Origin of the sequence: Pandoraea pulmonicola, assembly GCF_000815105.2 — a bacterium.
GTDB classification, from domain to species: Bacteria; Pseudomonadota; Gammaproteobacteria; order Burkholderiales; family Burkholderiaceae; genus Pandoraea; species Pandoraea pulmonicola.
Window position 1 is genome coordinate 3,388,042 of sequence record NZ_CP010310.2, and the last position, 115,343, is coordinate 3,503,384.

Sequence of the window (115,343 nt, forward strand, 5' to 3'; positions counted from 1 at the left end):
ACAAGGTCATGCGCTCGGTCAGTGGCGACGGCGTGCTGGCCATCTCCTGCGCCCACCATCCCGCGAGCGACGCCGCCATGCGGTTGCGCCGCTCGTTGAGCGCCTTGCGCTGCTCGTCGGTCATGTTCTTGGCGGGCGCGCCATACAACGGCGGGTCGTTCACCCAGTCGGGCGGCAGCGTGACCGCGGCGCGACGCGTCTGTGACAGCAGTCGGTCGACGGCCTGCACACGCGTCAACCCGACGAACGGCGCCAGCTCGCGCGCATCGGGCGCGTAGCCAGTTCGGGTAAGCAGATAGCGCGCATCGTCAGCGCTCAGGACACGCGATGCCGGATCGACTGCGCGCTCGGCGCCGCGCGATGGCGCCGTGCGAGACTTGTGCGTCGTCGTCGAGTGCTTCGCGGTTTCGGCATGCACGCCGGGCGGCGCCGCCCCCATCGCGACGATCACGACCGGCGCCAGCAACAGCCGACCGAGTCGCGTCGCACCTGCCGCATATCGCTTGCGACGAGCGCAAAAAAAGCCAGCGTCGACAGAGGCTGGCGGGGTTCGATTCGGCTTCATGAGACGCTCGCGTCAATGTGACATTACTGGCGTTTGGGGGGAAGCGTAGTTCGGCGGCAACGTTCTTCCTGGAAGCAATCAGTGAGTGTACAACTCGCGCACGGCATCCTGGATGTGCTGACGCAGCAGACGCCTGTCTTCGGCCGACATGTGACCATTGGAACGGCGGCCCGGCGGATTCCGCAAATCGTCGCTGCGACGCTCGGTCCCGGGATCGCTCGCGGTTGGCGCCCCCTTCGACGGACTGCGCGGCGAAGGCGCCGGCATGTTGCGCTGCAGCCTGGGTTCGCTTGCGTCTTGCGTCTGGGCACTGAAATGGGGCACGGGACGGGCATAGGTCACGCTCAGGTGTCCCCAGAGCATGATTCCCCCGAACAATAGCGTCAACTCAGCAGCCCATCTCATCTTGTGCGTATGTCCTTCATGCCATGCAGCTGTTTTCGCCCTGGCAGGGCTGCAAGTGTACCGACTGCCTATGGTCAGCGCACAAGCCGTAGGGTAAATTGTGTAACCCTTTGTAACCCGCTTTGGCGGCCTCCTCAGTTCGCAACATTTCGGGCTAAGATACGTGGCATGGAAAACAAAAACTCTCCCAAAATTCTGGTTGTCGACGACGATCCGCGCCTGCGCGACCTGTTGCGTCGTTACCTCGGGGAACAGGGTTTCAATGTCTTCGTGGCCGAAAATGCGACGGCCATGAATAAGCTCTGGGTGCGCGAGCGTTTCGATCTGCTCGTGCTGGACCTGATGCTCCCCGGTGAAGACGGTCTGTCGATTTGCCGCCGCCTGCGTGGCGCGAATGACCGCACGCCGATCATCATGTTAACGGCCAAAGGGGAGGATGTCGACCGAATCGTCGGCCTCGAAATGGGCGCGGACGACTATCTGCCCAAGCCCTTCAATCCGCGCGAACTCGTCGCCCGCATTCACGCCGTGCTGCGTCGTCAAGCGCCACCCGAGCTTCCCGGTGCGCCCAGCGAAACGATGGAGACGTTCGAGTTCGGCGACTTCGCCCTGAACCTCGCCACGCGTACGCTCACCAAGAACGGCCAGGAAATCGCCCTCACCACCGGCGAGTTCTCGGTGCTCAAGGTCTTCGCACGGCATCCGCGTCAGCCGCTATCGCGCGAGAAGCTCATGGAACTGGCACGCGGTCGCGAATACGAAGTGTTCGATCGCAGCCTCGACGTCCAGATCTCGCGTCTTCGCAAACTCATCGAACCGGACCCAGGCAGCCCCCGCTTCATCCAGACCGTCTGGGGCCTCGGCTACGTGTTCATCCCGGATGGCGGCGCGTGATCGGCGAGCCTCACGTCTCATGCAGCAAAACGGCGCCGGTCGCACCACGTTCGCGTGGCTCGCGCATCGGTGTCGTGACTTGTCCCCTGCCGTCCCCCGTGCCGCAGTTCTCCATTGACCTCGAGCGCCGCCGGCCGACGCTTCAGGTCGTCCCTTCCGTAGGCATGACGCTTTAGACGGAGCAACCCCATGCATCCGATCCGGATGGTACGCGGGCTGTTCGGTGGTCTGTTCTGGCGTACCTTTTTCCTCATCGCCCTGCTCATCGGCGTCAGCCTGGCCGCCTGGTACCAGAGCTTTCGCGTGATCGAACGCGAGCCCCGGGCACAACGCGTCGCGCAGCAACTCGTGTCGATCGTCAAACTCACGCGCACGGCGCTGCTCTACTCCGAGCCGGATCTGCGCCGCGCACTGTTGCAGGACCTGGAGAGCAACGAAGGCATTCGCGTGTATCCTCGCGAACCCGCCGACAAGGTGGAAAAGCAGCCTGGTGGCGTGGTCCAGGATCTGATCGTTCGCGACGTGCAGCGCCGCCTTGGCACCGATACCGTCATCGCCGCCGAAGTCAACGAAATCCCGGCGATGTGGATCAGCTTCAAGATCGATGAAGACGACTATTGGGTCGCCATCGAGCAGGACCGCATCGATACGGCCACCGGTCTGCAGCTTTTCAGCTGGGGCACGTTCGCGCTCGCGCTCTCGCTCATCGGCGCCGCCTTCATCACCGCGCTCGTGAACCGGCCGTTCGCGCGCCTCGCCCACGCGGCGCGCGCCATCGGCGAGGGGCAGCGCCCCGATCCGTTGCCCGAGCGCGGCATGGGCGAAGCCGCCGAGGCCAACCGCAGTTTCAATCAGATGGTGCAGGAACTGGAACGGCTCGAGGCCGACCGTGCGCTCATGCTCGCCGGCATCTCTCACGACCTGCGCACGCCGCTCGCCCGGCTGCGACTGGAAACGGAGATGAGCCCGTCGGAAGAATCGGTCAAACGCGACATGATCAGCGACATCGAACAGATGGACGAGATCATCGGCCGCTTCCTCGACTACGCCCGCCCCGCCTCGCGCGCGATGCAGTCGCTCGACCTCTCGGACATCGTCCGCGAGACGGCCGCCACCTTCGAGGCCCGCGAAGATCTGAAGATCACCATGGAACTCGACGATGCCGCGCCCGTGCTCGCCGAGCGCACCGATCTCAAGCGCCTGCTCACGAACCTGATCGAGAACGCACGCAAATACGGCCGCGATCCGGAAACGGACATCGCCAACGTGCATATCTCGACGCGAGTCCTCGGTGAACGCGTCGAAATGCGCGTGCGCGACACCGGCCCCGGCATTCCCGAAGACCAGCTCGCGCTCGTGTTCCGCCCGTTCTATCGCGTCGATACGGCGCGTACCAAGGCCGACGGCACGGGGCTCGGCATGGCGATCGTCCAGCGCATCGCCTCGCGCTACAAAGGCCACGCGTCGCTGCGAAACGTTCGCCCGGGAAGCGGCCTTGAAATCATCGTGTCATTCCCGCTTGCTAAATAAAGGGGTGTAACGCCGGGCAAATTTGGCTATGCTCAGGGCTTGCCTTTCGGGCACCCCGCAAAATCCTATCGACGGGATTTGATTTAACTATCTCCCATATAAAAATAAACTATTGCTATCAATTAATTGATAGCGTATACTGCTTTAGTTGGCCGGGATCGTGAGAATCCGGTCAGTTGCAGGTTGCGATGTACCTATGACATCCAACATTCACCGCATCTATTAAGGAGTAAATCGATGAAAACTGTCGGCGACAAACTCGAAGCGTTCTCGGTTCAAGCGGCCAAGCCTGGTTTCAACAACCACGAAGAAAACGGCCAGTCGGCGTTCGAAACGATCACCGAAGCCTCGTTCCCGGGCAAGTGGAAGATCATTTACTTCTACCCGAAGGATTTCACGTTCGTGTGCCCGACCGAAATCGTCGAATTCGCCAAGCTGACCCAGGATTTCGCGGATCGCGACGCCGTGCTGCTCGGCGGCTCGGGCGACAACGAATTCGTGAAGCTGGCATGGCGCCGTGAGCACAAGGACCTGAACAAGCTGAACCACTACTCGTTCGGCGACACCACGGGTGCCCTGATCGACCAGCTCGGCGTGCGTGACAAGGAAGCCGGCGTGGCCCTGCGCGCAACGTTCATCGTTGACCCGGACAACACCATCCAGCACGTTTCGGTGAACAACCTGAACGTCGGCCGCAACCCGGAAGAAGTGCTGCGTATTCTGGACGGCCTGCAAACCGACGAACTCTGCCCGTGCAACCGCGCGGTCGGCGGTGCAACGCTGTAAGCATCGTCTCGAAGCCCGCGCAAGCGGGCTTTTTCAGCCCAAAGCAATAGGAGAAATTTATGGAATTCCTCACCGCGATTAAGGCGCAGATCCCCGACTACGCCAAGGACATCCGCCTGAACCTCGACGGCACGATCGCCCGCTCCTCGCTGGAAGGCAACGATGCCGTGGGCGTGGCCCTCGCCGCCGCGTTCGCGGCCAAGAGCCAGCCGATCGTCAAGGCGATCCGCGAAGCCGGCGTACTGTCTCCCGAAGAGCTGGAAGGCGCGTTGACCGCTGCCGCGCTCATGGGCATGAACAACACGTGGTACCCGTATCTTGAGATGGCCGACAATGCCGATCTCAAGAACGAGAAGGCGCAACTGCGCATGAACGGCTATGCAACGCGCGGCGGCGTCGATCAGCGCCGCTTCGAGATGTATGCGCTCGCCGCGTCCATCGTCGGCAAGTGCCACTTCTGCGTGAAGTCGCACTACGGCCTGCTCGCCAACGAGCAAGGCATGAGCACCGCGCAACTGCGCGACGTCGGCCGCATCGCCGCGGTCATCAACGCCGCTGCGCAAGTGCTCGCCGCCGAGGCCGCTTAAGCTATTCAAGCTACTTACGCGACGTACGCCGCGTAAGTAGCATAAGTGGCTAACACCGGCCATTTCGACATGGCGCATGCGGCGAAGCGATGCGCGACAGAACGAAACGGCGCTGAGGGATGGCTTCCCGCAGCGCCGTTTCGTCATGGACGCCATTCATGCGAGCGTCGCATCGACACCCGCCACGCACCGATTCAGATGGCGACGAGCAACGCCGCCGCCTGCGCTTCGATAGCTTCCTGACGGCCGAGATAGCCCAGCTTCTCGTTCGTCTTCGCCTTCACATTGACCTGTCCCACGCTCACACCGAGTGCGTCGGCGACCGATTGCGTCATCGCACCGATATGCGGTGCGAGCTTCGGCGCCTGCGCGATCACGGTGCAGTCCACGTTGACGACGTCATAGCCCTGCTCGCGCACGCGACGCATCGCTTCCTTGAGCAATACGACACTGTTCGCCCCCTTGAACGTAGGATCGGTGTCGGGGAAGTGGCGACCGATGTCGCCCAGCGCCGCCGCGCCCAGCACGGCGTCGGTGATCGCATGCAGCAGCACGTCTGCATCGGAATGGCCGAGCAGGCCTCGATCGAACGGAATGGTCACGCCGCCCATCACCAGCGGACGGCCCGGTACGAGCGCATGCACGTCGTAGCCCTGCCCAATCCGCAGTTTCGGCACGTTCGGCCCATTGGACTGCGCGCCAGATGCGCGGGAGGAATCGGCTTGTTCAGTCATTGAGTATCGTCCAGATGCGAAGAAACGGTACAACGGATACGTGGGAGCGGGCCCGAAGCCCTCACGCTCACGCCGGCTTGGTGGCGCCAAGGAACGCCTCGGCGAGTGCGAAGTCCTCGGGATATGTCACCTTGAAGTTGCGCAGACTGCCGCGCACGAGCTTCGGCGCATGGCCGAGGCGCTCGATGGCGCTCGCTTCGTCGGTGACTTCGGCGCCCGCGGCAAGCGCATCTTCCAGCGCGTGACGCAGCATGCCGAGACGGAACATCTGAGGCGTTTGTGCCTGCCACAGGCCGTCGCGCGACTCGGTCGCCTGCACGGCGGCCAGCGTCCCCTTCTCGACAGGGGAGTGCTCGCGCTTGAGCGTATCGGCCACCGGCAACGCCAGAATACCGCCGACGGGATCGTCACGCAACGCTTCGACCAACGCACGAATCAGCGTCGGCGTGATGCCGGGGCGCGCCGCATCGTGCACGAGCACCCAGTCGCTGTCCTGCGCTCCAAACTCGGTGAGCGCCTGCAGGCCACCGAGCACCGACGCATGACGCGACGGACCGCCGCAGCGGCGCACCGCGAAACGCAACGGGCCGAAACGCCGGCCATCGAAATGATCGTCGTCCGGGGCCAGCACCAGCACGGTCTGTGCGAACTCCGAACAGGCGTCGAACGCCGCGAGCGCATAGTGAAGCATGGCACGTCCGCCCACGCTCCGGTATTGCTTGGGCACGTCTGCCCCGGCACGCACACCGGCGCCGGCGCACGGGATGACGGCAAAAAGTCGGTCGCTCACGATAAAACGCAGGTAAGGGTAAAGCGGGGATTTTATAATAGACGCTGACTGTCACGGGGCCCCATGTGGATGGAGTCCCGTGCTTTGCCATTTCTGCAACGCTTTTCCTATGTCATCCGCCAACGCCCTATCCCGTAATACCGTGCCCGTGCCGCTCGTGAAAGCGGGACAGCGCTATGCCTTTGCCGGCTCGCACGCCTCGAGCGACGCCCTGCTCATCGCCCGCTACTTCGAAGAAAACCGCGAACGCGTGCCGCTGCTCGCCGTCGTGTGCGCGCAGGCGACCGACGCACTGCGTCTGCAGCAGGAGCTCAAGTGGTGCGCGCCCGAGGCGCGCGTGCGCCTGCTGCCCGATTGGGAAACGCTGCCGTACGACACGTTTTCCCCGCACCAGGACCTTATCTCGGAGCGTCTGGCCACGCTGCACGACCTTGGCGAGAAGCGTTGCGACATCGTGCTGGTGCCGGCCACCACCGCGCTCTACCGCATGGCCCCCGCGAGTTTCATGGCGGCCTACACGTTCTTCTTCACGCAAGGCGAACGGCTCGACGAAGCGCGCCTGAAGTCGCAGCTCACGCTCGCCGGCTATGAGCACGTGAGTCAGGTCATGCGCCCCGGCGAATATTGCGTGCGCGGCGGCCTGATCGATCTCTACCCGATGGGCTCGGCCCTGCCCTATCGCCTCGATCTGTTCGACGACACGATCGACAGCATCCGTGCGTTCGATCCGGACACACAGCGCAGCCTGTACCCGGTCAAGGAGGTGCGTCTGCTGCCGGGTCGTGAATTTCCGTTCGACGAACCGGCCCGCACGGCCTTTCGCGGCCGCTGGCGCGAAGTCTTCGAGGGCGACCCGAGCCGCAGCCCGATCTACAAGGACATCGGCAGCGGCGTGCCCTCGGCGGGCATCGAGTACTACCTGCCGCTGTTCTTCGAAGAAACCGCCACGCTGTTCCACTATTTACCCGCCGACGCGCAACTGGTCTTCGTGGGCGATCTGGAAGCGGCGATCCATCGTTTCTGGAACGACACGCGTCAGCGCTACAACTTCCTGTCGCACGACCGCGAACGGCCCGTACTGCCGCCGGAGCAACTGTTCCTGCTCGATCAGGACTTCTTCACGCTCGCCAAGCCGTTCGCTCGACTGACCCTGCCGACGCCGGGCGACGGCACCTGGGCGATCGCGCTGCCGCCGCTCGCGATCAACCGTCGCGCCGACGATCCGCTCGCCGCGTTGCGCGCCTATCTCGCCCGCACACCCGCCCGCGTGCTGCTGTGCACCGACTCCGCCGGCCGTCGCGAAACGCTGCTGCAACTGCTGCACGACAACGATTTGCGCCCGGTCTCCGTCGAATCGTTCGAAGATTTCCTCACGTCCGACGCGCGCTTTGCCATCGGCGTCGCGCCACTCGCCGCCGGTTTCCTGCTGCCGACGGAAGATCTCGCCTTCGTCACCGAGAACGAGCTTTACGAGGGCCTCGCGCGCCGTGCCGGCAAACGTCGCCAGGAGCAGGCGACCTCGGTCGACTCGATGGTGCGCGATCTCGCCGAGCTCAAGGTCGGCGATCCGGTGGTGCACAGCCAGCACGGCATCGGTCGCTACCAGGGCCTCGTGAGCATGGACCTCGGCGAAGGCGAAACCGAGTTTCTGCACCTCGAATACTCGGGCGACAGCAAGCTGTATGTGCCCGTCTCGCAACTGCATCTGATCTCGCGCTACAGCGGCGCCGATCCCGACACCGCGCCGTTGCACTCGCTCGGCTCCGGCCAGTGGGAGCGCGCCAAGCGCCGCGCTGCGCAACAGATCCGCGACACCGCCGCCGAACTGCTCAATCTGTACGCGCGTCGCGCCGCGCGCTCGGGGTATGCGTTCGAACTGTCGCCGCGTGACTACGAGAAGTTCGCCGACAGCTTCGGCTTCGAGGAGACGCCGGACCAGGCCGCCGCCATCGCCGCCGTGATGAGCGACATGACGAGCGGGCGTCCGATGGACCGACTGGTATGTGGCGACGTCGGCTTCGGCAAGACCGAAGTGGCGCTGCGCGCGGCCTTCATCGCCGTGCTCGACGGCAAGCAGGTCGCCCTGCTCGCACCCACGACGCTGCTCGCCGAGCAACACGCGCAAACCTTCTCCGACCGCTTCGCGGACTGGCCGGTGCGCATCGCCGAACTGTCGCGCTTCAAGACCGCGAAGGAAGTGAACGCGAGCGTGAAGGCAATCAACGAGGGACAGGTCGACATCGTGATCGGCACGCACAAGCTGCTCTCGAACGACATCCAGTTCCAGCGCCTCGGACTCGTCATCATCGACGAGGAACACCGTTTCGGGGTGCGCCAGAAGGAAACCCTCAAGGCGCTGCGCGCCGAAGTGGACGTGCTCACGCTCACCGCCACGCCGATCCCGCGCACGCTGGGCATGGCGCTCGAGGGGCTGCGGGACTTTTCGGTCATCGCCACCGCGCCACAGAAGCGCCTCGCGATCAAGACGTTCGTGCGACGCGAGGAAGACGGCGTGATCCGCGAGGCCATGCTGCGCGAACTCAAGCGCGGCGGGCAGGTGTATTTCCTGCACAACGAAGTCGAGACCATCGAGAACCGCAAGGCGCAACTGGAAGCACTCGTGCCCGAGGCGCGCATCGTCGTCGCGCACGGGCAGATGCACGAGCGCGATCTGGAGCGCGTGATGCGCGACTTCGTCACGCAGCGCGCCAACGTGCTGTTGTGCACGACCATCATCGAGACCGGCATCGACGTGCCCACGGCCAACACGATCCTGATGCATCGCGCGGACAAGTTCGGTCTCGCACAGTTGCACCAGTTGCGTGGCCGCGTGGGCCGCTCGCACCACCAGGCATACGCGTATCTGCTGGTGCACGATCCGAAGGCACTGACCAAGCAGGCGCAGCGCCGTCTGGAAGCGATTCAGCAGATGGAGGAACTCGGCGCGGGCTTCTATCTGGCCATGCACGATCTGGAGATTCGCGGCGCGGGCGAAGTGTTGGGCGACAAGCAGTCGGGCGAGATTCACGAGATCGGCTTCCAGCTCTATACCGACATGCTGGCCGACGCCGTGAACGCGCTCAAGGCCGGCCGCGAGCCGGATCTCACCGCGCCACTGGCCGCCACGACGGAAATCAACCTGCACGTGCCGGCCATTCTGCCGAACGATTACTGCGGCGACGTCCAGGAGCGTCTCTCGCTCTACAAGCGCCTCGCCAACGGCACCCACGCCGACGCCATCGACACGATCCAGGAAGAGCTCGTCGACCGCTTCGGCAAGCTGCCGCAGCAAGCGCAGGCGCTCATCGAGACACACCGCCTGCGCCTGCTGGCCAGGCCGCTGGGCATCACCAAGATCGACGCGGGCGAGGAAGCCATCGCGCTGCAGTTCGAGCCGACCCCGGCCGTCGATCCGATGCGCATCATCGAACTCGTGCAGAAGCATCGCCATATCAAGCTTGCCGGTCAGGACAAGCTGCGCATCGAGGCCAAGCACGCCCAACTGACCGACCGCGTACGCGCCATCAAGGAGACGCTGCGCGCGCTGAGCGCCCCCGGCGCACGCGCGGCCTGACGTTCACATCTCTCATGCACACGGCAACGAGCGCGACGATGGGCTCGCCGCCGTGTGCAGCGCACCAATTTCCGCTAGCCCGGATCCGGAAGCACCGGGCAAACCCTTGCCCGGCGTGCCGATTCCCGCGAGGTAAGAACCGTTGTGCAAGCAACCTTTTACCTCTAAATTATTTTTGAGTACCATTTCCCAGATCGTATGCCGTATATGACTGGAAGATTTCCGGAGATTCGAATGACAAGCGCTTCCCCCCAAGCCATTGCCCCGCAGGCCGCCACCGAGAGCCAGCCGGCATCGCTCGACTGGATCACGAAGCTGGTCAGTATCGACACCACCAGCCGCGAATCGAACCTGGGCCTGATCGAGACGGTGCGCGACTCGCTCAAGGACGCCGGCGTGGAGCCGTGGCTGTCCTACGACGCCACCAAGCGCAAGGCCAACCTGTTCGTGACGCTGCCGGCCGCCGACGGCAATACGCAAGGCGGCATCGTCCTGTCGGGCCACACCGACGTGGTGCCGGTCGACGGCCAGGCCTGGGACATCGATCCGTTCAAGCCGGTCGTGCGCGACGGCAACCTGTACGGCCGCGGCACGTGCGACATGAAGGGCTTCATCGGCTCGGTCATGACGATGCTCCCCGCCATGCGCGACGCCAGGCTCAAGACGCCGTTCCACTTCGCGTTCTCCTACGACGAAGAGATCGGCTGCGTGGGCGCGCCGGTGATGCTCGCCGAACTGCGCGAGCGCGGCATTCGTCCGGATGGCTGCATCGTGGGCGAGCCCACCAGCATGCGCGTGATCGTCGCGCACAAGGGCATCAATGCCTATCAATGCTGCGTGCGCGGTCACGCGGCGCACTCGTCGCTCACGCCCAAGGGCTCGAACGCCATCGAATACGCGGCGCGCCTGATTTGCTACATCCGCGACCTGGCCGATCACTTCAAGCAGAACGGCCCGTTCGACGAGCTCTTCGACGTACCGTTCACCACGGCGCAGACGGGCACGATCTCCGGCGGCATTGCACTGAACACGATTCCGGCGCTGTGCGAGTTCGTCTTCGAGTACCGCAATCTGCCTGGCGTGGACGCCGAGGACATCTTCCAGCGCATTCAGCAATACGCCATGGAAGAGCTCGTGCCGAAGATGCAGAAGGAACATCCGAACGCCGGCATCGAATTCAGGAAGATCGCCGCCGCGCCGGCGCTCGACGCCTCCGAGCAGGACGCCATCACGCAACTCGTGCGCGCCCTGACCAAGGACACCGACAAGCGCAAGGTCGCCTACGGCACCGAAGCGGGCCAGTTCCAACTGGCTGGCGTACCGTCGATCGTGTGCGGTCCGGGCAATATCGAGCAGGCGCACAAGCCCAACGAATTCGTGTCGCTGGAACAGATCGCGCAGTGCGAGTCGTTCCTGCAGAAGCTGATCCGCAGCAACACGGTCGGCGCCTGAATCGCGCCGGCCATGCCCGCCGCATGATGCACGCATGACTTTTTTACCGGGCCGTATCCGCTTCGCGGATGCGGCCCGTTGCCTTGGCGCGGCCGGTGCGGAGCGCCCGGGTATTCGGTTGGATCGGTTGTACGCAGTATCGGACGCCTGCAAAGAACGGGCGCACAGGACACCTCCGCAAGACAATAATCACACAACGCCAGACAGGTTTTGGAGATCTCGCCCATGAGCGCAAGCGCAGCCCCCAACGCGACGGCCCCGGCCGCCCGCACATCCCCGCACGCCTGGCGTGTGATCGTATCGGCCTCGATCGGCAACGCGCTCGAGTGGTTCGATCTCGTTGTGTACGGCTTCTTCGCCGTGACCATCGCCAAGCTGTTCTTCCCGACCGGCAACGACACGGTGTCGCTGCTGCTCACGCTCGGCACGTTCGGCGTGTCGTTCTTCATGCGCCCGCTCGGCGCCATCGTGATCGGCGCCTATGCCGACCGTGCGGGACGCAAAGCCGCCCTCACGCTCTCGATCGTGCTGATGATGATCGGCACGCTGCTCATCGCGATCATGCCGACGTACGCCGCGATCGGCGTGCTCGCGCCGGTGGGCATCGTCATCGCCCGCATGGTGCAAGGCTTCTCCGCCGGCGGCGAGTTCGGCAGCGCCACGGCGTTTCTCGCCGAGCACGCCCCACAGCGCCGCGGCTTCTTCTCGAGCTGGCAAGTGGCCTCGCAGGGCCTCACCACCCTGCTTGCCGCCGGCTTCGGCGCGCTGCTCACGGGCAATCTGTCCGCGGAAGCCATGGCGTCGTGGGGCTGGCGCATCCCGTTCTTCTTCGGCCTGCTCATCGGTCCGGTCGCGTACTACATTCGCCGCCGCCTCGACGAAACGCCCGAGTTCCTCGACATCGAACCGACGCAAAGCCCGCTGCGCGACACGTTCGCCAGCCAGAAGGAACGCCTGCTGCTCGCCATCGGCGTGGTCGTGATGGCCACCGTGGCGACCTATCTGGTACTGTACATGCCGACGTATGCCGTGAAGCAACTGGGTCTGCCGTCCTCGGCGGCGTTCTCGGCCGTGCTGCTCACCGGCGTGGTGCAATTAATCGTCGCGCCGATCGTCGGTCACTGGTCGGATACGCATGGCCGCATCAAGCCGATGCTCGCCGCCGCCGTGGCGCTGCTGATCCTCGTCTATCCGATGTTCCGCTATCTCGATGCGAACCCGACGTTCGGCTCGCTGATGGTGTTCCAGATCGTGCTCGGCCTGCTGATGACCACCTACTTCGGCGCCCTGCCCGCGCTGCTCACCGAGCTGTTCCCGGTGCAGGTGCGCACCACGGGACTCTCGCTGGGCTACAACATCGCGGCGACCGTGTTTGGCGGCTTCGCACCGTTTATCATCACGTGGCTGATCGGTGCGACCGGCAACAAGCTGGCCCCGAGCTTCTACCTGATTTTCGCAGCCGTGATCAGCATCGCCGCGCTGCTGCACAGCCGCAAGCTCGGCCTGCGCTGATGTCGCCACGCGCTTCGCCGCGGCGCCGGCATCGCGGCCGGGGCGCGGCGAGGTTGGCGAGTGCAGTGCGTGCGGCACTGTGCGCAAACTCGCGGCCCAACGGACGGCGCCCTGCGGGGCAGGACTCGCAGGGCGGCCGGGCTTTCATAACGGAGACAAGTTCCAAGTGACGCAATCGACCCCCGACCTTCACGCCGAAACCATCGACGGCCAGCCCGCCCCGACCAGAAGCGCCATCGCCGCACTCCACGAGACGCTCAAGCCATACGTACGCGCGACGCCGGTATTCACGCGCAGCGACTTCCCGACGCTGGGCGACACGAGCGTGACGTTCAAGTTCGAATTGCTGCAGGCTTCGGGCACGTTCAAGGCGCGCGGCGCCTTCTCGAACCTGCTCTCGCTCGACGATGCGCAGCGCAAGGCCGGTGTGACGTGCGTGTCCGCGGGCAACCATGCGGTCGCCGTCGCGTATGCGGCGCGCGCAATGGGAGTGGCGGCCAAGACGGTGATGCTCAAGACGGCAAGCCCCGCACGCTCGTCGCTGTGCCGCGAGTACGGCGCCGACCTGGTGCTCGCGGAGAACGTGCACGAGGCGTTCGACATCGTCAAACGCGTGGAGCAGGAGGAAGGCCGCTACTTCGTGCACCCGTTCAACGGCTATCGCACGGTGCTCGGCACGGCCACGCTCGGCTACGAATGGGCGCAGCAGACGCCGGATCTCGATGCGGTGATCGTGCCCATCGGCGGCGGCGGACTCATTGCCGGCGTGGCAACGGCCTTCAAGCTGTTCGCGCCGCACGTGAAGGTCTACGGCGTGGAGCCGGCCGGCGCCGACGCCATGGCGCAGAGCTTTGCCAAGGGTGGCCCGGTCAAGATGGGTCCGATGACCGGCATCGCCGACAGCCTCATGGCGCCCCACACGGAGCTGTACAGCTACACGCTGTGCCGCCGCCATATCGACGAACTCGTCACCGTGACGGACGACCAGATGCGTGCCGGCATGCTCACGCTGTTCCGTCAGTTGAAGCTGGCCGTCGAGCCCGCCTGTGCGGCGGCAACAGCCGCTCTCATGGGGCCGTTGCGCGAGACGCTCATGGGCAAGCGCGTGGGCGTGCTGCTGTGCGGGACGAACACCGATACGGCGACGTTCCAGCGTCACATCGACGCCGCCCTCGCCGCGGAAGGCAACCGGTGAGTCGCGGCCGCACCTTCGCCAACTCCCGCTGAGTCATACGGACGCGGCCCGACGGCCGCGTTCCGCCTTCCTTCTTCCCAGGCCGCACTCAGGATCCTCCCGATGACCGCCACCTCGCCCTCGCCTGCCGTACTTCTGCTCGACGCCGCCCAAATCGCCGCGCTGATGCCGGTCGGCGACGCCATCCCGGTGATGTCGGATATGTTCGCGGCGCTCGTGCGCGGCCAGATTCATCTACCGTTGCGTCAGATCGTGCGCCCACCCGAAGCCTTAGGCGCGAAGGGCATGCTGGGCATGATGCCGGCCTTCATCGGCGGCAAGACGCCCGTCTACGGCGCCAAGGTCGGCACGTTCTTTCCCGGCAACAGCGCGCTGGGCAAGGACCCCCATCAGGGCTGCGTCGTGTTGATGAGCGGCGAGACCGGCGAGTTGCTGGCCATCATGAACGCGGCGGAAATCACCGGCATTCGCACGGCCGCCGTCACGGGGCTGGCCACACGCCTGCTCGCACGACATGACGCGACGCGTCTCGCGCTGATCGGCGCGGGACACCAGGCGCACTGGCATCTCGCAGCGCTCGCGGCGGCGCGTCCGCTGCACCGTGTTCGCGTGGCCAGTCGCTCGCTCGAGAGCGCACAGCGCTTCGTCGACGCCGAGCAACCGCACTACGACTTCACGCTGGAGGCGGCGGGCAGCGTTCAGGACGCCGTGCGCGATGCCGACATCGTCGTCACGGTCACCAATGCGACGGACCCAGTGCTCAAGGCGGAATGGCTCGCACCGGGCACGCACGTGAACCTCGTGGGCAGCAGCACGCCGCGTCATCGCGAAGCGGACTCGATGCTCATGGCCCGCGCTCGATTGTTCGTCGACCGGCGCGAATCGACGATCAACGAATCGGGCGACTATCTCGCTGCGGCGGCCGAAGGCCGGATCGGACCGGAGGATCTGCTCGCCGAACTGGGCGAGATCGTGGTGGGCACGCATCCGGGGCGCACCGACGCGGAATCGGTCACGCTGTTCAAATCACTCGGCATGGGCGCCCAGGACGTGGCGCTCGCCGCCGCGCTGTATGCGCGCGCTGAAAGCACCGGCGGCACCGGTGCCGGCGTGCGCGCGACCCTCTGAACGAGGTTCCGACAGGCGCGTGCACTCAGACCGGATGTCCGGATCCGTCCGATTCCGGTCTGCGTCGAGCCTGTCCCGGCGGATCGCGCGGCCGTACGATGGCACCATCGTCAACCCGTCATACGGAGCCGCAAATGTCGCAAGCCCAGCCCTCCCGCACCGCCCTGCTCGTGATCGACGCGCAAGAATCGTTCCGTCAGCGCCCGTATTGGCGCGAGGACGATCTCGCCGTGTACTTCGAGCGCCAGCAGGCATTGATCGACGGCGCCGTTGCCAAGGGGACTCCCGTCGTGCAGGTCTTCCACGTGTCGTCGGGTCCGTTCTCGCGCGAATCGGGCTTCGTGCGCACGCTCGAAGAACTGCGCATCGCGCCGGCATTCACGCTCGACAAGGTCAAGCACAGCGCGCTCGCGGGTTCGACGCTCGGCGCCTGGCTGATCGAGCACGGCATCACGCGTCTGATCGTCTCGGGCATTCGCACCGAACAGTGCTGCGAGACCACCACGCGCGCGGCGTCGGACGCCGGTTACGAGGTCGATTTCGTGACCGAAGCCACGCTCACCTTCCCGATGCAACATCCGCGCACCGGCCGCGAACTGTCGGTGGCCGAGTTGAAGGAGCGGACCGAAACCGTGCTGGTCGATCGCTTCGCGCGCGTCGTCACGGTTGAGGAAGCGCTCGCGGCGGTGTAACGTCGAGATCTGTCCGAATGCGTCCTGCGGCGCATCGTACGCGCCGATTGACCGACCGGATCCCGCCTCATGCCGCGACTGCAACCCGTCTATCTGCTGGTCATGCCCGATACGCTGCTGCTCGATGTCGCCGGGCCGGCCGAGGCATTGCGCATCGCCAATCACCAGCAGGACGACGTGCGCTTCAGCTTGCGCTATGTCGCGACGCAGCCTTCGGTGGCGACGTCGATCGGGTTGCAGATCTCACCGCTCGAAGTCCTGCCGGACGCCCTGCCGGACGATGCGTGGCTGGTGATCGTGGGCACGGTGGAAAAACCGTTGCCGGTGTGGGGCCTGTCCAACGATAGCGACGATGCCCACGACGCGCCGTCGAGCGCCGAGGCACGCGCGGATGCCGAAGCGCACGCCATCGCATGGCTTCGGCAAGTCGTGCGGCCGACGCATCAGGTCGCCTGCATCTGCACCGGTGCGCTGCTCGCGGCGCGCGCCGGCCTGCTCGACGCGCGTCAGTGCACCACGCACCACAGCAGTTGCGATCAGCTGCGCGCGCTGGCGCCGAGCGCGCGCGTGGCCGACAACCGGCTCTACGTGCACGACGGCAACGTGTGGACCAGCGCAGGCGTGACGACAGGGCTCGACCTGATGCTCACGCTCATCGCCGATGCGACGAGCCCGGTGTGCTCCGCGGCGATTGCACGGCAGATGGTCGTCTACGCGCGGCGTGCCGGCGCCGATCCGCAACTGTCGCCCTGGCTGGAAGGCCGGAATCATCTGCACCCGGCGCTGCATCGCGTGCAGGATGCGATTGCCGCCGAGCCGGCCCGTGACTGGACGCTCGCGCTCATGGCAGAGATCGCGTGTGCGAGCGAGCGCCACGTGACGCGTCTGTTCCGCGAGTATGCGGGGGTTGCCCCCATCGACTATCTGCATCGTCTGCGCATCGCGCTGGCGCGCGAGATGCTGGGCAATTCGCGGCTCGACCTGGAACGCATCGCCGAACGTACCGGCTTCGGCTCCAGCCGCCACCTGCGCCGGGTCTGGCACAAGTTCGAAGCGCTGCCACCGAGCCAGGTCCGTCGCACACGGCTCGACGCGTAAGTGCGGCCCCGCAACCCGGGTAGAATGTCGGTCGCACGTATTCGCAAGACTCCCGATTTCACGATGACCCACGACCTCGTCATTCTCGGTGCGCCCGCTTCGCGGCCGGCGTCCGATGCCCTGCAGTCCGCCATTCGCGCGCTGGTGCCCGGCGCACCGGTCACGTTCGCCGCCGATGCGGCGGCTACACCTATCGCCCGCATTGCGGGTGTCACCGACTCCCCGGCGTTGCGGGCGGTGGCCACCGGCTTCGCGCAGCGGCATCAGGTCGACGCCGTGCTGGTGGACAGCTCGCGCCGCCTGACGGACTTCAAGCTGGTCGCGATGGACATGGATTCGACGCTCATCACCATCGAATGCATCGACGAGATCGCCGACTACTGCGGGTTGAAGGCCGAAGTCTCCGCCATCACCGAAGCCGCCATGCGCGGCGAGATCAAGGACTTCAACGAGAGCCTCACGCGTCGTGTGGCGCTGCTCAAGGGACTGGACGCGTCCGCGCTGGAGAAGGTCTATGAAGAACGTCTGCAACTATCGCCCGGCGCGCAGGATATGCTGCGCGGCGTGCAGGCGCTCGGCATCCGAACGCTGCTCGTCTCGGGCGGCTTTACGTTCTTCACCGATCGACTGAAGACACGTCTGGACCTGGACGTCACGCGCGCCAACACGCTGGAAATCGTCGACGGCAAACTCACGGGCCGCGTGCTGGGCGAAATCGTCAACGCCGAGGTCAAGGCGCGTACGGTCGCCGAAGTGGCGGCGCAGTTTGGCGCGACGCCCTCGCAAGCCATCGTCATGGGCGACGGCTCGAACGATCTGCAGATGATGGCGATCGCGGGATTGTCGGTGGCTTTCCGAGCCAAGCCGGTGGTGCGCGAGAAGGCCTCGGTGGCGTTCAACCACGTCGGCCTGGACGGCCTGTTGTCGCTGTTCCGCGACGCCTGACATCATTCGCTCGGCGCCATTACCTCGCCGAGCGAATGCCTGCCGGGCCGGCCGTCAGCCTGGTTTGGCGACGGCCAATCAAGCGCCGCCCAGATGCGCCTTCAGGCTGGCTTCGATGTCGGCCTGCAGATCGCGCACATCTTCCAGCCCCACGTAGAAGCGCACGAGCGCGCCCTTGTGCGGCCACGACGTGGCCGTGCGCATGGACGGCACGCGATACGGCACGACAAGACTGTGCGCGCCACCCCAGCTGAAACCGATCTTGAATAGCCGCAGCGCCTCGATGAAGGCGTCGATCTGCGCCTGCGTGTAGCGCTCGTCGAACACAACGGAGAACAGGCCGCCCGCGCCCGTGAAGTCGCGCCGGAAGTTCTGGTATCCCGGGCAGTCCTCGAACGCCGGATGCAGCACCGCGGCAATCTCGTGACGCGTACCGAGCCACGTCGCCAGCGTCATCGCCGCGCGGTCATGCGCCTCGAAACGCAACTGCATGCTCGGCAAGCTGCGCAGCACGAGACTGCAATCGTCGGCCGACACCCCCACGCCCATGCGCATGCGCGCCTGTTTGAGGCGATGGTGAACGTCGTCGTTCTCGGTCACGACCGATCCCATGAGCACATCGCTGCCGCCCGACTGGTACTTGGTAAGCGCCTGCACCGAAATGTCGACCCGATGATCGAACGGACGGAAGGCCAGGCCCGCCGAGTAGGTGTTGTCGATGGCCGTGAGCACGCCGCGCTCGCGCGCCACGCGGGTGATGGCCGGCACATCCTGGACTTCCATCGTGACCGAGCCCGGCGCTTCGAGCCAGATCAGTTTCGTGTTCGGCTGAATCAGCGTGCCGATGTCGTCGCCGATCATCGGGTCGTAATAACGCACCGTGATACCGAACGAATCGGCGAGCCAATCGCCATGCTCCCGGTTCGGACCGTAAGCGTTGTCGGGCACGAGAACATCGTCGCCGCTCCTGACCAGCCCGAAGTACACGTTCGAGATCGCCGCCAGCCCCGACGGAAACAGCAGACAGTGCTTGCCGCCTTCGAGCGACGCGAGGCGACGCATCAGCTCCATCGACGTCGGCGTGGCATGCAGGCCGTAGCGCCACTGGCTGTCATTCTTCCAGTCGAGCGAGCGCATGGCCGCCAGATCCGGGAAGATCACCGTGGACGCGCGCGCGACCGGCACCGGCATGGCGGCGAAACCGGCCGGCACGTGTGTGTCGGCGTGCAGGATATTGGTCTGCCAGTGCCAGCCGTTGGCCTCCGGCGTATCGAGGGGCTTGCGTTTGTCTTGCATCGTCACGACTCCGGAAAAACTCGGGCCGGCAAGAACGCCGGCCCCCGGGAGTAAGTTACACGCGCTCGAACACGGCTGCAATGCCCTGCCCGCCGCCGATGCACATGGTCACCAGCGCGTAGCGGCCGCCAATGCGTTGCAGCTCGTGCAGCGCCTTGACCGTGATAAGGGCGCCGGTCGCGCCGATCGGGTGGCCGAGCGAAATGCCCGAACCGTTCGGGTTCACCTTCGCCGGATCGAAGCCGAGATCGCGCGTGACGGCGCACGCCTGCGCGGCGAATGCTTCGTTGGCTTCCACGACGTCGATGTCGCCGACCTTGAGCCCGGCACGCTCGAGCGCCTTGCGCGAAGCCGGCACCGGGCCAATGCCCATGTAGTTCGGATCGACACCGGCGTGCGCATAGCTCACCAGCCGCGCCAGCGGCTTCGCACCGCGACGTTCGGCTTCGGCGCGCTCCATGAGAATGAGCGCCGCCGCCGCGTCGTTCAGGCCCGAGGCATTGCCGGCCGTGACGGTGCCGTCCTTCTCGAACACCGGACGCAGCTTCGCCATGTCTTCCAGGCTCACGTCGGCGCGTACGTGCTCGTCGGTCGTGAACGCCACCTCGCCCTTCTTCGACTTGATAGTGACCGGCACGATCTGGTCGTTGAAGTAGCCGGCCGCCATCGCATGCGCAGCACGCTGATGCGACGCCACCGCCAGACGATCCTGGTCTTCGCGCGTGATGCCCCACTTCTTCGCGATGTTCTCCGCCGTCACACCCATGTGGATGTTTGCGAACGGGTCGTGCAGGGCGCCGAGCATCATGTCGACCAGGCGCGACTCGCCCATGCGCGTGCCCCAGCGCGCACCCGGCATGACGTACGGGGCGCGGCTCATGCTCTCGGCACCGCCGGCCATGGCCACGTCGGTGTCGCCCAGCAGGATCGACTGTGCGGCCGAGACGACGGCCTGCAGACCGGAGCCGCACAGACGGTTCACGGTCATGGCGGGCGCATGCTGGCTCACGCCGGCTTCGATGGAAGTCACGCGCGCCAGATACATGTCCTTGGGTTCGGTGTGGATGACGTTGCCGAACACGACGTGTCCGATGTCCTCGCCGCCGACGTTCGCACGGGACATGGCCTCGCGGGCCACGATGGCGCCGAGCTGCGTCGGCGCGAAATCCTTCAGGCTGCCGCCAAAATCACCAATGGCGGTGCGCACACCGCTGACGATCACGACCTCTCGCTGCATGTCTCTTCTCCGGGTGGATATCAATTTGCAACGAGTATACCGCCGCACGGGTTACCGCGATGGCAGGCACTTTGGAGGGAAGCTTCGGTGTCGGAAACGGCGAGTGGTGACCACGGGCGCCGTGGGCGGCCCGTCGTCCGCGCCCGTGGGCGCCCGGTGTCAGGCGGCGAGTGTGCGCAGGACCTGTTCGGCGCGCGGCACCGGCGCCACGGCACCGTAGCCGGTCGTGGAGAGCGCGGCGCACACGTTGGCATAGCGCGCGGCGGCAAACGGATCGTCCCCCAGCGCCAGCCGGGCGACGAAAGCGCCGCCGAAGCAGTCGCCCGCCCCCGTCGCGTCAAGCGCCTGCACCGGGTACGGCGCCACGATGCGCCGCTCGTTCGGCGTGGCAACATAGCAGCCTTCCCGCCCCAGCTTGAGCGCCACGACCTTGACTCCGTGGGAAAGCAATTCGTCGAGGATGGCGTCGCGGTCGTCCAGCCCCGTGACGGCGGTCACGTCGTCCCAACTCGGCAGGCACACGTCGGTCAGGCCGAACGCCTCGCGCATCGTGGCGCGTGCGCGGGCCAACGGCCACAGCTTCAGGCGCAGGTTGGTGTCGAACGACACCTTGCCCCCGGCCGCGCGGATCTTCGACATGGCGTCGAAAGCCGCGTCGCAGGCGCTCACGCTGATCGCCAGGCTGATGCCCGACAGATGCAGGAACGACGCGCCGGCGAGCGTATCGCGCGGCAGGTCCTGCGCACGATAGCGGCTCGCCGCCGAGCCGGCGCGCAGATAGTCGAAGTGATGACCGTTTTCGTCGTGCGACACGAAATAGACGCCGGTCGGCGCCTGCGCGTCGACGCGCACGTAGCGCGTATCGACATCCTCCTCGCGCCACAAATCGAGCAGCATGCGGCCGAACAGATCGTCGCCCACGGCGCTCACGAAGCCCGTGCGCACGCCCTGGCGACGCGCCGCGATGGCGAAGTTGGACGTGTCGCCGCCGAACCCCTGCAGATACTGACGGGCATCGTCGGGCGACTGGTTGAACTCGACCATGGCTTCGCCCATGGCCAGGACTTGCGGAATTTGCGGGGAGGCTTGCGTCATCGGTTCGATTTTCCAGGCTTCAGCGTCTGAAGCGGCTTCGAGAATAGCGACTTGGGGACCGGCGGACGGCTCGACGTTCAGCGCGCGTGACAACCACGCGCGCGGGGGGCATCAGACCACTTCGCCCCACAGGTCGTGGCCGTCGGCGCCGGTGACCGTCACGTTCACGAACTCGCCGACCTTCAGGCGCTTGGCTGCCTTGGCCGTCGGTTCGATGTACACCAGACCGTCGATTTCCGGGGCGTCCGCTGCCGAACGGGCAACGCCGCCGTCCTGATTGATCTCGTCGACGATCACCTGGATCGTCTGACCGACCTTGCGCTGCTGGCGCTCGGCCGAAATCTCCTCGGCCACTTCCATGAAGCGTGCGCGGCGTTCTTCGCGCACTTCGTCGGGCAACGCGCCCGGCAGTTCGTTGGCCTTCGCGCCTTCGACCGGCGAGTAGGCGAAACAGCCCACGCGATCGAGTTCCGCCTCGCGCAGGAAGTCCAGCAGGTATTCGAACTCGGCTTCGGTCTCGCCGGGGAAGCCGGCGATGAACGTGCTGCGAATCGTCAGGTCCGGGCACAGCTTGCGCCATGCCTGGATGCGCTCGAGGTTCTTCTCGCCCGAGGCCGGGCGCTTCATGCGCTTGAGAACATCGGGGTGCGCGTGCTGCAGCGGCACATCGAGATACGGGAGGATATGGCCCTCGGCCATCAGCGGAATGATCTCGTCGACGTGCGGATACGGATAGACGTAGTGCAGGCGCACCCACGCACCGTACTGCCTGGCCAACTCGCCCAGCGCGCCCACCAGTTCCGTCATGCGGGTCTTGAGCGGACGGCCCGCCCAGAAGCCGGTGCGATACTTCACGTCCACGCCGTAAGCGCTGGTGTCCTGCGAGATCACCAGCAGTTCCTTCACGCCCGCCTTGAACAGGTTCTCCGCCTCGAGCATCACTTCGGCCACCGGGCGCGAATCGAGGTCGCCGCGCATCGACGGGATGATGCAGAACGTGCAGCGGTGATTGCAGCCTTCCGAAATCTTCAGATAGGCATAGTGACGTGGCGTGAGCTTGATCCCGGCCGGCGGCACGAGATCGGTAAACGGATCGTGAGGCTTGGGCAGGTGCGTGTGCACGGCACTCATCACTTCGCCCACGGCGTGCGGGCCGGTGACGGCGAGCACCTTCGGGTGCACGGCGCTCACGATGTCCTGCCCGGCGGCGTCCTTCTTGGCGCCGAGACAACCGGTGACGATGACCTTGCCGTTTTCGGCCAGCGCTTCGCCGATGGCGTCGAGGCTTTCCTGAACGGCGTCGTCGATGAAGCCGCAGGTATTGACCACGACAAGGTCGGCGCCGTCATAGGTGCCGGCAATGTCGTAGCCTTCGGCGCGCAATTGGGTCAGGATTTGCTCGGAATCGACCAGGGCCTTCGGGCAGCCGAGCGAAACGAAACCGACCTTGGGGGTGCCGGCGGGCGATGAGCGGGACATGGGGCGAATCCTGATCTAGTGAATACGTGGAACCGTCGAACCGCGCATTTTACCTTGTTCGTCCGCGGTGCGTTCCAACATTCGTTGCGATGCGCGCCCCGGGGCACATCGCAACGTTCCTGTCGGAAAAGGTATCAGGAGAAGGTCAGCGGGCGCTCAGGGCTTCTTGTTCGGGTCCGTGCCCGGCGCGCCGGGGAACGGGAACGTGCTGAACATGTTCTTGGCCTGGCTCTGCATCTGTTCCTGCATCTGCACGAACAGGTTCTTCGACTGCTCGATGTAGTTGGTCATCATGCCCTGCATCATCGGCGCCTGCATGTTCATGAACTGCGCCCAGACATCAGGATTGAAGGCCGCGCCTTCGTAGATGCCCTTCGATTGATCGGCCAGCTTGTTCTGAATTTCGATGAACGTCTGGATGTTCTTCTCGAGATACGTCCCCATCATCCCTTGCAGCGCGTGGCCGTAGAAGCGGATGATCTGGGCGAGCATGGCGCTCGAGAACATCGGGACGCCGCCCGTTTCTTCTTCCAGAATGATCTGCAGCAGAATGCTGCGGGTCAGGTCCTCGCCCGTCTTGGCGTCGACGACCTTGAACTCCTCGGTCTCGAGTACCAATTGCTTCACATCGGCAAGGGTGATGTACGTACTGGTCTGGGTATCGTACAGACGCCGGTTCGGATACTTTTTGATCAGGCGCTCGTCAGTCTTCTTGCTCGCGGTCATGCGGTGGGTTTCCTGCTTTTATGAAGGACTTCCCCGACCGACGGTCGGGGTTAGTCACATATTATCGATTCTAGGACGTTTGCTGCCATGCGGCAAAGCCCTAACCCGCAACGGGGGCATGGCGCCGTATTTCGGCTCGCGCCCGCCCGGCCCCCCTCAACCCATGTGCAGGCCGCCGTTGAGCGAGAAGTCCGCGCCCGTCGAGAAGCCCGAGTCCTCCGATGCCAGCCATGCCACGATCGAACCGATCTCCCCCGGCTCGCCCAGGCGCTTGACCGGAATCGTCGCCACGATCTTGTCGAGCACGTCCTGACGGATCGAGCGCACCATGTCGGTGCCGATATAGCCCGGCGACACCGTGTTCACCGTCACCCCCTTGGTCGCCACTTCCTGGGCCAGCGCCATGGTGAAGCCGTGAATGCCGGCCTTGGCCGTCGAGTAATTCGTCTGACCGAACTGGCCCTTCTGGCCGTTGACCGACGAAATGTTGATGATGCGGCCCCAGCCACGCTCGCACATGCCGTCGATCACCTGCTTGGTGACGTTGAACAGGCTCGTGAGGTTGGTGTCGATCACGGCGTCCCAGTCTTCGCGCGTCATCTTGCGGAACACCACGTCGCGCGTGATGCCGGCGTTGTTGACCAGCACGTCGACTTCGCCGACTTCGGCCTTCACCTTGTCGAACGCCGCCCTGGTCGAATCCCAGTCGCCGACGTTACCTTCGGACGCGACGAAATCGAAACCCAGAGCCCGCTGGTCTTCCAGCCACTTCACGCGACGCGGCGAGTTCGGCCCGCAGCCGGCCACGACCTTGAAACCATCCTTGTACAGCCGCTGGCAAATGGACGTACCGATACCGCCCATCCCGCCTGTCACGTATGCAATGCGTTGAGTCATGGAACGCTTCCCCCTAAATAACGGCACGATGTGCCGCCTGTTGCGACTGCCAATTGACCGACGCGCAAGCCGCGCGTTCCCGCGCATGCCTTTCGTCTCCTGACTGCCCGGACATGCACCCGTGCGCGTTGCACGCGCGGGCGATGCCGTTTCGATTCAAATCGTTATGGATGGACGTTCCGCCAGCGCGTCAGACGCGCTCGACCGCCAGCGCCACGCCCATGCCGCCGCCGATACACAGCGAGGCCAGGCCACGACGCGCGTCGCGACGCGCCATCTCGTGGAGCAGCGTGACGAGAATGCGACAGCCCGACGCACCGATCGGGTGACCGATGGCGATCGCGCCGCCGTTCACGTTGATCTTCGACGCGTCCCAGCCCATCTGCTTGTTCACGGCCAGCGCTTGCGCCGCGAACGCTTCGTTGATTTCCATCAGGTCCAGATCGCTCGCCTTCCAGCCCGCACGCGCCAGGCAACGCTGCGAGGCCGGCACCGGCCCGATGCCCATCACCGACGGATCCACGCCGGCGTTCGCGTACGCCACGATGCGCGCGAGCGGCGTGAGGCCCAGTTGCTCGGCGCGCTTGGCCGACATCACCACCACGGCAGCCGCGCCGTCGTTGATGCCCGACGCGTTCGCCGCCGTGACCGTGCCGTCCTTCGTGAAGGCAGGCTTCAGACCGGCGAGCGATTCGGCCGTCACGCCGTGGCGCACGAATTCGTCCGTCCTGAACACGACCGGGTCGCCCTTGCGCTGCGGAATCGAGACCGGCACGATCTCGTCATCGAAGCGACCGGCCTTCTGCGCCGCTTCGGCCTTGTTCTGCGACGCTGCCGCGAACTCGTCCTGCATCTGGCGCGTAATCCCGTATTCCTTTGCGACGTTCTCGGCCGTGATACCCATGTGGTACTGGTTGTACACGTCCCACAGACCGTCGACGATCATGCTGTCGATCAGCTTGGCGTCACCCATGCGGAAGCCGTCGCGCGAGCCCGGCAGCACGTGCGGCGCGGCGCTCATGTTTTCCTGACCACCAGCCACCACGATATCGGCGTCGCCGGCGGTAATGGCGTTGGCGGCGAGCATCACGGCCTTCAGGCCCGAGCCGCACACCTTGTTGATCGTCATGGCGGGCACCATCGCCGGCAGACCGGCCTTGATCGATGCCTGACGCGCCACGTTCTGCCCCGAGCCCGCGGTCAACACCTGGCCCAGAATGACTTCGCTCACGTCTTCGCCCTTGAGCTTGGCGCGCTTGAGCACCTCCTCGATGACGATGGCGCCCAGATCCGGCGCAGCCACCTTCGCGAGCGAGCCGCCAAACTTGCCGACTGCGGTGCGCGCAGCCGACACAATCACGATATCCGTCATGTCTCTTTCCTCGTAAACAAATGAGTCGAACCGGGGGGATGCCCGCGATGCCGCTACCCGCTCAGGCCTTGGCCTTCACGTAACGGCCGGGCGCCGGTTCGATGGGGGCATAAGCAACATTACCATACGCTTTTGGCGCCTTGACGCGTTTTCCGGCATAGCCCGCCAGCCAGTCGCTCCAGTCGGTCCACCAACTGCCGGGGTGCTCCGTCGCACCGGCCAGCCAGTCGCTCGCGTCGACACCCACGTCGTCATTACGCCAATAACTGCGCTTCTTTTTTGCCGGCGGATTCACCACGCCGGCAATGTGTCCCGACGCACCAAGCACGAAGCGTCGCTCGCCGCCGAGCAACGGCAATGAGCGAAACGCCGACGTCCACGGCACGATGTGATCCTCGCGCGAGCCGAACACGTAGGCCGGGGCGTCGATGGCGCCCAGATCCACCGGCACGCCGCATGTCCGCACGCGGCCGGGCTGCTTCAGTTCGTTCTGCAAATAGAGATGGCGCAGATACCAGCAGAACATCGGCCCCGGCAAATTGGTGCCGTCGCCGTTCCAGTACAGCAGGTCGAACGGCTGCGGCGCGTTGCCCTTCAGATAACTGTCGACCACGTAGTTCCAGACGAGATCGTTCGGACGCAGGAACGAAAAGGTGTTGGCCAGTTCCACGCCGCGCATGAGTCCCGGCGGCTGCCCTAGGGCGCCGCCGATGGTCTGCTCGCGAAACTGCACATGCGCCTCGTCGATGAACACGTCGAGCACGCCGGTATCGGAAAAATCCAGCAGGGTGGTGAGCAGCGTCACACTTGCGACCGGCGATTTGCGGCCCTTCTGCCCCTTCGGTCCCCTCGCCGCGAACACGGCGAGCGCCGCCGCGAGCAGCGTGCCGCCCACGCAGAAACCGAGCGCATTGATCTGCGATTGCCCGCTGATTTCGCGCACAACGTCGATGGCGGCAATCGGCCCGTCGCCGACATAGTCGTCCCACGACTTGTGGGCGAGCGACGCATCCGGATTTCGCCACGACACGACGAACACCGTGTGGCCCTGCTCCACGGCATAGCGAACCAGCGAGTTCTCGGGTTGCAGATCGAGAATGTAGTACTTGTTGATGCACGGCGGCACGATCAGCAGCGGACGCTGATACACGGTCGCCGTGAGCGGCTTGTACTGGATGAGCTGGATCAGGTCGTTCTCGAAGACGACGGCGCCTTCGGTCGTCGCGACGTTGCGCCCGACTTCGAAGGCGGCTTCATCCGTCTGCGAGACCTTGCCTTTGCCCATGTCGACCAGCAGGTGCTGCATCCCGGCGAGCAGGCTGTCGCCATGCGTTTGCACGAGGCGCTGCTGCGCATCGGGATTCGTCGCGATGAAGTTCGCCGGGGAACTGGCGGCCACCCATTGCTCGACGGCGAAACGAAGGCGCTCGCGCGTCTTGGCGTCGGCGTCGACCAGATCGGTCATGCGCATCAGAAAACGCCCGTTGAGCAGGTACAGGGCTGCCGGCAGTGCGTAGAAAGGATTGCGCCAGCCATCGCCTGCGAAACGTCGATCGCCGAGCGCGGGCGCCGTGTCGAGGCCAGGCTGATTGAAGCTGGCGACAAGTTCGGAAAATTCACGCGCATAGTCCGCCTGCAGCTCGCCCAGACGCGCGGGGTCGACGTGCATGGCAGTGGGCGTCGGCAGGCTGCCGGACTTGCCGAACAGCTCGAAGAGACCAGCAAAGGGATTGGCGGCACCGTTGCCCGCGAGGGCGGTCTGGCCCGCAGCGCCCGGCAAGGCGCCGAACATCTGTTGGGCGGCCTTGAACCACTGCGACATGTCCTGAGCGGAGAGCGAAGCGGAGGGGAACTGCTGGGCAAACGAGGCGGCAAACGAGGCCGGATCGAAGTTGGCACTGGCGCGATTCATGGTAGCCTGAGTGTCACGTCCGTTGCGTTCACGGGCCAGCGCCCGAAACGCGGCGGCGTGCTTCGCTTTGCGAGCGATGCGCCCCGCCTGTGGAGCATTCTTGCGTGCGTGCGCAGGCCTGTCAATGCTTGCGGCGTACGTCCTGGCCGCATTGTCCCGTCACCCCTTCCTTTTTTGAATGCGCGTTTGCCCCGATGTTTATCGTCATTCTCGGTTGGTTGTATGTCATTGCGATGGTGGCGATCACGGCGCCATCGGTCTGGCTGGGCCTGGCGATCTTCGCTGGCGGCGGCGTCGCGCCCGCGCTGCTCTGGCTATATATAGCGGGAAGCCGCATTCGCCGGACGCACGCGCTGCGGCGCGACGACGCAGTACCCGCAGCACCGGGCGCACCGCCCGACTCGCCTGCGCACGCAAGCCCGCCTTCGTCGCCGGAGTAGACGGCGCACCGACCATTGCGGCCAAGCACGAATGAAGCACGCGTCGATGCGGACTCCAACACCGACGTCCGCATCGTCAGCGCCGCATCGGGATCCGACGCATCGCATCCACGCTGTGCCGCTAACTCACGCCGTGCGCCACACCAGCGCCGCCATGCGCCCCGTCACACGGTCGCGCCGATAGGAATAGAAACGCTCCGGGTCGCTGACCGTACACCACTGACCGCCTGAGACACGCGTCACCCCTTCGCGGGCCAATCGCAAGCGGGCCAGCGCACACAGGTCGGCGAGCGATTTGCCCGCCTCGGGCGCACCGTGCGCCACGAAGGCCGCGCGTGTCGCGTCCTGCTCCTGTGGCGTCGCGGCCGTCAGAAACGCCTCGCGCACCTCCGGGCCGACTTCGAACGCCGTCGAGCCTATGCAGGGGCCGAGCCAGGCGATGACGGGTGCCGCGACGCCATCCGTCTCATCCTTCGGCAACCGGGCGCGCAGCGCCTGCACCGTCTGCTCGATCACGCCGGCGCACAAACCACGCCAACCCGCATGCGCCGCGGCGACCGCCCGCCCCCTGGCATCGCAGAGCAACACCGGCAGGCAATCCGCCACCATGACGGTGCTCGCCAGCCCCACGGCGTTCGTGACGCTGGCATCGGCCTGCAACGGTTCACCGGTCTGTACGGCGGCGAGCGCTGCCTGTGCATCGACGACACGCGGGCCGTGTACCTGCGCCACCCACGCCGACGGCACCCCCGTATGCTTGCTGAGCCGCTCGCGGTTGATGCGCACGGCTTCGGGATCGTCATCGGCCTTGTAGCCGAGATTGAATGTCGCCTGCGGCCCCTGACTCACCCCGCCGGCACGTGTCGTGAATACCGCGCGCACATTGGCCGGCGCCGGCCAGTCGGGCACGATCCAGTCGGCGGGCATCGGATCTCTGAGGTCTTGTTCAGGCAGGGAAGAAGTCATCGAGCGAGTCGGGGAGCGTTGAGAAATCGAATTCGAGGCCGATGGCCGCCATGAGCGCCTGCATGTCGTCGGGCAGGGGCGCCTGCCAGTACATCGCGCGACCGTCGTCGGGATGAATCAGACCCAGCCGCCAGGCGTGCAATGCCTGACGCGCAAAATTGCCCGGCAGCGCCGGACGCTTGTGGCGCGGCCGATAGAGCGGATCGCCAAGCAGCGAATGTCCCAGATGCGACAGATGGACGCGAATCTGATGCGTGCGCCCTGTATCGAGCGAGCAGAGCACCAGCGAAACCGGTGAACCTTCCCATTCTGCGCTGGCGACCGTGACGACCCGCGTGCGCGCGGGCTTCCCCCCCTGCCCCTGCACAACCGCCATGCGGGTGCGCTCGCGCGGATCGCGTCCGATCGGGGCATCCACGACCGTGCGTTGAGGCGGACGCCCCCACACCAATGCCGCGTAATGGCGTTTCACGGTGCGGGCCTGCAGCTGGCGCACGAGATCGGTCTGCGCGACCAGCGTGCGCGCCACGACCATCAGACCCGACGTCTCCTTGTCGAGTCGATGAACGATGCCGGCGCGCGGCAAATCGGCGGCAGCCTGTCCGTAGCGATGCAGCAGTCCGTTGAGCAGCGTGCCGGACCAGTTGCCGGCCGCCGGGTGGACGACCAGTCCTGGGGGTTTGTTGAAGACGCCGAGTGTCGCGTCTTCGTAGACGGTATCGAGGGGCACCGGCTCCGGCGCGAACGCGAGCTGTTCCGGCAGCGCGGCGGGCGTGATCACGACCGACTCGCCACCAGCAACCTTCTGCCTGATCTTGCCCGTCACGCCATCGAGCGTGACGCGGCCGTCTTCGACCCACGCCTGCAGGCGGCTCCGGGAATATTCGGGAAAACAGAGTGCCAACGCCTTGTCGAGGCGCTCGCCCGCCAGTGAGTCGGGCAATGTTGCATTGAGCGGGACAGTATCGACGGATTCGCCGGACGGCAGACCCGAGGGGTTTGAGGCGGGAGCAGCGGTGCCTGCGGCGGCACCCGGGAATGCCGCGGGAAGCGAATCGAAGTCGTCATCGGACGAGTCATCCGCATTTTCCGTGGCAAATGAGGCGGTTACGCTATAATCCGGCAGTATTGAACGGGTCATCGAGAAGTGAAGCCAACGAGCATGCAAGCCCTGAAACTTGTCAAACATCTTACGCTGGCCGCCATTCTGGTCGGCGGTGTGGCCGCCTGCGGCATTCTGCCGGAGAAGGTCGACGAAACGGCCAGTTGGTCGACGAACAAATTATACTCGGAAGCCAAGGACAGCTTCGACAGTGGCGACTACACGAAGGCCGCCAAGTACTACGAGTTGCTCGAAGGGCGCGACCCGTTCGGCCCGCATGCGCAACAGGCGCAGATCAACACGGCATACGCCTATTACAAGGACAACGAGCCGGCACAGGCGCTCACGGCCGTGGACCGCTTCATTCGTCTGCACCCGGACAGCCCGTCGATCGATTACGCCTATTACCTCAAGGGCCTGATCAACTTCAACGACGACCTCGGTCTGTTCGGCCGCTTCTCGGGCCAGGATCTGAGCGAGCGCGATCCGAAGGCGCTGCGCGCGGCCTACGACAGCTTCAAGTATCTGGTCGAGCACTATCCGAACAGCAAGTATGCGAACGACGCCGCCCTGCGCATGCGCTACGCCGTCAACGCCATGGCCGCGCACGAAGTGCACGCTGCCGAGTATTACTATCGCCGTGGCGCTTACCTTGCCGCCGTGAACCGCGCGCAAACCGCACTCAAGGATTACGACAAGGCGCCCGCGCTGGAAGACGCACTCGGCATCATGATCAAGTCGTACGACAAACTCGGCATGACCGAGCTGCGCGACGACGCCCGCCGTGTGATGGAGCAGACCTACCCGAAGAGCGGGTATCTGACGGTCGGCCGTCGCATCGACACCGGCGACGACAAAAAGTCGTGGTGGCAGATCTGGCGTTGAGCCAAGTCGCACCACGGCGTACGACTGCGTTACAGAAGCCCTCGCCCATGCGAGGGTTTTTTGTTTGGTGAATTCCGGCATCGGACGGCTCGGGAATTGCCTGCGCGCTGTTTATCGTCCGGGTTCAGAGAATCGAGCGAACTCGGTCTAACCGGCGTCGCCCCCCGCCGCGATCTCGTCGAAGAATCCACGCACGATGGGCAGTTCGCGGGTGCGCTTGAACGGCGGCAGGCTCTGCCAGATACGACGCCCGTAAGGCTTGTCGACCAGACGCGGATCGCAAATCATCAGCACCCCGCGGTCGCGCTCGGAACGAATCAGGCGCCCCGCCCCCTGCTTGAGCGTAATCACGGCCTGCGGCAACTGATGCACGGCAAACGGACTCAGCCCCTTCTTGGTCAACGCATCGAGCCGGGCGGCCAGCACCGGATCGTCGGGCGGCGCAAACGGCAGCTTGTCGATGATGACGAGCGACAGCGCCTCGCCGCGCACATCCACGCCTTCCCAGAAACTCTGGCTGCCGACGAGCACGGCGTTGCCAAGCGCGCGGAATCGGTCGAGCAGTTCGGTACGGCTTGCTTCGCCTTGCACAAGCAACGGATAGTCCCAGCCGCGCCGGTCGAACTCGTCGCGCAGGCGCTCGGCGGCGCGATTCACCGCCCGCAGCGTCGTGCACAGCACGAACGCCCGACCGCCGCTCACTTCGAGCACAGGCAAGGCAGCGTCGAGCACGGCGTCGGTAAAGCCCGGCGCCGAAGGCTGCGGCAGTCCTCTGGGCACGTATAACAAGCTTTGATTCGGGTAGTCGAACGGACTCGCGAGCGTGAGCGACTTCTGCGCATCGAGCCCCAACTGCGCGGCGTAGTGCGTGAAGTTGCCCTTCACCGACAGCGTGGCTGACGTGAAAATCCACGCGCGCGGCGCACCGGCGCGTTGTTTCGCGAAAATCGGCGCGATCGAGAGCGGCGTCTGATGCAACTGCACCGTCTGCGAGAACACTTCGATCCAGCGTACGTTCTCGGGCGGCGTATAGGTTTTCTGCGCGCCGTCAGCCGCCTCATCGGTCCCGGCACCATTGCCGGATTCCGACGACGCCTCCGCCGCCGCACGCGCCGCTTCCGCCTCGCGCGCCTTTGCGGCCTTCGCCGCCTTCTCGCGCTTGCCGTCGGTCACACGCGGCGCATCCGGGTCGAGCAGCGGCAGGGGCTGCTCGCTGGGCAGCGGCGGGCTCTCGCCCGTCTGCCAACGCTCCAGTTGTTGATGCAGTTCCAGCGCGCGGCGCAGGCACGCACCCAGCGCCTCGGCGCGTTCGGCCTGATGCGTCAGCGTCTCTATCATGTCCTGCAGCGCGACGTCGGCTGCCTCGATCGCTTCGAACAACTCGTGATTGTCGGGCAGTTGTGTCACGGACATGCGCGCGTTGTCCGGTCCGAACGTCAGGCGCACATCGCGGGCGGCCCGTTCGAGGCTCGCGCCGAGTTTGACCCAGTCGGCCGCATCGCGCGCATGGATCAGCCCTTCGGCCACGCAGTCGCGCGCCAGCTCGAGCATCTGCGCGGTCGACACCGTTTCGCCGAAGAACAGCGTTGCAGTCTCCGGCAGTTGGTGCGCTTCGTCGAAGATCACCGTGTTCGCGCTCGGCAGCAATTCCGCCATCCCCGTGTCGCGCAGCATCACGTCCGCAAAGAACAGATGGTGATTCACGACGACGAGGTCGGCCTGCTGCGCTTCCTTGCGCGCGAGCATCACGAAGCAGTCCTTGTAGCGCGGACAGTCCTGCCCCAGGCAATTGTCGCGCGTGGACGTGACCTGTGACCAGATCGGTGCGTTTTCGGGCACGGACGCGAGCTCGGCCTTGTCGCCGCTCTTCGTGATCTGCGCGAACGTCGTGATCTCGCGCAGTTGCGCCGCCTCGTGCCGCGACGCGAAGCGCCCTTCCTGCTGCGCCCGCTCCAGATAATAGTGACAGAGGTAGTTCGCGCGGCCCTTGAGCATGGCGACCGTCACGGGCACGGCGAGCGCACGGCGAACCGTGGGGATGTCGCGCGCGAAGATCTGATCCTGCAGGTGCTTGGTACCCGTCGAGATGATGGTCTTGCCACCCCACAACATGGCCGGCACGAGATAGGCGTACGTCTTGCCCGTGCCCGTCCCCGCCTCGGCGATCAGGGTGTCGTGCGTGTCCATGGCGGCGGCCACGGCACGCGCCATCTCGGTTTGCGGCTCACGCGAGCGGTAGCCATCGATGGCGCGCGCAAGCATTCCACCGTCGCCGAATATCTCCTGCAACTCGCGCTCGCGCTTGGCGGCAAGCGGCTTGAGTCCGTGGAAGGTCGAGGCGTCGGAGCTGGATGAAATCTCGGGGGAATCGCTGGCAGCGGCGGCAGAATCGGTCAAAACGGCGACAAAACACAAAGGTGGCGCGCGATTCGGATGGGCGTCCATCGGAACGGATCGATGCGATCGACACAATCGAATCGCTGAACCGTCGGACGACACGCATTCGCAGCGCCGCAATGAAAAAGAAAATCGCGCAACGTCGGCCGCGAGGCTTCGCCGACGTTACGCGCGGTGCCCGCTCAGGCGGGCTGGTCCGGCATCTGCTGCACCTGCAACAGGGTGATCGTGTCCTTGATTTTCAGACGTCGCTTCTTGAGCCGCGTGACCTGAAGTTCGTCGTACGCCGGCTCCGTCAGCAATTTGTCGATCAGGTAGTCGAGATCGCGGTGCTCGATCTGCAATTCGATGATGCGGCGTCCAATGGAGTGAAGATCGTGCTGCATCCTGGCAACTCTCCTGCGACTCTCAAATAATTCCGGCCCAGCGGCCGCGCTCCGGCTCACGTCTGCGATGCAGACCGGCGCGCCAGCTCCACACCGCCAGCCCGGCTCGCTTATTTCCCCTCCAGCGCCTTCTGGGCCGGCGAGCTGCCCGACTGGGACTCGTTGCGGCGTTGCTCCGACTTCTGCTTGCGCTCGATGGCTTCCTGCTGCTTCTGGTCGTACTTGCGCACGTTCTCTTCGCGCTCGGCCGCCTTGCGTGCTGCCGTTGCCTTGGCGTCGTCGAGCTTCTTCTGCTGCTCCGCCTGCTTGGCATTGTACTGTTCCGCGTTGGCCGCGCGCTGCGGCGCCTGTCCGGTGCGCTCGGTCACACGCTGCTGATATTCGGCTTGCTTGGCCTCGTAGTCCGATACGTTCTGTGCCCGCTCGGCCGCACGTTGCGGCGCTTCGGCCGCCGTTTGCGCCCGCTTTTCCGCCAGACGCTCATCGCGCTCCTGTGCGCGCGCCTTGCGCTCCTGATCATCAAGCACCAGGCGCTGGCTGCGAATCGCCTTGAGGGCGTCGCGCTGCGCATCGCGCGCCTTGTCGATGCAATAGTTCACGAAGAACTTCGACGCACACTCGTACTTCGCCTCCTCGAAGCGATAGTCGACCCACGCTCGCTGGCGCTCGAGCAAGGCGCGCCGCCCAGCGAAGTCGTCTTCCTCGGGGTGGAGGTCGAGCTGATCGTCATACGCCACCGGCTTGTCGTCCTCGGCGGCAACGGCTGCCGCAGCGGCGCTGGCCGGCGACGGCGTCCGGTCCGCGGTGGCGTCGAAGGGGACCTGGGGTACACGGAGCTGTTCGGTCGTACGTCCCGCGGCTTCGGCAGCCGACAGGCCCTGTGCGACCGACGCCCCCGGCCAGACACCGGCCGTCACCACGACACCGAGCGCGGCAAATGCCGTAAGCGACGCGCCAACGTAGCGGCGCGAAAACAATTTTGCGAAGGAAATCATGAGGTTGAGCAGAGTGATGCCAAATTTTAGCATTGCCCGCCCGGACGCGCCCGCGGTTTATGGCAAAATGCCCCGCTCCTGGCACTTGGGTAATTCGCAACACTCATGACGCAAAACGTAGCTCTTCAGATCGTTCAACGCATCGCTGCCGAACTCAACGTGCAGCCGCGTCAGGTCGCTGCCGCCGTGCAACTGCTCGATGAAGGCGCCACCGTGCCCTTCATCGCACGTTACCGCAAGGAAGTGACGGACAACCTCGACGATACGCAACTGCGTACGCTGGAAGAACGCCTGCTCTATCTGCGCGAACTGGAAGATCGTCGCGCCGCGATCCTCGCGAGCATCGACGAACAGGGCAAGCTCACCGACGAGCTGCGCACCGCCATCGAGGCGGCCGACACGAAGCAGACGCTCGAAGACCTTTACCTCCCGTACAAGCCGAAGCGCCGCACGCGTGCGCAGATCGCCCGCGAAGCCGGCCTCGAGCCGCTGGCGCAGGCGCTGCTCGCCGACCCGACGCTCGATCCGCAAACCGAAGCCGCCAAGTTCGTCGACGCCGAGAAAGGCGTGGCCGACGTCAAGGCTGCGCTCGACGGCGCGCGCGACATCCTGTCGGAACAGTTCGGCGAGACGGCCGAGCTGCTCGGCAAGCTGCGCGACTACCTGTGGAATCAGGGCGTGGTGTCGTCGAAGGTCGTCGAAGGCAAGGAAAGCGAGGAAGGCGAGAAATTCCGCGACTACTACGACTACGACGAGCCGATCTCGGCCGTCCCGTCGCATCGCGCACTCGCGCTGTTCCGCGGCCGCAACCTCGGCATCCTGATGGTCAAGCTCGGCCTCGGCGAAGAGCTCGACGCCCAGGTCCCGCACCCGTGCGAGGGCGTGATCGCCGGGCACTTCGGCATTCGCCAGCAGAATCGCGCCGCCGACAAGTGGCTGGCCGACGTGTGCCGCTGGTGCTGGCGCGTGAAGGTGCAGCCTCACCTCGAATCCGAACTGCTCACGCAATTGCGCGAGAGCGCCGAGAACGAAGCGATCCGCGTGTTCGCGCGCAACCTCAAGGCGCTGCTGCTGGCCGCCCCGGCCGGCCAGAAGGGCGTGATCGGTCTGGATCCGGGGCTGCGCACCGGCGTGAAGGTGGCGGTGGTCGATGCCACCGGCAAGCTGCTGGGCACCGACACCATCTATCCGCACGAGCCGCGCCGCGACTGGGAGGGCTCGATTGCGCGCCTGTCCAAGATCGCCGCCGCGACGGGCGCCCAGCTCGTGAGCATCGGCAACGGTACGGCCTCGCGCGAGACGGACAAGCTCGCGCTGGAGCTCATCAAGCGCCACCCCGAACTCAAGCTGCAGAAGATCGTGGTCTCGGAAGCCGGCGCGTCGGTGTACTCGGCCTCCGAATTCGCCGCCAAGGAATTCCCCGAACTCGACGTGTCGCTGCGCGGCGCCGTGTCGATCGCACGCCGACTGCAGGATCCGCTCGCCGAGCTCGTCAAGATCGAGCCGAAGGCCATCGGCGTGGGCCAGTACCAGCACGACGTGAACCAGCGCGAGCTGGCGCGCATGCTCGACGCCGTGGTCGAGGACTGCGTAAACGCCGTGGGCGTGGACGTCAACACCGCGTCGGCGCCGCTGCTCGCGCGTGTGTCGGGCCTGAACAGCACCCTCGCGAAGAACATCGTGGACTTCCGCGACAGCAACGGGCCGTTCCCCAATCGCGAAGCCCTCAAGAAGGTTCCCCGCCTTGGCGACAAGACTTTCGAACAGGCCGCCGGCTTCCTGCGCGTGAACGGTGGCGACAACCCGCTCGATCGCTCCTCGGTCCACCCGGAAGCGTATCCGGTCGTCGAGCGCATCCTCGCCAAGATCAAGAAGTCGATCGGCGATGTGATGGGCAACGGCTCGGTGGTACGCAGCGTGTCCGCCACCGAATTCGTCGATGAGCGTTTCGGCTTGCCGACCATCAAGGACATCCTGACCGAACTCGAGAAACCGGGTCGCGATCCTCGCCCCGAGTTCAAGACGGCGACGTTCCAGGAAGGCGTGGAGAAGCTGACCGACCTGAAGCCGGGCATGCAGCTCGAAGGGGTGGTGACGAACGTGGCCGCCTTCGGCGCGTTCATCGACATCGGCGTGCATCAGGACGGCCTGGTCCACGTGTCGGCCATGTCGACCAAGTTCATCAAGGATCCGCACGAAGTCGTGAAGGCCGGCGACATCGTGAAGGTCAAGGTGCTCGAAGTCGATCCGCGTCGTCAGCGCATCTCGCTCACCATGCGTCTGAACGACGACCTGCCCGCCCCTGGCGCGGGCGAGCGCACCAGCAGCGGTGGCGGCCCGCGTCACGGCGGCGGCGCGCAGCGCGGTGGTGGAGCTCCCCGTCAGCGCGAGCCGGAAACGGTCAGCGCCATGGCCGCCGCGTTCGCCAAGCTCAAGCGCTGAGCCATCGGCGCGCGACGTCACCGCCTGCGCGGGGTGACGTCAGTGCCGCACGAAGAAAAAACCCGCTCATCCGAGCGGGTTTTTTCGTTGGAAGGTGACGCGACACGCCCCGGGGGCATGTCACGCGTCGCATCAGATTTCGATCTTCGTGCCCAATTCCACGACGCGGTTCGCCGGAATGCTGAAGAAGTCGGTCGGCTTGGCGGCGTTCTGGTGCATCCATGCGAACAGACGCTCGCGCCAGATCGACATCCCCGGCAGCTTCGTCGGCACCACGGTTTCGCGCGCGAGGAAGAACGACGTGTCCATCAGCTCGAAATGCATGTCGGTCTTCTCCTCAAGCAGATGCAGCACTTCCTTCACGTCCGGCGTTTCGTTGAAACCGAAGGTCGCTACCACGCTGTACAGCCCACCGGTGTGGTCCTTGACTTCGATGCGCGTCGCGTCTTCCACGTACGGCACGTCGACCGTTCGGAACGTCAGGAAAATCGTGCGCTCGTGCAGAATCCGATTGTGCTTGAGGTTATGCAGCAGACTCACCGGCACCAGCGTGTTGCCCCCCGTCAGATAGATCGCCGTGCCGGCCACGCGGTGCGGCGGGTGCGCAAGCAGCCCCTGCAGGAACGGGCCGAGCGGAATGCCGTCGGCGGCCGTACGCTCACGCAGCAGCTGACGGCCCTTGTGCCACGTCATCAGCATGAAGAACAGGAATGCACCCAGCGCCAGCGGCAGCCAGCCGCCCTCTTCCACCTTGATCAGGTTCGCGCCGAAGAACGCGAAGTCGACCACCAGGAAGCCCGTGATGATCAGCGCCACCAGCAACTTGTTCCAGTTCCAGACCTTGACCATGACCACGCAGGCGAGAATCGTCGTGATGACCATCGTGGTCGTCACGGCAATGCCGTACGCCGCCGCCAGGTTGCTCGACGACTTGAACGCCAGCACGATCCAGATGATGACCAGCAGCAGCGACCAGTTGATCATCGGCATGTAGATCTGCCCTATTTCGCGATCGGACGTGTGCAGGATCTTCATGCGCGGCACGTAGCCAAGCTGGATCGCTTGGCTCGTGAGCGAGAAGGCTCCCGAAATCACCGCCTGCGAAGCAATGACCGTTGCCGCCGTCGCCACGATCACGAGCGGCAGCAGCGCCCAGTCCGGCGCGAGCAGGAAGAACGGGTTCTCGATGGCCTTCGGATTCGAGAGCAGCAGCGCACCCTGACCGAAGTAGTTCAGCGCCAGGGCCGGGAAAACGAGGAACGACCACGCGAAGCGAATCGGACGAATCCCGAAGTGGCCCATGTCGGCGTAGAGCGCTTCCGCCCCGGTGAGCACCAGGAACACGGAGCCCAGCACGATGTAGGCTTGCAGCGCGTGCGTGTGGATGAAATGGATGCCGTAGTACGGATTGATCGCCTTGATGATTTCGGGCGCGGCCACGATGTTGTACAGGCCGAGCACGCCGAGGATCACGAACCACGTCACCATCACCGGACCGAACAGGCGGCCCACCTTGGCGGTGCCCGACTTCTGCATCGAGAACAGGATGATGAGAATGACGATCGTGATCGGCAGCACGAAGCGCGAGAGCGACGGCGCGGCGATCTCCAGACCTTCGACGGCCGACATCACGGAAATGGCGGGCGTGATGACGGCATCGCCGTAGAACATGCAGGCGCCGAACATGCCGAGCATCATGAGCACGGACGCCCATCGGCTGCCGCCGCGCACGCTGCGCAGGCTGAGCGCCATGAGGGCGAGCACACCGCCTTCGCCGCGGTTGTCCGCGCGCATCACGAACAGCACGTACTTGAGGGAGACGACGATTACCAACGCCCAGAACAACAGCGAAATGATGCCGAACACAGCCTGCTGGTTAAACGGAATGCCGTGCTGCGGATCGAAACATTCCTTGAGCGCATAGAGCGGACTGGTGCCGATATCGCCGAAGACCACGCCGATGGCCGACACCATGAGCGCGGGCAAGGCCTGGGGGCGCTGCCCGTGTCGAATGTTTTGCGTCATAAGGTTTGGGTAATCGCAATATTGCGCTGCACAAAATGGGCGCTATTCTAACTGGGCGCCGGTTCCCTCGCCAGTCCGGACGGGCCCTGAGTGCCAGACGTCCCACATGACATGCTTCGGTAGGATAATTCGAGCCGCGCGCCGTGACCAGTGCGACGGCGCAAGGGTTTCACCGGTATTTACATGGCCCGTCCGGCGTCCGATGGCACCGTCTTCCGAGTTGCAAATGCGAGACATATGCCCGGCATGACGAATTCGCGGTCGACAGGTTCACCGATTGGGTGTAGCGCCCCGCCACGTCCGCCGCGCCCCAATGAAAGAAGCCGCCCGAAGGCGGCTTCTTTCACGTCGTAGGAACCTTGATGCGCGCTGTCGTTCACCGACGGCGAACGGGCTTGCGGCCGCCGGCGTTCTTGATCGAGCGCACGAGATCCGAGTCGGCGTTGTTCTGCTCGGCTTCCAGCGAGCGGATCTGGCCTTGCAGATCGGTCAGGCGGATACGGGCTGCGGTACGTTCGGTCTCGAGCGCCGAAGCCTGCTCGCGCACGGCTTGCTGGTTCTCGGCCAGGGCCTGTTCCTGCTGACGCTGGATCGCGAGGTCGTTCTGCACCGCGTTCAGACGCGCTTCGCTTTCGGCGAGCAGGCGCTCCATGAACGCTTTCTGCGCTTCGAGCTTGATGCGGCGGATCTCGACGTCGGCGAGCACCTGCGTCTGACGCACGAAGTCGCCGTAGAGCGTCTCGGCCTTCTTCTCGTTGTTGAGCTTGACTACGCGCCAGAACTGGCCTTCGTGGAACAGGGCCACGTAGTAGCCCATCGTCTGCGGATAGAACAACAGGCTCGCGCCGTAGCGACCGTTGTACGTGGTACGGAGTTCGGTGACTGCCTTGTTCTGAATGCGATCGCGCAGTTCCTGGATCGTCCCCGACGCTGCGGCCTGCCCCGGGGCCGAGGCGGGCAATGCCGGAGCCGCAAGCTGGGCGGGCGACGCACCGGTTACTTCCTCGACAGCTTCAGCAGCGCCTGCTGACGTCCCCCAGGCTGCCAGGCATGCCACCCCCACGCCCAACCAAAACCGCCCCCGGCAATCACTGATTTTCATCTGATCTGTTTTCCTGTTATCGACCGAGCCATTTCACGGCCCTTGTTCATCGCATTCATACGCCGCCCCGGACTCCGTCCCGAGGATTTGAGACCTGCGCATTGGAGGAATGATAACCGCATGCCCGCAATAGCCGCCAATTCTATCCATTGATAGGCGCTCTTCCAAGCAGGGAATGCGGAATTGTGGCCAGCCGCTTTCATCTGTTGATACCGCGCAACTCCGGGGGCGCGCCGGGTTCCGACAAGGCGAACTTGTATGTCAGACAAATCCCGTCATGGGGACGGCATTTCAAGGTGAATCCCACGCAGGATGGAGGGCGGCCTCACGTCTCGCTCTGGGCTGACTCATGACTGGCTCATGAATCGCTCAAGGTTCGTCTTCGCTCGCCAGTTCCGAGTCGTTGCCGAGGATCTGGTATTTGCGCATCTTTTCCCAAAGCACCTTGCGGCTGATGCCAAGCGCATTGGCCGTGTCCTGACGGCGCCAGCCGTTGGCATCGAGCGCGGCAACGATGCGGGCCCGCTCGGCGGCATCCCAGCGGGTGCGCTCCGCCAACGCGCCGCTCCGCGCAGCGTCATCGCCACGTGCGGTCGGCGCGGGTGAGAGCGCGTCGAAGATCGGGCGGATGCGTCGTTCGTCCCAGGTGCCGAGTTGCCGGTAGATGATGCCCACACGCTCGGCGATGTTGCGCATTTCGCGGACGTTGCCCGGAAATACCCCACCCTCGATCCGTTCGCGCAGCCACGGCGGCACCTGCGCGCCGATCTCGCCGTCGCCCACGACCTTGCCGAGATACGCGGTGAAGACGGCCAGCTTGTCGACGGGCCCGCGCGCTTCCAGGCTCGGGATATGCAGCTCGATCACGGCGAGGCGGTAGAACAGATCCGCACGAAACAGCTCTTCGCGCACCATCGCCTTGAGATTCTTGTTGGTGGCGGCGACCAGACGGAAGTCCAGCTTGACGGGCTGCGCGGAACCGAGACGCGTCACCGCGCTGTCCTCCAGCACGCGCAGCAGCTTGACTTGCTGATAGAGCGGCAGGTCGCCGATTTCGTCGAGGAACAGCGTGCCGTCGTTGGCCTGCTCGAAATAGCCCTTGTGCGAGTAGAGCGCCCCGGTGAACGCCCCCTTGGCGTGACCGAAGAAGTGCGACTCGAAGAGCCCGTCGGGGATCGCGCCGCAGTTCACCGCCACGAACGGCCCCTGTCCGTAATGGCTTTGCTTGTCGTGCAGCAGGCGCGCAATGCGTTCCTTGCCGACGCCGGTCTCGCCGTGAATCAGCACGTTCGAATCGCAGTCGGCGAACGCGTCGACTTCGGCCAGCAGCGCGAGCATGGCGCTCGACTGCGCGACGAGCGGGTCACTCGGTGGCGGCGCCTTGTCCGCCTCGGCGATGGCGCCGGAGAGCTTGAAGATGAGCGTGCGCAGTTCCGCGCCGGTGAAGTCGAGCGTGAGGATGTTGCTGTATTCCGGCGGGTAGACGCGCGGGTCATTCTCGCGCGGCGACGTCGCCACCCAGATGACGGGCATGCCGTGGCCCAACTGCCACTCGCGTGCGTTGGTGGCGGCGCCGTCGATCACCGACACGCTGACCACGGCGATCGACGGCCGCGCCCGGGTTCGCTCGCGCGACAGATCCGTACCGTCGGCGCGAATGACTTCCATGTCGAAGCTCGCGAGACAATGCGCGACGCGCTCGGCAATGTCCGACTTGCCTTCCCACACGTACACGTCGAGATCTTCACGTACAGGCTTGCTTTTCATACTGTTCCGCTGGTTGCCGGACGCCATGGGCATCCGTCATGGTGAAGTTCAGTCTTGCCGTTGCAGGGGACGCCTGCGCGTCGGAATCAAGCTATCCAAGGGGTCGTCGCTAATACACCAGTTGTACAAGTCCGTTCTGGCAGTTGATGCTGTCCACCGTCACCGTCGTCATGCCCAGCGTGATGCCGAGCGACGAGAGCAGCGTGTTGAGCAGATTGCTCAACGGCGTGAGCAACGGGTTGAGCAAGGTGGAAAGAATGCTGCCGAGCACGGGCGAGACGTCGCTGGTGCCGATCGCCCCCGACACGGCGCTGATGCGACACGAATTCGCACCGCTGCCGCTAAGGTTGCAGACGAGATCCGAGACGCCGCCCAGCAGACCATTCACGATACCGCCCAGCGTGTTGACAAGCCCCGTCACCAGCCCGCCGACGCCTCCCGCCACCTGCGGCAAATTCAGCGTGAGGACGCCTCCGAGGGTGGTTCCGAGTGCATTGGTCGTGGCCTTCAGTCCGGCCGCGGCCGAGCTGAGGAACGCGTTGACCGTCGAGATGGTCGCACCGGCGGCGGCGGACGGCACGTTGTTGACGAGCCCCGTGCCGATATTCCCGGTACTCGCCGTACCCGATGCACTCACGTCGAGCGACAACCCCGTGAGCAATGCGCTGACGATCGAACTCAGGTTCACGCTGGTTCCGATCGGCCCGACGCGCTGCGGGAACGGGCCGCTGAACGTGATCGGCGATGGCGAACTGGACGCCAGCGACAGGTTGACGTTCGCATTCACGTCGATCAGCCCGAGAAGTCTGGCCACCGTCACCCGCTGTGTCATGAGCGTCGTGCAACTCGCCGTATTGGTCGCCATGTTCACACCGTTGGGGGCGCCTCCCACGCACACGTTCACCAACCCCGAATTCACCTGCAGCGTCGCCGACGGCGTCGCGCCGCATTGCAGCGCCGTGACCGTCGCGGTCGATTGCGCGAGTTCCAGCACGAGCGGCAGATTCAGCGTGGTATTGAGACCGCTCAGCAAGCCGCCAAGCAATGGAACAGGCCCCGTAGCGCCGGGATTGACGCTCACGAACAGGCGGACCTGCGCTGCCGTGGCCGTTGCGCCAACACCGCCGACGCCGACTTGCGGTGGGGAAATCACTCGCCCGGAAACCGTCAATCCGAGCGAGTTGACGGGCGCGTTGATCGAAATGGCATTGGTGCCATTCGCACCGACGATCGCGGCGGAAATCAGATCGGCGACGCCGATATTCGCCGTCAGCGCATTCGCCGCGCTCACGCCCGCCGCGTCGATGTTCGCAATGACGCCGGGCGTCGTCGCCGTGCCCAGCAGGTTGATCGGCAGATTCAATACCGGGCTGCCGGCGAACACGTTGATGAGATTGTTCATCGCAGTGACCGACGCCGAGGCCGCGCCGTTCTGCGTGACGAGCGCCGTATTCGTCGCACTGAGCAGCGACCCCACGGTCAGGTTCTTGACGGCGGCCACGCCCGAGAGCGACGCCACCGACACATCGCCCGTGATCGGCACGCCGAGCGCCTGCAGGATCCCCTTCGGCGTGACGTTGACGCCCACGAGCTGCTGCGCCGCGGCGACATAAAGCACTGGAGAAATCCCAAGCGTATTGAGCAATGGCGCGAGCACCGAGTTGCCGGTGTTGAGCGCCAACAACCCCGAGTCAACCGTGAAGGTCACCACCGCCGGCGCCTTGCGGGCGATAGCCGTGGCCGTGATCGTGCGATTGCCGGTGAGCTGGAAGAACGACGGCACCGTGAGCGAGAGCGTGACCTGCACCGCGTTGCCGCTCGCGGCATTGCCCGCATTCACCGCGGCGAACGTTCCGGGGCCGGTGGCGTTCGCGACGGGCGAAGTCCAGATGCCGCATGCCGATGTGACTTGCAGTCCCGTCGCGTCGCCGCCCATGTTCGACGTCACGTTGGCCTGCGCCACGCTCGCGTACGACGTGGTGTTCGCGCAGCCCGGCAGCGTCTGCGCCCCGGCGAGCGCCGCCATGTCCGCCGCGCGTTGCAGATCGCGCCGCTTCATGAACGCGTACCCCGCGTCGATCGCGAACGCGAGGATCAGCGCCACGATCACGAAGACGAGCGCCGCGATCGGCACCGAGCCGCGCTGCCGATCAACCGTCGCCGCACGCAGCCGGGACGGAACGCGAACGAAGTGGCGCACACGCGCACGCACAATCATGGCGTCTTACTGGCTGGCGCCAGTCCCCGCTGCCGCCGGTGCGACGCCACCGCTGCCACTGTTGTTGCCAACGCCGCTCTCCGTCTGCACCATCGTCGGATAGAACTGCGGAATCGCGTAAGTAAAGCTGTCCAGATAACGCTTGTAGGCGCGCGAGGCGGTCGCGCCCAGCATCGGCAGCCCCGGCCCCGCCGCGAGGTTGTTCGCCTGGAGCGCAAGCAAGGCTTCGGTTTCGTCGCCGAGCATGCCATCGGCGGCGTGCTCGCCGACCCGCAACGGCGTCGTCCGGCGTACGATGTTGGACGGCACACGGCTGGCCTGCGTAGCAGCGCTCGTCGACGCCGGCTGCGCGACCTGCGACGGCCCCGCCGCCGACGCTCCGTCACCGGCGGCAGGAAGCGGCGTCACTGGCGCCGCGACCGCACGCGCGTTGGCATCGGTCGTACCGCCCATCGCGCCTGTGATTGGCGCGTTGACCTGTGCGGCGGCGCTGCCGGCCCACAGGACGAGCATGGCAACCAGCCACCGTCCCGCCGACAGCGCACGGGCGCCCGATGTTCTCTGTGATCGTTGTGATTTCCGAACGGCCATCGTCACGTCTCCCTGGTGTTGCGCAACCCGGCTCGTGCGCGCCCTCGACCTTCGGAGGTCGACGCCGGAACGGGAATGCCATCGCATGGCGCGGTTCATTGCGAGTGGCCGAATCGATCGAGCAGCGACGTCGGCATATCGCTGCGCGATGCCTCGTTCGCCCGCGCGAGCTTGGCATCGGCAGTCGTCCGCGGCGGTGCTTTCACGGCCCTCGTGGCTGCACTCGTGTGCTTGACACCACCCCGCCCAATCTCGCTGTCGTCTCCGCCCGTCAGGCGCACGACGACCGGGCCGTCCGCCGCAAATGTGCTGCCCGACGCCTGCACCGTCCGTCCCGAATCGGCGGACGCCGCCGGCGCGACGGGTGGCACGAGCGACGCCGCGGCCTGCGCGGCCGCCCGTGCGGCTGCCGCCTCGGCCGCCGCCTGGCGCGCGGCGATCTGCGCGCGGATGTCCGCGGCGAGCTTGTCGATAGCCTCGCGTGTGGCTTGCGGCATCCTGGCCTGCGTCATCATGTCTTCGGCGCGCGAGCGCTCGCCCGTCGCCATGAGATACACCGCCAGGTTGCTCAGCACTTTGCGACTGTCGGGGCGCAGTTCCGCCGCCTGCGCGAGCGGTACGCGTGCGCCGCCCGCGTCGCCGTTGCGCAGCAATGCGAAGCCGAGATCGCTCAGATAGAACGCCTCGGTCGGCGCTCGGCCGACCGCTTCGCGCAGCGCCTTCGCGGCGCCCGCATAGTCCTTGCGCTGCGCCGCCACCAACCCCATCCCGTGCCAGGCGGCCGCCGCTTCCGGACCATTCAGCAGCGCGCTGTAGGCTTGCTGTGCGGCGTCGGGTTGGCCGGTCTCACGCAGCGCATCCGCCCTCAGAATGTCGATGTCGGGCGCCGGGCCGTACTGCATCCGGAACTGATCGACGTGCGCAAGCGAAGCGAAGTACGCGCCCTGCTCCTGCATCTGCCGGATCATCGACAGATACAGCTCGCGAGAATCCGGCTGCGCCGTCCTGGCCTTCGCCTCGTCGTTCTGTTGCGCCTGCATGAGCGCGGCGGCCGACGGCGCGCCGTAACCGCCGATGCGCGGGCCGCCACACGCAGCGAGCGTCGCCGCACACAGCACACCCAGCAACGCGCCGCTCGCCGAGCGTCCGGCACGGCGCATCAGCCGCGCTTCGGTCCCCGATATTTGAAGGAATAGCGTCACTTCATGGCCTCCATCGATTTGGCCAGCGACAGAAGCGCCGGCCCCGCGACCACCAGCATCAATGCAGGTAGAAGCGTGAGCATCATCGCCAGCGTCATCTTCACAGTGAGCTTGCCGATGCGTTCTTTCATCGTCTGACGACGCTGTTCGCGCAGGCGATCGCTGAACTGTTGCAAGGGCTCCTGCACCGCACCGCCGTGCTGTTCCACCTGAACGATGAGACGGACCAGCGCACGCAGGTCATCGTTGTCGTACACCTCTCGCAGCCGACCCATCGACCCCTCGCGCCCGCGCCCGGAGGCATACTGACGGTTGGCGTTCTCGAACTCCTTGGCAAGAATCGGCAGCACTTCGCGGAAGTCGGACACGACCACGTGCAGACTCTGGTCCATCGACAACCCCACGCCTTGCAGCAAGCGCAGCAAGTCGATGAGCAGCGGCAGTTCGTCGACCAGTTCGGCGCGACGCTTCGCCGCTTCGCGCTGAATATAGAACTTCGGCGCAAGCAACCCTACCCCCGCCGCGCCGATCAAGCGCAGAATCGTGCCGAGCCCACCGCCGCCCGGCAACCAGAGCCATACGAGAATCGGCAGCACCACGGCAAGCGCCACGCGCGCGAACAGAAAGAGCGACTTCGCGCGCACGCTGTCGTATCCGCATTGCGCGAGAAGAAGACGATCTTCGGCGGCAATCAGATGCTGACCGAGACGCGTCTCCGACCACCGTTTGCCAAGCGCCGCCGCACGATCGAAGAGCGAGCGCCAGCCGCGCTGCCCGGTCATCATGTCGTCCCGCGCCTCGTCGTCCAACGGGCCGCGCGGGGCCGCCCGCAACGCCGCCAGCGCCTGTTGCCGACGACTCGCGAGCACCTGGTCGATCATGCGTTCGCTGCGGCCCTGGCGCATCGAGCGCAGCAAGATGGCCGACGCGCCGAGCAGCAGGCCCGCCGCGACCATCAACAGCCCGAGCATCATCCACAGACGCGAGTCCGACGAAAGCGACGACAGGAACGACGGGCTCATGACGTAGGCTCCCCCCGCTCAGAGCGACTTGGCCAGGCGGTACAGCACGAAGCCGCCGAACACTTCCAGCCCGAGGCCGATGGCGAGCAGCTTCTGCCCGGACGCTTCCTGGAACATCGGCTCGAAGAACTTCGGATTGAGCAGCATCAGCATCGCGCTCACGACGATCGGCAGCGCCGCCAATACCCACGCCGACAGGCGCGTCTCGGACGAGAGCGCATAGAGCTCCGCCTGCGCCTGTTCCCGATCGCGCATGAAGCCGGACATGCGCGAGAGAATCTGATCGGCGCGGCCACCGAAACGCGTGGACAGATCGACCACGGCCGCGAAGAGATAGATTTCCTCGACCTGATACACGCGCGCGATCTGCTTGAGCGCGATGTCCAGATCCACGCCCGCCTGCACTTGCCGCACCGCGCGATCGAGCAATTCACGCAGCGGCATGTCGGCGTTGCCCGCCGCGGTCTGGAATGCGGCAGGCAAGCTGTTGCCCACGGTCAGCATGCGCACCATGCCGTCGAGAAATACCGGCAACTGGCGCACGATGTCGCGATGCCGGCGCGACGCCTTGAACCAGTGGCGCAGCAGCACGCCGAGCGTATAAAGAACGAGCACGACGATGGCCGAGAGCGGTCCTTGCCAGATCCAGAACACGAGCCCGAGCACCAGCCCCGGCACAATGAGCATCGTGTAGAACATCGGATCGGGCTGCACACCGGCGCGCTCGAAGAAAAATTCCCACGGCAGCGATCTGCGGCGCGGCGCACGCCGGGCCACCGTCTCGGTCGTGGCGAACCGCGGCGCGTTCTGCGCGAGTTGTCGCTCGATAAACGCGCTCGTCGCCTGCTCCCTCGCGCGCTGATGCGAACGACGCCACAGCTCCAGTCCTGCCGCAACGAGCAGCAATGCGATGCAGAAAATCCACAGCAGGACGTGATTCATCGCCGGCGTCCGAAGAAGCCGCCGCCACCGGAGTCCGGCGGCGTGTTGCCCGGTCCGGCCGTCGCAGCGCCGGCGTTGCGCGTCTGCTCCCTGTAGCGCTGCAGCTTGGGCGAATGCGGCTGAATGCCGAGCGACACCCAGCGGTCCTTTTCCTCGCCGTCCGGGCCGACGAACGACTCGTGGCGATACAGCTCCTGCGTCGAGATCACCGTGTCGGACACGCCGGTCACTTCGGTGATGGACAGGATCCGGCGCCGCCCACTCGAGAGCCGGCCGATCTGCACGATGAAGTCGAGTGCGCTCGTGATCTGACGGCGCAGGCTGCTCTCGCTGCCCTGGAACCCGGCGAAGCCCGCCAGCATCTCCAGACGATAGAGACATTCGCGCGGCGAGTTGGCGTGGATCGTCGCCATCGAGCCTTCGTGGCCCGTGTTCATCGCCTGCATCATTTCGAGCACTTCGGAGCCGCGCACTTCGCCCACGATGATACGGTCGGGCCGCATGCGCAGACTGTTGCGGATCAGATCCCGAATCGTCACCTCGCCCGATCCGTCGAAGCCGCCCTGACGCGACTCCAGACGCACCACGTGCGGGTGATTGAGCGAGAGCTCGGCGGTGTCTTCCACCGTCACGACACGCTCGGTCGCGGGAATGAAGCTCGCCAGCGCATTGAGCAGCGAGGTCTTGCCCGAGCTCGTGCCGCCCGAGACGAGAATGTTGCAGCGCGAGCGCACGGCCGCTTCGAGCAGGTTGTGGATCTCTTCGTTGAAGCTGCCCAGCGCGAGCAGGTCGGACGGCTTGAGCGGATCCTTGCGGAATTTTCGGATCGACACCACCGGGCCGTCGACGGCGAGCGGCTCGATCACCACGTTCAGGCGTCCGCCGTCGGGCAGCCGCGCGTCCACCATGGGATTGGACTCGTCCAGACGCCGTCCGATCGGCGCGAGAATACGTCGCACGATGCGCAGCAGATGCTGGTTGTCCGAGAAACGCAGCGCCTCGCGGGCGAGCACCCCGCGGCGAGACACGTACACGTCGTTGTAGCCGTTGATCAGGATGTCTTCCACGGCCGGGTCGGCCAGCAGATCCTCGATGGGGCCGAAGCCGGCGAGTTCCTTCGTGAGCGCATCCGAGATCTGACGCAGTTCGGTCTCGTTGATCGGGATGCGGCGCAGGCGCACGAAGCCGTCCATTTCGAGATCGACGAACTGCTGGATGGCGCCGCGGCTCCAACGCCCGAACTCGGCGCCGAGCTCCTCGATGCGCGCGAGCAGATGTTCGTGTGCAGCGGTCTTGATGTCCTGGAACTGCTGCGAATTGGCAAACGCGCGCTTGTCGTCGGCAAACTCGATGGAATCGGTCATGTCAGTGCTTTCCCATGAAGCGGCCGAGCCAGCCCGATGACAGGCGTTGCGCCGCGGCACCGGCGTGCTGTGCGGCGAGCAGCCGTTCGACAAGCGGTTGCAGCGCGCGCACGTACGGGTCGTTGCGCGCGGTATCGAGAATCAGCTTGCCCTGATTGGTCGCCGAAAGCATGGCGAGCGGCCGGTCGGGCAGCGTGGCCAGCAGTGGCACGTCGAAACGCTTCGCGATCTGATCGGCTGCCATGCCGTAGCGCGGATCGTAGCGATTGAGCACGAGGTGGAAATGGTTGCGCTCGACGCTGCGCTCCTCCAGGTCGCGCAGCAGCGACGCGAGCGACACGATCGCGCCCACGCTCTGGTCGACGACCAGCCAGACTTCGTCGGCCGCGCGCACGAGGCTCGCGACGAACGCCGGATTCGAGAAGCCGCCGAGGTCGGCCACGATGAGATCGAAAAACGCGCGCAGCCGGTCGGTGAGCGCGAGTGCGTCGCCGGCCGCCACCGTGCGCATGTCGCCCAGATCGAGCGGCAACGGCAACACGGCCAGCCCGCTGGGCGCATGCGAGACGGCGGTGTGCACCAGCGTTTCGTCGAAGCGTCGCAGGTTCTGCACCGCCTCGGCAAAGCTGAACTGGCTTTGCGTGTTGAGATAGAGCAGACCGTCGCCCGCGGGCAGGCCGAGGTCGAGCAGCGCCACGTGGCCGAGCAGCGAAGCATCGAACTTGTCTCCCTTCGCGTCCGTCGCGTTGCCCGGACTCACCAGCTTCACGGCCTTCGCCGCCCTGGCGGCCCTCTCCGGCGAGGCGCCCACGGACAGCTCCTGTCCGAGTTGCGACAGATGCGCGGCGAGCGTGCTGCAACCCACGCCGATACGCGCGCCGAGCAACACCACGAAGCGTCCGTGGCGCTGCGGCGCGACCGGCGTCGGCTCGGGCGTCTGGTCGATCACGCGACGCACGACGTCGAGCGCTTCCTCCTGCGTCGAGTGCATGTCGATGAAGTCGTGCACGCCGGCGCGCAGGGCTGCCTTCATGCCGTCCGCGCGCACCATCGAACCCACCGCGACGAGCGGCAGCTTCGGCGCCACACGCTTGAGCATCTGTGCGAGTTCCGCCGCCTGCGCGAAGCCGCCATCGGGCGGTTCATCGGCGTGGCCCGTCGGCTCGCCCGAGAAATCGAGCAGCACGACCTGCGGATCGAGGTCGCCGATGCGCTGCTGCAACTGCGCGGGACGTCCGGCCTCCTGCAGCACCACGCCCTCTTCGCGCAGCGCCGCCGAGAGCCACTGCCCGTGGCCGGCGTGTGCACTGCAAAAGAGAAAACGATGCAACTCAGTCATGGTGTCCAGTATTCGCGTCGGTGCGTTCATTTATGCACTCCTGACTACCCTGCCCCATCCCGTTTTTGTCTCGACTCCTGCCTCGATTCCTGTTTCGATTCTCGTCTCGCCACGACTCGGCTCGTGAGCGCTGCCGCCCCCGCATCAGGCATCTGCGTGCCCTCGTCGCGACGCCGGTCCTGCTTCGATCCTGCTCGGGTCCCGCTTGGGTTCTGCTTCAATCCCGCTTTCCAGTTACTTCGAGAACCCCGGCAATTCGCTGTCGCTAGCCCCGCCCATCAGGTAGGCGCCCCACACCGGCCCGATGCGCTTCTCGCGCGTATCGCCGGGCAGCGGCATGGCCACGCCGCGCGCCACGGGCTTGACCAGGTGCGGTGTCACCACGATCACCAGTTCCTTCTCGGCGCTGTTGTATTTCAGGTTGCGGAAGAACGCACCGATGAGCGGCAGATCGCCGAGCAGCGGCACCTTGTCGACCGCGGATGTCGTGGTGCGCGAAATCAGCCCCCCGATGATGAAGCTCTCGCCATCGCCGAGCTCGACCGTGGTGTCGGCGCGGCGTGTCGTGATCGCCGGGATCTGGATCGAATCCGTCACGATGGCGTTGGTGTAATCGATGTCCGACGCCTCGGGCGCCACCTTCAGCGCAATCCGGTTCGGCGCGAGAATCGTGGGCGTGACCGTCAGGCCAACGCCGAACGGCTTGTAGACCACCGTGGTAGTGCCGAGCCCGCCCGATTGCGGCACGGGAATCTCGCCACCCGCGAGAAAGCTCGCGCTCTGGCCCGAGAGCGCCACGAGCGTGGGCGCCGCGAGCACGCGCCCCAGGCCGTTCGATTCCAGCAAGTCGATTTCGGCCGACATGCTGAACGCGCCGCGGGTGATCGAACCGAAGAACGAACCGAAGTTCGTCACGTTGCCCGTCCCGCCGCCGCTTACGCCGCTGCGAAATGCCGAGTTCAGCGACGACCCGATCCCGAAGCTGCCGGAGCCCGTCTTCTTCGACGCGCTGAAGCTCGCACCCAGTTCGTTGAGCGTGTTGCGGTTGATTTCCACGATCTTCACGTCCACCTGCACCACGCCCGTGTCGCCGACGGTGGAGCGATCGACGACCACCCCGCCCTTGCCGGTGGCGTCCACGGCGGCCGATTGCAGGCCGCTGTGTTCGATGACCGTATTCGCATGCCCCTTGATGATCGCGGCGCTGCCCCGCGCGTCGACCGAGGCCGTGCCGGTGTCGCCCAGCGCGCTTTGCAGGTCGCCCGTCACGTGCACTTCCCAACGCACCGCGTCGCCACCGCGCGGCCAGGCAGCGGCCTGCGTGGTCCCGGCCTTCTTGCCGACGACAAGCACCGAGCCGCGTCGCCCGCCCGAGCCCTTGAGGACTACCACGTCGGCGACGGCCGGATCGGCCACGGCGACGCGCTCGAGCGCCCCGGGCACCGGCAGCTCGCGTTGTTCGTGCACGCCGATCGCGAGCGAACGCGTACCGGCGGCCGAGGCAGAATGGGCGGCATCGGCCGCGTCCGCCAGCCGTACCGCCACCGTGACCGCACACGCGAGCAGCGCGGCGAGGCACAGCAGCATTCCCTTGACGCGTCCGGTCTCTCGTCTGGCAGCGCGAACCTGGCTTCTGATCATGGCGTGGCTGTATCGGTCACTGTGTCGGTTGAGGGGCGAGGCGCCTGGGGTCTGGCTTTGTCTCGATGGCTTGCGTGTCAATAGGCGGCCGTCGTGCGTTCTGCACCGCGCACGACCTCGATCGTGCCACCGCCGCCCGAGCCGCCGCCTCGCGGCGCATGCTGCGCGACTGCCGGCCGCACCGGCGCGCCTGCGAGGCCCGTCGTGGCGATCCCGGCGTAGGCCTGGTTCTCCGGTGTGTCGAGCGCCGTCCGGTCGTCCGCCCTCAGGCCGGGCTTGCCGGCAAGCACCGGCGGCGGCGGCGTGAACAGCGACGTGTCGGGAGTGGCGTCATCGCCCGGATTGCGCAACGCGAGCATGATCTTGCCCTGCTGCACGCCGAGCACCACGCGATTGACGTCGGCCACCGGCACGGCCACCACGGCGGCGGTCGCAGGCATCGGCGGCTGCGCGCTCACGTTCTGCGGCGCAGGCGGCGCGGTCGCAGCCACGGCCTGCACGGTCGAAGCCACCGACGGTGCGGGGGGCGGCGGCGTCACGTCGTCGAGCGACGCGCTGCCGTAGCTCAACACGCGCACGCGCGAAGCGAGCAGGCGCGATTGCATGTCGTCGACCAGTCCGACTGCCGGACCTGGCGCCTGGTTGGTTTTCATCGTGAAGAACACGTCGACGTAGTCGCCGGGGCGAATGCGGTGGCTCACACCAATGGTTTCGGTGACGGGAATGGCGACGGCGCGCTCGCCCGACGCCAACTGCATCGCAAGGCCGCGCGCGAGTGCGTTCTGGGTGACAGGCACATCGGCGGCGAGTGCGACGAGCGGCACACGGCCCACGACGTCGGCCGGGTTGGCGAAGCCACCGACGGTCTGGCTGTCGAACTGCACGAGCTTCACGCCATCGGCGCGAATAGGCTCGCCGGGAGGAAGCGCCCTGGCCGCCACCACGGCCGGGTATCGCTGCGTGAGCGTCTGCGTGACCGGCGACGGCGTGACCGCCGGAGCCGGTGCGTTGGACGTGCCCAGGCGCAACGCGAAGAGCGCCAGCAACACCCCGGCGGCGACCAGCACTGCGGCGAGAATCTTGGTGGCTTTGTTCATGGCTTGGGGCCTCGCGGCCGTTCAGTCACTACTTGCGGGACGCCGGTAGACCGGCGGCATTCACAACCTGGCAAACCCTCACAGCTTCCTTTCGCGCATCCTCCGCCGACTCGACTACCGTCCTCAACTGCCTCCCAGCGTGGACGCGTCCAACGTGATCGCCGCCGTGCCGACCACGTTCTGCGGCACCAACTGTCCCAGCCCCGGCCAGTTGACGGTCATCGGCTGGGTCAGCGTCAGCGTAACGTGCACGATGCATTGCGAACTGCCGGCCGATGCACCCGACGCCGGACACGGAAACGTTGCATCCGGCGTGAAGCTGGTGTTGACCGCGGACGCCGATGGCCACGTCAGCGTGTTCGTGATCGCTTGCGTGGCGTAGCCCTGGCGCTGCGCCATGGTGCCCGCACGCAGCATGGCGCGCCCGGCCTCCGAGGCAGCCTGGGTGAGCATCTGACGGGCAAGAATGGTGATGGAAAAGGCGACGGCGACATAAAACGCGGGCAGCAGGATCATCAGGATCAGCATGAATTCCAGTGCCGCGACGCCGCGCGTGCACGACGTTCGCAACCCTGATCCCGGCTGTGCCCCAGACCGCCTCATGACGTTACTCCCCGTCGCGCACGGCACTCACTGGCCATGTCTTGCGACGCATAGATATGACACATTTGCGCGGCGTCGCCCGCGCCTCCCATGTTTTCGGTGCCACCTTCAGCAGCACTCTCGGCGCCCTGGACATTTCGGTGCCTGTCCAAAGCTGCCTGTTCGTCTCGCCCCGTCTGCCTCGACGGCAATACCGACAACGCTTAACGCAGCACCAACGCCGCCGCCGCCAGATACGCCCCGTACGGCAGGCCGACACGGCCGGCGCGCCATCGCAGCATTCGCTGCCACACATGCCCGTCCGCAAGGCGCTCGCACCCTCGCGCGAGCCATTTCATCCGCGCGGTGAGCAGGACCAGAGCATGCACCCCGGCCGCCACGCTCGCCAGGCACCACACCGGCAACAACACCGGGTACCCTCCGACCAGACCGATCAACGCGAACAGCTTCACGTCGCCGGCGGCCATCACGCCTCGCCACCAGAAAGGCAACAGCGCAATCAATCCGAGCAACGCACCCAATCCGTGGACCCGGATCGCACCCGGCTCACCATGCCACGCCCGCCAGCCGATCCACACCAGCGCCAGCGCCCCGACACACAGCAGCCAGACATTCGGGATGCGACGCGCGATCAGGTCGGTGAGCATGATCGGCACGCACAGCAACCACAGCAATGGCAGCACGGGACGTCTCGCCTCAATGCGCGGTGGCCGAGGTCGCCGCCGACGTCACGGTGCTGAATGTGTTCGACAGCACCGAGCCCAGTTGCGTAAAGACGGTCGCGCCGATGATGACCGCGACGATCGCCGCGAGAATCCCGTACTCCAACGCCGTCACACCCCGTTGCCGGGACAGCCCCCGCTGCCCGACGACAGCGCTCATTCGCATTGCTTGCATGATCCACATCCTCGCGAATACAGCATCCCCCTGTGTCGAACGGCGTCGGAAAACACCGCCCGCCCCCCTTTCCCGCTCACGGATGAACCGCAAGCGTCGTGCCTGCATTCTTTTCGTTGAGCGCTGGTACGCCGGACGGCTGTCGTGCCTGATGGCCCACGCGCAGCATGGGCGACGCGCGCGGCGCGCCTGTCACGCGCCGGCTGCCGTCACCGCGGATTGGATCTTCGAGAAGACCTGGGAGAATGTCGTGCCGAGACTACCGAAGACGGTGCCCCCGATCACGACGGCGACGATTGCCGCGAGGATGCCGTACTCGAGCGCCGTCACACCGCGCTCGTCGCGCGCAAACAGTCGAATCCGATTGCCGAGCTTCATATTCCACTCCCTCCAAAAGGCGCATCGCGCTCGTTGACGTTTATCGCCGATCGTCATCACGGACATCGGTCATATCGCTTATCAACTCCGGACTTCGACCCTGGGTTCGTTGCACGGCAAGGCTTGCGAACCTCTTTTACCTCGTACACCGCAATTTCTTTACCTCTCGGCACAGATTTTTCAGCAGCGTCCTGTTCTTCCCGATCCTAATTTAAACTAAAACGCAAAAACTAGAGCCATGCTTCCAATCGACCCCGAGAATGTAAGAAAAAGTTACAGACGCCGATCAACAATACTCTAAAACTCGCAAATACAACGCCCGCGAGGGAAAACCATGATTGGTGCGACACCACAAACCCAATCCCGCAACCTCGCAAACCCAATCTCCAATACGTGCAGCACTCGTTTAAATAACTATTCATCCATTGTGTGCTGCGGCAATGCTTCGCGGCGTCGATGAGCGGCGTTGCCGCAAGCGCACACTACGTCTCACCCACTCGCATCACCCGCTGCATGGGCCCGCGCGACGCCGTTCCACCAGCGATCCACATGCCGTCAAGCAACCTCGTCTCTCTCGATACTTTCAATTCATTTCCAAATCGAGGCCTCGCGCAGCGCCACGGTTTCTTGCCTGTTTCAACGCTGTTTTGCTGCTCGATTTCGATCGACGATTGCACGTCATTTCATGAATCAAGGGTTCCGAACTCTGATCGATAAGCCGGTCTTTTCATCGCGGCAGCCTTCCGCGATAAATGTCCTTTTGCCTGGCGATTTTTGTCTCGACTTTTTGTCTCGACGTTACGTAACGTTACCCGTAACACCCTCCGTAACGGGAACGGCATTCACGCCCGTACTCGCCATTTCCCGATGGCGTTAACCCTGATTTTTATCCCTTCTCCCATCTCGTCGATCTCTCGATCAAAGAGATTCTTGTTTTCCAAAACGCAAATAAATACAGGCTTTCCGGGCGATCGAACAAAAAACTAGAGCTAACGCTCGGTTCCCGCCGCGCCGTTTGGCACACCTCTTGCGGATACCCCTGCATCGCAACGCTGAAGATCACCGGGGGACACCATGATCATTGGCAATACCAAGCAATCGACGCCGCGCCCCGTCGCCGCCCCGGCCGACCGGCAACGCGTGACGGCCGCACAGCACAGTGCAGCCGTCGACAACGATCGTAGAGGCGCAAGCCCAGGGAGGGGCGGTGCACAAGGCGGTGGCGTACGCGCCACCGCCACACCGTTCGACGCCGCCGATGTCCACAACACCGGCAACGCGCATTCGGGCCGTGCGATGACGGGGCCCAACAGCGCCGATGTGGACGCGCTTCTGTTTGCACTCATCGCACAACGCATGAACAACCGACTGGCGGCACACGCCGTGCCCGCCTGACTAAGACACAGACCGGAGAACCCCACCATGAAGAACATCCAACGCAACCTTCTCGCTTCCGCCTGCCTCCTCGCCGTCATCACGATGACCGGCTGTGCGAGTTCCGGCTCGGGCGGCACCAGCGGCACGCTTGGCGATAGCGGCGGCAGCGGCACGACTGCCGGCACGGGCGGTGGCGGCGGCACAGGGGCAGGCACCGTCAACGACGGCCCCGGCGCCGGTGGCGACGGAAGCGGTAATGGAGGTAACGGTAATGGCAACGGGAACGGGAACGGCGGTACCGGTGCGGCGACCAACCCGATCGGCACGGTGGCGGGCGCGGCCGGCACCGGCGTCGTCACGCAGGTCGGCAAGTCCGTCAGCGATCTGGGCACCACGCTCGCCGGCACGCAACTGCCGCTCGTGAGCCCGCAAACGCAAAGCGGCCTGTCAGGCGCCGTCGTCTCCACCGGCAACGCCGTGCAAACGCTCGGCAACGGGCTGACGAACGGCCTGGGCAAGCTCGGGTCGATCAACGATCCGCTCAACCCGACGCTCGCCAGCGTGGGCGGCGCAGTCTCGAACCTCGGCACCGCCGGCACGCAACTGGGCAGCGCTGTCGCCGGCCTCGGCCAGACTGGACCGCTTGCCAACACGCCCGTCAACGGTGTGACGACGCTGCTCGGCGGCGTGGTCGCCTCGGTCGGCAAGGCAGGCGAAGCCCTCGGCGGCGGTCTCACGCAGACCATCACGAGCACTCCGGTGCAACAGTTGACGACGGGCCTCTCGTCGGCCATCACGCCGATCACGAGCGTCGTGACCAACACCACGCAGACGATAGGCAACACCACTGGCCTGGGCACGCCGGTCACCAACCTGCTCGCACAGGTCGGCGGCGGCCTCGCCGGCGTGGGCACGAAGATCGGCGGTCAACTCAACAACCCGATCGCCACCGACATCGGCGGTGTCGTGGCGGGCGTCGGCAACACGGTGGCCAGCCTCGGCGGCGTGGCTCACGGCACGCCGACGAGCACCAACCCGCTGGCACCGATCACGTCGGTTCTCGGTGGCCTCGGTAGCTTGGGGGGAGCGGGCGGCGCCGGTTCCAACCTGCTGGCCCCCGTCACGAATCTCGTTGCCGGCCTCACGGCAGCGCCGGGAGGCGCTGCGGGCGGCAGCGCGGGCAGCAATCCGCTCGCGCCGGTCACGAATCTCGTTTCCGGTCTGACGGGCGCACTGGGTGGCGCCACGGGCGGCTCGTCGAGCGCCAACCCGCTCGCACCGGTCACGAACCTCGTCTCCGGTCTGACGGGCGGACTGGGCGGCGCCACGGGCGGCACGTCGGGCGCCAACCCGCTCGCGCCGGTCACGAACCTCGTTTCCGGCCTGACGGGTGGCCCAGGCGCAGCTTCGGGCGGCTCGGGAAGCTCGGGCGGTTCGGCCGCCGGCGGCGTGCTCGCCCCGGTGACCACCCTGCTCAGCTCGGTGACGGGCGCCGTCGGCGGCGCCACGGGTGGCGCCACCGGCGGCAGCGGCCCGCTCGCACCGGTGACGGGGCTGCTGGGCGGCTTGCTCGGCGGCACGAAGAAGTAATCGTGGCGCGTGCCGCATGCACGCAACGGCATCGCAGCAAGCGGCTCCGGTTTCTCAAATGGAAGTCACAGCGTCATCCCGGTGGTCTTCCGCCGGCAAACATTCAGAACGATCAAGGGAGAGGAACATCATGTCGAACGGACTTCAACGCACCCTTCTGGCCTCGGCCGCCATCGGCCTCGTCGCCCTCACCGGCTGCTCCAGCGGTGGTGGCGGCAGCGGCGCAAGCTCGGCCGGCACCACCGGCACCCCGAATGCCGTCGGCACGACGGCAAGTGGCGCCGGCGGGGTCGTCAGTTCCGCCGGCAACGTGATCAGCGCCCTCGGCGATCAGGTCTCGAGCACGCAACTGCCGCTCGTGTCGCCACAAGCCTCGCAAGGCTTCGGCGGTGCACTGTCGAATACCGGCAAGGCCGTCACCGATCTCGGCAATGGCGTGAGCGCCGGCCTCGGCCAGACCGGCACATCGGGCGATACGGTCGGTACGACGCTCGCGAGCACAGGCAACGTCGTGACGGATCTGGGCCAGGCAGGCGTGTCGCTCGGCAGCGGCGTGGCTGGCGTCGGCAAGAGCGGCCCACTCGCCGGCACGCCCGTCGACACGCTGACCGGCGCGCTGGGCAACGTCGTGGGCACGGTCGGCCAGGGCGGCATCGCCGGTGGCGCGATCCTGAAGCAAGCCTTCTCGGGCGGCCCGGTCACGCAGGTCACCTCGACGCTGTCCTCAGCGATCAATCCGGTCACCAACGTCGTGTCCGACACCACGCGCACCATCGGCAACACCACGGGTCTGGGCGGCCCCGTGCAAAACCTGCTGACGACGCTTGGCAACGCCATCGGCACAACCGGCGGCACGATCAAGGGCACTTCGTCGAACGGTGTCGTGACCGCACTGGGCAACACGGACATCTCCACGGGCAACACGGTCTCCGGTCTGGGCTCGCTGCTCAACGGCTCCACCTCGACGGGCTCGGCCAACCCGTTCGGCTCACTGCTCGGCAACCTCGGCACGACGACGGCCGGCGGCGGCAGCAGCGCCAACCCGCTCGGTCCGGTGACCGGTTTGCTGGGCGGTCTGGGCGGTGTCGGCGGATCGAGCGGCGGCAATCCGCTCTCCCCTGTCACGGGTCTTCTCTCGGGCGCGACCGGCGGTTCGTCGGGCGGCAGCAGCCCGCTCGCGCCGGTGACGAATCTGCTCTCCGGCGTCACGAACGCCGCGGGTGGCAGTTCCGGCGCCACGGGCGGAGTGACCAATCTGCTCACGCCGGCGACCAACCTGCTCGGCAGCGTTGCCAACGTCGGGAAGTAATTTCACCCTCGTCGCGAGGCTTGCCGGTCCGTCCCCGCCCCGCGCACCTCACGCGCTTCATCGACAAGGAGATGCCATGGCCCGCTTCATTTCCGACACCAGCGTTCTGATGCGCGGTCATGGCGAATCCGCCCCGCCAACCTCCGAACCTGTCGCGATGCGCGAGACCGGCGACGGTTTCGTCACTCGCCACACACACACCACGTTCGGCACCGATGCGAGTGCCGATTCCGGGGCAACGTCCGGCGCCTCCCCGCTCAACGCAACACACGGCACCATGAGCGACCGACACACGAACCGCAACGATCTCGTCTCCGGCATCGTCCGCTCGCTCGGACGCCGGCTCGCCGTGTACACCGCGCTCTATCATGCCGCGCTCGCCGAACAACTCGGCCTGAACGTGACCGACCTGAACGCGCTCGATCTGATTCTCGAACTCGAATCGATCACCGCCGGACAACTCGCCGAACTCATGGGCGTGAGTTCGGGCGGCATCACCACCGTCATCGATCGTCTGGAGCGCGCAGGATTCGTCGAGCGCGAGAAGAACCCTCACGATCGTCGCATGGTGATGGTTCATCCCATCGAGGAACGCTGCGCGCAGATCGAACAGTTTCTGTCGTCGGTTTCGCGCGAGTTGACGGCGGTGAGCGCCGCCTACGATCACAGCGAACTCGCTGCCATTCACGACTTCCTGGTACAGAGCATTCGCACGCTCAAGAGCGAAACGTTCCGCCTGCGCTTCGAAGCCGATCAGGACATCGCGGGTCTGGTGTCGAACAGCCGGCATTCGCCGACCCAACCCTGAGCCGGCACTGCGCGCGTTCCGTCGAGGAGAAGCGTCATGTCGAAAATGTTGCGTCACAAGGCTGCTCGGTGATCTCTCGGGCGCTACCGGCTCGACAGGCGCTCCCGGCAATCCACTCGGGGCGGGCATGCGGGAAAGCAGAAGACCCGGGCACGACATCTCCCGGGTCTTCGTGTATAGCGCCGAGGCGCCGCGCTGCGGCCCTCGACGATTGCCTGATGATGACCTGACGATGGCCTGGCTATTACGCGATCATTGCTCGCGAATCCACGTCTGCGTGCGGCCGATCAGCGAGATGCCGATGTAGCCGCGCACGTCGAGCTTCTTGCCGCCATCGGTAAGCGTCATCTTGCAGTTGTACTCGGTGCCGTTCTCCGGATCGAGAATCTTGCCGCCGTCATACTGCTCGCCGTCTTTCTTGATGCCGCGAATGATCTGCATGCCCAGCATCTTCTGATCCTTGCGCTCGTCCTTGCATGCCGTGCAGATCCGTGCCGGATCGTCGCTCTCGCCAAGGCCCTTGGTGATCGTACCGACGTACTCGCCGTTCTTCTCGGTGATCGTCACGAGCGCTTTCGGTTTGCCGGTCTTGTCGTCGATCGTCTTCCACACGCCGACCGGCGAGGACTCGTCGGCAGCAAAAGCCGCCTTGGCCCCCGCCCCCAACAACGCTACCGCGACGAGCGCTTGCGCGCTCAGACGTCGCCACGACGTCGAATTCGAAATCGCCTTCATGATTGTCATCCTCCCGGATACGGAATTGATTTGTCGTAGGACTCACGTACCGGCCGCGCCTGCGCCGCCGTCCGCGCGAGTCGCTTTGAAGATTACGCCAAAGGCGTCACAACGTGCAGAGGAAGTCCTCTAGGGCTTCTCCACGCGAGCGCGGACGACATCATCGCTCGCGTATCCAGACCTGCGTGCGACCCAACAACGAAATGCCGAAATAACCTCGAACTTCGAGCTTTCGGCCACCGTCGACGACCCTCAACTTGACGCCGTATTCGCTACCACTGTCCGGGTCGAGAATCTTGCCGCCGGTGTACTCGTCGCCGTCCTTGTGCAGTCCACGAATGATCTGCAGACCCTGCAGCTTCATGCCTTTGCGCCAGTCGGTGCACTCGTTGCAGCGACGCTCCAGCCCATCGGCACGCCCCAGACTCTTGACCAGTGCGCCGACGTACTCGCCGTCTTTCTCCGTGATGGCGATGAGCGCTTTCGGATCGCCCGTTTCGTCGACGATGCGCCACACGCCGACGGGCGACATCATGTCGGCCGCCGCGGCCCCACAGGCCGCGGCGCACAACATGGCAGCGACGCAAAAGCGTCGCCATGACACGGCATTGAACATCGATTTCACGGTGACCTTCGTTGGAGATTAGCGATCAGGGAGCGATCAGAGCGGCGGCAAGGCGATCGCCGTCAGTCGCCATTGAACGAGATTGCGGCGCGTCAGCGTGAATGTGACGACGCGCTCGGGCCGATCGCTGCGCGACACATGCACGAGGAAATGGTTGAAGTCCTGAAACTCGGTGCGCGTGATCGTGCGCGGCGAGGCTTCGCTGGGCGCCGCGGCGTCGCCGCCGGCCGGTGGCGTGGTGGACGCAGATGACGATGGGGCCGACGGGGCCTGCTGCGGTTGCGGCACGACGTCACGCGGCTCGGGCGCACCCGGTGCGGGCGGCAGGCCGGTGCTGTCGCCGCGCAGCATCGCCGCGACGGCCTCCGGCGTGAGCAGCGCTTCGACCACGCGATCGGACACCCAGCCGCCCAAGGCGAGCGCCAGCGCCCCCAGGGCGTTGCCGCGCTGCTTGTCCATCTGGCGAGAGAGTTCGTCGTGCAGGCTCAGCTTCAGGCTGTCGCGCACCGCAGGATAGTCGACGTACGACGAGAGCGCGTCCGCGTCGCGCGCATTGGCCGCCTCGCGGGCACGCCACAAGGTGTAATACGGTGTGCCGAACAGCAACCCCAGCACGACGACCAGCCCAGTCAGGGCAATCCATAATTTACGCATCGTTCAGACTCCGACAGTCAAACTGCGCATGGTAGGCGTTTCGCGACAGCGCGCCCCCGACGACTTACATTGCTTTACAAATCCTTACAGCACAAGGCACGGCAGGCTTTTACTCTCGAAGCGTAAGCCGCACATGGCGGCAAAGCTCCGGCACCCTGCCCACACGGCGAGGTTACTCCCGATTTGCCGCTGCGCGCCGGTGTCGTCCCGGCCCACCCGGCCCTTCAACCGACAAGGAGGTGGCACGATGCGTCACGACCGACTTGTCCGAGCCGTGTGTTTCGTCTCGCTGAGCGCCGCCTGCCTGGGCGCGGCGGCGCAGACAGGGGGGGACGGTCGATTCCTTCGGGACTGGTTCGCCCAGGTGGCCGAACGTCCGGGCGGACGCGGCGATGCCGACTCGCGCGAGTCCCGCGATTCGCGCGGCAATACACGCTCCGGGCCGACACGGCCGCAGCCGCAGGAAGTGCGGCCGCAAGGCGACCTGCGCGGCGACATCTACAACCATCTGCGCGAGCAACGTCAGCCGCCACCCGCGCCCGCTCCGCCTGCCGGACCGTCAGGACAACCGGGCGAGCGCAAGCACGATCGCGGCAACCGGGAGCGCTGAGCGCGGCACCCCAACACGCCGCGCATCGCATCCGCTCAAGTCAACGATGTATCGACCGTGCGACGCGGTGCTTCCAGATACTCCAACGACTGCATCTCCACCAGACGCGACACGGTACGCGTGAATTCGTTGGCCAGCGTGCCCTCGATGTAAAGCTCCTCGGGCGGCACTTCCGCCGACATCAGCAGCTTGACCTTGTGATCATAGAAGACGTCGACGAGCCACGTGAAGCGACGCGCTTCCGACGCCATTCGCGGCATCATCTTCGGCACATCGGAGAGCACAACGGTGTGAAAGCGGTTGGCCAGTTCGAGATAGTCGTTCTGCGAGCGGGGACCGCCGCACAGCGTATGGAAGTCGAACCAGACCACGCCACCCGCGCGACGCAGCGCTTTCAGTTCGCGTTGCTCGATGTGCAGCAGCGGACTCTCATCGGGCACTCCCGCAATCTCGGTGAAAGCGGCGCGCAAGGCGCGGTTCGCCTCGTTGCCGAGCGGATAGTGATACACCTGCACCTGCGCGAGCGTGCGGCGGCGATAGTCGATACCGGCGTCGACGTTGAGCACGTCGAGCTTCTCTTCGAGCAGCTTGATGGCGGGCAGCACGCGATCGCGATGCAGGCCGTCCGGATATAGCGTGTCGGGACGGTAGTTCGACGTCATGACGAACTGCACGCCGTTCTTGAACAGCTCCGAGAGCAGGCGGTGCAGGATCATCGCATCGGCCACGTCGGACACATGGAATTCGTCGAAGCAGATCAGGCGATAGCGCTTGGCGATGCGCTTGGCCAGTTCGTCGAGCGGATCGGGCAACCCCTTGAGCGCCTGCAACTGGTGATGCACTTCGCGCATGAATTCGTGAAAGTGCAGACGCGTCTTGCGCTGGAGCGGCACCACCGAGTAGAAGCTGTCCATCAGGAAGCTCTTGCCGCGCCCCACCCCACCCCAGAGATACACGCCCTTGGGCAGATCGGGATGCACGAGCCACTTCTTGATGGTGTTCGAGCGCCGAGCCTTGTAAGCGGCCCATTCGTCGTAGCACTGTTGCAGACGATCGACGGCCCGCTCCTGGGCCTCGTCGGGCTTGTAGCCGCGCGCGGCCAGTTCCTGTTGGTAGTATTCGCGAACGTTCATGCGGACTGCGCGCCCTGAAATAGCCAGAGGGCCGAAAGGCTAAGGGATTCAAAAAAACAAAGGCGAGTCGCCTCGCCTTTGTTCGTACACATCAGCGTGACGCTGCTTACTTGTTCAGCGCGCGCTTCTCGACGTCGAGGGCGGCTTCACGCATCACTTCCGACAGCGACGGGTGCGGATGGCAGATACGGCCGATGTCTTCCGACGCCGCCTTGAACTCCATTGCAACCACGGCTTCGGCGATCAGGTCCGAAGCATTCAGGCCGATCACGTGCACGCCGAGGATTTCGTCGGTCTTGGCGTCGGCCAACACCTTCACGAAACCATCCGACGAACCCATGCCCAGCGCACGGCCGTTGGCCGCGAACGGGAACTGACCCGGCTTGAACTCACGACCTTCGGCCTTCAGTTGCTGCTCGGTCTTGCCGACCCAGGCGATTTCCGGCGAGGTGTAGATCACCCACGGAATGCAGTTGTAGTCGATGTGCGGCTTCTGACCGGCGATGACTTCGGCCACCAGCACGCCTTCGTCTTCGGCCTTGTGCGCGAGCATCGGACCACGCACCACGTCGCCGATCGCGTACACGTTCGGCAGCTTGGTACGGCAGTGCTCGTCCACCGGAATGAAGCCGCGCTCGTCGGTCGCCAGACCGATGTTGCCCAGACCCAGATCGTCGGTGTTCGGCACGCGGCCGACCGACACGATCAGGCGGTCGACTTCCAGCGTCTTGGCGTTGCCGTCCTTGTCCGTGTAGTTGACCGTCACGTTGTTCTTGCCGGTCTTCACTTCGCCGACCTTCACGCCGACGTTGATGTCCAGACCCTGCTTCTTGAACTGCTTGGCGGCTTCCTTGGCCACGCCGGCATCGGCGGCGGCCAGGAATTCGGGCATGGCTTCGAGCACGGTGACCTCAGCGCCCAGACGGCGCCACACCGAACCCAGTTCCAGACCGATCACACCGGCGCCGATCACGCCCAGCTTCTTCGGCACGGTGTCGAACGAGAGCGCACCTTCGTTATCCGAGATGAGCTTGTTGTCGACCGGCATGCCCGGCAGGTGGCGCGCCTTCGAACCCGTGGCGATGATGACGTTCCTGGCGGTGACCGACTCATTCTCGGCGCCCGTCACATCGATCTGGTAACCACCGTCGTTCTTGGCAACGATCTTGCCGTGGCCCTTGAGCCACGTGATCTTGTTCTTCTTGAACAGGAACTCGATACCACCGGTCATCTTGTCGACGATGCCCTGCTTGCGCTTGAGCATCTGCGCGATGTCGATCTTGACGCCCGACGTGGTGATACCGTGATCGGCCAGGTGGTGACCGACCTTTTCGAATTCCTCCGATGACGCGAGCAGCGCCTTCGACGGAATGCAACCCACGTTCAGGCACGTACCGCCAAGCACCATCTTGCCGGCCGGGTTGGTCCACTTCTCAACGCAAGCGACCGAGAAACCAAGTTGGGCGGCGCGGATGGCGGCGATATAACCACCGGGGCCGGCGCCGATAACGACTACATCAAATTCTTTGTTTGCCATTTTGAGACTCAGTGAAGGTTGACGGCAGGAGGAGGCGCGGCGCGCCGGCCGCGCAACGTCTGTTGCGCATGGCCGGGCGCTGCCGCGCGGTGCGCGCTAACGCTTACAGGTCGAGCAGCAGGCGAGCCGGATCTTCCAGCGCTTCCTTCATGGCGACGAGGCTCAGCACGGCTTCGCGGCCGTCGATGATGCGGTGGTCGTAGCTCATGGCCAGATAGTTCATCGGGCGGATGACGATCTCGCCGTTCTCCACGACCGGGCGGTCCTTCGTGGCGTGCACGCCGAGAATGGCCGACTGCGGCGGGTTGATGATCGGGGTCGACAGCATCGAGCCGAACACACCGCCGTTCGAGATCGAGAACGTACCGCCGGTCATTTCCTCGATCGACAGCTTGCCGTCGGCAGCCTTCTTGCCGTACTCGGCGATCTTCTTCTCGATGTCGGCCAGGCTCATCTGGTCGGCGTTGCGCAGGATCGGTACCACCAGACCACGCGGCGAGCCGACAGCGATACCGATGTCGAAGTAGCCGTGGTAGACGATATCGTTACCGTCGATCGAAGCGTTCACGGCCGGGTACTTCTTGAGCGCGTGCACGGCGGCCTTGACGAAGAACGACATGAAACCCAGCTTCACGCCGTGTTCCTTCTCGAACTTGTCCTTGTACTTGTTGCGCAGATCCATCACCGGCTTCATGTTGACCTCGTTGAACGTGGTCAGAATGGCGTTGGTCTGTTGCGATTGCAGCAGGCGCTCGGCGATACGGGCGCGCAGGCGCGACATCGGCACGCGCTGTTCCGGACGGCCTTCGAGCGACGTGTCGCGGCCCGCCGGAGCGGCAACCGACGGCAGCGCGGCGCGTTGCGCCGGGGCCGGGATCGACGAGGCGGCAGCGGCCGGCTTGGCACCGGCGGCCAGGGCGTCGCCCTTGGTCACGCGGCCGTCGCGGCCCGAGCCGGCGACGTCGGTGGCCGACAGGTTCTTCTCGGCGAGCACCTTGGCAGCGGCCGGACTGGCGATACCACCCGAGGCGCCACCGGCTGCGGGGGCAGCGGCCGGGGCGACAGCGGCAGCCGGCGCAGCGGCTTCGGCCGGCTTGGCGGCGACCGGCGCGGCAGCGCCTGCCTTGGCTTCGGTATCGATCTTGGCAATGATCTGTTCGGACGTCACGGTGTCGCCGGCCGAGGCGCTCACTTCGACGAGCACGCCGGCGGCGGGGGCCGGCACTTCGAGCACGACCTTGTCGGTCTCGACTTCGATCACGGTTTCATCCTGAGCGAAGGCTTCACCGACTTTCTTCTTCCAATCGAGCAGCGTACCTTCGGAAACCGACTCGGAAAACTGGGGGACTTTGACTTCTACAATGGCCATTTCTGGATCCTGGATTCGATAAACGTTCAATTCGGAAATACGGCAGCGGCCGTCCCTGGGGGAGGACGACCGCTGCAGGACCTAACCGCTTACTGCGCCACGGTCGCGCCCTTGAGGCGACCGAAAGCCGTATCGAGCAACTGCTTGAGTTGTTCGTAGTGCTTGGCGTAGTAGCCCACGGCAGGCGAGGCCGAAGCCGCGCGCCCCGCGTAAGCCAGCTTCTGACCGGCGCTCATGCTCTCGATCAGGTGGTGTTCGATGTAGAACCACGGACCCTGGTTTTGCGGCTCGTCCTGGGCCCACACCACGTCGGTGAGGTTTTTGTACTTCTTCAGCTCGCTCTCGAACGCCTTGTGCGGGAACGGGTAGAGCTGTTCCACACGAATGATCGCGACGTCGTCCCGCTTCTCTTCGCGACGGCGGGCGATCAGGTCATAGTAGAGGCGGCCCGAGCAGGCGATCACGCGCTTGACCTTCTCAGCGTTGATCGTCTTGTCGGTTTCACCGATGACCGTCTGGAAGCCGCCCTCTGCGAGTTCCGACAGGTCGCTCACGGCTTCCTTGTGGCGCAGCAGCGACTTCGGCGTGAACACGATCAGCGGCTTGCGCAGCTGGCGGATCATCTGACGACGCAGCAGGTGGAAGATCTGGGCCGGCGTGGTCGGCTGGACCACTTGCATGTTGGTGTCGGCGCACAGTTGCAGGTAGCGCTCGATACGTGCCGACGAGTGTTCCGGACCCTGGCCTTCGTAGCCATGCGGCAGCAACATCGTCAGGCCCGAGACGCGGCCCCACTTCACTTCGCCGCTCGAGATGAACTGGTCGATCACGACCTGTGCACCGTTGGCGAAGTCACCGAACTGGCCTTCCCACAGCACCATCGTGTTCGGCTCGGCGGTCGAGTAACCGTACTCGAAGCCCAGCACGGCTTCTTCCGACAGCACCGAGTCGATCACCGTGAAGCTTTCCTGGCCATCGGCCACGTGTTGCAGCGGCACGTACGTGCCGTCGTTCCAACGCTCACGGTTCTGGTCGTGCAGCACGGCGTGGCGGTGCGTGAACGTACCGCGGCCCGAATCCTGGCCGGTCAGACGCACAGCGAAGCCCGACGAAACCAGCGAGGCAAAAGCCAGGTGCTCGCCCATGCCCCAGTCGAGCGGCTGCTCGCCCAGGCCCATCTTGCGACGGTCGTTGATGACCTTCTCGACGAGCGGGTGGACCTTGAAGTTCGCCGGGATCGTGGTGATGCGCTCGGCCAGACGCTTGAGTTCGTTCAGCGGCACGGCCGTATCGGCGGCGTCGGTCCACTTCCTGTTCAGGAACGGCACCCAGTCGACCGCGTACTTGCTCTTGTAGTTCGAGAGCACGGGATCGATGGTGTGATGGCCTTCGTCCATGGCCTGGCGATAGGCCTTGACGAAACCGTCGCCCTCTTCCGCCGTGATCACGCCTTGCGTGACCAGCTTCTCGACGTACAACGCGCGCGTGCCCGGATGCTGGGCGATCTTCTTGTACATCAACGGCTGCGTGACCGCCGGCGTATCCTGCTCGTTGTGGCCCAGCTTGCGATAGCAAACGATGTCCACGACGGCGTCCTTCTTGAATTCCTGACGGAAATCCAGGGCCAGTTGCATGGCCAGCACGACCGCTTCGGGATCGTCGCCGTTCACGTGCAGCACCGGCGCTTCGATCATCTTGACCACGTCCGAGCAGTACGTCGTCGAACGGGCGTCACGCGGATCCGACGTGGTGAAGCCGATCTGGTTGTTGATGACGATGTGCACCGTGCCGTGCGTGCCGTAACCACGCGTTTGCGCGAGGTTCAGCGTTTCCATCACGACGCCCTGGCCCGCGAAGGCGGCGTCGCCGTGAACTTGCACCGGCAGCACGCTGGCCGCATCAGCTTCGCCGCGGCGGTCCATACGGGCCTTGGCCGAGCCTTCGACCACCGGGTTCACGATTTCGAGGTGCGACGGGTTGAACGCCAGCGACAGGTGGACCGGGCCACCGCTCGTCGAGACGTCGCTCGAGAAGCCCTTGTGGTACTTCACGTCACCGGCCGGCAGATCGTCCACGTGCTTGCCTTCGAATTCGGCAAACAGGTCCGACGGCATCTTGCCGAGGGTGTTGACCAGCACGTTCAGGCGACCGCGGTGGGCCATGCCGATCACGATTTCCTGCACGCCCTTCGCACCGGCGTGGTGGACGAGCTCGTCCATCGCCACGATGAACGATTCGCCGCCTTCGAGCGAGAAGCGCTTCTGGCCGACGAACTTGGTGTGCAGATAACGCTCGAGGCCTTCCGCGGCCGTCAGGCGTTCGAGGATGTGTTTCTTCTTCTCTGCGCTGAAGTTGGGCGTGGCACGCACCTTCTCCAGACGCTCCTGCCACCAGCGCTTTTGCACCGGATCGCTGATGTACATGTACTCGGCGCCGATCGAGCCGCAGTACGTGTCGCGCAGCGACTTGAGCAGATCGCGCAGGCTGGCCTGTTCAAAACCGAAATACGTGTTCTCTGCCGAATACACGCCGTCCATGTCGGCTTCGGTCAGGTCGTAGAAGGCGGGCTCCAGTTCGGGAATCGCCGGGCGTTCCTGACGCTTGAGCGGGTCCAGATTGGCCCAGCGGGCGCCGAGGAAGCGGTAAGCGGCGACGAGCGACTGCACGTGCACCTGCTTGCGGGCCATGGCCAGGTCAGAGGCGCCGGCGCGCGGCACGAAGGCATTGGCCTTGGCGCGCTGGGCGAACGACTCCACGATCGGGGCGTGAGCCACGTCGTTGGCGTTGGAACCATCAACAGCGGGGACGTTTTGCAGTGCGTCGAAATACTGACGCCAGTTGTCCGGCACGGACGCCGGATTATCAAGATACGATTCGTACAGTTCTTCGACGTAGGGGGCATTGCCGCCGAAGAGGTACGAGTTCGCTTGGAATTGTTCCATCAAACTCATTTTGCGCTCACCTTTTCTACGAGTGACTCGAGAAATAGCGGGTTACGAAACCTTCCGCGACACGGCCTGACCGGATAGCGGATTGCGAGAATCAAGTGGTGCTTGGAAGGACCTGATCAATCACGGCGAGCAGCATAGCACGTTTTTCGGCACCGACCGCCTCGGAAAGCCGTCAGACGGGGACTTGCGGCGTGCCCGCCGCATGGGTCGCACAGCGCCTCGGAATCGCCCCCGAACTTCCGTTGGCCTGCCCGGCATCGTGCGCATATCCAACCTCGATTTCACTCGGTTACCTGCGATTCGACCGTGATCATGCCGTCAACGCGCACAATCGGGCAGCGCGCGCCGCGCCGGCCTTCGCCCACGCCGCTTATGCTTATATGGAAATTGGATATATAGGAATTAAATTTTATTATTTTAATTTCTAATCAGTGACCGATATCGTGTCGACTATCCCCTTGCCGGTCCATCTGGGGGTGGCTTGACGGGTCAGACCCGCCCGGGCTTCCGCGCTGGTCCGGCCCCTGGAGCCCACAACGACATGCAAGAGACGACGCCTCTCACCGCCCAGCAAGCCCAGTTGCTCAGCCAACTGGTCGACGGCCTTTCCACCGAACAGCTCGCCTGGGTGCGCGGTTTTCTCGCCGGCATCAACCATTCGGTGCGTCATGCCGGCGCGCAGGCGCCTGCGGCCGGCACGGCCGGCGCCGCCGCTCCGCAGTTGACCATTCTGTACGGTTCGCAAACGGGCCATGCGCAGGAAGTCGCCGAGCACGCCAAGGCGCGTGCGGTGGCGGCGGGCTTCAAGGTCGACCTGTTCGCCATGGGCGACTACAAGGCGTCGCGCCTGAAGAACGACAAGCTGCTGCTCGTGGCGGTGTCCACGCAAGGCGAAGGCGAACCGCCCGACGACGCCCGCGACTTCTACGAGTTCCTGCACGGCGAGAAGGCTCCCAAGCTCGAAGGCACGCGTTTCGCCGTGCTGGGGCTGGGCGACTCCAGCTATGAGAAGTTCTGCCAGGCCGGCAAGGACTTCGACGCTCGTCTGTCGGCGCTTGGCGCCGAGCGTCTGGTGGCGCGCGCGGACAGCGACGTCGACTACGACGGCCCCGCCGAGCGCTGGATCGAAGAGGCGGTCGAAGCCCTCAAGCGAGTGGCCGCACCGGCCGCCGCGGGCAAGGCCGGCGTCCCGGACGGCTTCAGCCTGGCGTCGCTGGCCGGCGCCGCGGCGCCCGCCGCCGCCGCGAGCCAGTACAGCCGCAAGCATCCATTCGACGCCACGGTGCTGGAGAACATCACGCTGTCGGGCCGCGGTTCGTCCAAGGAAGTGCATCACGTCGAACTCTCGCTGGAAGGCTCCGGCCTCACCTACGAGCCGGGCGACGCGCTCGGCGTGGTCGTGAAGAACGACGAGACGCTTGTCGACGAACTCATCGACACGCTTGCCCTCGACCCGCAAGCCACGACCACCACGCAGGACAGTACGCTGTCCCTGCGCGACGCGTTCCTGCGCGCCTACGACATCACCACCCTGTCGCGCGCCTTCCTGGAGAAATACGCCGCGCTGACGGAGTCGACCGAACTCAAGGCGCTGCTCGCGGCAGGCAACGAGACGGCCCTGCGCGACTATCTGTATGGCCGCGACGTGCTCGACGTCGTGCGCCAGTTCCCCGCGCGCAAGGTGAAGGCCGCCGAGTTCGTCGGCACGCTGCGCACGTTGCAGCCGCGCCTGTATTCGATCGCGTCGAGCCTCGCGGCGAACCCCGACGCCGTCCACATCACCGTGGGCGCCGTGCGCTACGACAGTCATGGCCGCGCGCGTCGCGGGGTCGCTTCGACCTACCTGGCCGACATCGCTCGCGAAGGCGAGACGGTGCCGGTGTACATCGAAGCCAACCGCAACTTCAAGCTGCCGTCGGACACCAATGCGCCGGTCATCATGGTCGGGCCGGGCACCGGCATCGCGCCATTCCGCGCGTTCGTGGAAGAGCGTCAGGCGCTCGACGCGCCGGGCAAGAACTGGTTGTTCTTCGGCGATCGCAACTTCCGCACCGACTTCCTGTATCAGCGCGAATGGCAGCGCTATGTGAAGGACGGCGCGCTCACCAGGATCGATCTCGCCTTCTCGCGCGATACCGAAGACAAGGTCTACGTGCAGCACCGCATGCGCGAGCAAGGCAAGGCGTTGTACGCCTGGCTGCAGGAAGGCGCGCATCTGTACGTGTGCGGCGACGCCGACCAGATGGCGCGCGACGTGAACACGGCGCTCGTCGACATCGTGGCCGAGCACGGCGGTCTGGCGCCGGATGCCGCCGCCGAGTACGTGAAGACGCTGCAACGCGAAAAGCGCTACCAGCGCGACGTGTACTGATCGTCGGACGTTCCGAATCACGAATCCCTCATCACGACAACGCACGACGAGACGCCGACGCCTGCGAGACCCGATAGCCGGATGATCGCGACGCAGGCGCCACACCGTAGGCGAGCCCGGCGGGCTCATGAAAGCGCCCGCCCGAATCGACAACCGCACCGACAACAGCAGCCCACATGACGCAAACTACGCAAGCCAACGCCGCCGCGGCCGCGCGCTCCGAAGTCGAGAAGATCAAGGACGTCAGCAACTACCTGCGCGGCACGATCGCCGAAGGTCTGGCCGACCCGCTCACGGGCGCGATCTTCGAGAAGGACGCCCAACTGCTCAAGTTCCACGGCTCGTACATGCAGGACGATCGCGACCTGCGCGCCGAGCGTCAGAAGCAGAAACTCGAGCCGGCCTACCAGTTCATGATCCGCCTGCGCATGCCGGGCGGCGTGTGCACGCCCGAGCAATGGCTCAAGCTCGACGATCTCGCGCAGAAATACGGCGGCAATACGATTCGCCTGACCACACGCCAGACGGTGCAGTACCACAACGTCCTCAAGCACCAGCTGCGCCCGCTCATCAAGGGCATCGACGAAGTGGCGATGACGAGCATTGCCGCGTGCGGCGACGTCAACCGCAACACACTCGTGTCGAACAACCCGCATCTCTCGCCGGCGCACGCCGAGGCGCTCGAATGGTGCCGCAGGATCGACCAGCATCTGCTGCCGCAGACCACCGCGTATCGCGAGATCTGGCTCGGCGACAAGCGTCTGGGCGCCGGCAAGGAAGACCACGAGCCGATCTACGGCAAGCATTACCTGCCGCGCAAATTCAAGATCGCCATTGCGATTCCGCCGAACAACGACGTCGACATCTACGCGAACGACCTCGGCTTCATCGCCATCGTGAACGGTGACGGCAAGCTCGAAGGTTTCAACGTGACGGTCGGCGGCGGCATGGGCATGACGCACGGCGACGCCGCGACGTATCCGCGCACGGCGACCGTCATCGGCTACACGCCGGCCGAGCGCGTGGTCGAAGTGGCCGAGAAGGTGCTGCTCGTGCAGCGCGACTTCGGCGACCGTACGAACCGCAAGCACGCACGCCTGAAGTACACCATCGACGACCGCGGCGTGGAGTGGTTCAAGGAAGCGCTCAACCGCTACCTCGGCTGGCATCTGGAGCCGGTGCGCCCGTTCACGTTCACGACCAACGGCGATCAGTACGGTTGGCTCAAGGGGGCGGACGATCTGTGGCACCTCACGCTGTTCATCCAGAACGGCCGCGTGAAGGACTGGGACGACTATCGTCTGATGACCGGCCTGCGCGAGATTGCCAAGGTGCATGACGGCGACATCCGCATTACCGGCAACCAGAATCTGATCGTCGGTCGCGTGAGCGACGCCAGGAAGGCGCAGATCGACGCCCTCGTGAAGGAATTCGGCCTGCTCGACGGCAAGCATCAGAGCGCGCTGCGCATCAACTCGATGGCGTGCGTGGGTTTCCCGACCTGCGGCCTCGCGCTCGCGGAGAGCGAACGCGCGCTGCCGGATCTGGTGACGCGTCTGGAGAAGGTGCTCGACGAAGCGGGTCTGGCCGGCGAGCCGATCACGATTCGCACGACGGGCTGCCCGAACGGCTGCGCGCGGCCGTACATCGCCGAAATCGGTCTGGTCGGCAAGTCGGCCGGCAAGTACAACCTGTACCTCGGCGCGGGCTTCCACGGCCAGCGGCTCAACAAGCTGTACAAGGAGTCGGTGAGCGACGACCAGATCGTGGCAGAGCTCACGCCGCTATTCCAGCGCTATGCGAAGGAGCGCGAGGCCGGCGAGAAGTTCGGAGACTTCCTCGTGCGTCAGGGCGTGGTGAAGGAAGTGGTCGAAGCGCGCGAAGACTTTCACGGTTGAGGTCGACGGCGATGCGCTCCACGGGGGCGCCGCCCAGGAACAACGCCACGGCAAGCCGTGGCGTTTTTTCATCGCTGAATCAAGCGAAATGAATCGGCTCGACGATCAGTCGTTGCTGCCCGAGTACGGCACGATGCAGCGCTTGACGGTGGCCTCGTAATCGCGCGACAGGTTGCTGCCCGGCGTTTCGAAGTACTGGATACGCGCGCCGAAGCCGCCCTGACTGATGTCGACGTACGGGTTGTACGTGGCCTTGCCTTCGGCGTCCGCTCCGCGATAGACGCGCACGCGGTCCCATCCCTGACGGGCATACGAGGTCGAATCCACGTTCGGCGCGAGTTCGCTCCAGCCGTGATAGATGCAGTTGAGCACCATGAAGCGATCGGCCCCGGTGCCCTGGTCGAGCAGTCGACCCGTCGCCGGATCCGGCCGGCTCATCTGGTTGATCGGACCGCAACCGGCCAGAACGGCCACCGCCGCCATCAGCGCCACTCGCTTCATACTTCGACACCCTCAACTGAGCAAAAGATGGGCAATGTTACCCGGTTCGGCGCACTGCCGCCATGAACCCGCGCTCTTCTCTTTGCCCATGGGCCGCCTACCAGTCGCCCAAGACACTGTCGTCACAGCCGCCGGCGCCCTCGTTCGACGCCGGCGTCGCCCGCTACGCTGCCAGCGAAAGCGGCTTGCCGCCCACCGCGTGCAGCGCGGGCCGCGCGGTGCCGCCGTGCCGCTCGTCGCCGAGCCGGAAGCGCGCCATCTCTTCGCGCAGCGCCGCGGTCTGATCTTCGAGCGACGCCGCCGCGGCAGCGGCCTGTTCGACGAGCGCCGCATTCTGCTGCGTGACGGTGTCCATCTGCGTGACCGCCTGATTGACCTGTTCGATGCCGCCGCTCTGCTCGTCGGAGGCGGCCGAAATCTCGCCCATGATGTCGGTCACGCGCTGCACGGCCTGCAGAATGTCATCCATCGTGCGACCGGCTTCGGCCACCAGCGACGACCCGTCGCTCACCTTTTGCGCCGAGGTCTCGATGAGCGCCTTGATCTCGCGCGCGGCGGTGGCGCTGCGCTGCGCCAGCGTGCGCACTTCGCCCGCCACCACGGCGAAACCCCGGCCCTGCTCGCCCGCGCGCGCCGCTTCGACGGCCGCGTTCAGCGCCAGGATGTTGGTCTGGAACGCAATGCCGTCGATCACGCCGATGATGTCCACGACCTGTGCCGAGCTCGCGGAGATGCCTTGCATCGTGTCGACCACGCGCGCGACGACCTGACCGCCGCGCGACGCGATGTCCGACGCATTCACGGCCAACTGACTCGCCTGGCGCGCGTTGTCGGCGTTCTGCTTGACGGTGGCCGTGAGCTCCTCCATCGACGACGCGGTCTCCTCGAGCGACGCCGCCTGCTGTTCGGTGCGCGCCGACAGATCGGTGTTGCCCGCCGAGATCTCGGCCGTTGCCGTGGCCATCGCGTCGCAGCTGCGACGCACGCCGCGAATCGTGCCCGCCAGGCGCGACTGCATCGTCTCCAGGCCGCGCATGAGCATGGACATCTCGTCCTTGCCGCTCACGTGGACCGGATTGTCGAGATGGCCGGCGGCGATCTCTTCGAAGTGGGTGAGCGCCTGCGCCAGCGGCCGCATGATCGCGCGGCGCAGCGAGAAATAGCATGCGATGGCGAGCAGCACGCCCACTGCCGTGGCGCCGATGCTCAGCCAGCGAAATGCCGCCAGCTCCGTCATCGACGCCTCGTACGTCTCGCGACCGAGCGTCATCTTGTAGTTCGCCAACGCGTCGCTCGCCGCCGTGAGCGTGGCGTAGTACTTCGGCAGCACGTTCATCGTGAGATCGTCCATGGCCGTGCGATCGCGCGCGTCGATGGCGGCGAGCATCGGTTCCATGCCCTTGTCGAAGAATTCCGTGCGGCGCTTGGCGACTTCGTCGGCGAGGCGCTGCTCCTCGGCGCCGCGCGGCAGCGCCTGGTAGGCCACCCAGGCCGCATTCGCGTCCTTGATCATGCTGCGCGCGCGCGCCGCCACCTTTTCCACGTCGGGCGACTCGGGATGCAGCACCACACGATCGAGAATGGCGCGCGTGCGCGCCAGCGTCGCGTTGTCCTTGCCCAGCGCCACCGTGGCCGCAAGGTGGTTCGCATACGTTTCGCGAAGCGCATCGCCGGTGCGCGTCATGCCGGCAATCCCCAGTGCGCCCAACAGAATCAACAACACCGCCAACAGCGCCATCGTCATCCCAAGGCGCGCCTTGATCGAAAAGCTCCGCAACATACTGTCGTCTCCATCTCGGTGTCGGGTTTCTTATCCCTCGCCCGGCCTCTGTCGGGCCGGTGCTACTTGTCACATCGGCGTCTCAAACGCCAGACTTGAGCATCCTGCGGGTATACGCGGCCATACGCCAAGGTGCGACCGCACATCCGGATTGATGCAAATCAACCCCCGATCGCGCCGCAGCCCACGCCCCTGCTGTCTTACAGACCAAAACCGGAAAACGTGGCAAGGTTTGCGAATTCCACCGAAAAATCGACACCCGTCGTCGGACACCGGTCCGATCTTACATAGTTTTTCATAAATACAAAGGATATATTCGAAATCATGATCGAAGGACTCGAAAAGCTGCTGGCCGCGGGCAAGGACAATGCGCTGCTGCGCTTCGGTCTCGGCAAGGCCTATCTGGACGCACAGAACTTCCCCGTCGCTGCCGAGCACCTGACGCATTGCGTCGCTTTCGATCCGGCCTACACGGCGGCCTGGAAGCTGCTGGGCAAGGCCCGCCAGGGGGCCGGCGACGTGGACGGTGCCCGCGACGCCTGGACGCGCGGCATTGCCGCCGCTCAGGCCCATGGCGACCGTCAGGCGGAGAAGGAAATGACCGTCTTCCTCAAGCGGCTGGGCTGACGCGGCATCAAGCGCTGCGGGCATCGCTACCGGACTCACGTGCCCGTCAATCGCGTGGTATCGTGCAGCTTCCCCATTTCAGACGCAACGAACATGCCCGCAACTTCGACCTGGCTGGCCTTTGCGCTGGTTGTCCTTGGCATGGCCCTTACGCCGGGACCGAACATGATGTACCTGGTGTCGCGCTCATTGTGTCAGGGGCCGGCCGCGGGCCTCGTATCGCTGGGCGGCGTCGCCCTGGGCTTCGTCGTCTACATGCTGTGCGCGGCCTTCGGGATCACCGCCCTGCTCTTCGCGGTGCCGTATGCGTACGATGTGCTGCGCTTCGGCGGCGCCATCTACCTGATGTGGCTCGCGTGGCAGGCACTCAAGCCGGGTGGCCGCTCGCCGTTCGAAGTGAGGCCGCTGGCACACGACAGCAATCGCCGTCTGTTCCTGATGGGCCTGTTCACGAGCGTGCTCAATCCGAAAATTGCCATGCTCTACCTGGCGCTGCTGCCGCAGTTCGTGCATCCGGAACGCGGCAGCGTGCTCACGCAGTCGCTGATGCTGGGCGTGACGCAGATCGTCGCCAGCGTGACGGTGAACGCGAGTGTAGCGCTGTCGGCCGGCGCCATCGCCACGTTCCTCGGGCAGCGCCCGGCCTGGCTGCGCATCCAGCGCTGGCTCATGGGCGGCGTGCTCGGCGCGCTGGCGCTGCGCATGGCGACCGAAGCGCGCCGCTGAGCCGCCCTTCCCAATTTTTTGGAGAGACGCACGCCGGGCGTGGCATACTGCACCGATTTCGCCGCGCGGCGGGGCTCCACGCAGCGCCAGGCCGGCTGGCCGGTTCCCATCCTGCAATTTTCGTTGGGTATGTCCTTGAAGCATTGTTTGCCGCCTCGTGCGCCGTCCCGTGCGGCGCACCGCAATTCCCCCGTCTCCCCCTCCCGGACGCCTTCGAGCCATGGTCCGGGCTCCGGCTCCTCCGAATGTTCCCGCCACTCGGGCCACGTCGACCGCCAACGCGGCTTCGGCACGCTCGGCGTCATCGTCGCCACGCTGGCCGGGCTGGCGATCATCGGCGCCCTGATCGTGGGCTACGCGCTCATCGTCATGCGCCCGAATCTGCCCCCGCTCGACGTCATCACCGATTACCGGCCGAAGGTGCCGCTGCGCATCTACACGTCCGATAACGTGCTGATCGGCGAGTTTGGCGAGGAGCGTCGCAGCCTCGTGACGATCGACCAGATTCCCGACGTCATGAAGAAGGCCGTGCTCGCGATCGAGGACTACCGCTTCTACGATCATGGCGGCGTCGACTTCATCGGCATCCTGCGTGCCGGCGTATCCGACGTGCTGCACGGCGGCGCGGCGCAGGGCGCAAGTACGATCACCATGCAGGTCGCGCGCAACTTCTTCCTCTCGCGCGAGAAAACGGCCACGCGCAAGATCTACGAAATGCTGCTGGCGTACAAGATCGAGTCCGCGCTGTCCAAGGACAAGATCCTCGAGCTGTACATGAACCAGATCTATCTCGGACAGCGCGCCTATGGCTTCGCGAGTGCCGCGCGCATCTACTTCGGCAAGGATCTGAAAGACGTCACGCTCGGCGAGGCCGCCATGCTTGCCGGCCTTCCCAAGGCGCCCTCCGCCTACAACCCGATCGTCAATCCGAAGCGCGCCAAGATCCGTCAGGAATACATCCTCAAGCGCATGCTCGAGCTGGGCTACATCACGCGCAACCAGTACGAGGACGCGCTGCACGAACCGGTCCGCACGCGCACTGCGGGCAACGAATACAACGTGCATGCGGAGTATGTGGCGGAAATGGTGCGGCAGGCCGTGTACGACGAGTACAAGGACGACGCCTACACGCGCGGCCTGACCGTCATCACGACCCTCGACTCGAAGAAGCAGCAGGCCGCCTACGAAGCCGTGCGCATGGGCGTGCTCGATTACGAGCGCCGTCACAGCTACCGCGGCCCCGAGGGCTTCGTGGAGCTGCCCGCGGCCATGCCCGATCGCCAGCAGTTGATCGAAGACACCCTGCTCGAACACCCCGACAACGGCGATCTGATCGCGGCCGTGGTGGTGGCGGCGAGCGCGTCGCAGGTCACGGCAGTCCCGCTCTCGGGCGACGCCGTGGTCGTCTCCGGCGACGGCATTGGCTTCGCGGCCCCGTCGCTGTCCGCAAAGGCCAACGAGAAGCAGCGCATTCGTCCGGGCTCGATCATCCGCGTGATGAAGGACGCGCGCGGCAAGTGGCGCATCGTCCAGTTGCCCGAAGTGCAGGGCTCGCTCGTGTCGCTCTCGCCGGACGACGGTGCGATCCGTGCGCTCGTGGGCGGCTTCGACTTCAACCAGAGCAAGTTCAATCGTGCGACGCAGGCGTGGCGTCAGCCGGGTTCGACCTTCAAGCCGGTGGTGTACTCGGCAGCCATCGAGAAAGGCGTGAGCCCGGCGACGATGGTGATGGACGGCCCGCTCAATCTGCCACCGGCACAGACGGGTGGCCAGGTCTGGGACCCGCACGACGACGACGCCTTCAGCGGCCCGATAACCGTGCGCGAAGGCCTGCAACGCTCGAAGAACCTCGTGGCCATTCGCCTGCTGCAGTTCGCCGGCACGCAATACACGCAGGAATACGCCACGCGCTTCGGCTTCGATGCCGACAAGGTGCCGCCCTACCTGCCGATGGCGCTCGGTGCGGGGGCCACCACGCCGCTGCAGTTGGCGGGCGCCTACGCGGTGTTCGCCAACGGCGGCTATCGTGTCGCACCGTATCTGATCGCGGAGATTCGCGACGCTCGCGGCAACCTGCTCAACAAGGCCACGCCGGTCATTGCCGGCGTGAATGCCGCGCGCGCCATTTCGGCGCCGAACGCGTACATCATGAACAGCCTGCTGCAAACGGTGGCACAGCGCGGCACCGGCTCGGGCACCAACGTGCTCAAACGCAGCGACCTGGCGGGCAAGACCGGGACGACCAACGACGCGCTCGACGGCTGGTTCGCGGGCTATCAGCATTCGCTCGTGGCCGTGGCGTGGCTCGGCTTCGATCAGCCCAAGACGCTCGGCAGCCGCGAGTTCGGCGCGCAACTGGCGCTGCCGGTGTGGACCAAGTACATGGGGGTGGCGCTCAACGGCGTGCCACAGCAGCAAATGGCGATGCCCGAAGGCGTGAGCGTGGTCAACGGCGAGCTCTACGAATCGGACAAGTTGCCGGGCAACGGCTTCGTGGCAAGCATCGGCATCGACGAGAACAGCGGCGGATTCTCGTTGCCGTTCTTCGGCGGCGGTTCGCCCTCGCCGAGTGCACCGCCGCCCGCGGCCGGTCAGGCGCCGTCGCCCGGCGTCGATTCCCGCGAGAAGGCGCGCATTCTCGACCTGTTCAAGCATCCCTGAGCGGAGCGGACGCCTCCCTCCGGAAAGCAACGCGGCCACCCTCGGGTGGCCGTTTGCATTGTGTCGATGCGCATCGGCGGATCGCAAGAATGTACAAGCTTGCCCGACGGCATGCGCGGTATGCTCGTCCTGTCGTCTCCACGCTCAGGATCGTTCCACATGCCGGTTCCGTCACGCGCGGGCAGCTTCCTTGCCGGTGCCCGCGACACCCTCCCGATGATCGTCGGCGCAGCCCCGTTCGGGCTGATCTTCGGCGCGCTCGTCGCCAGCACGCCGATGGCCCCCTGGCACGGCCAGTTGATGTCGCTCTCCGTCTTCGCCGGGTCGAGTCAGTTCATTGCCGCCGGACTGTTCGCGACCGGCGTGGGCTATGCCGTGCTGTGGACGACGACGTTGATCGTCAACCTGCGTCACATGCTCTACGCGGCCAACCTGCTGCCTCACGTGCGCCACCTGAACGTCCGGTGGCGAGCGACGCTGGGATTCCTGCTCACGGACGAGACGTTTGCCGTCACGAGCAGCTACTTCCACCGGCATCCCGACGACCCCATGGGGCACTGGTATTTCTTCGGCTCGGCGCTGTCGATGTATCTCAACTGGCAGTTGTGGACGCTGGCCGGACTGTTGTTCGGGGCCGCCTTCCCTCGCCTTCAGACGCTCGGACTCGACTTCGCGATGGTCGCCACCTTCATTGCGATCATCGTGCCGCAGATGGCGCGCATGCCGTGGGCGGTGGCGACCGTTGTCGCGGGCGCCGCGGCGTACCTCTGTCGCGGATTGCCCTACAAGCTCGGCCTGCTCGTCGCCGTGGCGCTGGGCATTGCGGCCGGGATGGCGGCCCTGCATCGCCGGCGGCGCGATGGGACGCTGCGCGACGACACGTCGGGCTCGAGATCCGGCTCGACGCACGACACCTCTCGCAACGGCAACGCCGCCGGCGGCGGCACCCCAACGGGCGCGCCGGGCTCGTCGAGCGGAGGTGCGCGATGAACTACGTGCTGGCGATCCTGGGGATGGCGGTGGTGACATTCGCCGTCAAGGCCGGCATCTTCGTGCTGGGCGACCGTGTGCGCTTTCCCGAGTGGTTGCGCGAGGCGCTGTCGTTCGTGCCCGTGACGGTGCTCACGGCCATCATCGTGCCGATGACGCTCGCGCCGCACGGCGACGGGCTGGAGCTGACGTGGCGCAATCCGCAGCTCATGGCCGCGCTGGCCGCCATCGCCGTATGCGCTGCGACGCGCCATCAATTGCTGACCATCGGCGTCGGCCTCGCCGTCTTCTTCACCTGGCAGTTGGGTGTGCTCGGCTGACGCACGCAGAGACGGCGAACATGACGCAGCAAGGAAAAGAGCGCCTCGCTTGAGGTGCTCTGGTGCTCCGGCGCTCCGTTCGTGTCATGCGTCCGATCGATCACGCATGGCGCTGCGTCATAACGTCATGGTGCCCAGCGTGCCGGCACGATAGGCGGCAACGAAAGCATCGAAATCGCCCACTTGCGTGCGTTCGAGCTCGGCCTGCGCTTCGAGCGACTTGCGCGCCAGCGTCTCGAAATGCTCGACGACCGCAGCGTCGAGCGGCATATCGCGCAGCGTCTGCGCATGACGCCGACTCTGCGCGAGCGCAAACGCCTGGAACGCGCCGCCCTTCGTGCCGCGCAGCGGCTCGAGCGCCGCCATCACGCGTGCCGACGGGGTGAGCGAGACATCCTGCACCTTCGCGCGTTGTAATGCCATGCTGCGTGCGTAGTGCGCGCCGCCGCGTTGTGCGTCGAAGGCCGCAGCCGTCCGATCGATGCGATCGAGCAGCGCTTCGGCCCAGTCGAACAACGTAATCGCTTCGCCGCCACGCCGCAGCATCAGACCGGGCTTGCGCCCCTCCTTGACGACGTGCGCGAAGTTGTCGCGATTCTCCACGTTTTCGGCGTTCGAGCAAGACGGGCTGTCCTCGAGCGCGCAGAACAGCAGGAAGGCGTCGATGAAGCGAGCCGTGTCGACGTCGATGCCCGCCGGCAGGAACGGATCGATGTCGATACAGCGCACTTCCACGTATTGCACGCCGCGACGCGCGAGCGCCTGAACGGGACGCTCGCCGCTGTACGTCACACGCTTCGGACGGATCGTCGCGTAGAACTCGTTCTCGATCTGCAGCAGATTGGTGGAGAGCTGAATCCACTCGCCGTCGCGCTTGGTGCCAAGCGCCTCGTAGGCGGGATGCGGCTGGCTCACGGCTTGCGTGAGCGCGTCGATGTAGCTGGGCAGGCAGTCGTAGCACGGCGAGACTTCCGACTGTGCGCTGTTCTGGTAGCCCAGGTCGCTCATGCGCAGGCTGGTCGCGTAAGGCAAGCCGAGTGTGCCGTCGTCGAAGGATTCGAGGCCGTGTTCGCGTCCGCGCAGGAACTCGGCATGCAGGACCGGCGACGCGCCGAACAGATACATCAGCAGCCAGCTATAGCGACGGAAGTTGCGAATGAGCGCCACGTAACGCGCCGACTGATAGTCGCGCGCGGACTCCTTCGCGCCTTCGCTCTCGCGCAGCAGCTCCCACACCGGCTCGGCCAGCGAGAAGTTGTAGTGAATGCCGGCGATGCATTGCATGGGCTTGCCGTAGCGCAGGGCCAGCCCGCGCCGGTAGACGTGCTTGAGCAATCCGATGTGCGACGTGCCGTAGTCCGCAATGGGAATGACGTCTTCCGGCGGGAGCGCGGGCGGCATCGAATCGCTCCACAGCAGTTCCGCGCCGAGCTTGCGGTAGGCGAACTGATGGATCTCGTTCAGACGCGCGATGACATCGGCGGCGTCGCGTTGCGGCGGCGTGATGAATTCGAGCAGCGCTTCGGAGTAATCGGTGGTGATTTCGTCGTTGGTCAGCGCGGCGCCGAGCGCGCGCGGGTGCGGCGTGAGGGCGAGCGCGCCGTCGCTTTCGACGCGCAGGGTCTCACGCTCGATGCCCGACAGTCCCTCGCCGAGCAAGGCGCGGTTGGCGGGTTGCATGACGAGTGCGAGGCGCCGGTCGAGCGTATCGTGAGCGGCAGCGCGTTCAATGCGTTCGACGTGTCCGGCTTGCCCGGTGTGTTCGTTTTGACGATTCTGTTTTTCCAACTTCCATCCCTCTGGGCAGGCGCAATGCGTGGCATGGCTGTCGACACCGCCCCTTCAGGCATGGCGCGAACCATGCTCGCGTTGGAGACAACGGCGTACGGGGGGCGACGGGGCGTCGACGGCGCCGGCACGACCGCCGAAGTGCGGACTCCGGAGGACGCGCCCGATGCGCGGCACGGCGCGAATTTGGCCTGAGCATAACTGAAAACGCCAAAACGCGTCGGACGCCCCGCCCGTCGTGGATGTCGGCGCCGAAGCCCTCGTCCCTTCGCCGTCGCCGGTGCGGACGCCACCTCGCGCATCACGCCCGCCTCGGATTGCGTCGGACACGCGCACGCGATAGCGACGACCGCCGTGGCGGGGCTCCCCCACAGCCTCAGCGCCAGCCTGAGTCCCCCTGCGCGAATGCCGCATTGGCGACGAGCGCACCCGCGCCGATACTGGCCGCATGATGAATACTCAACACCTCGCGGAACTCATCCCCCTGCTCTCGCTGGGCCTCGTGACCTTTTTGCTCGCCGGCTTCGTCAAGGGCGTGATCGGGCTCGGCCTGCCGACGGTTGCCGTCGGCCTGCTGGGCCTTGCCATGCCGACAGCCGAGGCAGCGGCGCTGCTGATCGTGCCGTCGCTCGTGACCAACGTCTGGCAGTTGCTGGCGGGGCCGCGCTTTGCCGCCCTGGCACGACGGCTCTGGCCGATGCTGCTCGGCATCTGCGTCGGCACATGGGCCGGTGGCGGTTGGCTGGCCAATGGCGGCGATCTGGCTGGGGTGGCACTGGGCGTCGCGCTGCTCGCCTATGCCGTGCTCGGGTTGGCAGCGGTGCGTCTGCATGTGCCGAAAAGTTGGCCCGTGGCGCGCGTCGGTGCGCTCGGCGGCGGCATTGGCGTCGTCACCGGGCTGGTGACGGCCGCCACCGGTGTCTTCGTGATTCCCGCCGTGCCGTTCCTGCAGGCGCTCGATCTCGACAAGGACGATCTCGTGCAGGCGCTCGGCCTGTCGTTCACGGTATCGACGGTAGCGCTGGCGGCCGGTCTGGCGCGCGACGGCATCTTTCACGGGCATGCCATTGGCGTCTCGCTGCTGGCGCTCGCGCCGGCATTGGGCGGCATGTTCTTCGGTCAGTGGGTGCGCACGCGCGTGAGCGCACCGGTGTTCCGCCGCTGCTTCTTCGTCGGGCTGGCCATGCTGGGCGCCGAACTGGTCATTCAGCACGTGCGTTGAGCGTCGAGGCATGCGCCGAGGGTGCTTCAGGCATGCGAGGTGTGTGTCGGGCATGCCTCGAAACCGCGCTTCAAGGCATGCCATCGTCCTCATTTCAGATCGGCGAAGTCCACATCCCAGAATTCCATTTCGCGACGGGTGTCGAGGCTGCGGCCTTCTTCCGTGCGGCGCAATTCGACGCGCCGGATCTTCCCCGAAATCGTCTTCGGCAAATCGCAGAATTCGATGCGCCGGATGCGCTTGTACGGCGCGAGGTGATCGCGGCAGAAGCGCAGGATATCGAGCGCAAGTTTGTCGTCGGCGAGAAACCCGGCACGTAGCGTGATGAAGGCTTTGGGCACCGCGAGTCGCACCGGGTCGGGGCTCGGTACGACGCCGGCTTCGGCCACGGCGGGATGCTTGATGAGTTCGCTCTCGAGCTCGAACGGGCTGATGCGATAGTCAGACGCCTTAAACACGTCGTCCGCGCGGCCGACGTAAGTGAAGTAGCCGCGTTCGTCGCGCATCGCGACGTCACCGGTATGGTAATAGCCGTCGCGCATGGCTTCGGCGGTCTTCTCGCTGTCGTCTTCATAGCCTTGCATGAGGCCGGTCGGACGCGACGAAAGCACGAGCGCGACCTCGCCTTCGTCGGCCTGCGCGCCATGCTGATCGAGCAGCACGACGCGATAGCCGGGCATCGGGCGTCCCATCGCGCCGGGCTTGACGGTCTGGCCCGGCGAATTGCCGATCTGGCAGCAAGTCTCCGTCTGCCCGTAACCATCGCGAATCGTGATGTTCCACGCCCGCCGGACCTGGTCGATGACTTCGGGGTTGAGCGGCTCGCCCGCGCCGATGAGTTCTCGGAACTTCACGGCATGGCGGGTCAGATCCTCCTGGATCATCATGCGCCAGACGGTCGGCGGCGCACACAGCGTGGTCACGCCGCAACGCGCGGCGGTCTCCAGCGCGGCGCGCGCGTCGAAGCGGGAGAAGTTGTAGACGAAGACGGTCGCTCCCGCGTTCCACGGTGCAAAAAAGCAGCTCCATGCATGCTTCGCCCAGCCGGGTGAGCTGATGTTCCAGTGCACGTCGCCTGGCTGCAGGCCGAGCCAGTACATCGTGGCGAGATGGCCAACGGGGTAGCTCTGATGCGTATGCAGCACGAGCTTCGGGCGCGACGTGGTGCCAGAGGTGAAGTAAAGCAGCAGCGGATCGGTGGCGAGCGTGACGCCGTCGGGCGTGAAATTGCCCGGCATTTCGTAGGCGGGCGCAAGCGAGGTCCAGCCGTCGGGCGTTGGGTTGCCGACGGCAATGCGGCGATAGTCGCCGGGCAGGTTGGCGAACTTGGCGGCGTCGCGCGAGGTGGTGACGACGTGGCGCACACGCCCGCGCTCGAGCCGGTCGACGAGGTCCGCGGCGGCGAGCAGCGTCGTGGCGGGGATCATGACGGCGCCGAGCTTCATGCAGGCGAGCATGAGATCCCATAGCTCGACCTGATTGGGCAGCATGAGCAGGACGCGATCGCCGCGCGCCACGCCTTGCGCACGTAGAAAATTGGCGACGCGATTGGAGCGTTCCGACATCTCGCGAAACGACAGGCGTGCCTGCCGGCCGTCTTCTTCGACGATCCACAGTGCGGGATTGTCGTTGCCTTGGGCCTGGAGGTCGAAGAAGTCCAGCGCCCAGTTGAACTGCGAGAGTACGGGCCAGCGGAAATCACGGTACGCCACGTCGTAGTGGGCGCGCTGCGCGAGCAGCAAGTCGCGCGCGGCCTCGAACCCCTGGATGTGCGACATCGCTTGTCTCCAAGCTTCGATAGGCAGGATTCCATTATCGTGAGGGCCCCTGATTGCGACATCCGGGATAACCATCATCGGCAGGCGCGCGGGGCGGTGAAGCGCTGAGTGGCGGACGTCGAAGGCGGCTGCGCGGGCCGCGATGCGGCGAGATTTCGCCAGGTGCAAAAAAATATGCGTCCAACGCGCATGGGCCCTTCCTTTCCCGCGAAAAGCTCTGCTATAATCGTCTGCTTTCGAGCGATGCATCTAAACGATGCGTCTCTCACGGGGCGTAGCGCAGCCTGGTAGCGTACCTGCATGGGGTGCAGGTGGTCGGAGGTTCAAATCCTCTCGCCCCGACCAATTCGAAACCCGCACAGTCATTGGCTGTGCGGGTTTTTTCATGGGTAGCGTGTCGTGGCTTAGATCATCCTGATATTAGATGACATCTAATATTCCGCGGTCGACTTAAGAGTCCCACTGAAATTTCGGTGCTGGCACCGCGCTCACATGCTGAGCCTCCGGCGCCGTGAAGAAAGACCTCGCCTCGTCCATCGATCGAGCGCTGAGCCAATCGGAGGATCGAGGCGAAGCAGTCCTTGTACACCTCGTCGACCCATTCACCTGCCGGCATTGGGGGCGCGGTAGTACTCGCCAAACAGACGCCGGTCGGGGACGCGGTAGTTCGTGCACATAAGCACACCCTATAACGCAGCAACAGCGAGAATTTTCGTTGCAGTCAATCAAGAGACGACGATTTCATATTCGCACGGCCTGGAGCACACAAACATGCGCCAGGCCAATTCACCTAGCGGTTAGATAGTGTAGCTACCGACCGCTACTTGGAAACCCGGGCCCCCTGTCGACGCGGACATCGTGTAGTAAGCCGTCTGCGGCACCAGAATAGGGACATTCTTATAGCCGATCGAGACACCGAAATTTGCCGATCCAGCACTGGAATTGCAGTTTGTCTGCCCGATACCGCTGGCGGAGCCCATAATGGCCGCAGCAGTCCCAGCGCCTGCGGTACTGTTCCGCGACGTCATAGTCCCGCCAAACGATTTGGCTCCCAAAGGAACCGCCGAAGCAATACTGAAAATCGTCGGGGTCGAGGCGGACGTTGACGTCGAGAAAACATCGACGATCGGGAATTCACGAGTGCGGTCATACTGGTACCCAACCGCCAATTGTCCCGAGGAATTGGTCGCCCAGATTGACAACAGCGCAGATGCTGTATAGCCGGCCGGCATATGCCCGCCGCCGTACGTGTTCGGGGGTGCCGTACTGGCTAGGCCCGTCGCAAGTAGCGCGGCAGCCTTCGTCGCAGGATTGTAGATGGCGTAAAGAGCAACGAAGCCGGTAGCGGGTGCACTCCCCGCATCCATACCACCGGCCCCGGTCGTGGCAAGGTTGATGGTTTGGCTGAACGACGAGAGGCAGTAGCGCAGACCGCCCAAAGCCGTCTCGACAATGATTTCGTCTGCCGTCAGTGAAGCCGAATTGCTGGCCGTAGCGACGACTAACTGAAGATTGCGCGCACTACCGACCACTCCAGCCACCTGACCGAACTGAACGGCTTGTTGGCTTTGCACAGCAGGGGCGACCTGCTGTGCACCGCCCGTACAATCGAGCAGCACCCAGCACAGGTTTCCCGAGTTCAACAGCGGGCCAATATAGGACACGAGCGTAACGTTGCCGCCGGCGACGATTTCGTTGCCTTGAAGCGGTTGGCCGCCTAGGCCATAGATCGGTGACGCGGCGAGGCCGTCCGGTGCATAGGTGGCGTCACCAGTGTTGGTGACCGTTGCGGGGAAACGCTGGAAGATGCCGCCGACCGTCGGGAGAGCTGCCATCGGCAACTGATTGGAAGCTACGTAAGCTGTTGTCATATTTTTTCCTAATTTAGTAATACTTATCAATTAGCACCGACCGAGGCGTCGGCGACTGGACCGTCCAGTACCACGGCGAAATATCAGGGGGAATCGCACAAGAAATTTCCAACTGAGAACTTACGCCGCTCGCGTATACTGTGTTTTTATACAGTATCCGTCAAGCACATCTGGAGTTGGCCAAGCAATGCAAGATCCCCACACAACTCGATTCATTGTCGTCCCGTTCCGCAAGGGGAAAGGCGACGATCTGCTGCCTGTTGAGGTGCGGCCAGCCAGCACGAGCGTCGGCGCCGTGCGCGTCGCCCATTCGATGCGTGAGCACCACGCCGGTGTCGAGGCCTACGAAGTGCTGTTCGATCCGGAGACAGGCGCGATGGAAGCGCCCAAGGTGCTATTCCTGCACGGGCGAATTCCTGCGCTCGATGAGTACGCCGTGGCGTAGATGGAGGTGACGGATGGCACTCAAACCCAGGCCGTCGAGCAGTTGCGCAACCTGTGGCTCACAAACCGGGATACGAACACACGGCAGGTGATCGAGGAAGTCGTCTGTCATCGGCGCGAGGCCGAGCAGCGAGAGCCGCTGCTTGTCGACCTCGAGAGGCTATACGTGGCAATCCATCAGTCTTGGCGTGAAGCGGTCGGCGACAAGCTGATCGCGCTTGAGTGCATGAAGTCCCGTTTCTCTAATCTGTGCCTATTGCGCGGAGAGTTGCCCGGCATACCGGGCGCGCCACCTCGATGAGCGTTGGCGGAAGCGGACACGGGTCACGAAGCACGCCGAGAACCCGAGAATGGACGGCCCTGCCCTGCTCAAGCGCGCGCCTAAGCTGAACGAGTACCGGTATGGAGCTAATTGGGATGAGTGGTGGGAAAAGCCGCAGAACACGCAACGGATGAGAGAAAGATAATTCTCATGATCATTTCTTAGGCATTGATCACTTTGATTATCCGGATACTCAAAAAAGCGACGGAAGACGCAACCGCCTAGGGGCGCAAAAGCGCTTCTAGCCTCGTCGGTCTGGAGTGCGTGACAGGAGTCGAACAAACCGAATACCACGGGCGAGCACAACGGCCGTCTTTGCAAGCTACGTCATATCCAACGCGGTCAACTGATTCGGGGCCCTCAATTACAAAAATGCTCTGCTCCCCCCAGCGCCCTGAACCCGAAACATCGACTCCCCACAGAGTGCAATATCCCGTGCTATCCTCGCTACCACATTGCCAAGTCGTTACGATCGCGGGTCCCCGTCCACATATGGCTTGATCATCTTTCGGTGCTGCGTGGACCGCCATCGAAACGCTCCCAACGGTCATCAACATCAGCACCTCCCGCATTCCAAGCATTCTTGTTCTACGAGTACGAAAGACTTTCATTTTTTCTTTACCACCCCAATAGGGGCCGACAAAGGTAATGGTCGGCCTCCCGCGAGTCGAACGCGGCACCACCGCATTATGAGTTCGCCGCTCTAACCACGCATGGCTAGAGGCCCGTGAAGCATTTTTTCATTGCACCTTGCCAGCTTCAATCGGACTTTTCCTAAACTCCATCACCATTCGTTGACGCACCATAGCTGCATGCACAGACGCGCTCAGTGATGCAAAAAGGTAGAATTCTGCCTACAGAAATTCAGGCTCCCGAACTGGTTCGCGGAGAAAAAATAAATCTCCTGCGATGGCAAATACCTACTACAAGCACATCGACGGGCTGCGCGCGATTGCCGTTCTGTCCGTCTTCCTGTACCACTTGGGTTTTCCGGGGATTACCGGCGGATTCGTCGGTGTCGACATATTCTTCGTCATCAGCGGGTATCTGATCACCGGCATCATCCTGCCGGAGTTGCAGGAGACGGGGCGCTTCAGCTTCGTCGGGTTCTACTTCAGGCGTGCCAAGCGGATCTTCCCGGCGCTCGCAGTCACCCTGGTCACATCCTTCGCTCTAGCTGTCTGGCTGCTCCCCCCGGCCAAGTTCAAACTGTTCGGCGGCACCTTCGCCGCAGCCGCCGCGTCGGTAGCAAACATCTTCCTGTATCGCCAAGCGGGATACTTCGACATCTTCTCCAAGACCAACCCACTACTTCATACCTGGTCGCTGGGTGTCGAAGAGCAGTTTTACATCGTATGGCCCGTACTGCTCTTGCTTGCCTTCGTGACCATCGGTAAACGATGGGGGGCACTCGTGGTGCTCACGCTGCTTGCGTTCATCAGTTTCTATCTGAATGTGCGCCATCAGGGCTCATCACCGACGCGCATGTACTTCCTCGTTCAGTATCGGGCGTTCGAGTTCTGCATCGGCGCAGCAGTCCTGTGGTTACCGCAAGCCCATACGATATTGAGGCGACGCTCGCATGAAGCTCTTTGCGCTATCGGCTTCGTGCTGACGCTCGCCCCCTTCTTTCTCTACACCGAATTAACGCCGTTCCCGACGTACAACGCGCTGGCCCCGGCCATCGGCACCGCGCTGCTCATCTATGCCGGGAGCGCCCCCAACTTCGGCTGGCTGTTGCGCACCAGGGTAGCCGTGTTTATCGGACTCATCAGCTACTCGCTCTATCTCGTTCACTGGCCTTTGATCACGTTCGTCATGGCCTACAACGAGAATGTAGGCTTGACGTTTGCTCTAGGCGACTGGCAGCGCATTGCCGTCGGCTTCGCAGCAATCGGATTGGCGTACTTGATGTACAAATACGTCGAGCGGCCAACTCGCAGGATCCGCATTGGCATGACCCGAGCGCAAGGGTTTTTCGTTGCAAAATGGATTGGTGCGCTTGCAGTTGCCGCTGTTGCTGGAGTTGGCATGTTCCGCGGCAACGGTTGGCTATGGCGAGTGGACTCCCCGTTTAAAGCTACGGAAGCCCAGACCATCGCTGAGTTCCACACAGCTCATTGGGGCGGTGCTGGGTTCGATGGTGGCCTCATCCACACCGGTCAACGCCCCGAGCCTTCACTGATCATGATGGGGGACAGTCACAGCGGGATGCTTGATACCGGTGTGGTGCGTGAAATCGCTGTGCCTCTCGGTTTAACTGTATTCACCGCGTCGGGCGGCAGCGCTGGCAAATATGAATCTTCGCTGTTGCTTCCCGGTACCACGCGGATCGACAAGAATCAAGCGTCCTTCGATTTGTCGTCGCGAAATGCAAACGTCGAAGCCATTCGACAGTTGGAGCGATCCCCAAATTCGGTCTTGATGTATTCCGCGTTCTATAGGGGCCAGTTGCCAATTGCTGGTGACCTGTTAACACACAGACCGTGGAATATCAATCCTGAAAAATCTGGAAACGAAGACGATTATCAACCGTTCGTTGCTGCGCTAGAGCGGCTGCGTCAGTCGCTCGATGGGCGTCAATTTGTGATCATCGGCGACTTCCCGGGCTCATCCAAGTACTTCGCGCCTCAATGCGTGGCACAGCTTCGCTGGTTTCATACCGACGCGTGTAAGGCCGAGCAGCCCCGGTTCGACAACATTGCAGCCATCAATGTAAATCGAGTCATCAGAAAATACGCAGCCACCCACCGAAACGTGCATTTCATCGATCCATACGATGTTTTTTGCGACGAAAAGAGATGTCGCAACCTAGATCCATCTGGAGCGCCGCTCTATTCGGATGGAAAGCACCTGTCGAAGTCAGGCTCCATCCTGTTTTTCGACATGACGCGCTCCCGACTCCGGAGGATCCTCGAGGCCTCTTAATTAACGATTGCCTTTCTTCATCAACGCGTCATAGCTGCGCTCGCAGGCAAGTCCTGCAATGTGGGCAGCGTCAGCGAATTCCGCAAGTCGTCCCGCAGCGTCGTCAATCCTGCCGAGCAACCCTGTGAGCAGATCAAGGGCGTCCGATCCGCCGATGGTTGGCGCGCTTCCGCCGGCAGCGGTGGAACGGCGTACGGAGGCGGTGAAGGCTGCGAGTTGTTTGCGCATGAGCTCAGAAGAAGCATCAGAGGCACGAGCGGCAGCAATAGCAGTGTCAGCAGTTTTTTTCGCATCGATCGATATCCCAGCCAGCGTTGTGTTCGTCTGGCGATAGAGGTTGTTCGCGTCGGTCAGGTCTTTGATTTGCTTCGCCTGCTTGGCGACCGTCGCCGACTGGTCGGCGTCGTGGCGCCCTTTCCAGTAGCCACCGCCGGCCGCCAGCACCGCGGCGAGGAGGAAAGCGCCCCACAGGCGTGGATCAATCCAGCTCACATTGCACCTCCGGCTTTCACGTACTGCTGCAGCAGCGGCTCGAGCTGGTGCTCCACCTGTCCATAGCCAGCGCCAGGCAGACTCGCCCAGATATTGCGGCACTTCGAGACCGCAACCTCGATACGCCCCGCCTTGATATCCGGCAGGGCGCCGCGCTCGCGGATCTGCTGGATCGCGATCTTGTCCTGGCTGACCGGAGAGAAGTCCGAGAGCCCGAGTTGCTGCTTGTGGACGTCGAAGTAGCGCGACAGCAACGGGTAGCATCCCGCGGCAGTCGACCACACATTGAAGCGTTTGGTCCACACAGACTTGCGCGAATGGTCGGCATAGCTCGCGAACAGGCCACCGCCCACGACGACGTTGTAGCCATCATCTGATCCAGCTATTCGCGAGGTGAACTCGGACCACGCAAGCATGTCGAGGAAGGCGCAGACGTTCTGCCCACCGGATGTGTTGGGGTCAATTCGTGCCATGCTGTCGCTCCTTGCTCATCCAGTACACCTTCCGACCCAACACCCACAGACTGACTATCGCCATCCCGACCAGCATCAGGATTTCGGGCCCATCGATCGTGTGACTCATCCAGACCGGTTTAAATAGATTGCCCACGGCCGCCAGGCCAATCGCGGCGAAGCCTGTCGTGCCCCACACGCCGGTTTTGACGGCATCCGTCAGCGCTACCCAGATGCATGCGCCGAGCACCACCATGTTCGCAATGAAGAAGATAGCCACCCAGATCATGTTCACTTTTCGCGCCCTCCGAAGAGTCGCCGCTTGAGGGCCCCGATCAGGTCGGCATCGTTGATTTCCTTGCACACTTCCTTCGCAAGCGCTAGGCCGAAAAGCCCCATCAGGAACCCAAACGCCTGCTGCGCGCCAGCGTCCGTGATCGCGAAATACATCACAACCAGTGGACTCAGGTAATAGGACATCGCCGCGCCGGCCGCGAACGACATCGCTTTTTGTTTCTTCGTCAGTCCCTCACCGCCTTCAGCGCTCGATCCAAGGGACGATCCGTGATCCATGTCCACACTCTGCGAAGTCAGCTTTAGTGCAAATGATAGAAATTCCATCCAAAAAGAAAGAAAATATGGCGCAACCAAGGTTAGATTTTCTATACATTGCGCGATATGGACATCGCGCAATGGATTCGAGCAAGCCGCGAAGCTGCTCAACTGAAGCAGGAAGAGCTCGCAGAGCGACTCGGGAAGACACGCGGGAATATTTCAGCGTGGGAGAACGGCCGTCATGAGCCAAGCTATAGCCAGATTCTTGAGATAGCACGGCTCACGAAACACGCGGTGCCGATACCAGGGTTGGAGTCTGTACCGCACCGCAATGTGTCGGCCGCGACACTTTGCCAAAGGCGCGTGCCCCTGATCAGTAGTGTGCAAGCCGGTCGAATGACAGAGGCGCTCGAGCCATTTCCACCGGGCGGTGCTTTCGATTACCTTCTCACGGACATCGAACTATCAGATAATGCATTTGCGTTTGAAGTCGAGGGACGTTCGATGGAGCCGCAGTTTCGGGAAGGCGATCGCCTCATAGTTGACCCTGCTATAACGCCACGGCCAGGCGACTTTGTGATCGCAAAGAACGGGCATGAGGAAGCTACGTTCAAGAAATATCGGCCGCGCGGCATCAATGCCCTTGGGGCCGACGTATTCGAGTTGGTACCGTTGAATCCTGACTACCCGACGATCAACAGCGAGCACGAGAAGGTGGTCATCATAGGCGTCGTAGTTGAGCACCGACAGGTCTTACGCCGTTAGCTGGAACGGTCCCGCATGTCGTAATCGCTCGTTGTGCAATACGGCGAACGATAGGCATCTAATATCATCGATTCAATCTAGCCCTTCCGTTTTTTCGATGCTGCTCGCATATGCGAGTGCGCTACCCATGTATCCGATATGCGATCAACCAATACGAAACACAAGATTCTTGCTGCTTTTCTCGTCGCTCTCTTTATTGGACTGTTTGCATATAACTTCAATCACGGGGAGCGAATTCAGTTTCAGGACGGACTTGGGTGGGATGGCTCACTGTACGCCGGTTGGGCTCAAAGAGATTCGAAGGAAGTCATTTTGAGCAAGACTGTGCCAGCCTACTACATCGGACGGCTCCTTCCCTCCGTAATCGTTCACAACGTCAGTAATCTGCTGCGCTACGACATTAGCTATCCTGTGCGCGTCATTCAGGCATTTTACATCTATAACTTTGGCCTGCTGCTGATCGCCGGTTTCTTTACCTACCTGATCGGTCGTCATTTTGAGTGGCACCTGCCGACCTACTTTCTTGCCTGCACTGCGCTCTTTATAAACTATCCTGTCCTGAAAAACGCTTCATACAATCCGACCCTTGTCGACATTTCGGCTTACGTGATCAGCCTTGTAATTTTCTACTTCTACCTTCGGGATCGGGTTGTGCCTCTCTCCATTTCGATCATCGTCGGTGCATTTATTTGGCCGACGTTGCTTTACGGCACAGTACCGCTTCTCGCGTTCGGGAAGGCACCTTTCAAGAGTGATCGAGTCAAGCTCCACGCCAATATTCTTGCGCTGCTCATCCCCCTTCTCTGGATGTCGCTCGCCGGATATCTCTACTTTTTCGAAGGACTACGCCAGCAGAATGGCACCACGCCGATTCGCCTAGCGCTCTTCCCGGCCAGTGTAATTCTGCTGATGGGCTATATGTATTTCGTGGTGCGGCCTTTTACCGACGTCGGAGTATGGTTCTCGGCTCTACGAGGCGTGCGTTGGTATCGCGTGGGCTTAGCCGCGGTCCTTTTTGTGGCCATCAAATGGGTAATCGGCACCGTCGCGGCCCCAGGCGGCGATCCGCTCACGATCACATCCTATATCGGTCTCCTCACGCAAGCCTCAGTCGCAAATCCGCTGGTAAACGTGATCGCACACGCTCAGCATTACGGTCCATTCTATGTCCTCGCTATCATGCTATGGCCGCAAGTTAGCTCAATCGTGAAAGAGCAAGGTGCGGGCCTCGTCTTTTATATAGCGCTTTTCGCACTGCTGTCCGCTGGTGCTGAGTCGCGCCAGTTCATCAATGCATGGCCGATCGTCGCGGTCATCGTTTGCGAGGCGCTGCGCCGCCGCATGGGAACGTCTGAGGACTGGGCCTTCTACTACAGTGTCCTCGCTATAGCCCTTGTAGTTTCGCGCTTCTGGCTTGACATCAATGTCGGCCCCTGGACGGGCAAATTGCTCGAATTCCCGGATCAAATGCTTTTCATGTACACGGGCCCTTGGATGTCAAATCGCATGTATGAAGTATTCGTTGCCGTCACGCTTTTGATGACGGTTGCGCTGGCCGCACTGTTGCGCAATCTTCAGCCGGGTACTGCGGGCGATCGGTCGCCCCAACACTGAGATATGCCGTGAAAAAACTCTCAATTATTGTTCCCGTCTATTTCAATGAAGGATCATTGCCGGATCTCTTCACCAAACTGGACGGTGTCCGGAAGGAACTTGCTGAGCGCGACGTGGGACTGGAGTTGGTCTTCGTTGATGACGGGTCTGGTGACGGCTCGCTTGAGTTGCTCAAACAGTACAAGTCCAAGTCCGCACAGCCTGACGTCCGCGTAATCAAACTGAGCCGCAATTTCGGAGCTATCAGTGCTGTTAAAACAGGTGTGATGCATGTGACTGGGGACTGCTTCCTTTTCCTCGCAGCGGACCTGCAAGATCCGCCTTCGCTGATCCCAGAAATGGTTGATCACTGGATATCTGGGAAAAGGTATGTCATCTGCGCACGAACCGACCGAGACGATCCGTTGGCGTCGAAGTTCTTCGCCAAGATTTACTACCGGATGTTGAGGTCTTTCGTTATCGCATCCTACCCAGAAAAGGGATTCGATCTTGCACTGATGGACGCGATGTTTCTGCCGTACCTGAGAGACAGCGGAAAGCACGTCAATTTCCCGCTGTTCCCGTACTGGCTCGGCGTCGAACCTTATGTAATCCACTACAAGCGCATGGCACGCGAGCATGGTAAATCAAGATGGACTTTCGGCAAGAAGCTGAAGCTCATGATTGATTCGATTTTCTCGTTCTCGTTTGCGCCGGTCAGAATCATTTCGTTCACGGGCGTAACGGTTTCACTCTTCAGTTTTGCCTATGGAATACTCGTTGTTATTAGCGCGCTGTTGGGAAAGGTGGCAGTCCCGGGCTTCGCGACGATCGTTTGTCTAATTTCATTTCTGCTGGGCCTGATCATCGTTATGCTCGGTATTATCAGCGAGTACGTGTGGAGAATTTTTGATGAGGTCAACAAGCACCCGTACTCCGTGGTGGAAGAAGTTCTTTAGCCGCGAGTTCGCCCGCTTCCTCGCGGTGGGGGCAACGAACACCGGAGTCGGGTACGTGATCTATGCGCTATGCCTCACATTCACCGGCTACAGGTTGGCCTACACAATATCCTTCGCCCTGAGTGTGATCATCTCGTATTGGCTGAACTCGCACTTCGTCTTTAAGGTAAAGATGTCGGTTGCAGGACTGTTGAAGTTTCCGCTCGTATACGTGGTTCAGTATCTGGTCGGCATCGGCTTTATGTACATGCTCGTTGGGAAACTTCACGTCTCACCCTACCTTGCACCGATAGCAGTGATTGCGCTTACGATCCCAGTCACCTTTTTGATGTCTCGAATCCTTATCCGAGGAAGTCTTTCGGGTTGAGTGTTGCAACGAGGATGCCTTACCCGCCAAGCCCAAGAAGCCCGCCGCCGTGATCTGGTTTAGAAAACCTAACCAAGAAATCCCAGCGGATCACGCGCTGAAACACTAACATTCATTTGCGTCCAGGTTTTCTAAACCAGATCACCGCAAGGGGAAAAGCAACGATTTGCTGCCCGTTGAGGTGCGGCAGGCCAGCACCAGCGTCGGCGCCGTGCGCGTCGCACGGGAGCGGCACGCCGGTGCGTGGCCTACGAAGTGCTGTTCGATCCGGAGACAGGCGCGATGGAAGCGCCCAAGGTGCTGTTTCAGCACGGGCGAGTTCCTGCGCTTGATGAGTACGCCGCGGCGTAGAGGGGAGTGAAGTATGCCGCTCAATCCCCGACCGTCAGACCTGACCATCGCGCAGTTGCGCAATCTGCGGCTCACAAACCGGGATCCGGACATTCGGCGCGTGATCGAGGAAGTCGTCTGTCGTCGGGTGCGAGGCTGAACAGCGAGACGCGGTGCTTGTCGACCTCGAGAGGCTATATCGTCGAGTAGCCGATGGAATCCCACCCTCAGGCCCTCACACTATCCAATGGCTACCACGCTAGGGCGTTCCTGTCTGACCGCCTATTGATCGTTTTCTGAAAGCCATATGTTCAACAACAGGACATTATCGCCTCGTCGGATTAAGGTAATCGACCGGCATACGCGGACTCTCACTAATCACTCAGCACGAGAAGCGATTCGTTTTCGCTACCTGAACGTATGGACATTCATATCAGTGGAAGCTGGTTCTCTCGCATAATCAGCAAAGGTGATATTCATGCAAGCGTAGCCGCCCAGCGCGAGAAAGATGTGGTCAGTCTATGGGGAAAAATCGCCGACTGGTTTCTTGGCACAAAGAGGGAGGCTGCCAAGGTCGCTCTTTTCCGCCTCGCTCACGCGGACACGCTGGCAGAACAACTGGCCTCGTTTTCTGAACTTAAGCAGTATGTCGCGCCTGCACGCCAAGACTCGCTGACTTGGCAGATCTCCGACAATGATCCTCCCGTTTTCCGAATAGGGGATTTTGATATCCCGTGCCACGCTGCTACGGAAAACACCATGGCGAACCTCCCCCCCTTCGATCTCGATGACAGAGCCCGCCTGCTTTGTTCGATGCGCTACGATGGCCAGAATGTTGTCTCCGAGTTTCATCATTTCGCAGCGCAATCCTCAACGCTCACGGAAAGGACCCCTAAGGCGGTGCGCGCGGCCCAGGAAAGGTTTCTGAGCCTAACCCCCAACCTGCTCCGCGCCGTAAAGCTCATTGGCCTGGATCAAAATGATGTCCAAGGCGATTTCGCTCGTGACATGAGTCTGACAGTTGGACGCATGGTCTCTCAATTGACGGGAGACGAGAACATCAGTGTACGGGCGGCTCGGAATGCGGAGGACCTGTCGATCTTTGCTACTAACAGCAAGCATGTGCTGGACCCATCGATGTCCCGTAGTAAAGCCGCCGTTGATCAGGCGCTGCTCGAAAGCACACTGGCGTCCGTTCGGTTCGTGCGTGAATGCAACTTTTACACCAAAGACATGCTTCAAACGCTCACCGATCGGCTCAAAGCCGGCCAGCTGCGCGAGGCAAGCTCCGTCTACGCGGGGTTTGCCGAACGATATCCGGGCGATGCGCGCCGCGCCGCGAACATAGTGCCTACCAAGGTACTTCACCACTACTGGATGAGCCGCGACGACTACGACCATCCCGGCCAGCGCGTGATGACGTGGCTGATGCATAACCCCAAGTGGGAGGATGATGGGGTGAAGGCACTTCTCGGCGGCACGCTCGATACCTGGGCGGAGCAAGCGCTGACTGAAATTCGCAGAACCGCAGTGTGATTGCCAGCGTTTAGCGTTTGAACCCGCCGCGGCCTTCCTCGGGCGTGGCGGCATGCGCCAGCATGCATGGGGTGCAGGTAGTCGGAGGTTCAAATCCTCTCGCCCGACCAATTCGAAACCCGCACGGTTCAAAGCCGTGCGGGTTTTTCGTTGGTGCGTTTTTTAAGCAAAACAAGTGGGATATTCGAAACGGGGAACTTTTTAGTATTTTCATCGGTAGCGCGTAGGACTACTACGCAAATTTCAGCGCCGACGCCACCGTCATCGCTGCGGCAACATGAGCCACCTCATGCATGCCCCGGTGCAGGCACAAAAAATGCCGCTCCGTTGCGAAGCGGCATGAGGCCATTGCGCCAAGGGAGGTAACGCAGTGGACCAATGTCGCGCCACCCGGGGAAGGTGGTGAGATTCGCGACGATCCAACTGTACTACGTTTGACGGCATCACCCCATTTGCGCGCTCGCAAAAGAACGATTTATGCAAGTGCGGATGGCGCAGCCTCGGTGACAATGAAAATACACGCGGTGCCCCGCCACCAACACCGAGCACGCTACGAACGAAAGCGCTTGCGCGAGGAGAATCCATGTGTCCCATTTCCGGCGCTCGAGCCCCGTGCTCCCAACCTCCGGTAATGACCGCAGCGTCCGCACAGTCAATTACGTCAACTTCAACGTCCACGCCGCCAAACTCACTTGGCACCCACGTGCGCGAGGTGCGTCAGGCCGACGGGTGGCCCCTTCCGCCGCCAACCTTGAGCCAATTCCTGCCGCCTCTCAGAATCACGACAGTCTCTGGACTGGCCTCAGGGTTCCTGAACCATAGGGCCGCTTGTCACGAACCGCATACCCGCGTCGACGTGTTGGCCGGCAGGCCATCAGGTTCCGTCCGACAAACACACCCCCTCGAAGCACGCTCGGGGAAAACGCGGGCAACGGCCCAACGCGCTGACAGTTGGCGCCGCCCTGAATTGACGCCCTGTCCAATAAAAATCCGCGCCAAAGTGATCACCGACGAAACGCTGCTGGCCATTCAGGCAGCCGTCGAAGCAGCGCAGACTGCCGGCCAAGGACTTAACAAGGCAGCGCTTGCCGCAGCGCTCGGCGTGGCCCGCGAGACGTTGATAAAGTATGTCACCAACGATGAGCTTACCGTGGCCGCACGGAACCGATTGGCCGTGATAAACGGGGAATGTACCAGTAGCAAGGGGAAGATGAGCGACGACGCCCTTCTCGCGCTGGCCGCCGAGGTGAAAAACTGCCCGTTTAATGCGGCTGAATTTGCACGACGACACAACATTCCTCGGTCGACAGTACGCAATTATGTACGCTTGATCGACCGAGGCACCCGTAGGTCCGAACTGACGTCGTGGGCGCAGTCGAGGATGAAAGGGCTAAAGATGAGAACGCTGAGGCCCAACGCAAGACTGGAGAGTGACTACTGGCGAGCGCTGAAGTCGGCGGTGGGCAGTGGTCGCCCGCCCGATGCGGCCACGTTTGCCGACAACTATGCAATGCTCCCCGACCAGGTGCGGAGCGATATAAAAATACTGAGACTCCTGCAAGACCATGCGGCCCTCCAATCTACAGAGCCTGAGCGCATGGAGTCGACAGCCCCCGCACACCTTGGGTCTACGCTGAGATGCGTGGAGCCGCGAGACCTGCGGGCACTGCGCGACGAGCGGGCCTGCGGCGGCCCGTTTGAACGAATGGCGTGGGCGCAAAGGCTCGGCCTGAGTATCTATTCAGTATGCAAATATGTCACGCGGGAAGGCGAACTGACCGTGAAGGGACTGAACCTGCTTCATGCCGGATGAGGCACAACCACCGGCAGTGCGGCGACCGCCGGATCGCCGGCTAATGATGGCTAGCGAATCGGTAGACGCAAAATCGGGATGATCCGTCCTGGGATTACTGAAGATTCCTTCTGGTCGATCCTTTCCGCTCCCAGCCCTAGATAGAACCCCACGGCGTTCGGGTCAGCCTCGATCACAAAGCTCTCGATCCCTCTTTCTGCAGCTTCCTTGCGCACCTCGGCCCATAGTGCGCGAGCGACCCCCTGCCCCATATACCTTGGATCGATAAACAACCATCCCGGGGTAGGCAGTTCGGAATCCAACGCCATCCGGACCCAAAACCCAATGATTTCTTCTCCGACCTCGGCAACATAGCCAATGGCTCGTCGAATCGTCTCGGACGTTACAACCAGGTCGGCCTGCCACAAATCGAGCCATTTCTTGGGATACCCCCAATGGGCCTTGGATGCTCGCGCCAACCTCGTGAGCCGAGCCGCGTCTGAAGGGGGTGCACGGCGGATTGTGTACTGAGTTTGCATAGGTGATCCCCGTATGACGACACCTATTCCACGCCGCCCTCGTCGCACAAATCATAGGAAGCAGTCCCACATCGGCGCGGCAACGCCAAATCGCCTCGCCTCGCCCAGAATAGAAAGCGCCCGCAATTCTCGACTGTGCGGGTCTTTTCTTTCATTGCCCCTGAGCCCACGGTCTCGCCTTGCTGCATTGCGTGGCGATGCGGCTACCGGTGCAGAAGCGTTTCCAACTGCGTCGGCGTTCCCCCCGAAACGGGCATGGAACAAACCGAATATTGTGGGCGGGAACAGCGATCGTCCCGGCACGCTTCCGCATAAGCCACTCGCTTCGCGGACTTCGGACCTTCGACGACGAAAAGGCTCTTGTCGGTCCACTGTCCTGAATGCGTAGTGTCGACGCCCCATAGCGTGCAAAGCCCGCCACTATCGACGTCGCCGCAAGCCCAGGTTGCCACGATGGCAGTCTGGCCACCGCATATTGCCGTGTCGTCGTCAGGCCCGGCCTGAGCCGCTCCGGAAATGCACGCAATAGCAAAACAAGTCAATAGCCGGCGCATCGCTGCCACCTCTGAACTTTATTTTTAGCATCCCGATAGGTTTATTATTTTTTCGTCGACTATACATAACAACACCAAGCGATCGCAACCTAGCAACATGCACTATCGGCGCGGTCGCCTTCGTGGGGTCCATTTCTCGTTTTAATTGCTTAGTTACGCTAAACGCCATCCAGCCCACCCGCATCGCACGCGATGGCGCGATTTCACCGAGGAGCGACATTTCCCCCCAAAAAAATAACTGTGTTTTTATACAGTATTCATGTTACATTCCCGACCATCAACCTCAACGGGAGTGACACCACCATGAGCGACGTAAAATCCATCAAGTTCATCGTCGTGCCCTATCGCAAGAACAAGGACGGCCTTCTGCAACCCGGGGAACTGCGTCAGGCGAGCACGGAGTTCGGTGCGGTGCGTATCGCACAATCGATGGCATCCGGATTCGCCGGCATCGCCGCTTACGAAGTGCTCGTCGACGAAGAGTCGGGAACAATGGACGCACCGCGCATCCTCTTTCAGGAAGGCGCCATCCCGGCAATGGCCGAGTAGTCTGCGCTGCACGCGGCTGCGCCGCTCCAGCACCGCCGGCGGCGGTCACATCGCACACATAGCACACACCGCCACCCGCCGTCGGGCGGTCGCGGCCATGCCCAATGCCTTGGCGCCTGAGCACTCAGGCGACTCAGTGCCTCACTCCGGCCGCGACGGCCGCGCAATGCTGTCGAACGACCGGGTCTGGCGCGGATGCTGGAGATTGCGTGTGTCCAGCGCGCGAGCCGTGGCGGACCGCTCCTGTTCGTTCGAACCGGTGGTCCCGCTCGCGGCGTCCGACGCCGCCCATGCGCTCGCTGCGCGATTGATGCTCGCGCTCGCGCTTTGCGCATCCGTCACACCGGGCGCCGCGCCACCCACCGCCGACACCATCGGGCTCACCGCCGGCGATTGATTCGTCTGCCGGATGCTGCCCAGGTCTCCCGCGCCCAGGTACGACTGCGCATGGACATGACCGACCGCCAAGGCCCCGGCAAGACACAGGCAGGCTGCGGCGAATTGTCTGAAGTTCATGGTTACCCTCGTCTGCATATGGAATCGTGCGCCGAACCGTAAGCCCACAGATGCCGTCCGACATGCCGGCATTGTCTCAGCGCGAACGTGCATTGTCGCCTGCACAAATCACAGTTGACGCCCCCCTCCCAAAATCGACAGTCCGTTCTGCTACACTCCGCAGAAAATACGGGCGACAACCCGCGGGATCAGTACGGGGGAATCCCATGTCGGACGACATCAGCTTTCGACGGGCATCGGACGCGGTTCAGGCCGTGGGCGCCGGGCAGGCCGACTGGCTTGACGTGGTGCACACCGCACGCGAATTTCTCGGCGGCGACGCCGCCACCATGCTCTGCCACGACAAGCAGAACCGCACCGTGCGATTCGTCGAACAATCCGGTCACGAAGCCAGGCTGATCGAAGACTACGCACAGACCTACTACCAGTACGACGACTCGACACGCCGCTTCTGGCACGCCCCCGCCGGCAGTTGGTACGACTCCTCCATCGCGCTCAAGCACGAATCGCCGAACGATCGCGTGTTCTGGAACGAGTTCATGCGTCCGTACCAACTCGAACAGCTGGTCGGCGTGGTGATCTGCAACGACGATGACGTCCTGACCTCGCTGAGCGTGCAACGCATGCATATCGTAGAGCCGTCGTTCGCCCACGCCGCGCGCCTCGCCGAGTACGAACGCCAGCTCAACGCCGCATTCGCAGCCCGGCGCGCCGCCACACGCACAAGTATCGCGGCACTCGGCGAGATGCTCGATCCTGCCCGCGAGGCGTTCCTCGTCGTCTCGCCGGACGGCTGGATTCTCGAGTCCACGGCAGCACTGGACACGCTGCTCGGCGCCAGCGACAGCCAACTCGTGCGCCACCAGCGCCGGCTCACGCATCGGCAACCCAACTGGCAATCCCGCCTGCAATACGCCTTCGCACAAACAGGCTCGACCCGCGCCGCCGTGTCGCTCGTCGTACCGGATTCGTGGGGAAATGCCTTTCGGCTGACGATCCGCCCACTGGGCAACCACATGAACTGGGGCTTGCGTTCGGCGCTGGGCGTACGCATCGATCGGCGCAGCGTCTTCAACGTGCCAAGCGAGACGGCGCTGCGCCAGCACTTCGACCTCACACAGGCCGAAGCCCGCCTCTTTCACCATCTGGTCGCGGGGCTGACCATCGGCGAATGCAGCGAGGTGCTCAGTCTCGGCACGAGCACGCTGCGCACGCAACTCTCGGCCATCCTCCGCAAAACGGGATGCCACCGTCAGGGCGAACTGCTTCGGCTCGCCGCCATGCTCGCGCCATAGTCCGGCCATGGCCTCGCGGTGGCTTCCAACCCGTCGGCGGCAGCACCGGGACATGAGGACATGGTGCACGCTTCGACCGAAGAACCGAACGACTCGATGAGATGCCCCCAATGAGGACACCGATTGGGAGGCACCTAATGACGATGCCGCGCGAAATCGTCGAGCAACGGCACAATGGCAAGCGTGATGAGCATGATCGCCAGCGGAATCGTCACGACGAAACCGACATGCTTGAAACCCAGCGCACCGGCCAGCCCGCCCAGAAAGAACATGCCGAGCAACGCGCACAGCAAACGAAGCTTCTGCCGGTCGCCCATCACGGGCGGCACAGGATGAGCCAACCCGGACCGGTTCCAGTACCCCAGCTTACCGAGTTCGATGCCGATGTCGGTGACCAGTCCGGTCACATGTGTCGTTCGAATCTCGGCGCGCGAAATCTTGGTGATGATCGCGTTCTGCAGCCCCATCACGTAGCACAGCAACGCCACGGTCGCGGGCACGTAGAGCCATCGGTGCACTTCCAGATTGGCCCCTATGACGCCGAACATCAGCAGCAGCAACGCCTCGAGCATCAGCGGCACCGCGTACTCGCTGTGCGTGTGGTGGCGGCGCCCCCAGTGAATCAGCACGGAGGACGTTGCCGCTCCGAGCAGGAACGCCAGCAACGCGCTGACGCCGGCAAGCACCAGCACCAGTTGCCCGAGCGCCAGGTTGTCCGAGAGCGACGCCACGATGCCCGACATATGCGACGTGTATTGACCGACCGCCAGAAAGCCGCCCGCATTGGCGGCCCCTGCCACGAAGGCCAGCGAGCAGCCGAGACGCCGGTTCGCCGCGTCCGTGCGCGCCGGCTGAGTAAATCCGCGTAGATAGTTGATCGGCATGGCGCCTGCGTCCCCGAGCCTCGCATATGGCGATATTCTAATGCGCATCGACGCCACGCCATGCCCGGCCCGTCAGGATGCGCCGATGACGCGCGCCACGTCGACCAAAACGCCGGGGTTGCCCTTGGATGGATGAATGAACTGCCCCCGGCGTTTTCCCGGGCGCCCGGATATCCCGGACGCGCGCGAGCGAAGCGCGACGCTTATTGCTCGATCTGACGGTTCCAGCGCTGATCCCACTGCGCGCGGCGCTGATTGATGGCGTCCCAATCCACCGTCTTGATGTTCTTGACCAGTTCGTCGATCTTGCCCAGACGCTTTTGCATCGCCGGCGGCACAGTGGCGTGAGGGTTCGTCGGGATGTACGCACCGGCGGCGGCCGCGAGCGACTGGCCCTTGGCCGAGAGCAGGTATTGCGCGAGCTTCTGCGCCATCGCGTTGTCCGGACTGTTCTTCACCACGCACAGGTCGACGAGCAACTGCACCGCGCCTTCCTTCGGCGCGACGTATGCCACCGGAATGCCCTTGTCCTGCAAGTCGCTCACCGCCGTGGGCGTGAGCGGGAAGATGGCCGCCTCGCCGGTCTGGATCATTTCCGAGAGCTTGGCCGAGTTGGGGATGTACTCGACGACATTCGGGCCGACCGTCGTCGCCCACTTCGTGAAGCCCGGCTCGACGTTCGACTCGCTGCCGCCCCAGATGCGGTTCAGCGCGAGGAAACCGTGCAGACCGAACGTGCTGCTCGACGCGGACTGGAACACGACCTTGCCCTTGAACTTCGGATCGGCGAAGTCCGTCCACGACGTCGGCGCGGCCCAGCCCTTTTCCTTGAATATCTTCGTGTTGTAGCCGATACCGGTCATGCCGAGCTGCACGCCGGCGGCCATGTCGTCCTTCACCCGCGCGAACGGATACAGCTCCTTGAGCGCAGGCGAATCGTCGAGCTTCTGGCATACGCCCATGTTGATCGCGCGAGCCATCACGCCATCGTCGAGAAACACCACGTGCATCTGCGGGCTGTTGCGGTTGGCGAGCAACTTGGCCAGCACGTCCGAGGACGTGCCCGGCACCACCACGACCTTCACGTTGTTGGCCTTCTCGAACTCGGGGAAGACCTGGCTCGTGTAAGCCTTCTCCATGGGGCCGCCGTTCATGCCGATGTAGAGCGTCTTCGACTGCGACCAGGCCGCGCTGCTTGCGCCCACTGCCAGCGCCGCGGCGCACATGACAACCTTTCGGGATAGCTTCATCGTGGTTCTCCTTGCGTTTCCAGTGTGTGAGGAATGAGGTTTTGTGACGGACAGGGATCGTAGGGATGGCATCGGTAAATCAGGCGGGCGCCGCCACCATGGCAAACCGATCGATGGCAAACGCGTCGATCGGCGTCGACGTCTCGCCGTGGGTGACGAGATCGGCGAGCACTTCGCCCACACCCGGCGCAAGCAGAAAGCCTCCGCCCGAGAAGCCGAACGCGTGCGCGAGGCGCGGCGTGGTGCGGCTCATGCCGATGACCGGATTGCTGTCGGGCGTCTCGCCCTCCACGCCGCTCCAGGTGCGAATGAGCAGCGCGTTGCGTAGTGCGGGCAGCAAGGCGCAGGCCTCGCGCATGACGGCGCGCGTGGTGTCGGCCGAGGGCTGCGCGTATTCCCCGTTGCCGGTGCCGCGACCGCCGCCGATCACGCAATTGCCCCGTTCGACCTGCCGGGCGTAGACGCCGCCTCCGTACACGCCTAGGTTGTGGCCGATGAACTTCGGCAGCGGCTCGGTGACCCACATGTTCGGGTAGATGGCGTGCATCGGCACGCGCTCGCCGAACGCGCCTGCGATGTGATTCGCCCACGCGCCCGACGTATTGAGCAGCCAATCGGCGCTCACGTGCAGCGCATCGCCCTGAACGGGTTGCGCGCTCAACTGGAAACGCACGCCGTCGTACGCCATCGCGGTGATCGGCGTGCGTTCGTACACCTGCGCACCGAGCTGGCGCGCGGCACGCGCGAACGCGGGCGACACCAGACGCGGGTTGGCATGACCATCGCTCATGCACAGCGAGCCGCCGACGGCGCCCTCGCCTATCCAAGGAAAGCGCTGCCGGAATTCCCTGCCGCGCAGCACGGTCGTGGCCAGACCGTGACGGCCAGCCATTGCAGACCAGGCGTCCAGCGGCTCGAGATCGCTCTCGCGGCGCGCCAGGCGCAAGTGGCCCGAGCGCACGAACTCGCCGTCGATACCGATCAATTCGGGCAGGCGATCCCAGAGGCGCCGGGCGCGCATGGCCAGCGGCAATTGCTCCTCGGGACGGCCCTGACAGCGCACGCCGCCGTAATTCACGCCGCTCGCCTGCGCGCCGCAATAGCGGCGCTCGAACAGCGCCACGCGCAGGCCGCGCTCGGCGAGCGCGCGGGCGGCCGACGCGCCGACCAGCCCGCCGCCGGCAACGACCACGTCGTAATGCGGAACCTCACTCATCGCGAGCCTCCTCGGGAATGACCGCGACGTTTTCGTCGAACAGCATCGGGGCAATCGGAATCGGTTTGATCGGCGCTTGCGCGCGCAGGCGGCCCACTTGTGCCAGCGTCTGCCCACTTGCTTCGGCGAGCAGGTGGCACGCCGCCTCGCCGCACATGCGCCCCTGGCAACGTCCCATGCCCACGCGGGTGAGCGCCTTGAGACGATTGATTTCGGTCACGCCGTCGAAGCGCACGCACTCGCGCACGGCGCGCGCGTCGATCTCCTCGCAGCGGCACACGAGCATGTCGTCGGGCCAATGCACCGCGGGATCGTCCGGCAACGCGAACGCCTGCTCGATGCCCTCGCGAAAGCGTCGAATGCCGGCCAGCTTCCGGTCGATGAGCGCGGCGTCCGGCAGTTCGGGCAGCCCAGTCGCCGCGACGCCCAGATCCTCAAGCAGCGCGAGAGCGACGCGACGGCCGGCGAGTTCCGCGGCGTCGGCGCCGGCAATGCCGGCGCCATCGCCCGCCAGGTAGACGCCCGGCTGCGAACTGCGCCCTGCCGCATCACGCTCCGGCAGCCAGCAGCGGTTCAGATCGTCGAAGACGAATCGACAGCCGGCGAGATCGGCGAGTTGCGTCTCGGGACGCAGGCCGAAGCCCAGACCGACCGCATTGCACGCGAGCGTGTGCTCGCGGCCGGCACGCCGCCAGCGAAGGGCACGCACGCCGGCGGTGCCGTCGATGCCCTCGAGCGTCACGCCATGTTCGATACGCACACCATGCGCACGCAGCCAGCCGACGTAGTAAAGCCCCTTGGCGAACGTGGCGGGCTGGTTGAGCAAACGCGGCGTCGCCCTTGCCTGATTCGCAAACGGGCTGGTATCGAGCACGGCGACCACGTTCGCGCCGACCTTCGCATATTGATAGGCCACCAGATACAGCAACGGACCGGTGCCCGCGAATACCACGCTGTCGCCGATCGCGCAGCCCTGCGCCTTGAGCGCCACCTGCGCGCCGCCCAGCGTGTACACGCCGGGCAGCGTCCAGCCCGGCAACGGCAGCACGCGATCGGTCGCGCCGCTGGCGATGATCAGATGCGTGTACGGCACCGCGATCTCGCGCCCGCCGTGCATCGTATGAAGGCGTCGTTGCCCGCCGGGAGCTGCGGCGCCACCTGCGTCGTCGGTTGCGTTTGCGTCCGTGGTATCCGTTGCATCGCACGCCCACACGAGCGTATCGGGCCGATAGTCGAGCTTCGGCAGCAGCGCCGCCATCGTGGCGTGTATGGCGTCGGCCTTGCCCGCTTCAAAGCCGTACAACGTCTGCCTGCCGCGGGTGAAGCCAGCGTCGGCCGGTGGCTGACGATATATCTGTCCACCCCAGCGCGCGTTCTCGTCGAGCACGACAGGACGCAGGCCCGCCGCGACGAGTGTCTGCGCGGCACGCACGCCGGCGGGTCCCGCGCCGACGATCACGATCCCGGTGCGCTCACCCATGCGAGCCTCCCGGTGTCGCCACCGTCCGCGTCGGCGCGTCGGCGAACCCGGCGGCCTCCGCCCTGCGCGTCACGATTCGCATGCCGGGCTGCACGAGTGTCGAGCACGCGCGCAGGCGCGTGAGCTGCGCCTCGCCGCCCGGCATCGGGCCGGACTCGCAGCGCACCCAGCAGTCCTGACACGCGCCGATCAGACAGAAGCCCGCGCGCGGTGCACCGCTGAATTCGCTCACGCGCACATGGCGCTGATGCGTAAGGATGGCGGTAAGCAGGGTGTCGCCCGCAAGCGCCTCCACCGGCTCGCCATCGAGATAGAACGTGACAGGTGCGCGTGAGGTCTCCGCCAGGCGTGCGAGTTGCGGACGATCCTGTGCACGCGGGTCTTGCGGCGTTCGAGTCAGACGTGACATGAGCATCTTCTTTGTGCGTGCGTTCAATGCTGGCCGATAAGGATGCGATTCAGGCCGTAGACGCGATCGAGCAGCAGCATCGCCCCGAGCGTGATGGCGATGACCAGTGCCGAGACGGACGCCATCATCGGATCGATCGACTCGGTCGCGTACATGTACATGCGCACCGGCAGCGTGACCGTTTGCGGCGACGTGAGGAAGACCGACATCGTGAGCTCGTCGAAGCTGTTGATGAAGGCAAGCAACCAGCCGCCGGTGATGCCCGGCAGGATCATCGGCATGGTCACCCGCCGAAACGTCGTCCAGGCACCGGCGCCCAGCGAGGCGGCCGCGTGTTCGACGCTCCGATCGAGCCCGCTGATCGCGGCCAGCACGAGCCGCATGATGAACGGCGTGACCATGATCATGTGCGCGAAGATCAGTGCACCGAACGAGCCCGTCACGCCGAGCATGGCGAAAAAGCGCAGCAACGCGATGCCGAGCACGAGCCCGGGAATGACCAGCGGCGAGAGCAGCAGACCGTTGAGGAAGTCGCGCCCCGGAAAGCGCGAGCGGCCGATGGCGAGCGCCGCCGGCAAGGCAAGCGCCAGCGACAGCGTGGCCGACAGGAACGCGAGCTTCAGGCTGGTGAAGAACGACTCGATGAAATCCGGGAAGTCGAGAATCGCGCGGAACCAACGCAGCGACAGGCCGCGCGTCGGCAGCGAGAGCGTCTGCTCCGGCGTGAACGCGACCAGCACCACGATGATCATCGGGGCGAGGACGAAAAGGATGACGAGCGAGTGGAACGCGAGCGCCAGGGGGCTGTTTTTACGCATGATGGCGATTCGATGCTGTGCGGTGAGAGGGGGTCGGCCTCAGCCCATGCTGCGCGAATAACGGCGCTCGAGCAGGCGGTAATAGGTCAGCATCACGAGCAGGTTCGCGACGAGCAGCAGCACGGCGATGGTCGCGCCCAGCGGCCAGTTCAGCGAACTGAGGAACTGGTCGTACACGGCGGTGGCGGCGACCTTCAGGCGGCGTCCCCCCAGCAGGCTCGGAATCGCGAAGGCGCTCGCCGACAGACCGAACACCATCAGGCTGCCCGACAGAATGCCGGGCACGAGTTGCGGCAGCACGATGCGGCGCAGGGTCGTCGCCGGCGACGCCATGAGCGACAGCGCGGCGTTCTCGGTCTGCGGGTCGAGCCGCTGCAGCGACGTCCACACCGGGATCACCATGAACGGCAACATCACGTGCACGAGCGCAACGACGATGGCAAAGTTGGTGTACTCCATCTTGTACGGCCCCATGTCCACGAGCGCGAAGGCCTGATTGATCAGACCGCCGGAGCTCAGCAGCATGCTCCAGCCGAACGCGCGCACCACGATCGACACCAGCAGCGGCGAGAGAATCACCAGCAGGAACAGCGAGCGCCACGGGTCGCCCATCCGAGAGAGCACGTAGGCTTCCAACGTGCCCACGACGGCGCACACCGCCGTGACCGTGAGCGAGATGCCGAAGGTGCGCAGGAAGATCGTGTGGAAGTACGTGTCGAACAGCACTTCCCTATAGTTCCCGAACTGGAATGCCGCAATCGGGCCGCTCGCGGGATCGAACTGATAGAACGTGAGCGCGAGCGTCATCAGCAGCGGAATGAGCACCAGCGCCACGAAGAGCAGCATGGCCGGCGCGCTCATGATCCACATGGGCAGATAGGCGTGCCAGGGCGCCCGGGTGCCCGACGCCCCGCGCGCGCGCTTGATGGTGGCCGCTTGCAGTGTCTCAGCCATGGGCGCGCTCCCCGGCGTTCCCGGCATTCCCGGTGTTTGGCGAGATGAAGCGCACGGCTTCAGCCTGCCAGTCGAGTCCGACCGAGGCGCCCTCGCCCAGCGGTTCGCCGCCTTCGTTCTGGCAGCTCACGAGCACTTCGCCCAGCGCGCTGTCCACGCGATAGAGCCACTGGCTGCCGAGGAAGAAGCGGCTTGTCACGGTCGCCGGCAAACGCCCCGCCGACGGCTCGCACAACCGCACCTTCTCGGGACGCAGGCACAGCGTGATGGCGTCGCCCACGGCGGCGTTGCGCTCGTGCGCCGGGAGGTCGGCGAGCCGTGCACGCTGGGTGAGCCGAGTGAGTTGCGAGCCGAACTCGACGTGCAGATGATCGTCGTCGCGCGCCGCCACGCGGCCAGCCAGCATGTTGGCCTTGCCGATGAACTGCGAGACGAACGCCGTCTCGGGACGCTCGTAGGCACGGTACGGCGTGTCGACCTGCGTGATGCGTCCGGCCTCCATCACCACGACCCGGTCGCTGATCGAGAGCGCTTCGGACTGGTCGTGTGTGACCATGATCGTGGTCGTGCCGATCTTGCGCTGAATGGCGCGCAGCTCGAACTGCATCTCCTCACGCAGCTTGGCGTCGAGGTTGGACATCGGCTCGTCGAGCAGCAGCACCGGCGGCGCAATCACGACCGCGCGCGCGATCGCCACGCGCTGACGCTGCCCGCCCGACAGCTCGCGCGGGAAGCGATGACCGAGCTTGTCGAGACGCACGAGCGCGAGCGCCTCGCGAATGCGTGCCTGACGCTCGGACCTCTCCACGCCGCGCATCTCCAGACCGAAGCCGACGTTATCCGCCACGGTCATGTGCGGGAACAGGGCGTAACTCTGGAACACGATGCCCAGCCCGCGCTTGTTGGGACGCATGTGCGTGATGTCGCGTCCGTCGAGCGCAATGTGCCCGGTCGTGGTCTCGACGAAACCCGCGATCATCTGCAGGGTGGTCGTCTTGCCGCAGCCCGACGGGCCGAGCAGCGAGACGAACTCCCCCTTCTCCACCGAGAGATTGACGTTCGAGACGGCATGCAAGTCGCCAAACGTCTTGGAAACATCCGTCAAAGTCAGAAAAGACATGTCGCTACCTTCGGGCACCTACGCGCCACAGCTATGCAATTGCACTGAACAGTAGCCAGCCAAATTGCACGCCGCAAGATAACGATTCCATGAAATGATATAAATCTCATGAATATTCCGTTTGACGAAATATTTAAGGAACCAACGTCGACTTTCGTTTCGCAACAGCATCTTGGGATAATCCCTAATCACCATAAAATATCGTGTATTTTTGCAATTTCCGAGGTATCCCGGTAGTTTTCAATCCGTATCGGCTTAAGTTAGTATTTCGTTTGACGGAATATTTGAGAACACGATGAGCACCTCCGATTCAACCCACACGCCGAAGTCGTCACCGTCCTCGGCCGCACCGGAGTCCGCGGGCGCGGGCATCCTGCAGCGCACCTTTGCCGTCATTCGCGCGCTGGGCGCCGCCAAGCCCGAGGGCGAGCGCGTCACGCACATCGCCAAGGCCGTGGGGCTGAGTCAGGCCACCGTGCACCGCATTCTTCATGCGCTCATCGCGGAACAGGTCGTGGAGCAGGACGTGACATCCAAGCTCTACCGGCTGAGCGTCGACTTCTTCGCGATGGCCTCGCAGGCAGGCAATCCGAGCGGCATGCGCACGCTGTGCCGCCCGTCGTTGCTGCGCCTGTGCGCAAGCCTGGGCGACACGATCTTCCTGCTCGTGCGCAGCAGCTTCGACGCCGTCTGTCTGGACATGTGCGAGGGCCCCTTTCCGATCCGTTCGTTCACGGGCGACATCGGCGGGCGCGTGGCGCTCGGCGTCGGTCAGGGCAGTCTGGCCATTCTGGCGTTCCTGCCGGAAGCCGAGCGCGAGGAGATCATTCGTTTCAACGTGCCGCGTCTGCGCGGCTACGGCGTGCTCGACGAGGTCTATCTGCGCACGGAGATCGAGCGGGTACGCCAGTTAGGCTACGCGGGCAGCAATAGCGGAGTGCTCGATGGCATGGCCGGAGTGGCCGTGCCGATCTTCGACCGCACCGGCAACGCGGTGGGCGCCCTGAGCGTGGGCACGCTTGCGGCGCGGCTGACGCCGGATCGTCTACCGATGGTGGTGGAGTTGCTGCGCCGCCAGGCGGAACTGGTCGGACCCCAGACCAATCCGTTCGACGTCGCCATGCGCCGGCCGATGTACGGCGTCACCCGTGCGCTGACGACCGAACCGATCGCCGGGTAATCGAGGCGGAAAGACAGCCGGAAAAATGACAGCCGAAAATGGCCAGCCGTCCGCACGCGCGCCTGCGAGAATGTCGCGCGGGTCCGCCGACAAATCAACGCATCCCCCTTCACCACCCGCGGCCCCTTCTTGCGGAGACGATTCATGGCATCAGGCGAACACGAGTACCGGATCGACGTCGAATGGACCGGCAACGAGGGCAGCGGCACGTCGGGCTACCGGACATACGGACGCAATCACGAAATTCGCGCGTCCGGCAAACCGTCGATTCCCGGCTCGTCCGACCCGGCGTTTCGCGGCGACGCCTCGCGCTGGAATCCGGAAGACCTGCTGGTCGCCTCGGCGAGCGCCTGCCACAAGCTCTGGTATCTGCATCTGTGCTCGGATGCCGGCATCGTCGTGGAGCACTATCGCGACGAGGCCGTGGGCACGATGATCGACACGGCCACCGAAGGCCGCTTCACGAAGATCGTTCTGCATCCGCATGTGACCATTCGCGCCGGCGGCGACGTGGCGCTCGCCAGAACGCTGCATCACGCGGCTCACGAGAAGTGCTACGTCGCGAACTCGGTCAACTTCCCCATCGAATGCGAACCGGTCATCGATACGATCGAGGTCTGATCCGTCCCCTGCGGGGAAGCGCCGCGACGTCCTGATGCCGCGGTGCGCGCAGCGCGTGACAGTGCACGTCGCCCGGCGGCATGCGCCCGAACTCAGGCTGCCAGACGCTTGGCCAATTCCGCATCGCGCTGTTGCGCGCGCACGAACGAATCGCGCGCGCGGAAGCGCTCGACGTAGCCCTTCACGGCAGGCGTTTCCGGCACGAGCTTGAATTGCGTGAGGAAGTGCATCGCGTTGCCCCACAGCGCGTCGGCGGCGGTAAACGTGTCGCCCAGCCACCACAGCCCGGCATCTTGCGAGAGATGCCGCTCCAGCGTCCACATGACCGAATCGTAGTCGCCGTACGGCGAACGGGAACGCTCGGCGCCCGCGCGCCCGAGCGACTTGTCGACGACCGCGGGCTCGACACACGACCCGTAGTACACCATCCAGCGCAGATACGGCCCCCGCCTCGGATCGCCAGGCGCCGGGGCGAGCCCCTTCTCCGGAT

General features: G+C 64.3%; 102 protein-coding genes, 2 tRNA genes and 1 pseudogene (2 of these 105 only partly in view). 44 read left to right on the plus strand and 61 right to left on the minus strand.

Translation table 11 applies throughout. From position 1 onward, the window contains the following. Positions 1–565, minus strand: the 5' portion of a protein-coding gene (locus RO07_RS14505) for a DUF1800 domain-containing protein (RefSeq protein WP_084072622.1). Its footprint begins 1,112 nt before the window's first position; only the first 565 of its 1,677 coding nucleotides appear in the window; the start codon lies at positions 563–565; the stop codon falls past the left edge of the window. Positions 566–643: 78 nt separating this feature from the next. Next, a complete protein-coding gene (locus RO07_RS14510) occupies positions 644–970 on the minus strand; it encodes a hypothetical protein (RefSeq protein ID WP_147284638.1) in 327 nt (108 codons plus the stop codon). Positions 971–1,138: 168 nt separating this feature from the next. On the opposite strand from RO07_RS14510, the gene ompR reads away from it, so the two are divergent. The 4 genes from ompR (at position 1,139) to RO07_RS14530 (ending at position 4,767) form a co-directional block, all read left to right on the plus strand. After that, entirely contained in the window at positions 1,139–1,864 is a 726-nt protein-coding gene (ompR, locus tag RO07_RS14515) for an osmolarity response regulator transcription factor OmpR (protein ID WP_010808867.1), read from the plus strand. Positions 1,865–2,053: 189 nt separating this feature from the next. Next, entirely contained in the window at positions 2,054–3,394 is a 1,341-nt protein-coding gene (locus tag RO07_RS14520) for an ATP-binding protein (RefSeq protein WP_115089119.1), read from the plus strand. 237 nt (positions 3,395–3,631) lie between these two features. Continuing rightward, positions 3,632–4,180, plus strand: a complete 549-nt coding sequence (locus RO07_RS14525) for a peroxiredoxin (protein ID WP_039411693.1) — start codon at positions 3,632–3,634, stop codon at positions 4,178–4,180. A 59-nt stretch (positions 4,181–4,239) separates the two neighbouring features. Continuing rightward, a complete protein-coding gene (locus RO07_RS14530) occupies positions 4,240–4,767 on the plus strand; it encodes a carboxymuconolactone decarboxylase family protein (RefSeq protein WP_039411695.1) in 528 nt (175 codons plus the stop codon). 194 nt (positions 4,768–4,961) lie between these two features. Here the strand turns inward: RO07_RS14530 and ispF are convergent, their stop codons facing one another. Together ispF and ispD are read right to left on the minus strand one after the other, a co-directional pair. Continuing rightward, a complete protein-coding gene (gene ispF / locus RO07_RS14535; RefSeq protein ID WP_052267596.1) occupies positions 4,962–5,378 on the minus strand; it encodes a 2-C-methyl-D-erythritol 2,4-cyclodiphosphate synthase in 417 nt (138 codons plus the stop codon). Between the two features lie 190 nt (positions 5,379–5,568). After that, complete coding sequence (gene ispD, locus RO07_RS14540; RefSeq protein ID WP_039411697.1) at positions 5,569–6,291, minus strand: 2-C-methyl-D-erythritol 4-phosphate cytidylyltransferase; 723 nt, start codon at positions 6,289–6,291, stop codon at positions 5,569–5,571. Positions 6,292–6,400: 109 nt separating this feature from the next. On the opposite strand from ispD, the gene mfd reads away from it, so the two are divergent. From mfd to serB, 8 genes are all read left to right on the plus strand, one after another. Continuing rightward, complete coding sequence (mfd, locus tag RO07_RS14545) at positions 6,401–9,865, plus strand: transcription-repair coupling factor (protein ID WP_039411699.1); 3,465 nt, start codon at positions 6,401–6,403, stop codon at positions 9,863–9,865. Positions 9,866–10,099: 234 nt separating this feature from the next. After that, on the plus strand, positions 10,100–11,317 hold the full coding sequence (gene argE, locus RO07_RS14550; protein WP_039411701.1) for an acetylornithine deacetylase: 1,218 nt from the start codon (positions 10,100–10,102) through the stop codon (positions 11,315–11,317). A gap of 225 nt (positions 11,318–11,542) precedes the next feature. After that, positions 11,543–12,829 (plus strand): MFS transporter, encoded by a 1,287-nt coding sequence (locus RO07_RS14555; protein WP_039411703.1) that lies wholly within the window; start codon positions 11,543–11,545, stop codon positions 12,827–12,829. 166 nt (positions 12,830–12,995) lie between these two features. Beyond that, the gene (locus tag RO07_RS14560) at positions 12,996–14,024 is read left to right on the plus strand and encodes a threonine/serine dehydratase (RefSeq protein ID WP_039411705.1); all 1,029 of its coding nucleotides are present in this window, start codon (positions 12,996–12,998) and stop codon (positions 14,022–14,024) included. 102 nt (positions 14,025–14,126) lie between these two features. Next, positions 14,127–15,152 carry an ornithine cyclodeaminase family protein gene (locus RO07_RS14565; protein ID WP_052267331.1) on the plus strand — a complete coding sequence of 342 codons (1,026 nt, stop codon included), beginning with the start codon at positions 14,127–14,129 and terminating at the stop codon, positions 15,150–15,152. A gap of 134 nt (positions 15,153–15,286) precedes the next feature. Beyond that, positions 15,287–15,844: a cysteine hydrolase family protein gene (locus RO07_RS14570; protein ID WP_039411707.1), complete on the plus strand. Its 558-nt coding sequence runs from the start codon at positions 15,287–15,289 to the stop codon at positions 15,842–15,844. Positions 15,845–15,913: 69 nt separating this feature from the next. After that, positions 15,914–16,942 carry a GlxA family transcriptional regulator gene (locus RO07_RS14575; protein ID WP_039411710.1) on the plus strand — a complete coding sequence of 343 codons (1,029 nt, stop codon included), beginning with the start codon at positions 15,914–15,916 and terminating at the stop codon, positions 16,940–16,942. 63 nt (positions 16,943–17,005) lie between these two features. Further along, positions 17,006–17,887, plus strand: coding sequence for a phosphoserine phosphatase SerB (gene serB / locus RO07_RS14580; protein WP_039415583.1), 882 nt, complete (start codon positions 17,006–17,008; stop codon positions 17,885–17,887). Between the two features lie 78 nt (positions 17,888–17,965). On the opposite strand, the gene RO07_RS14585 is transcribed toward serB, so the two are convergent. The 8 genes from RO07_RS14585 to phaC form a co-directional block, all read right to left on the minus strand. Continuing rightward, entirely contained in the window at positions 17,966–19,183 is a 1,218-nt protein-coding gene (locus RO07_RS14585; protein ID WP_039411713.1) for a cystathionine beta-lyase, read from the minus strand. Between the two features lie 55 nt (positions 19,184–19,238). Further along, positions 19,239–20,420 carry a beta-ketothiolase BktB gene (bktB, locus tag RO07_RS14590; protein ID WP_039411716.1) on the minus strand — a complete coding sequence of 394 codons (1,182 nt, stop codon included), beginning with the start codon at positions 20,418–20,420 and terminating at the stop codon, positions 19,239–19,241. Positions 20,421–20,579: 159 nt separating this feature from the next. Further along, a complete protein-coding gene (locus RO07_RS14595; RefSeq protein WP_039411718.1) occupies positions 20,580–21,515 on the minus strand; it encodes a sugar kinase in 936 nt (311 codons plus the stop codon). 111 nt (positions 21,516–21,626) lie between these two features. Next, positions 21,627–22,994: a 30S ribosomal protein S12 methylthiotransferase RimO gene (gene rimO / locus RO07_RS14600; RefSeq protein WP_039411720.1), complete on the minus strand. Its 1,368-nt coding sequence runs from the start codon at positions 22,992–22,994 to the stop codon at positions 21,627–21,629. A 156-nt stretch (positions 22,995–23,150) separates the two neighbouring features. Then, entirely contained in the window at positions 23,151–23,720 is a 570-nt protein-coding gene (gene phaR / locus RO07_RS14605) for a polyhydroxyalkanoate synthesis repressor PhaR (protein WP_039411722.1), read from the minus strand. A 156-nt stretch (positions 23,721–23,876) separates the two neighbouring features. Further along, positions 23,877–24,617, minus strand: coding sequence for a 3-ketoacyl-ACP reductase (locus tag RO07_RS14610; protein ID WP_039411724.1), 741 nt, complete (start codon positions 24,615–24,617; stop codon positions 23,877–23,879). 190 nt (positions 24,618–24,807) lie between these two features. Further along, complete coding sequence (locus RO07_RS14615; protein WP_039411726.1) at positions 24,808–25,989, minus strand: acetyl-CoA C-acetyltransferase; 1,182 nt, start codon at positions 25,987–25,989, stop codon at positions 24,808–24,810. Positions 25,990–26,050: 61 nt separating this feature from the next. Then, positions 26,051–27,901: a class I poly(R)-hydroxyalkanoic acid synthase gene (gene phaC, locus RO07_RS14620; protein WP_084072623.1), complete on the minus strand. Its 1,851-nt coding sequence runs from the start codon at positions 27,899–27,901 to the stop codon at positions 26,051–26,053. A 194-nt stretch (positions 27,902–28,095) separates the two neighbouring features. Here phaC and RO07_RS14625 point away from each other — a divergent pair, with 194 nt between their 5' ends. Then, positions 28,096–28,341 carry a hypothetical protein gene (locus tag RO07_RS14625; RefSeq protein WP_039411729.1) on the plus strand — a complete coding sequence of 82 codons (246 nt, stop codon included), beginning with the start codon at positions 28,096–28,098 and terminating at the stop codon, positions 28,339–28,341. A gap of 126 nt (positions 28,342–28,467) precedes the next feature. Here RO07_RS14625 and pgeF read toward each other — a convergent pair whose 3' ends face one another. Both pgeF and RO07_RS14635 read right to left on the minus strand, forming a co-directional pair. Then, positions 28,468–29,307, minus strand: a complete 840-nt coding sequence (pgeF, locus tag RO07_RS14630) for a peptidoglycan editing factor PgeF (protein WP_418303683.1) — start codon at positions 29,305–29,307, stop codon at positions 28,468–28,470. Continuing rightward, positions 29,288–30,448, minus strand: a complete 1,161-nt coding sequence (locus RO07_RS14635; RefSeq protein WP_418303684.1) for an RluA family pseudouridine synthase — start codon at positions 30,446–30,448, stop codon at positions 29,288–29,290. Before RO07_RS14635 ends, pgeF begins: the two co-directional genes overlap by 20 nt. Before the next feature lie 21 nt (positions 30,449–30,469). Between RO07_RS14635 and RO07_RS14640 the strand changes: the two genes are divergently transcribed. Continuing rightward, positions 30,470–31,294 carry an outer membrane protein assembly factor BamD gene (locus RO07_RS14640; protein ID WP_052267332.1) on the plus strand — a complete coding sequence of 275 codons (825 nt, stop codon included), beginning with the start codon at positions 30,470–30,472 and terminating at the stop codon, positions 31,292–31,294. A gap of 147 nt (positions 31,295–31,441) precedes the next feature. Here the strand turns inward: RO07_RS14640 and RO07_RS26925 are convergent, their stop codons facing one another. The 3 genes from RO07_RS26925 to RO07_RS14655 all read right to left on the minus strand — a co-directional run bounded on the left by RO07_RS26925 (position 31,442) and on the right by RO07_RS14655 (position 35,072). Continuing rightward, a complete protein-coding gene (locus RO07_RS26925; protein ID WP_418303685.1) occupies positions 31,442–33,739 on the minus strand; it encodes an ATP-dependent DNA helicase in 2,298 nt (765 codons plus the stop codon). A gap of 134 nt (positions 33,740–33,873) precedes the next feature. Next, on the minus strand, positions 33,874–34,077 hold the full coding sequence (locus tag RO07_RS14650; protein WP_023595663.1) for a YdcH family protein: 204 nt from the start codon (positions 34,075–34,077) through the stop codon (positions 33,874–33,876). 110 nt (positions 34,078–34,187) lie between these two features. Further along, on the minus strand, positions 34,188–35,072 hold the full coding sequence (locus RO07_RS14655; RefSeq protein WP_115089117.1) for a hypothetical protein: 885 nt from the start codon (positions 35,070–35,072) through the stop codon (positions 34,188–34,190). Between the two features lie 105 nt (positions 35,073–35,177). On the opposite strand from RO07_RS14655, the gene RO07_RS14660 reads away from it, so the two are divergent. Next, complete coding sequence (locus RO07_RS14660) at positions 35,178–37,514, plus strand: Tex family protein (RefSeq protein ID WP_039411741.1); 2,337 nt, start codon at positions 35,178–35,180, stop codon at positions 37,512–37,514. Positions 37,515–37,646: 132 nt separating this feature from the next. Here RO07_RS14660 and RO07_RS14665 read toward each other — a convergent pair whose 3' ends face one another. The 16 genes from RO07_RS14665 to RO07_RS14740 form a co-directional block, all read right to left on the minus strand. After that, on the minus strand, positions 37,647–39,539 hold the full coding sequence (locus RO07_RS14665; protein WP_039411743.1) for a potassium transporter Kup: 1,893 nt from the start codon (positions 39,537–39,539) through the stop codon (positions 37,647–37,649). Positions 39,540–39,915: 376 nt separating this feature from the next. Further along, positions 39,916–40,641, minus strand: a complete 726-nt coding sequence (locus tag RO07_RS14670; protein ID WP_084072624.1) for a DUF2968 domain-containing protein — start codon at positions 40,639–40,641, stop codon at positions 39,916–39,918. Positions 40,642–41,010: 369 nt separating this feature from the next. Beyond that, on the minus strand, positions 41,011–42,408 hold the full coding sequence (locus RO07_RS14675) for a sigma 54-interacting transcriptional regulator (RefSeq protein ID WP_039411745.1): 1,398 nt from the start codon (positions 42,406–42,408) through the stop codon (positions 41,011–41,013). 109 nt (positions 42,409–42,517) lie between these two features. Further along, complete coding sequence (locus RO07_RS14680; RefSeq protein ID WP_039411748.1) at positions 42,518–44,626, minus strand: pilus assembly protein TadG-related protein; 2,109 nt, start codon at positions 44,624–44,626, stop codon at positions 42,518–42,520. A gap of 6 nt (positions 44,627–44,632) precedes the next feature. Further along, positions 44,633–45,139, minus strand: coding sequence for a DUF3613 domain-containing protein (locus RO07_RS14685; RefSeq protein ID WP_052267334.1), 507 nt, complete (start codon positions 45,137–45,139; stop codon positions 44,633–44,635). 173 nt (positions 45,140–45,312) lie between these two features. Continuing rightward, entirely contained in the window at positions 45,313–46,419 is a 1,107-nt protein-coding gene (locus tag RO07_RS14690) for a tetratricopeptide repeat protein (RefSeq protein WP_147284637.1), read from the minus strand. Continuing rightward, a complete protein-coding gene (locus tag RO07_RS14695; protein WP_039411749.1) occupies positions 46,416–47,441 on the minus strand; it encodes a type II secretion system F family protein in 1,026 nt (341 codons plus the stop codon). The genes RO07_RS14690 and RO07_RS14695 overlap by 4 nt, the downstream gene beginning before the upstream one ends. A gap of 18 nt (positions 47,442–47,459) precedes the next feature. Continuing rightward, complete coding sequence (locus tag RO07_RS14700; RefSeq protein WP_039411752.1) at positions 47,460–48,383, minus strand: type II secretion system F family protein; 924 nt, start codon at positions 48,381–48,383, stop codon at positions 47,460–47,462. Next, positions 48,380–49,747, minus strand: a complete 1,368-nt coding sequence (locus RO07_RS14705) for a CpaF family protein (protein WP_039411755.1) — start codon at positions 49,745–49,747, stop codon at positions 48,380–48,382. Before RO07_RS14705 ends, RO07_RS14700 begins: the two co-directional genes overlap by 4 nt. 1 nt (position 49,748) lies before the next feature. Next, positions 49,749–51,116, minus strand: coding sequence for a MinD/ParA family protein (locus tag RO07_RS14710; RefSeq protein ID WP_052267336.1), 1,368 nt, complete (start codon positions 51,114–51,116; stop codon positions 49,749–49,751). Positions 51,117–51,320: 204 nt separating this feature from the next. Continuing rightward, positions 51,321–52,673: a type II and III secretion system protein family protein gene (locus RO07_RS14715; protein ID WP_039411757.1), complete on the minus strand. Its 1,353-nt coding sequence runs from the start codon at positions 52,671–52,673 to the stop codon at positions 51,321–51,323. 131 nt (positions 52,674–52,804) lie between these two features. Continuing rightward, positions 52,805–53,824: a Flp pilus assembly protein CpaB gene (cpaB, locus tag RO07_RS14720; protein ID WP_039411760.1), complete on the minus strand. Its 1,020-nt coding sequence runs from the start codon at positions 53,822–53,824 to the stop codon at positions 52,805–52,807. Between the two features lie 123 nt (positions 53,825–53,947). Continuing rightward, a complete protein-coding gene (locus RO07_RS14725) occupies positions 53,948–54,427 on the minus strand; it encodes a TadE/TadG family type IV pilus assembly protein (RefSeq protein WP_115089113.1) in 480 nt (159 codons plus the stop codon). A gap of 203 nt (positions 54,428–54,630) precedes the next feature. Beyond that, complete coding sequence (locus tag RO07_RS14730; RefSeq protein WP_084072625.1) at positions 54,631–55,110, minus strand: A24 family peptidase; 480 nt, start codon at positions 55,108–55,110, stop codon at positions 54,631–54,633. A gap of 13 nt (positions 55,111–55,123) precedes the next feature. Beyond that, a complete protein-coding gene (locus tag RO07_RS14735; protein ID WP_237171261.1) occupies positions 55,124–55,324 on the minus strand; it encodes a Flp family type IVb pilin in 201 nt (66 codons plus the stop codon). A gap of 192 nt (positions 55,325–55,516) precedes the next feature. Beyond that, positions 55,517–55,702, minus strand: coding sequence for a Flp family type IVb pilin (locus RO07_RS14740; protein WP_039411763.1), 186 nt, complete (start codon positions 55,700–55,702; stop codon positions 55,517–55,519). A gap of 1,074 nt (positions 55,703–56,776) precedes the next feature. Between RO07_RS14740 and RO07_RS14745 the strand changes: the two genes are divergently transcribed. The 4 genes from RO07_RS14745 to RO07_RS14760 all read left to right on the plus strand — a co-directional run bounded on the left by RO07_RS14745 (position 56,777) and on the right by RO07_RS14760 (position 60,786). Continuing rightward, on the plus strand, positions 56,777–57,097 hold the full coding sequence (locus RO07_RS14745) for a hypothetical protein (protein ID WP_039411765.1): 321 nt from the start codon (positions 56,777–56,779) through the stop codon (positions 57,095–57,097). Between the two features lie 27 nt (positions 57,098–57,124). Next, entirely contained in the window at positions 57,125–58,669 is a 1,545-nt protein-coding gene (locus RO07_RS14750) for a collagen-like triple helix repeat-containing protein (protein ID WP_039411768.1), read from the plus strand. Positions 58,670–58,799: 130 nt separating this feature from the next. Beyond that, positions 58,800–59,978, plus strand: a complete 1,179-nt coding sequence (locus RO07_RS14755) for a collagen-like triple helix repeat-containing protein (protein ID WP_039411771.1) — start codon at positions 58,800–58,802, stop codon at positions 59,976–59,978. 76 nt (positions 59,979–60,054) lie between these two features. Then, a complete protein-coding gene (locus RO07_RS14760) occupies positions 60,055–60,786 on the plus strand; it encodes a MarR family winged helix-turn-helix transcriptional regulator (RefSeq protein WP_052267338.1) in 732 nt (243 codons plus the stop codon). Positions 60,787–61,038: 252 nt separating this feature from the next. Here the strand turns inward: RO07_RS14760 and RO07_RS14765 are convergent, their stop codons facing one another. The 3 genes from RO07_RS14765 to RO07_RS14775 form a co-directional block, all read right to left on the minus strand. Continuing rightward, positions 61,039–61,521 (minus strand): DUF2147 domain-containing protein, encoded by a 483-nt coding sequence (locus tag RO07_RS14765; RefSeq protein WP_052267339.1) that lies wholly within the window; start codon positions 61,519–61,521, stop codon positions 61,039–61,041. Positions 61,522–61,681: 160 nt separating this feature from the next. Beyond that, positions 61,682–62,056: a DUF2147 domain-containing protein gene (locus RO07_RS14770; RefSeq protein ID WP_418303686.1), complete on the minus strand. Its 375-nt coding sequence runs from the start codon at positions 62,054–62,056 to the stop codon at positions 61,682–61,684. A gap of 126 nt (positions 62,057–62,182) precedes the next feature. Beyond that, positions 62,183–62,800 carry a DUF2939 domain-containing protein gene (locus RO07_RS14775; protein ID WP_052267341.1) on the minus strand — a complete coding sequence of 206 codons (618 nt, stop codon included), beginning with the start codon at positions 62,798–62,800 and terminating at the stop codon, positions 62,183–62,185. A 247-nt stretch (positions 62,801–63,047) separates the two neighbouring features. Between RO07_RS14775 and RO07_RS14780 the strand changes: the two genes are divergently transcribed. After that, complete coding sequence (locus tag RO07_RS14780; protein WP_039411776.1) at positions 63,048–63,410, plus strand: hypothetical protein; 363 nt, start codon at positions 63,048–63,050, stop codon at positions 63,408–63,410. 35 nt (positions 63,411–63,445) lie between these two features. Here RO07_RS14780 and zapE read toward each other — a convergent pair whose 3' ends face one another. From zapE to RO07_RS14800, 4 genes are all read right to left on the minus strand, one after another. Further along, positions 63,446–64,543, minus strand: a complete 1,098-nt coding sequence (gene zapE / locus RO07_RS14785) for a cell division protein ZapE (RefSeq protein WP_039411778.1) — start codon at positions 64,541–64,543, stop codon at positions 63,446–63,448. A 106-nt stretch (positions 64,544–64,649) separates the two neighbouring features. Then, positions 64,650–66,080 (minus strand): dihydrolipoyl dehydrogenase, encoded by a 1,431-nt coding sequence (lpdA, locus tag RO07_RS14790; RefSeq protein WP_039411781.1) that lies wholly within the window; start codon positions 66,078–66,080, stop codon positions 64,650–64,652. Between the two features lie 103 nt (positions 66,081–66,183). After that, positions 66,184–67,449 (minus strand): 2-oxoglutarate dehydrogenase complex dihydrolipoyllysine-residue succinyltransferase, encoded by a 1,266-nt coding sequence (odhB, locus tag RO07_RS14795; protein WP_039411785.1) that lies wholly within the window; start codon positions 67,447–67,449, stop codon positions 66,184–66,186. An 89-nt stretch (positions 67,450–67,538) separates the two neighbouring features. Beyond that, on the minus strand, positions 67,539–70,400 hold the full coding sequence (locus RO07_RS14800; protein ID WP_115089111.1) for a 2-oxoglutarate dehydrogenase E1 component: 2,862 nt from the start codon (positions 70,398–70,400) through the stop codon (positions 67,539–67,541). Positions 70,401–70,941: 541 nt separating this feature from the next. On the opposite strand from RO07_RS14800, the gene RO07_RS14805 reads away from it, so the two are divergent. Next, on the plus strand, positions 70,942–72,771 hold the full coding sequence (locus RO07_RS14805; RefSeq protein WP_039411788.1) for an assimilatory sulfite reductase (NADPH) flavoprotein subunit: 1,830 nt from the start codon (positions 70,942–70,944) through the stop codon (positions 72,769–72,771). 176 nt (positions 72,772–72,947) lie between these two features. After that, a complete protein-coding gene (locus tag RO07_RS14810) occupies positions 72,948–74,669 on the plus strand; it encodes an NADPH-dependent assimilatory sulfite reductase hemoprotein subunit (protein ID WP_052267342.1) in 1,722 nt (573 codons plus the stop codon). A 105-nt stretch (positions 74,670–74,774) separates the two neighbouring features. On the opposite strand, the gene RO07_RS14815 is transcribed toward RO07_RS14810, so the two are convergent. Continuing rightward, on the minus strand, positions 74,775–75,170 hold the full coding sequence (locus RO07_RS14815; protein WP_072637057.1) for a hypothetical protein: 396 nt from the start codon (positions 75,168–75,170) through the stop codon (positions 74,775–74,777). 163 nt (positions 75,171–75,333) lie between these two features. Continuing rightward, positions 75,334–76,950 (minus strand): methyl-accepting chemotaxis protein, encoded by a 1,617-nt coding sequence (locus RO07_RS26780; RefSeq protein WP_039411794.1) that lies wholly within the window; start codon positions 76,948–76,950, stop codon positions 75,334–75,336. 324 nt (positions 76,951–77,274) lie between these two features. On the opposite strand from RO07_RS26780, the gene RO07_RS14825 reads away from it, so the two are divergent. The 5 genes from RO07_RS14825 to RO07_RS14845 all read left to right on the plus strand — a co-directional run bounded on the left by RO07_RS14825 (position 77,275) and on the right by RO07_RS14845 (position 82,274). Then, complete coding sequence (locus tag RO07_RS14825; RefSeq protein ID WP_039411797.1) at positions 77,275–77,577, plus strand: hypothetical protein; 303 nt, start codon at positions 77,275–77,277, stop codon at positions 77,575–77,577. Positions 77,578–77,670: 93 nt separating this feature from the next. Further along, positions 77,671–78,303, plus strand: a complete 633-nt coding sequence (locus tag RO07_RS14830; RefSeq protein ID WP_039411799.1) for a LysE family translocator — start codon at positions 77,671–77,673, stop codon at positions 78,301–78,303. Between the two features lie 129 nt (positions 78,304–78,432). Further along, entirely contained in the window at positions 78,433–80,964 is a 2,532-nt protein-coding gene (locus tag RO07_RS14835) for a penicillin-binding protein 1A (protein WP_418303687.1), read from the plus strand. Between the two features lie 159 nt (positions 80,965–81,123). After that, the gene (locus RO07_RS14840) at positions 81,124–81,954 is read left to right on the plus strand and encodes an AzlC family ABC transporter permease (RefSeq protein WP_084072859.1); all 831 of its coding nucleotides are present in this window, start codon (positions 81,124–81,126) and stop codon (positions 81,952–81,954) included. Beyond that, positions 81,951–82,274 (plus strand): AzlD domain-containing protein, encoded by a 324-nt coding sequence (locus RO07_RS14845; RefSeq protein WP_039411803.1) that lies wholly within the window; start codon positions 81,951–81,953, stop codon positions 82,272–82,274. Before RO07_RS14840 ends, RO07_RS14845 begins: the two co-directional genes overlap by 4 nt. A gap of 117 nt (positions 82,275–82,391) precedes the next feature. On the opposite strand, the gene gshA is transcribed toward RO07_RS14845, so the two are convergent. Beyond that, on the minus strand, positions 82,392–83,954 hold the full coding sequence (gshA, locus tag RO07_RS14850) for a glutamate--cysteine ligase (protein WP_052267343.1): 1,563 nt from the start codon (positions 83,952–83,954) through the stop codon (positions 82,392–82,394). Between the two features lie 30 nt (positions 83,955–83,984). Between gshA and RO07_RS26330 the strand changes: the two genes are divergently transcribed. After that, positions 83,985–84,257, plus strand: a complete 273-nt coding sequence (locus RO07_RS26330) for a hypothetical protein (protein WP_167369423.1) — start codon at positions 83,985–83,987, stop codon at positions 84,255–84,257. Positions 84,258–84,510: 253 nt separating this feature from the next. Next, entirely contained in the window at positions 84,511–85,284 is a 774-nt protein-coding gene (locus tag RO07_RS14855; RefSeq protein WP_084072626.1) for a sulfite exporter TauE/SafE family protein, read from the plus strand. Between the two features lie 89 nt (positions 85,285–85,373). On the opposite strand, the gene RO07_RS14860 is transcribed toward RO07_RS14855, so the two are convergent. Continuing rightward, the gene (locus RO07_RS14860) at positions 85,374–87,062 is read right to left on the minus strand and encodes an AMP-binding protein (protein ID WP_039411806.1); all 1,689 of its coding nucleotides are present in this window, start codon (positions 87,060–87,062) and stop codon (positions 85,374–85,376) included. Between the two features lie 268 nt (positions 87,063–87,330). Here RO07_RS14860 and RO07_RS14865 point away from each other — a divergent pair. Then, positions 87,331–87,407 (plus strand) — tRNA-Pro (locus RO07_RS14865). Positions 87,408–87,859: 452 nt separating this feature from the next. Here RO07_RS14865 and RO07_RS14870 read toward each other — a convergent pair. Beyond that, entirely contained in the window at positions 87,860–88,933 is a 1,074-nt protein-coding gene (locus RO07_RS14870) for a hypothetical protein (RefSeq protein WP_237171262.1), read from the minus strand. Between the two features lie 187 nt (positions 88,934–89,120). Here RO07_RS14870 and RO07_RS14875 point away from each other — a divergent pair, with 187 nt between their 5' ends. Next, positions 89,121–89,378, plus strand: coding sequence for a hypothetical protein (locus tag RO07_RS14875; RefSeq protein ID WP_039411809.1), 258 nt, complete (start codon positions 89,121–89,123; stop codon positions 89,376–89,378). Beyond that, complete coding sequence (locus RO07_RS14880; protein WP_039411810.1) at positions 89,379–89,678, plus strand: hypothetical protein; 300 nt, start codon at positions 89,379–89,381, stop codon at positions 89,676–89,678. It begins immediately after the preceding gene. A gap of 670 nt (positions 89,679–90,348) precedes the next feature. Here the strand turns inward: RO07_RS14880 and RO07_RS14885 are convergent. After that, positions 90,349–90,426: transfer RNA gene (locus RO07_RS14885), tRNA-Ile, on the minus strand. A gap of 182 nt (positions 90,427–90,608) precedes the next feature. On the opposite strand from RO07_RS14885, the gene RO07_RS14890 reads away from it, so the two are divergent. Continuing rightward, positions 90,609–92,627 carry an acyltransferase family protein gene (locus RO07_RS14890; RefSeq protein ID WP_039411813.1) on the plus strand — a complete coding sequence of 673 codons (2,019 nt, stop codon included), beginning with the start codon at positions 90,609–90,611 and terminating at the stop codon, positions 92,625–92,627. On the opposite strand, the gene RO07_RS14895 is transcribed toward RO07_RS14890, so the two are convergent. The 4 genes from RO07_RS14895 to RO07_RS14910 are packed head-to-tail and all read right to left on the minus strand — an operon-like array spanning position 92,628 to position 94,222. Beyond that, on the minus strand, positions 92,628–93,119 hold the full coding sequence (locus RO07_RS14895; protein ID WP_039411816.1) for a DUF2514 family protein: 492 nt from the start codon (positions 93,117–93,119) through the stop codon (positions 92,628–92,630). After that, entirely contained in the window at positions 93,116–93,592 is a 477-nt protein-coding gene (locus RO07_RS14900; protein ID WP_039411819.1) for a glycoside hydrolase family 24 protein, read from the minus strand. The genes RO07_RS14895 and RO07_RS14900 overlap by 4 nt, the downstream gene beginning before the upstream one ends. After that, the gene (locus tag RO07_RS14905; RefSeq protein ID WP_039411822.1) at positions 93,579–93,860 is read right to left on the minus strand and encodes a hypothetical protein; all 282 of its coding nucleotides are present in this window, start codon (positions 93,858–93,860) and stop codon (positions 93,579–93,581) included. The genes RO07_RS14900 and RO07_RS14905 overlap by 14 nt, the downstream gene beginning before the upstream one ends. 2 nt (positions 93,861–93,862) lie before the next feature. Continuing rightward, positions 93,863–94,222, minus strand: coding sequence for a hypothetical protein (locus tag RO07_RS14910; protein ID WP_237171263.1), 360 nt, complete (start codon positions 94,220–94,222; stop codon positions 93,863–93,865). Positions 94,223–94,249: 27 nt separating this feature from the next. Between RO07_RS14910 and RO07_RS14915 the strand changes: the two genes are divergently transcribed. The 7 genes and pseudogenes from RO07_RS14915 (at position 94,250) to RO07_RS14950 (ending at position 101,489) form a co-directional block, all read left to right on the plus strand. After that, the gene (locus RO07_RS14915) at positions 94,250–94,891 is read left to right on the plus strand and encodes a LexA family protein (protein WP_039411825.1); all 642 of its coding nucleotides are present in this window, start codon (positions 94,250–94,252) and stop codon (positions 94,889–94,891) included. Positions 94,892–95,029: 138 nt separating this feature from the next. Further along, on the plus strand, positions 95,030–96,505 hold the full coding sequence (locus tag RO07_RS14920) for a hypothetical protein (protein ID WP_039411827.1): 1,476 nt from the start codon (positions 95,030–95,032) through the stop codon (positions 96,503–96,505). 8 nt (positions 96,506–96,513) lie between these two features. Further along, positions 96,514–97,443, plus strand: a complete 930-nt coding sequence (locus RO07_RS14925; RefSeq protein WP_039411829.1) for a glycosyltransferase family 2 protein — start codon at positions 96,514–96,516, stop codon at positions 97,441–97,443. Further along, positions 97,397–97,810 (plus strand): GtrA family protein, encoded by a 414-nt coding sequence (locus RO07_RS26930; RefSeq protein WP_072637059.1) that lies wholly within the window; start codon positions 97,397–97,399, stop codon positions 97,808–97,810. The genes RO07_RS14925 and RO07_RS26930 overlap by 47 nt, the downstream gene beginning before the upstream one ends. A gap of 750 nt (positions 97,811–98,560) precedes the next feature. Continuing rightward, entirely contained in the window at positions 98,561–99,676 is a 1,116-nt protein-coding gene (locus RO07_RS14940) for a hypothetical protein (RefSeq protein WP_039411834.1), read from the plus strand. A gap of 38 nt (positions 99,677–99,714) precedes the next feature. Continuing rightward, positions 99,715–99,784: pseudogene (locus RO07_RS14945) on the plus strand. An 892-nt stretch (positions 99,785–100,676) separates the two neighbouring features. Further along, on the plus strand, positions 100,677–101,489 hold the full coding sequence (locus tag RO07_RS14950; protein WP_115089108.1) for a hypothetical protein: 813 nt from the start codon (positions 100,677–100,679) through the stop codon (positions 101,487–101,489). Between the two features lie 50 nt (positions 101,490–101,539). On the opposite strand, the gene RO07_RS14955 is transcribed toward RO07_RS14950, so the two are convergent. After that, positions 101,540–102,007, minus strand: coding sequence for a GNAT family N-acetyltransferase (locus tag RO07_RS14955; RefSeq protein WP_039411841.1), 468 nt, complete (start codon positions 102,005–102,007; stop codon positions 101,540–101,542). Positions 102,008–102,864: 857 nt separating this feature from the next. Here RO07_RS14955 and RO07_RS14960 point away from each other — a divergent pair. Continuing rightward, positions 102,865–103,110 (plus strand): hypothetical protein, encoded by a 246-nt coding sequence (locus RO07_RS14960; RefSeq protein ID WP_039411843.1) that lies wholly within the window; start codon positions 102,865–102,867, stop codon positions 103,108–103,110. Positions 103,111–103,251: 141 nt separating this feature from the next. Here the strand turns inward: RO07_RS14960 and RO07_RS14965 are convergent, their stop codons facing one another. Further along, a complete protein-coding gene (locus tag RO07_RS14965; RefSeq protein WP_039411846.1) occupies positions 103,252–103,626 on the minus strand; it encodes a hypothetical protein in 375 nt (124 codons plus the stop codon). 206 nt (positions 103,627–103,832) lie between these two features. Between RO07_RS14965 and RO07_RS14970 the strand changes: the two genes are divergently transcribed. Beyond that, a complete protein-coding gene (locus RO07_RS14970; protein ID WP_039411849.1) occupies positions 103,833–104,921 on the plus strand; it encodes a helix-turn-helix transcriptional regulator in 1,089 nt (362 codons plus the stop codon). 134 nt (positions 104,922–105,055) lie between these two features. Here the strand turns inward: RO07_RS14970 and RO07_RS14975 are convergent, their stop codons facing one another. The 8 genes from RO07_RS14975 to RO07_RS15010 form a co-directional block, all read right to left on the minus strand. Beyond that, positions 105,056–105,805 carry a YoaK family protein gene (locus tag RO07_RS14975; RefSeq protein WP_039411851.1) on the minus strand — a complete coding sequence of 250 codons (750 nt, stop codon included), beginning with the start codon at positions 105,803–105,805 and terminating at the stop codon, positions 105,056–105,058. Positions 105,806–106,008: 203 nt separating this feature from the next. After that, positions 106,009–107,055 (minus strand): ABC transporter substrate-binding protein, encoded by a 1,047-nt coding sequence (locus RO07_RS14980; protein WP_039411854.1) that lies wholly within the window; start codon positions 107,053–107,055, stop codon positions 106,009–106,011. A gap of 79 nt (positions 107,056–107,134) precedes the next feature. Next, on the minus strand, positions 107,135–108,271 hold the full coding sequence (locus tag RO07_RS14985; protein ID WP_039411856.1) for an NAD(P)/FAD-dependent oxidoreductase: 1,137 nt from the start codon (positions 108,269–108,271) through the stop codon (positions 107,135–107,137). After that, a complete protein-coding gene (locus RO07_RS14990) occupies positions 108,264–109,751 on the minus strand; it encodes an FAD/NAD(P)-dependent oxidoreductase (RefSeq protein WP_039411858.1) in 1,488 nt (495 codons plus the stop codon). The genes RO07_RS14985 and RO07_RS14990 overlap by 8 nt, the downstream gene beginning before the upstream one ends. Beyond that, positions 109,744–110,160: a (2Fe-2S)-binding protein gene (locus tag RO07_RS14995; RefSeq protein WP_052267346.1), complete on the minus strand. Its 417-nt coding sequence runs from the start codon at positions 110,158–110,160 to the stop codon at positions 109,744–109,746. The genes RO07_RS14990 and RO07_RS14995 overlap by 8 nt, the downstream gene beginning before the upstream one ends. A 23-nt stretch (positions 110,161–110,183) precedes the next feature. Further along, positions 110,184–110,978, minus strand: a complete 795-nt coding sequence (locus RO07_RS15000; protein WP_039411860.1) for an ABC transporter permease — start codon at positions 110,976–110,978, stop codon at positions 110,184–110,186. A gap of 39 nt (positions 110,979–111,017) precedes the next feature. After that, entirely contained in the window at positions 111,018–111,932 is a 915-nt protein-coding gene (locus tag RO07_RS15005) for an ABC transporter permease (RefSeq protein WP_039411862.1), read from the minus strand. Continuing rightward, entirely contained in the window at positions 111,925–113,052 is a 1,128-nt protein-coding gene (locus tag RO07_RS15010; RefSeq protein ID WP_039411863.1) for an ABC transporter ATP-binding protein, read from the minus strand. The genes RO07_RS15005 and RO07_RS15010 overlap by 8 nt, the downstream gene beginning before the upstream one ends. Positions 113,053–113,347: 295 nt before the next feature. Between RO07_RS15010 and RO07_RS15015 the strand changes: the two genes are divergently transcribed. Both RO07_RS15015 and RO07_RS15020 read left to right on the plus strand, forming a co-directional pair. Beyond that, a complete protein-coding gene (locus RO07_RS15015; RefSeq protein WP_039411864.1) occupies positions 113,348–114,232 on the plus strand; it encodes an IclR family transcriptional regulator in 885 nt (294 codons plus the stop codon). A gap of 144 nt (positions 114,233–114,376) precedes the next feature. Then, positions 114,377–114,853 carry an OsmC family protein gene (locus RO07_RS15020; protein ID WP_039411866.1) on the plus strand — a complete coding sequence of 159 codons (477 nt, stop codon included), beginning with the start codon at positions 114,377–114,379 and terminating at the stop codon, positions 114,851–114,853. A 92-nt stretch (positions 114,854–114,945) separates the two neighbouring features. On the opposite strand, the gene RO07_RS15025 is transcribed toward RO07_RS15020, so the two are convergent. Next, positions 114,946–115,343 carry the 3' portion of a glutathione S-transferase family protein gene (locus tag RO07_RS15025; protein WP_039411868.1) on the minus strand. The gene runs 241 nt beyond the window's last position, so only the last 398 of its 639 coding nucleotides appear in the window; its start codon lies off the right edge, out of view; it ends in the stop codon at positions 114,946–114,948.

Coding starts and splice junctions, on each gene's coding strand:
- RO07_RS14510 (WP_147284638.1), bottom strand. CDS start 970: ATGAGATGGGCTGCTGAGTTGACGCTATTGTTCGGGGGAATCATGCTC.
- ompR (WP_010808867.1), top strand. CDS start 1,139: ATGGAAAACAAAAACTCTCCCAAAATTCTGGTTGTCGACGACGATCCG.
- RO07_RS14520 (WP_115089119.1), top strand. CDS start 2,054: ATGCATCCGATCCGGATGGTACGCGGGCTGTTCGGTGGTCTGTTCTGG.
- RO07_RS14525 (WP_039411693.1), top strand. CDS start 3,632: ATGAAAACTGTCGGCGACAAACTCGAAGCGTTCTCGGTTCAAGCGGCC.
- RO07_RS14530 (WP_039411695.1), top strand. CDS start 4,240: ATGGAATTCCTCACCGCGATTAAGGCGCAGATCCCCGACTACGCCAAG.
- ispF (WP_052267596.1), bottom strand. CDS start 5,378: ATGGGCGGCGTGACCATTCCGTTCGATCGAGGCCTGCTCGGCCATTCC.
- mfd (WP_039411699.1), top strand. CDS start 6,401: ATGTCATCCGCCAACGCCCTATCCCGTAATACCGTGCCCGTGCCGCTC.
- argE (WP_039411701.1), top strand. CDS start 10,100: ATGACAAGCGCTTCCCCCCAAGCCATTGCCCCGCAGGCCGCCACCGAG.
- RO07_RS14555 (WP_039411703.1), top strand. CDS start 11,543: ATGAGCGCAAGCGCAGCCCCCAACGCGACGGCCCCGGCCGCCCGCACA.
- RO07_RS14565 (WP_052267331.1), top strand. CDS start 14,127: ATGACCGCCACCTCGCCCTCGCCTGCCGTACTTCTGCTCGACGCCGCC.
- RO07_RS14570 (WP_039411707.1), top strand. CDS start 15,287: ATGTCGCAAGCCCAGCCCTCCCGCACCGCCCTGCTCGTGATCGACGCG.
- RO07_RS14575 (WP_039411710.1), top strand. CDS start 15,914: ATGCCGCGACTGCAACCCGTCTATCTGCTGGTCATGCCCGATACGCTG.
- serB (WP_039415583.1), top strand. CDS start 17,006: ATGACCCACGACCTCGTCATTCTCGGTGCGCCCGCTTCGCGGCCGGCG.
- RO07_RS14585 (WP_039411713.1), bottom strand. CDS start 19,183: ATGCAAGACAAACGCAAGCCCCTCGATACGCCGGAGGCCAACGGCTGG.
- bktB (WP_039411716.1), bottom strand. CDS start 20,420: ATGCAGCGAGAGGTCGTGATCGTCAGCGGTGTGCGCACCGCCATTGGT.
- RO07_RS14595 (WP_039411718.1), bottom strand. CDS start 21,515: ATGACGCAAGCCTCCCCGCAAATTCCGCAAGTCCTGGCCATGGGCGAA.
- rimO (WP_039411720.1), bottom strand. CDS start 22,994: ATGTCCCGCTCATCGCCCGCCGGCACCCCCAAGGTCGGTTTCGTTTCG.
- phaR (WP_039411722.1), bottom strand. CDS start 23,720: ATGACCGCGAGCAAGAAGACTGACGAGCGCCTGATCAAAAAGTATCCG.
- RO07_RS14610 (WP_039411724.1), bottom strand. CDS start 24,617: ATGACTCAACGCATTGCATACGTGACAGGCGGGATGGGCGGTATCGGT.
- RO07_RS14615 (WP_039411726.1), bottom strand. CDS start 25,989: ATGACGGATATCGTGATTGTGTCGGCTGCGCGCACCGCAGTCGGCAAG.
- phaC (WP_084072623.1), bottom strand. CDS start 27,901: ATGAATCGCGCCAGTGCCAACTTCGATCCGGCCTCGTTTGCCGCCTCG.
- RO07_RS14625 (WP_039411729.1), top strand. CDS start 28,096: ATGTTTATCGTCATTCTCGGTTGGTTGTATGTCATTGCGATGGTGGCG.
- pgeF (WP_418303683.1), bottom strand. CDS start 29,307: ATGACTTCTTCCCTGCCTGAACAAGACCTCAGAGATCCGATGCCCGCC.
- RO07_RS14635 (WP_418303684.1), bottom strand. CDS start 30,448: ATGACCCGTTCAATACTGCCGGATTATAGCGTAACCGCCTCATTTGCC.
- RO07_RS14640 (WP_052267332.1), top strand. CDS start 30,470: ATGCAAGCCCTGAAACTTGTCAAACATCTTACGCTGGCCGCCATTCTG.
- RO07_RS26925 (WP_418303685.1), bottom strand. CDS start 33,739: ATGGACGCCCATCCGAATCGCGCGCCACCTTTGTGTTTTGTCGCCGTT.
- RO07_RS14650 (WP_023595663.1), bottom strand. CDS start 34,077: ATGCAGCACGATCTTCACTCCATTGGACGCCGCATCATCGAATTGCAG.
- RO07_RS14655 (WP_115089117.1), bottom strand. CDS start 35,072: ATGATTTCCTTCGCAAAATTGTTTTCGCGCCGCTACGTTGGCGCGTCG.
- RO07_RS14660 (WP_039411741.1), top strand. CDS start 35,178: ATGACGCAAAACGTAGCTCTTCAGATCGTTCAACGCATCGCTGCCGAA.
- RO07_RS14665 (WP_039411743.1), bottom strand. CDS start 39,539: ATGACGCAAAACATTCGACACGGGCAGCGCCCCCAGGCCTTGCCCGCG.
- RO07_RS14670 (WP_084072624.1), bottom strand. CDS start 40,641: ATGAAAATCAGTGATTGCCGGGGGCGGTTTTGGTTGGGCGTGGGGGTG.
- RO07_RS14675 (WP_039411745.1), bottom strand. CDS start 42,408: ATGAAAAGCAAGCCTGTACGTGAAGATCTCGACGTGTACGTGTGGGAA.
- RO07_RS14680 (WP_039411748.1), bottom strand. CDS start 44,626: ATGATTGTGCGTGCGCGTGTGCGCCACTTCGTTCGCGTTCCGTCCCGG.
- RO07_RS14685 (WP_052267334.1), bottom strand. CDS start 45,139: ATGCTCGTCCTGTGGGCCGGCAGCGCCGCCGCACAGGTCAACGCGCCA.
- RO07_RS14695 (WP_039411749.1), bottom strand. CDS start 47,441: ATGAGCCCGTCGTTCCTGTCGTCGCTTTCGTCGGACTCGCGTCTGTGG.
- RO07_RS14700 (WP_039411752.1), bottom strand. CDS start 48,383: ATGAATCACGTCCTGCTGTGGATTTTCTGCATCGCATTGCTGCTCGTT.
- RO07_RS14705 (WP_039411755.1), bottom strand. CDS start 49,747: ATGACCGATTCCATCGAGTTTGCCGACGACAAGCGCGCGTTTGCCAAT.
- RO07_RS14710 (WP_052267336.1), bottom strand. CDS start 51,116: ATGAACGCACCGACGCGAATACTGGACACCATGACTGAGTTGCATCGT.
- RO07_RS14715 (WP_039411757.1), bottom strand. CDS start 52,673: ATGCTGCTGTGCCTCGCCGCGCTGCTCGCGTGTGCGGTCACGGTGGCG.
- cpaB (WP_039411760.1), bottom strand. CDS start 53,824: ATGAACAAAGCCACCAAGATTCTCGCCGCAGTGCTGGTCGCCGCCGGG.
- RO07_RS14725 (WP_115089113.1), bottom strand. CDS start 54,427: ATGAGGCGGTCTGGGGCACAGCCGGGATCAGGGTTGCGAACGTCGTGC.
- RO07_RS14735 (WP_237171261.1), bottom strand. CDS start 55,324: ATGCAAGCAATGCGAATGAGCGCTGTCGTCGGGCAGCGGGGGCTGTCC.
- RO07_RS14740 (WP_039411763.1), bottom strand. CDS start 55,702: ATGAAGCTCGGCAATCGGATTCGACTGTTTGCGCGCGACGAGCGCGGT.
- RO07_RS14745 (WP_039411765.1), top strand. CDS start 56,777: ATGATCATTGGCAATACCAAGCAATCGACGCCGCGCCCCGTCGCCGCC.
- RO07_RS14750 (WP_039411768.1), top strand. CDS start 57,125: ATGAAGAACATCCAACGCAACCTTCTCGCTTCCGCCTGCCTCCTCGCC.
- RO07_RS14755 (WP_039411771.1), top strand. CDS start 58,800: ATGTCGAACGGACTTCAACGCACCCTTCTGGCCTCGGCCGCCATCGGC.
- RO07_RS14760 (WP_052267338.1), top strand. CDS start 60,055: ATGGCCCGCTTCATTTCCGACACCAGCGTTCTGATGCGCGGTCATGGC.
- RO07_RS14765 (WP_052267339.1), bottom strand. CDS start 61,521: ATGAAGGCGATTTCGAATTCGACGTCGTGGCGACGTCTGAGCGCGCAA.
- RO07_RS14770 (WP_418303686.1), bottom strand. CDS start 62,056: ATGATGTCGCCCGTCGGCGTGTGGCGCATCGTCGACGAAACGGGCGAT.
- RO07_RS14775 (WP_052267341.1), bottom strand. CDS start 62,800: ATGCGTAAATTATGGATTGCCCTGACTGGGCTGGTCGTCGTGCTGGGG.
- RO07_RS14780 (WP_039411776.1), top strand. CDS start 63,048: ATGCGTCACGACCGACTTGTCCGAGCCGTGTGTTTCGTCTCGCTGAGC.
- zapE (WP_039411778.1), bottom strand. CDS start 64,543: ATGAACGTTCGCGAATACTACCAACAGGAACTGGCCGCGCGCGGCTAC.
- lpdA (WP_039411781.1), bottom strand. CDS start 66,080: ATGGCAAACAAAGAATTTGATGTAGTCGTTATCGGCGCCGGCCCCGGT.
- odhB (WP_039411785.1), bottom strand. CDS start 67,449: ATGGCCATTGTAGAAGTCAAAGTCCCCCAGTTTTCCGAGTCGGTTTCC.
- RO07_RS14800 (WP_115089111.1), bottom strand. CDS start 70,400: ATGAGTTTGATGGAACAATTCCAAGCGAACTCGTACCTCTTCGGCGGC.
- RO07_RS14805 (WP_039411788.1), top strand. CDS start 70,942: ATGCAAGAGACGACGCCTCTCACCGCCCAGCAAGCCCAGTTGCTCAGC.
- RO07_RS14810 (WP_052267342.1), top strand. CDS start 72,948: ATGACGCAAACTACGCAAGCCAACGCCGCCGCGGCCGCGCGCTCCGAA.
- RO07_RS14815 (WP_072637057.1), bottom strand. CDS start 75,170: ATGAAGCGAGTGGCGCTGATGGCGGCGGTGGCCGTTCTGGCCGGTTGC.
- RO07_RS26780 (WP_039411794.1), bottom strand. CDS start 76,950: ATGTTGCGGAGCTTTTCGATCAAGGCGCGCCTTGGGATGACGATGGCG.
- RO07_RS14825 (WP_039411797.1), top strand. CDS start 77,275: ATGATCGAAGGACTCGAAAAGCTGCTGGCCGCGGGCAAGGACAATGCG.
- RO07_RS14830 (WP_039411799.1), top strand. CDS start 77,671: ATGCCCGCAACTTCGACCTGGCTGGCCTTTGCGCTGGTTGTCCTTGGC.
- RO07_RS14835 (WP_418303687.1), top strand. CDS start 78,433: ATGTCCTTGAAGCATTGTTTGCCGCCTCGTGCGCCGTCCCGTGCGGCG.
- RO07_RS14840 (WP_084072859.1), top strand. CDS start 81,124: ATGCCGGTTCCGTCACGCGCGGGCAGCTTCCTTGCCGGTGCCCGCGAC.
- RO07_RS14845 (WP_039411803.1), top strand. CDS start 81,951: ATGAACTACGTGCTGGCGATCCTGGGGATGGCGGTGGTGACATTCGCC.
- gshA (WP_052267343.1), bottom strand. CDS start 83,954: ATGCAACCCGCCAACCGCGCCTTGCTCGGCGAGGGACTGTCGGGCATC.
- RO07_RS14855 (WP_084072626.1), top strand. CDS start 84,511: ATGATGAATACTCAACACCTCGCGGAACTCATCCCCCTGCTCTCGCTG.
- RO07_RS14860 (WP_039411806.1), bottom strand. CDS start 87,062: ATGTCGCACATCCAGGGGTTCGAGGCCGCGCGCGACTTGCTGCTCGCG.
- RO07_RS14870 (WP_237171262.1), bottom strand. CDS start 88,933: ATGACAACAGCTTACGTAGCTTCCAATCAGTTGCCGATGGCAGCTCTC.
- RO07_RS14875 (WP_039411809.1), top strand. CDS start 89,121: ATGCAAGATCCCCACACAACTCGATTCATTGTCGTCCCGTTCCGCAAG.
- RO07_RS14880 (WP_039411810.1), top strand. CDS start 89,379: ATGGAGGTGACGGATGGCACTCAAACCCAGGCCGTCGAGCAGTTGCGC.
- RO07_RS14890 (WP_039411813.1), top strand. CDS start 90,609: ATGGCAAATACCTACTACAAGCACATCGACGGGCTGCGCGCGATTGCC.
- RO07_RS14900 (WP_039411819.1), bottom strand. CDS start 93,592: ATGGCACGAATTGACCCCAACACATCCGGTGGGCAGAACGTCTGCGCC.
- RO07_RS14905 (WP_039411822.1), bottom strand. CDS start 93,860: ATGATCTGGGTGGCTATCTTCTTCATTGCGAACATGGTGGTGCTCGGC.
- RO07_RS14915 (WP_039411825.1), top strand. CDS start 94,250: ATGGACATCGCGCAATGGATTCGAGCAAGCCGCGAAGCTGCTCAACTG.
- RO07_RS14920 (WP_039411827.1), top strand. CDS start 95,030: ATGCGATCAACCAATACGAAACACAAGATTCTTGCTGCTTTTCTCGTC.
- RO07_RS26930 (WP_072637059.1), top strand. CDS start 97,397: ATGAGGTCAACAAGCACCCGTACTCCGTGGTGGAAGAAGTTCTTTAGC.
- RO07_RS14940 (WP_039411834.1), top strand. CDS start 98,561: ATGGACATTCATATCAGTGGAAGCTGGTTCTCTCGCATAATCAGCAAA.
- RO07_RS14955 (WP_039411841.1), bottom strand. CDS start 102,007: ATGCAAACTCAGTACACAATCCGCCGTGCACCCCCTTCAGACGCGGCT.
- RO07_RS14960 (WP_039411843.1), top strand. CDS start 102,865: ATGAGCGACGTAAAATCCATCAAGTTCATCGTCGTGCCCTATCGCAAG.
- RO07_RS14965 (WP_039411846.1), bottom strand. CDS start 103,626: ATGAACTTCAGACAATTCGCCGCAGCCTGCCTGTGTCTTGCCGGGGCC.
- RO07_RS14970 (WP_039411849.1), top strand. CDS start 103,833: ATGTCGGACGACATCAGCTTTCGACGGGCATCGGACGCGGTTCAGGCC.
- RO07_RS14975 (WP_039411851.1), bottom strand. CDS start 105,805: ATGCCGATCAACTATCTACGCGGATTTACTCAGCCGGCGCGCACGGAC.
- RO07_RS14980 (WP_039411854.1), bottom strand. CDS start 107,055: ATGAAGCTATCCCGAAAGGTTGTCATGTGCGCCGCGGCGCTGGCAGTG.
- RO07_RS14985 (WP_039411856.1), bottom strand. CDS start 108,271: ATGAGTGAGGTTCCGCATTACGACGTGGTCGTTGCCGGCGGCGGGCTG.
- RO07_RS14990 (WP_039411858.1), bottom strand. CDS start 109,751: ATGGGTGAGCGCACCGGGATCGTGATCGTCGGCGCGGGACCCGCCGGC.
- RO07_RS14995 (WP_052267346.1), bottom strand. CDS start 110,160: ATGTCACGTCTGACTCGAACGCCGCAAGACCCGCGTGCACAGGATCGT.
- RO07_RS15000 (WP_039411860.1), bottom strand. CDS start 110,978: ATGCGTAAAAACAGCCCCCTGGCGCTCGCGTTCCACTCGCTCGTCATC.
- RO07_RS15005 (WP_039411862.1), bottom strand. CDS start 111,932: ATGGCTGAGACACTGCAAGCGGCCACCATCAAGCGCGCGCGCGGGGCG.
- RO07_RS15010 (WP_039411863.1), bottom strand. CDS start 113,052: ATGTCTTTTCTGACTTTGACGGATGTTTCCAAGACGTTTGGCGACTTG.
- RO07_RS15015 (WP_039411864.1), top strand. CDS start 113,348: ATGAGCACCTCCGATTCAACCCACACGCCGAAGTCGTCACCGTCCTCG.
- RO07_RS15020 (WP_039411866.1), top strand. CDS start 114,377: ATGGCATCAGGCGAACACGAGTACCGGATCGACGTCGAATGGACCGGC.